Raw genomic sequence first — 115343 nt, 5'->3', positions numbered from 1 at the left:
ATCCACACCGACAGCAACCCGGCGTCCGCGGCACCGCGCCCGTCGATCTCCGGGTGATCGCCGACGTAGGCGACCTGGTGCGGAGCGAGCTCCAGAGCTGCGCAGGCGGCGTGGAAGGCGCCGACCTCCGGCTTGGAGACGCCGAGCTCGGCCGCGCACAGGACGGCCTCGAAGCGGTCGTACACGCCGAGGGCGCGCAGCTTGCGGTCCTGGACGTGGATGCTGGAGTTGGACAGCACGGCGTGCCGGTGGCTGGCGGCGAGTGCGTCCAGGACGGGCAGGACGTCCGGAAAGAGGCTCCAGACGGTCTCGTAGTGCGCGATGTACCGCTGGAACCAGGCGTCCGCCTCGGCGTCGCTCAGCTCCGCGCCCAGAAAGACCCGCACGCGGTCCCGGCGCTGCCCCTCGAAGGACACCTCACCCGCCGAGAACCGCGCCCACTGCAGGTCGGTGATCTCCCGCCAGCGCACGATGGCCTGCTCGACGCTGTCGTACGCGTCCAGCAGGCCCTCGGCAGCCAGATGCAGGCGCATTCCGGCACGGTCGGCACTTGTGTAGTCGAAGAGGGTGTCGTCCACGTCCCAGACCACGGCCCGAATGCTCATGATCCGACGGTAACCCGGACGCCGGGAGCGTGTCCGTCAGTTGACCGTGGTGGTGCCGGTCGCCGTGAGGGCGGGGCCCTCGGTGTCGCGTGGCTCCGCGGTCAGCTTCCAGGTGTAGGGACCGGCGACGCGGCGGCCGTCGCCCCAGTAGCCGTCCCAGGCGGCGCGGACGGCGGCGCCCTTCGTGCTGCCGGAGAGGGTGCGTACGACGGTGCCGGTGCTGTTGCTCAGGGTGAGCGTCCAGGTGGCGGGCTTGTTGAGCTGCCAGACGGGCTGCCAGGGGGTCATCGTGGTCGAGCCGGGAGGGGGCGGGTCGGTCTGGGCCTCCATCTGCGCGAGCGCCGAGGCGGGGACCCCGCTGGGGACGATCGACACCTCGCCGTACGTGCCGTTGAGGTAGGCGATGTGGCCGCCGAAGCGGTCGACGGCCCAGCGTCCGTTGCTGCCTCCGGTGTTCTGGTCCGCGGTGGGCAGCTTGACCAGGGTGCGGGTGACCGCCGTGCCGGTGTGGAAGTCGGTGAGCAGCAGTTCGTGGGTGGTGCGGTTCTCGCGGAGCAGGAAGCCGTCGGCGAGGCGGGCCGGGCCGTTGTCGGCGGGGACCGTGATCCTGCGGCCCGTCGCCCGGTCGTGGACGCCCGCGGTGGAGCCGCAGGACCAGTACAGCCAGGTGTTCACGGCCTGGATGTCGGTGGGGGTGCAGGGGGCGCCGGTGGCGACCGTGGCCACCGTCTGGCCGGTCTTGAGATGCTTGCCGACGACCGCGCCCTGGGTGCTGCCGGGCGTCCACATCACCTGGCCCCAGACGGCGGCGGCGGTGCGGGCGCGGCTGAGGGTGGTCTCGCCGCCGGTCGCGCCGTTCGGGAAGTCGACGACCTTCTGGTTGCCGGAGCCGCCGTTGTAGAGCACATAGCGGCCGCTGCCGCCGGGGATGCGGCCGCCGGCGTCGCCCGTGGGCTCGTTGCGGCTGGTCGTGGTGTCGAGGCCGACGCTGATGACGGATTCCTGGCCCTCGGCGCCGGCCCACAGGTAGGCGACCCGGCCGTCGCCCAGGGCCTCCAGCTGGGGGCAGGCGGCGTCGCCGGTGAGGCAGGTGGTTTCACTGAGCCCCGGGCTGCGGGGGGTCTGCTGACCGGTGGGCCTGCCCATGGCATCCAGCTGGAAGCTGCTGAACCGGTTGGAGGCGCCGGGTGTCGCGCCGTACAGGAACAACTCGCCGCCGGCGAGGGCCAGTCCCTGCACGCCGACCGCGTAGGCAGGGATCTGGGCCACCTTCTCGGTGGCGACCCCGCCGTCCTGGGCGGGGGTGATCCGGTGGACGTTCCAGTCGAGGCTGGAGGGCCCGGCGGTGGCGAGGGCGCCGCCGTCCAGGGTCGGGCCGATCCCGCCGAACGACGGGCTGAGCACGGTGCTCGCGGCCCCGGTCACGAGGGAGCGGGCATTGAGTGCGGGCTGGGTGCCTGCCGGGAGGAAGTCCGGGTTTGCGGCGAGGACTTGGTCGCCCACGACGGCCTTCGGGCTGCCCGGCAACCCGGTGACCGTGGTGGGCTGGGTGCCGGGTTCGGCGTCGACGCGGACCGCCTTCCAGTCGGCGACGATCCAGCGGTCGTTGAAGACGACCGCCGAATCCGCGCGCAAGCCGGAGACGTACGTACGGAGGGCGCCGTCCCCGAGGTCGACGAGGCCGACGGACGTCGTGCCGTCCAGCGTGTGGACGACCGCGAGACGGCGGACCGAGCCGCCGGTGACGTAGGCCCTGATCTGGGCGCCCGCGGGGAGCCCGGTGACCGGGACGTCGGTGGTGGTGCCGTCGGCGGCGGCGCGCAGCACGTGCAGGGCTCCGCCGGTGTCCTGGGTCAGCACGCTCCAGCCGGCGGCGGCCTTGTAGGTCTGGCCGGCGGGGATGGTGACGGTGGCGGTCGCGCCGGTGGAACGGTGCTTCTGCGTGACGGTGGAGCCGCTGAGGCCGGTGACGACGACGTCGGTCCCGGTGGCCAGATCGTCCGGACCTGCGTGGGCGGGCGGGACGACGTCCGCGTACTCCACCCACGTGCCGGAGCCGCCGCTCGCTCCCCGGTACCGGAATCCGGACGCGCCTGCCCACGTGTACGCGATCTCCACGCGCTTCTCCGTGCTGAGCCGGACCGTCCCCACGGGTGAGTCCGCGGCCTGCGCGGGTGTGATCGGCAGCGCGCATGTCAGGGCCACCGCACCGCTGAGCGCCACCGCGGCAAGTCTTCGTGAACGAGTCACGTTCCCCTCCCCTGTAACAGGGTGCACACGCACATCATGTGCACGGGGAGCAGCCAACGCGCCTTGGGCAAGCGGGAGTTGACCGGAGAGATGAACTCCGGGCGACGGCTGGGTGGATACGACGAGGGCGGCGCCCGAACCGGACGCCGCCCCGCTGTCAACGCGCTAGTTGGCGGCGCAGGTCAGGTTCCAGCCGCCGTAGGAACCGCTGACGTAGGCGCCGTTGTCCACGTGGCCGACACGGTAGTAGAAGCAGGCGTCCTCGTTCATGTCCGTGTCGTAGACGTACGCGTTGTTCAGGTCCCACCCGGTGTAGCCGCCGGTGTAGTCCACGTTGATCTTGGTCTGGCTCGTGGAGGGAGTGCCCGTGGTGGGGTTCGTGTACTGCAGGCGCACGCCCTTGCCGTCCGTGCAGGTGTCCAGGAACTTGAAGGTGTCGCCGTAGTCGTAGAAGTACACGGCCCCACAACTGTCGCTGGAGGAGTTCGAGGTGATGGCGGCGGAGGACGAGGTGGCCGTCCCCAGGGTGAGGGCCGAGGCGGCGAGGGCAGCGACGACAAGGCGTCTGGCGTTGGACATCTCTCTCCTTTTGGCGAGCGCAGGACTACGCGCCACCTGGCAACCAGGTGAATTACACGTGTTGCGCGGGGAAACTATGCACGACCGACGATCTTCGTACAAGAGTTCGCAGTCGCGCGCCGACACCTCTTCTGCCGTGGTCAACCGCGTTGAACAGTGAGGGGCGGCAGCCGCCGTGGCTGCCGCCCCTCACCGGTGTACGGGCTACGCCTCCAGCTTCGCCAGTGCCGCGTCGATCCGGGCCAGGGTCTTGTCCTTGCCCAGGACCTCGAGGGACTCGAAGAGGGGCAGGCCGACCGTGCGGCCCGTGACGGCCACGCGGACCGGGGCCTGGGCCTTGCCGAGCTTGAGGCCGTGGGCCTCGCCGGCGGCCAGGACGGCGTCCTTCAGGGAGTCGGGGGAGGTCCAGTCGGCGGCCTCCAGCTTCTCGCGGGCGGTGCGCAGGAGGGCGTCGCTGCCCTCCTTCATCGCCTTCGTCCAGGACGGCTCGTCGAAGACCGGCTCCGCCAGGAACAGGAAGTCGACGTTGTCCGTGATCTCCGACAGGACCTTCAGGCGGGTCTGCGCGTGCGGCGCGATCGCCTGCCACTTCACCTCGTCGAAGGCCTCCGGGGCCCAGGGGGCGAACGGGGCCTGGAGCCACGGGCGGCAGCGCTCGGTGAAGTCCTTCACATCGAGCAGGCGGATGTGGTCGCCGTTGATCGACTCGCACTTCTTCAGGTCGAAGCGGGCCGGGTTGGGGTTCACGTCCTTGATGTCGAAGGCCGCGACCATCTCGTCCATCGTGAAGATGTCCTGGTCGGCCGAGAGCGACCAGCCAAGCAGGGAGAGGTAGTTGAGGAGGCCCTCGGGGAGGAAGCCGCGCTCGCGGTAGAGGTTCAGCGAGGACTGCGGGTCGCGCTTGGAGAGCTTCTTGTTGCCCTCGCCCATCACGTACGGCAGGTGACCGAACTCGGGGACGCCCTTGGCGATGCCCAGCTCCATCAGCGCCTTGTACAGGGCGATCTGACGGGGCGTCGAGGAGAGCAGGTCCTCGCCGCGCAGGACGTGGGTGATCTCCATCAGGGCGTCGTCGACCGGGTTGACGAGGGTGTAGAGCGGGGCGCCGTTCGCCCGGACGATGCCGTAGTCCGGGACGTTCTCCGGGGTGAACGTCAGCTCGCCGCGGACCAGGTCCGTGAAGGTGATCGTCTCGTCGGGCATGCGGAAGCGGACGATCGGCTCGCGGCCCTGCGCCTTGTACTCCTCGACCTGCTCGGCCGTGAGGTCGCGGCAGTGGCCGTCGTAGCCGGACGGCTTGCCGGCGGCGCGGGCGGCCTCGCGGCGGGTGTCCAGCTCCTCCTGGGAGCAGTAGCAGTGGTAGGCGTAGCCGCCGTCGAGCAGCTTCTGCGCGACCTCCTTGTAGAGGTCCATGCGCTGCGACTGGCGGTACGGCGCGTGCGGGCCGCCGATCTCGGGGCCCTCGTCCCAGTCGAAGCCCAGCCAGCGCATCGAGTCGAGCAGCTGGTCGTACGACTCCTCCGAGTCGCGGGCCGCGTCGGTGTCCTCGATGCGGAAGACGAGCGTGCCCTGGTGGTGCCGGGCGAACGCCCAGTTGAACAGGGCGGTGCGGACCAGGCCCACATGGGGGTTACCGGTGGGCGAGGGGCAGAAACGTACGCGGACGGGTGCGCTAGCCACGCTTGACAACCTTGTTGGTGAGAGTGCCGATGCCTTCGATGGTGACGGCGACCTCGTCGCCGACGGTGAGCGGCCCGACGCCTGCCGGGGTGCCCGTGAGGATCACGTCGCCGGGGAGCAGCGTCATGGCCTCGGAGATGTTGACGATCAGGTCCTCGATGGGGTTGATCATCTCGCTGGTGCGGCCGAGTTGGCGCTGTTCGCCGTTGACCGTGAGCTGGATCGTCAGGTCGGACGCCCGCTCGAGGTCGAGGTCCGTCTCCACCCAGGGGCCCAGCGGGCAGGAGGTGTCGAAGCCCTTGGCCCGGGCCCACTGCTTCTCGCGCCGCTGGACGTCACGCGCGGTGACGTCGATCGCGCAGGTGTACCCGAAGATCACGTCCTTGACGCGCTCACGCGGCACCTCGCGGCACATGCGTCCGATGACGACGGCCAGCTCGGCCTCGTGCTGGAGGTCCTCGGTGAAGGACGGGTACTGGATGTCGTCGCCGGGGCCGATCACCGCGGTGGACGGCTTGAAGAAGGCGAACGGCGCGTCGGGCACCTCGTTGCCGAGTTCGCGTGCGTGCTCGGCGTAGTTGCGCCCGAAGGCCACGACCTTGTTGGGGAGCACCGGCGGCAGCAGCCTGACCTTGCTCAGCGGCACCTTCGTGCCGGAGAGCTCGAAGTCCGCGAACGGGATGCCCTTGATGATGTCGAGGACGAGCTCGTCCGGCTTGTCACCCTCGACCGCGCCGAAGGCGACGTTCCCGTCGATGGAGAATCTGGCGATGCGCACGGGATCCTTGCGCCCCTCACTGAGCTGGCTGGAGTCTGACGCTCCAGGCTAGCGCGGGGAGTGGCGGGCGCCTCGCGCATTACCGCGGGCGCCCTGAGCCTCGTACGGACGGAGTCCGCCGTTGAACCGCGTGACCGGATGTTCGTACGTGATTGAACGACCGGTCGTCCGGCCGCGTACTACTGGGCGGTGGCGGTGACGGGGATCTCCTGGAGGATGGTGCGCTTGGGGTTGGCTGTCTGAGCGGGAAGGTCGAGCGAGTGCTCCGGCTGCTGCGGGATCTGCAGTTCGTCGGCGTCCTCGAGGTGCGCCAGCGTCGTGCGCCGCGGGTTGGCTATCGTGCGGAACATCGTCGTCGTCTTCACGGTTGTACTGAGTCCTGTCGTGACGAAGCGCCGGGGCGGGACTGTTGTGGCCTGCCGGCCGACGCGAGTGGGCAGAAACACTTCTCTTGTAAAGCGTCAGGCTAAACATGCGATTCCCACGAGAAGTCGCCGGGGTCCCCTGATCTGCGTGTGAGTTTGCTCACGAGTTCGCGGATAAATCGGTCAATTCAGACCCGCGATCCACCCCAACGAAACGGACATTGACCCCCTGAACCCATCATTCCGCTCCTGATCATGGCGACTGGGACACCCCCGGCACCTGAGCGGCTCGCGGGCATAAGTCCGTTATGGGTGGGATAAGTTTCTACGGCAGGTAATCCCGCACTCACTTGGTGTCACGTATGTCACGGCTCGACCTACGGGCCTTGTTGGAGATCCTGCACTGTGCTGGAATTCCACGGACCGCCGCAGGATCGAGCCGGCGCACAGGGGGCGCACCGAGCGCCTGGTGGCGGCGAGAAGGGGGAGCCAGCGCCGGTCACTCGACCATCGGGGAGCGTGTTCAGGACGCTCCCTACTACGCCGACACCGTGTCCGTCCGTTCACGCGGAAGGGCGCCTGGTCCAGAGGTTGCGACGCTAGTGCAGGGACGTTTCAAGAGGGATGGCAGCGCTTCGGCGGAGCCGGAGCACGGCGGGACCGACCGAGGTCCCTCGCCCCAGCACGCCCAGAACCCGGGCCCGGCCCCGTCCGTCGAGGGCGGTGAGCGCTCCGGGCGCCCCGCCGTGTCGGCGTCCTCGGGGGCGGCGACCCCTCCATCACCGCCGACCGCGAAGCCGAAGGGCTCCCCGGGCCCCGGCTCGCGAATAGCCCTGCGCAACTGGCGTATCTCCACGCGTCTGGTGGCGCTGCTGACGCTCCCCGTCGTCGCGGCCACCTCGCTCGGCGCGCTGCGCATCAGCGACAACATGGACGACATCCAGCAGCTCGAGAACATGAAGCTGCTGACGGACATGACCAAGCGGGCCACCGAGCTCGCCACCGCGCTCCAGGAGGAGCGCGACCAGTCCGCCGGTCCGCTCGCGCACGGTGCCAAGGCGACCGACTACACGGTCAAGGGCTACCGGGACAAGACGGACCGGGCCTCGGACAGCTTCCGGGAAGCCGCCGAGGAGATCGACAACGCCAGCAAAGACGGCACCCTCAAGGGCGTCCGCGACAACATCGTCCAGCTGGTCCGGGAACTGAACACCGTCTCCGAGATCCGCAACGGCGCCTACCAGGCCGACGGCAACTCCACGCAGACCGTGGAGGCCTACCACCGGCTGATCACTCACCTGCTCGACCTCTCGCAGGACATGGCCGAGGCGACCAGCAACCCGGAGATGATCCAGAGCACGCGTGCCCTGGCCGCCTTCTCCTCGGCCAAGGAGTACTCGTCCATCCAGCGCGCGGTCCTCGCCGCGGCGCTCCCGGCCAACACCACCTCCGACAGCGACCTGTCGGAGAACGACCGGCTGTACGCCGACTCGGCGCTGAAGAGCCAGAAGTCCGAGATCAGCAGCTTCAAGAACATCTACGGCACGGAAGCCGCCGAGGAACTGCTGAAGCCGATCGGCGACGGCAACCCGACGATCAAGGCCAGCGACACCTACGCCAACCGTGCCCTCACCACCTCGACCGGTCTGCAGTCGCTGGACAAGCGGTCGTACCGGGACTGGGTGGACGACAGCACCACCAAGATCCAGGGCATGCGCGCCATCGAGACCACGCTGCTCGAGCAGATGGAGCAGAAGGCCCGCGAGCTGCGCAACGAGTCCGAGCGCGAAGCGATCATCTCCGGTGCGCTGATCCTGCTCGTGCTCGGTGTCTCGCTGGTCGGTGCCTTCGTCGTGGCCCGCTCCATGATCCGCTCGCTGCGCCGTCTGGAGGAGACCGCCACCAAGGTCGCCCAGGACCGGCTGCCCGAGCTGGTCAAGCAGCTGTCCGAGTCCGACCCGCAGGACGTCGACACCTCCGTCGAGTCGGTCGGTGTGCACTCCCGGGACGAGATCGGCCAGGTGGCCGCGGCCTTCGACGACGTGCACCGCGAGGCGGTCCGCCTCGCCGCCGAGCAGGCCCTCCTGCGGGGCAACGTCAACGCGATGTTCACCAACCTCTCGCGCCGCTCCCAGGGCCTCATCCAGCGCCAGCTGTCGCTGATCTCCGAGCTCGAGTCCCGCGAGGCCGACCCGGACCAGCTGTCCTCGCTGTTCAAGCTCGACCACCTCGCGACGCGTATGCGCCGTAACGGTGAGAACCTCCTCGTCCTCGCCGGTGAAGAGCCCGGCCGTCGCTGGACCCGCCCGGTCCCGCTGGTCGACGTGCTCCGTGCCGCCGCGTCCGAGGTGGAGCAGTACGAGCGCATCGAGCTGGCCTCCGTGCCGACCACCGAAGTGGCCGGCCGCGTGGTCAACGACCTCGTGCACCTGCTCGCCGAGCTGCTGGAGAACGCGACCTCGTTCTCCTCCCCGCAGACCAAGGTCAAGGTCACCGGTCACGCGCTGCCCGACGGCCGCGTGCTGATCGAGATCCACGACACCGGTATCGGCCTCTCCCCCGAGGACCTCGCGGCGATCAACGAGCGGCTCGCCTCGCCGCCCACCGTGGACGTCTCGGTCTCCCGCCGCATGGGTCTGTTCGTGGTCGGCCGGCTGTCGCAGCGGCACGGCATCCGCATCCAGCTGCGCCCGTCCGACTCCGGCGGCACGACCGCGCTGGTCATGCTCCCCGTCGATGTCGCCCAGGGCGGCAAGAAGCCCGCTCCGGGCAAGCCCGGTCCGAGCGGCCCCGGTGGCTCCGGTGGTCCGGCCGCGGCGCAGGCCGCCGCCGGTGCGGCCGCCGCGCGTCGCCAGGCCCAGGCCGGTGGCGGCTCCCTCGGCTCGGGTGCGCCGGGTGGTGCGCTCGGTGCCGGTGCGTCCGGCGGGGGCCGGCTCGGTGCCGGTCAGGGTCCGCGGGCCGCGCTGCCCGGGCGTGACGGTGGCGGGCTTCCGGGTGGACCGGGCGCGCCGCGCGGGCCGCAGGGTCCGGGCGCTCCTTCGCAGGGCCGGCCGCCGGCCGGTGCGGGTGCCGGGTTCGGTGGCCAGGCTCCGGGTGCTCCGCAGGGGCTGCAGGCCGCCGGTACGGGTCAGGACCTGTTCGGCTCGGGCCAGGACGCCTTCGGCGGCTCCGGCCGTGAGCAGTCCCGGCCGCAGGGACCCGCGTCGCAGCCGTCCGCGTCCCCGTCCGCCGGTGCCGAGCAGGGCGGCGGCCGTCGTGGCCGTCGGCCGCAGCTGCCGCCGCGCGGTGGTGCGCGGGCCGAGCTGCCGGGCGGCAACCAGCCCGCCCGCCCCAGCTGGAGCGACGAGAACGCCCAGCCGCCGGTGCCTCGCGCCTCGCTGGACACCCCGCGCGGGCACGACGAGGACCCCGCACAGACCTCCCGGATGCCCCGGATCGACGACCGTCAGGGCCCCGGCTCGACGGCCGAGATGCCGGCGGTCCCGCGTCCCGACGCCCACCAGGGCCCGGGCTCGCCCTCCGACCTCGCCCGCCCCGCTGCGAACGGATCGCAGAACACGGGCCAGTACGTCCGCCCGGACGTCTTCGGCGCCCCGGGTACGCAGAACAACTCGTCGCAGACGGGTCAGTACCCCGCACCGCAGGCGTACGACGGCAGCTCGACGGGCCAGCACGCCCTGCCCGGCCGCCCGAACGGCGACTCCACCGGCCAGTTCGAGCGGCCCCAGGTCAACGGCACGTACGGCGGCGGCTCCGGCTACGGTGCCCCGCAGCCCCCGGCCCCGGCGCGTCCGCAGCAGCGGCCCGCCCGCCAGGAGCCCGAGGCCCTGCCGCCCGCGACGGGTCCCGGTGACGGGCGTACCCCGCTGTACGACACACTGGAGACCAACTGGTTCCACGGCAGCCAGCAGGGGCGTCAGCCCGGTGCGGGAGGCTCGGCTCCGGCTCCCGCTCCACAGCAGCCGCAGGCTCCCGCGGCTCCCTCCCAGCCTCCCGCCTCGGCCTCCTGGCGCAGCTCGCCGAACGACGACCTCGTCCGGCAGGCGGAACGCGTCCGGCAGCCGGCCGCGGGCGGTGTCACCACCTCCGGCCTGCCGCGCCGGGTGCCCAGGGCGAACCTCGTCCCGGGTACGGCTCAGCAGCAACAGCACCAAGCCGGTCCGCAGGTCTCGCGTGCGCCTGACGACGTACGCGGCCGGCTGACCAATCTCCGTCGGGGTATCGCACAAGGCCGTCAGGTCGGCAGCGGCCAGACCGGCAGCTTCCCGAACCCCACTCACCAGCAGGAGCGTTAGTTGAGCCAGATGAGCCAGGCGGCACAGAACCTCAACTGGTTGATCACCAACTTCGTGGACAACACCCCGGGTGTGTCCCACACCGTCGTCGTGTCCGCCGACGGTCTTCTGCTGGCCATGTCGGAGGGGTTCCCGCGCGACCGTGCCGACCAGCTGGCGGCCGTCGCGTCGGGTCTGACCTCGCTGACGGCGGGGGCCTCCCGGATCTTCGAGGGCGGCAGCGTGGCACAGACCGTCGTCGAGATGGAGCGAGGATTCCTCTTCCTCATGTCCGTCTCGGACGGTTCGTCCCTCGCCGTCCTGGCACACCCCGAATGCGACATCGGCCTCGTCGGCTACGAGATGGCGCTGCTGGTCGACCGCGCGGGCGCGGTGCTCACGCCCGACCTGCGCGCCGAACTCCAAGGCAGTCTGCTCCACTGATCACTTCCGGATCCACCCGTCTCACCAAATCACCGTCCGGCCGCCACAATCCCCCCACCGGCCACTTCAGACGGCTTGACTGACCGACTTGCTGTCCCCGCCCGGAGGATTCATGACCCCGCCCACCGCCTCTCATGATCCGTACGCGGAGCCGTACGAGGATGAGGGCGACCAGCCGCTGGTACGTCCGTACGCGATGACCGGCGGCCGGACCCGGCCGCGCTACCAGTTGGCCATCGAGGCCCTGATCAGCACCACGGCCGACCCGGCAGCGCTCATGGGGCTCCTTCCGGAGCACCAGCGCATCTGCCATCTGTGCCGTGAGGTGAAGTCGGTCGCCGAGGTCTCCGCGCTGCTGTCCATGCCGCTGGGCGTGGCCAGGATTCTGGTCGCGGACCTCGCGGAGGCCGGCCTGGTCGCCATCCACCAGCCGGGTGGCGACGAGAACAACGGCGGCGCTCCGGACGTGACGCTGCTCGAAAGGGTGCTCAGTGGACTTCGCAAGCTCTGAACCGGGGCGGGCCACCACCTCCGCCAAGATCGTGGTGGCGGGCGGCTTCGGCGTGGGCAAGACCACGTTCGTGGGCGCCGTCTCGGAGATCAACCCGCTGCGCACCGAGGCCGTGATGACGTCCGCGAGCGCGGGCATCGACGACCTCACGCACACCGGTGACAAGACCACCACGACGGTGGCCATGGACTTCGGCCGTATCACCCTGGACCAGGACCTGATCCTGTACCTGTTCGGTACGCCGGGTCAGGACCGCTTCTGGTTCATGTGGGACGACCTGGTGCGCGGTGCGATCGGCGCGGTGGTGCTCGTGGACACCCGGCGCCTGGCGGACTGCTTCCCGGCGGTCGACTACTTCGAGAACAGCGGCCTGCCGTTCGTGGTCGCGCTCAACGGATTCGACGGGCACCAGCCGTACCAGCCCGAGGAAGTGCGCGAGGCGCTGCAGATCGGTCCGGACACCCCGATCATCACTACAGACGCCCGGCACCGCTCGGATGCCAAGAGTGCGCTGATCACGCTGGTGGAGCACGCGCTGATGGCCCGGCTGAGGTAGATCAAGTCGGAAGCGCCATACGGCAGTTGTCGTAGATGTGGCGGAGCCGACTGTGGCCTTTGACACGGTCGGCTTCGTTGTTCATAACGTTTCGGCAGAGGAATCGGGTGGTACGGCCACTCGTCGCGGTCAAGCGGTCTCGCTGCGCTCACAAAGGCCCCGTCTTTTGACGGGGCTCGTTCTTTATGACCGTTTTATCTGGGGCTTACATCACTCCGAATCCTCCTCTTCCACTGTTTGGAAGAGCGCAGGCCGACGTGCTGGAATGCCTGAACTGCCCAATAGTCAAAGACGTACTCAGCAGTACTGCGTACTCAATGGCGAACTGGGCTCTGAGACACTGCGGCACAACGTAGGTGCCGACCCCGCCGGAAGGTTGTTGGTCGAGTGAGGCGAAGCAAGAACAGTCCCGAGCCGTCGGCCCGGGGCAACTTCACCCCGCCGCCGCGCGGAGCGGCGCCCGCCCCTGTGCCCGGATCGGAACCAACGGCGGCGCCCGCGCCCAGCGGCGGCCGTCTCTCCCCGCGCAACTGGCGCGTGCCGACCCGGCTGAACGCGATCCTGCTCATACCCGTGCTGGTCGGCCTCGTCATGGGCGGCTTCCAGGTCAAGAGCTCGATCGACACCTGGCAGGAGGCCGAGGACGCGGAGAACACCGCGCGTCTGGTGCAGGCCGCCCTGGCCTACGGCGACGCCCTCCTCGTCGAGCGCGACTCGACCGCCGCTCCCCTGCTCCAGGGCAAGGGACAGGACGACGAGGCGGTCGTCCAGGCCCGCGACAGGACCGACAAGGCCGCCGACGCCTTCGACGAGGCCGCCCAGAACATGCCCGACCGGCCCAACCTGGTGCGCCGTCTCGAGCGCTTCCGTGAGGTGGAGCCGGACCTGGCGGAGCTCCGCGCGGCCGCCTACACCAACAAGCTGTCCGGCGTGGAGACCGAAGAGGGCTACGTCGAGGTCGAGCACCGCCTGCTCGAGTTCTCCAACGAGCTGGGTCTCGGCACCGGCAACATCACCAGCTACGGCCGTACCGTCTACGCCATCTCGCTCACCAAGGGCGCGCTCTCCCTGGAGCGCTCCATCGGTATGCACATGCTGATCAAGCCGGGTCCCAAGGCCACGGACCTGTCCAGGCAGCGCATCGCCCTCTCCTCGTACGCCTACCTGGAGGGCATCGCCATCCAGGAGTACATCAGCGGTGGCACCGAGCAGGACAACAAGAAGCTCGACGACGCCAAGAAGGAAATCCAGGCCGAGGGCCTTGCGATGGCCAAGGCGGCCAAGCAGAAGAACCCGGACTACGTCGCGCCGCCGTCGGACCCGACCAAGATGGTCGGAGCGCTGGCCCAACTGACGTCCACGGACACCAGTGAGCGTGCCACGCTCGCCCAGCAGGGCATCACCGCCGAGAACTGGTGGGCGGTCAACACCCTCAAGTACAACGCCTACCGCGACATCGAGAACGACCTCGCCAACACCGCGGTGAACGAGGCCGCCACCATCTCCGACGACGCCAAGCGTGACGCCCTGATCACCGGTGCCGCGGTCGTCGTCGCCCTGCTCGCCGCGTTCATCCTGGCCGGCATGGTCGCCCGCCAGATGTCCCGCTCGATGCGCCAGCTGCGCAACGCCGCCTTCGGTATCGCCGAGCAGCGCCTGCCGATGCTGGTCGACCAGCTCTCGCGCACCGACCCCGGCCGCGTGGACACCCGTGTCGCACCCATCCCGATCAACACCCGCGACGAGATCGGCGAGGTCGCCCGCGCCTTCGACCAGGTCCACCGCGAGGCCGTCCGGCTCGCCGCCGAGCAGGCCCTGCTGCGGGGCAACATCAACGCGATCTTCACCAACCTGTCGCGCCGCAACCAGTCGCTGATCGAGGGCCAGCTGACCCTGATCACCGACCTGGAGAACAACGAGGCCGACCCGGACCAGCTGGAGAACCTCTTCAAGCTGGACCACCTCGCGACCCGTATGCGCCGCAACGGCGAGAACCTCCTCGTCCTCGCCGGCGAGGAGCCCGGCCGCCGCTGGGACCAGCCGGTCCCGCTGGTCGACGTGCTGCGCGCCGCCTCCTCCGAGGTGGAGCAGTACGAGCGCATCGAGCTGTCGGGCGTCCCGGAGGCCGAGATCCACGGCCGCGCCGTGACCGACCTCGTGCACCTGCTCGCCGAGCTGCTGGAGAACGCGACGACGTTCTCCTCCCCGCAGACCAAGGTCCGCGTCACCGCGACCCGTCTCCCCGACGGCCGCGTGATGATCGAGATCCACGACAAGGGCATCGGCCTCACCGCCGAGGACTTCGCGGACATCAACCACAAGCTGGCCAACCCGCCGACCGTGGACGCCGCGATCTCCCAGCGCATGGGCCTCTTCGTGGTCGGCCGACTGTCCGACCGGCACGGCATCCGTGTCCAGCTGCGCCCCTCCGGCGAGCAGGCCGGCACCACCTCGCTGGTCATGCTGCCGGACGCGATCACGCACGGCGGTGGCGGCGAGCAGCAGCCCGCCCACGACGAGTTCACGGTGTCGCAGATCATCCCGGAGCAGAACTTCCAGGGTGAGGACTTCAACAACGGTCTGCCGATGCGCACCGCCGCCGAGCTCGGCTTCGACGACAGCCGCTACGCCGAGGTCCCCGACGACATACGCGAGCTGGACCCCGTCGGCCGCTCCCTGATGCGTGAGGAGCGCCGCGCGGCCCTGGAGGCTCAGGCGCACGGCCAGCAGCCCGGCCAGGAGACGCCCGAGGGACCCGCGTACGACGAGTTCACCGGTCAGCGGGGCTACGACGGCCAGAACGGCTACCCCGAGCAGCCCGGCGGGTACGACCCGCAGCGGGCGTACGAGGAGCAGCGGCAGACGTCGTACGAGGAGCAGCAGCAGACCGCGTACGAGGAGCCCCAGCGGGGCGGCTACGACGAGCCGCAGCGGCCGTCGTACGACGACCAGTACTACGCGCCGAACGGTGGCCTGCCGCAGAAGGACACCTTCTCGTCGGGCGGCGGCTACCCCGAGCCCTCGTATCCGGAGCCGGCCCGCGAGGAGCCCGCGGCCGCGAGCGCGTCCGCCCCGGAGACCTTCACGGCCTTCGAGCAGCGGCGTCAGCAGGACGACTGGCCGCAGTCGAACGGCTACCGCAACGGATACCCGGACAGTTACGCTCCGGAAACGGAATCCGCGCAGGCCGATGACGCGAACGAGCGTGACCGCGTAGGCTTCGACCGTCCGGGACCGGCCCCCACCGCCGGCCACGCGCTGACCGACGCCGGGCTTCCCCGCCGCGGATCCACGGCGAGCGGCACCAACGGCGCACGGCCCGCGCGGCAGGAAGCGCCGGCCCCCACACCGGAGAGCAACGGCGACAGCAGCTGGCGTTCGCAGAACGACGACCGCTGGCAGCAGGCCGCGCAGCTCCGGAAGCCCAAGGCAGGCGGAGTGACCTCCTCCGGCCTGCCGCGGCGGGTACCCAAGGCCAACCTGGTCGAGGGAGCCGCCGCAGCCACCCCACAGGGCGGCCCACAGGTCTCCCGCGCTCCCGAGGACGTCCGGGGCAGGCTGAGCAACCTGCGCCGGGGTGTCCAGCGGGGTCGCAGTGCGGGAAGTGAAACGAACGGCCAGGGCTTCGGTCCTGACAGCACCTACAACCAGGAGCGTTAGTGTGAGCCCGATGAGCCAGGCGGCACAGAACCTGAACTGGTTGATCACCAACTTCGTGGACAACACCCCCGGGGTGTCGCACACGGTGGTGGTCTCCGCCGACGGACTCCTTCTGGCGATGTCCGAAGGCTTCCCGCGCGACCGCGCCGACCAGCTCGCGGCCGTCGCCTCCGGTCTGACGTCACTGACGGCAGGCGCCTCCCGCATCTTCGAGGGTGGCAGCGTGAACCAGACGGTTGTGGAGATGGAGCGGGGATTCCTCTTCATCATGTCCATCTCCGACGGTTCGTCGCTCGCCGTCCTCGCACATCCCGAGGCGGACATCGGCCTCATTGGGTACGAGATGGCGCTTCTGGTCGACCGTGCCGGTACGGTCCTGACACCGGATCTGCGTGCGGAGCTTCAAGGCAGCCTGCTCAACTAACAGACAGTCGGTGCGTTTTGACGTCCCGGGGCCGTAAGGTTTCGGGACGCGGCTCCACATGATGGGTGCCAGGCACAGTCGGAGGAGGAGAGAAAGTGGCAACACCCCCAGACGGTTCGTCAGCGGGCAACTGGTCGTACGGCCCTGCCCAGGGTCACAACGACGGTTCCCAGAACCGGTACAACTTCCCCTCCTCGCCGAGCCAGCGGCAGCCGTACGCTCCGCAGGGCCCCGGGCCCTCGCCGTACGACCAGCCGCCGGCGCCGCGCATCCAGCCGGTGCAGCCGCAGCGACGCGCCCCTGAGCCGGCGCCCGCCGGGGCGTCGAACAACCCCCTGGTGCGCCCGTACGCCATGACCGGCGGCCGGACGCGCCCGCGCTACCAGCTCGCCATCGAGGCACTGGTGCACACCACCGCGCAGCCGCACCAGATGCAGGGCCAGCTGCCCGAGCATCAGCGGATCTGCAACCTCTGCCGGGAGATCAAGTCGGTGGCGGAGATCTCCGCTCTCCTCACGATCCCCCTCGGCGTGGCCAGGATCCTCGTCGCCGACTTGGCGGAGGCGGGCCTGGTCGCCATCCATCAGCCCGGCGGCGACGAGAACGCCGGCGGCCAGCCAGACGTGACACTGCTCGAAAGGGTGCTCAGTGGACTTCGCAAGCTCTAGCGGAGGGCCTTCCCGCTCCACCACGTCCGCGAAGATCGTGGTGGCTGGCGGCTTCGGCGTGGGCAAGACCACGTTCGTCGGCGCCGTCTCGGAGATCAACCCGCTGCGCACCGAGGCCGTCATGACATCCGCTTCGGCGGGCATCGACGACCTCACCCACACCGGAGACAAGACCACCACCACGGTGGCCATGGACTTCGGCCGTATCACCCTGGACCAGGACCTGATCCTGTACCTCTTCGGTACGCCGGGTCAGGACCGCTTCTGGTTCATGTGGGACGACCTGGTCCGCGGCGCGATCGGCGCGGTGGTGCTCGTGGACACCCGGCGCCTCGCCGACTGCTTCCCCGCGGTCGACTACTTCGAGAACTCGGGTCTCCCCTTCGTCATCGCCCTCAACGGTTTCGACGGCAACCAGCCGTACAACCCGGACGAGGTCCGCGAGGCCCTGCAGATCGGCCCGGACACGCCGATCATCACGACGGACGCGCGGCATCGGGCGGACGCGAAGTCGACGCTGATCACGTTGGTGGAGCACGCGTTGATGGCGCGGTTGCGGTAACCACCCCGTCTCGAGGGGCCCTTTCCTTAAGGAAGGGCCCCTTTGTCGTACCCCACTGCCACAATGAGCAACGGTCGGCGTACGGGGGATCGGGATGAGCGTCGAGGTGGCGGCGTTGCGGCTCGGGCAGACGGTCGCGACGAGTGCGGTCCGGCTGTGGCTCGGCGGCCGCAGAAGCGAGCAGGAACGCCGAGCGGGGATGTCGGAGCTCATCCGGCTCCGGGTGCCGGGACTGCGGTCCCAACGCAGCGTGGAGCGGCAGTTCGAGGAAATCGCGGACGCGGTGGCGGCGCGGGTGGAGCCGTTGCTGGCACACGAGTTCCGGGGACTGGCGGAGAACGAACGGCTGGCGGCGGTCCAAGGCGTCACGGACACCTTCGCGCACTCCGATCTGTCGGACGAGGCGGTGCTGGAATCGGACGCGGACGCTGCCGAGTTGGTCCGACGGATACGGCGTGACGCTCCACGGCCCACGGGCCTGAGCGAGCCCGCCGAGCGTTACTACGAGCTGCTGTTCACCGAGTGCTGCGACTGCTACGTACGGATCCTGCGCCGCCTGCCGGTGTTCACGGAGCGCGCGGTGACCGAACTGCTGGGGCGTACGACGTCGTTGGGGGCGGAACTGGCCCGGGTGCTGGAGCGGTTGCCGACCCGGTCCCTGTACGCACCCGACGGCTCGGACGAGGACGATGCGTTCCTGCGTGAGTATCTGGGGCTGGTGAGCCGGTCGCTCGACGAGGTGGAGCTGTTCCGACTCGCCTCGGAGCAGGTCACCCGGGCGAAGCTGTCGGTGGCGTACGTCAGCATGCGGGCCACGTCGGACAGCGGACGCCGTCGGACGGCAGCCGGGACGCGGCCCCTGCTGCGCCGGGGACTGCGGGACTGGGAGGAGCCGGAGAGCACCGGGATGCGGGTGGAGAGCGCCCTCGGCGGCACCTCCCGGGTGCTGCTGCGGGGCGAGGCGGGATCCGGCAAGACGACGCTGATGCAGTGGTTGGCGGTCACCGCGGCCAGAGGCGCCTTCTCGGGCCCGTTGAGCGGCTGGAACGGCCTGATACCGGTCCTGGTGAAGCTGCGCCGGTACGCCGGACGTGAACTGCCACTGCCGGAAGCCCTGCTGGACGGTGTCGCCGGCTCCCTCACCGGTCATATGCCCAAGGGCTGGATGGACCGCGCCCTGCACGACGGACGCGTACTGTTGCTGGTCGACGGGGTGGACGAACTCCTCTCCGGGGAACGCGGGGCGGTCCGCGCGTGGTTGCGCGGCCTGCTGCACGCCTACGCCGATCTGCGGGTGGTGGTCACCTCCCGGCCGGCCGCCGCGCGGACGGACTGGCTGCGCACCGAGGGTTTCGCCGCCTACCAGTTGGACCGGATGGCTCCGGCCGATCTGACCGCTTTCGTACGGCAATGGCATCGCGCGGTGCGCGAGCACGGAGACGAACTTCCCTGCTCGGTCGAGGAGTTGCCGCAATACGAAAGGGCGCTGCTGACGAGCCTGCAGGACCGGCCGCATCTGCAGTCCCTGGCAGCGAACCCCTTGCTGGCGGCGCTGATCTGTGCGCTGCACCTGAGCAAGGGCCGACAACTTCCGCGCAACCGGATGGAGTTGTACAAGATCGCGCTGGAGACACTGGTCCAGCACCGGGACGCGGACCGGAGGGTGCCCAGCGCGCTGAACAGCCCCCTCACCCTGTCGGACAAGCTGTGCGTGCTGCGCGACCTGGCCTGGCGGCTCTCCGACAACAACCGCACCGAGATCTCCACGGACCAGGCGTGCCGGTACATCACGACCCGGATGGCTGCGATGCGGCATCTGGACGACGTCGACGGGAGCGGCGTCCTCGACCATCTGATCGCCCGCTCGGGTGTTCTGCGCTCGCCCGTCGAAGGCCGCGTGGACTTCGTGCACCGCACCTTCCAGGAGTATCTCGCCGCACAGGACGCGGCGGACGAGGACAACATGGGGAACCTGGTCGAGCGGGCCCACCTCGATCTGTGGCGCGAGACGATCGTGATGGCGGCGGGGCACGCGAATCTGCGACAGCGGCGTGAGCTGGTCGGCGGTGTCCTGGACCGGGCGGTCGCCGAACCCCGGCACTCCCGTCGACTGCGGCTGCTCGCCGCCTCCTGCCTGGAGACGATGACGACCGTGCCGGACGATCTGGCGAGACGGTTGGACGAGGCGCTGACCACGCTGGTCCCGCCGCGGCGCAGCTCCGAGGCCGGATCACTGGCGGCCGTGGGAACTTCTCTGCTGCGCCGGTTGCCGGGGACCCTCGAGGGGATGTCGGCACATGCGGCGCGGACCACCGTACGTACCGCGGCCCTGATCGGGGGCGAGGACGCCCTCGACCGGCTGGCGGCCTACGCGGAGGGGGCGAGCGGGGACGTAGGGCGGGAGCTCGTGGAGGTGTGGGAGTACTTCGACCCCGACGATTACGCGGACCGGGTGCTGTGTCGTCTACCTCTGGCGGAGGTGCAGTTGCATGTCGCGCATCCCTCCCAGTGGCCCGCGGCGCTACGCCTGCGGCAGGCGCGCCGCATATACATCGGATACGAATTCACGAGCGGTCTGGCCTCCACCGCGTCCTTCGAGGAGCTGGACTGGCTCTGGATACCGTGGTTGACCGGTGACAACGACCTCTCACCGCTGCGCGAGCGCACTTCGCTGAGCAATCTCGTCCTGTGTGACCACGGAGACCTTCCGCTCCTGGACGCCGGGCCACTGCACGGCCTGACCGCATTGACCAACCTCCAGCTTCAGGACTGGGCCTCGCTGCCTCCGTTCGACACCATTCCGATCCCGGCGGCCCTGACGAGCCTGGGACTGGGCAGACTCCCCGAGAACATCGACCTGAGTCCGCTGCTCGAACGGGCCGCCTGGTCGAACCTGACCCTGGAAGGCACCGGCACTCCACGAGGTCTGGACGACTCGGCCGGACTGAGATGGCTGGAGTCGCTCTCCCTGTCCGGCTTCGATCTGAGCACCTGGCTGCCCGGACTGGAGACGCTGGCACCCTTCCTGACCGAACTGAACCTCCACCGCTGTCGGCTACCGCGCGATCTGGGACCGATCGCCGCGCTGAGCCGGCTGCGACGCCTGGATCTGCGCAACACCGCACACCTTCCGGCGCTCGAGCCGCTGGCCCGCACCCCGGAACAGCCGCAACTGATCGTGTATGTCAACCAGGACGTCCCTCTGCCCACGACTCCCATACCGGGCGTCCGGGTGAAGCACGGCTGAACCGCGACGGCCCCGCCTTCGATGAAGGCGGGGCCCGTGCGATCGCGGTGAAGTCTCAGCGCCGGCTGGAGTATCAGCGCCAGCTGTGCGGCGCCCGGAAGCCCGGCTCGCGCTCCAGGCGGCGCCAGCCCGCCTTCGCGCGGCCGCGGTGGGTCGGAGTCGGGGCGGAGGGCTGGGCGGCGGCGCGGGCCAGGAGGATCGCCGTGATGGCGGCGACTTCCTCGGGCTCGGCGTGGCCCTTCTCGACGCGAATGTCAGGGAGGTTCATGGGTGTCAGTCTCCGTGAGAGAGGTTTCCGCGGGGGTGCCGCGAAGGGTCCGCCGGGTTACTGCGGGGGGTTGCCGTGCTTGCGGGAGGGCAGGTCGGCGTGCTTGGTCTGGAGCATCGCCAGGGACTTGATCAGCACCTCGCGGGTTTCCGAGGGGTCGATCACGTCGTCGACGAGACCGCGCTCGGCCGCGTAGTACGGGTGCATGAGCTCGGACTTGTACTCCTTGACCATGCGGGCCCGCATGGCGTCGGGGTCCTCGGCCTCGGCGATCTGCCGGCGGAAGATGACGTTGGCCGCACCCTCCGCGCCCATCACGGCGATCTCGTTCGTCGGCCAGGCGTAAGTGAGGTCGGCACCGATGGACTGGCTGTCCATGACGATGTAGGCACCTCCGTACGCCTTGCGCAGGATCAGCGAGATCCGCGGCACGGTCGCGTTGCAGTAGGCGTAGAGGAGCTTCGCGCCGTGGCGGATGATTCCACCGTGCTCCTGGTCCACGCCGGGCAGGAAGCCGGGTACGTCCAGAAGAGTGACGATCGGGATGTTGAAGGCGTCGCACATCTGCACGAAGCGCGCGGCCTTTTCACTGGCCTCGATGTCCAGGACGCCTGCCAGCACCTGCGGTTGGTTCGCGATGATGCCGACCACCTGGCCGTCCAGCCTCGCCAGCGCGCAGATGATGTTCCGCGCCCAGCGCTCGTGGACCTCCAGGTACTCGCCGTCGTCGACGATCTCCTCGATGACCTTGGCCATGTCGTACGGCCGGTTGCCGTCCGCCGGGACCAGGTCGAGCAGGACGTCCGAGCGGCGGTCGGCGGCGTCCGCGGAGTCGACCCGGGGCGGGTTCTCGCGGTTGTTCTGAGGGAGGAGCGAGAGGAGGTAGCGGACCTCCGCGATGCACGTCTCCTCGTCGTCGTACGCGAAGTGGCACACGCCGGAGGTCTCGGCGTGCACGTCCGCGCCGCCCAGGCCGTTCTGGGTGATCTCCTCGCCCGTCACCGCCTTGACCACGTCGGGTCCGGTGATGAACATCTGGGAGGTCTCGCGGACCATGAAGACGAAGTCGGTCAGGGCGGGCGAGTACGCCGCGCCGCCGGCGCACGGGCCGAGCATGACCGAGATCTGCGGGATGACACCGCTCGCCTTGGTGTTGCGCTGGAAGATGCCGCCGTAGCCGGCGAGGGCGGAGACGCCCTCCTGGATACGGGCGCCCGCGCCGTCGTTGAGCGACACCAGGGGCGCGCCCGCCGCGATGGCCATGTCCATGATCTTGTGGATCTTGGTGGCGTGGGCCTCGCCCAGCGCGCCGCCGAAGATGCGGAAGTCATGGGCGTAGACGAAGACCGTACGGCCCTCCACCGTGCCCCAGCCGGTGATGACACCGTCGGTGTACGGCTTCTTGGCCTCCAGGCCGAATCCGACCGCGCGGTGCCGGCGCAGCTGCTCGACCTCCCGGAAGGAGCCCGGGTCCAGCAGCAGCTCGATCCGCTCCCGGGCGGTCAGCTTGCCCTTGGCGTGCTGCGCCGCGGTCGCCTTCTCGCTGGGACCGGCCAGCGCCTGCGCACGGATCTCGTGCAGCTCGGCGGTCCGCCCGCGGGCGTCGATCGGCTCACCCGGTGCCTCTTCCAAAACGGTCATGTAGCGACCTTACGAAGGACAAGAAGGAAAGCGAGCCGTTGACTCCGTACAGTCTCCGGAGCCATTTCCTGGTACCCCTGAACAGAACCATCACGGCATGCAGCCTTTCCGACTGCTCAGAGGGCGTGCGGGTTGTCGGGGTCGCACAAAGACGTCAGCCGAGAGCCACCTCACATCGGTGGGTCGTACATACCATCCCCGGAGTGACACGGACCCGCAGTCGGCGGCCCGCCGAGAGGACCTCGACCGAGTCGTCCGCCCGTACGATCCGCCGTACGGGGTGGTCCCAGGTGATCTCCAGCGGCTCGCCCGTGCGGGGCGGCTCGCTCACGCAGAGCGTAGCGGTACGGCCCCGACGGCGGAGCAGCATGCTCGCGCCGGCGGAGGCGGTGAGCGGGCCCGCCGTACCCGGCTGCCAGAAGGTGGCGGTCGTCAGGCCGAGGGAGGGGACGCGGACCGCCTGGCACGCGGCGTCGTTGGCCAGGATCGACAGCCAGCGGGCGCTCTGTGCGGCCCGGGCGGCCACCGCATGCCGGCCGGCGCCGGGCATCAGCAGGTAGACGTACGTCGCGTCCGTCGGGTCCGTGCCGTGGTCCAGCCAGAGGGTCTGCCAGCGGCGGGTGCGGCGCTCGGTCGTGCTGCCGGTGTTGATGTCGGACCATGCGCCGGTTCGGTCCTCGCGCAGGGTGCGCAGATCGCCGTACGGCACCACCCAGCCGCCGTGGCCCTCCAGATGCGCCCAGCCGGGTCCGCGGACGAAGGCCTGGGTGCCGCCCTCGCCCAGGTTGCGGTTGTCGACGACCGTCTCGACGGGGACGCCGTCGGCACAGCTGATCCCGGCGCCGAGGCAGATCACGGCGTCCGCGACGCAGAACCACGACTTGCGGGCTTCGAGGGTCGACCCCAGCCCCTTCACGTGCTGCCCGATGGCCGCGTACTCGCCGTCGGTCGTGCCGCCGACCCACCGCACGTCCGGCTTGGGCTCGCCCCACTCGCCGCCCGCCCTGTCGGGAAGGCGCTTGGTGGAGACGGTCGTACCGGGGAGGCGGTACCAGTCGACGGTCGGCCAGTACCAGTCGGTGTACTGGTCGCCGACGCCCTCCGCCCACCAGGAGAGCATCCCGGCGCCGGTGTGCCAGCCGCGCGGGTTCTCGCCGTTGCCGCACTCGTAGTGGGCGATGCGGTCGCTCGCCATGGCGATGTTCGCGACGAAGTGCGGGCGGCGGTGTACCGCCCGGTCCATCGCGGCGAAGAGGTGGTGGCCGGTGGGCTCGGGCGCGGCGGGGACGGGCGACGCGGCGACGGCGTGCAGCCGGGCGAGGTCGGCGACCCCGAACTGGCGGGCCGTCAGGATAGGTGTGACCGCGTCCCGTTCGATCCATCCCTTGATACGGCCGTACCAGCGCTCCCGTTCCGCCGCGCTCGCCCCGGCCGCGAGCAGGGCCATGGCGGCGATGACGCCCTGGCCGTGGAAGTGGTCACTGCGCATCACGTGCCGCTCGTCGCTCTTGAGGTAACCCCGGCTGATGGCGCGGCCGTTGACGCTGTCCGTGATCAAGCCGTCGTGGATGAGGGGTGCGTAGGCACGCTCGACGCTGTCGAGGATGATCTGTCTGTTCGGGTCGGTCACCGCCCACTCGGATCCGGCGAGCAGGGCGAAGAGGCGGCCGAGGCCGTCGAGGAGGACCTGGCCGTAGGTGCCGGAGTAGGCGACCCAGGTGTGCTGGACGAAGGAGCCGTCGGCGTAGAGGCCGTCCCCCTTGGTGACGTACGGGAAGACCGGCGAGAGCGCGTCACGGGCGAGCGCGATCTTGGCGGGGGCCCGGCCGAGGATGCCGCGCAGGGCGACGCTGCGGCACAGGTCGACGCGGTTGGCGCCGGTGGAGGTGCCGGAGTAGTCGGTGAGCATCGCGTCCGGGATGAAGTGGTCGACGGCTGCGCAGGCGTCGGCGATACGGGCGTCGCCGAGGCGGCCGTACAGGGCGGCCGTGATGTCCATCAGCAGGCGGGGGCTGCCGATCTGCCATTCCCACCAGTTGCCGTAGCGGGTGGTGGAGGGGTTGTAGACGGTGACGGAGAGGTGGTCGAGGCCGCGCAGGACGTCGGCGAGGAGGTCAGGGTCGGCGGTGGAGCCGGTGCCGGGCTGGACGTAGGCCTGGGTCATGGTCCACAGGCGGCCGTAGCTCTGGGTGATGCCGGCGGGCGGGTCGTAGGGGTGGCCGGGCCAGAGGGAGGTGGGGGTGGGGGCCATGGTCGCGCGGAAGCCGCGGGCGAGGGTGCCGGTTTCGGCGAGGCGGGAGGCGTACGGCTGTGCCGCGGGGTCGTAGCCGGTGCCGAGGGCGATGTCGAGCCAGCGCAGGCGGAGGGTGTCGTAGGGGTCGGCGACGGCGGCGCGGGCGGCCGGAGCGGGGGGAACAGCCGTGGCGAGGAGGGCCGCCGCGAGTAAGACGGCTCGGCGGTTGGGGCCTGCGGCGGCTCCTGCGGAGACTCTTCGCTTCGGGTTCATGCCCTGGGCATCTACCACCTCACAGTAACCACGCCAACACCTGGCGGATGATGTTGAATCCTGAACGGAATAGGTCTAGGGTCGGTCGCGTTGATGTAGTTCAAGATTCAACATCCTCACGGCATCTTCTCGAAGGAGCACGTCATGGCGAACACCGACCTCTCCGCACTGACCGGCGACTACACGATCGACACGGCCCACTCCACCATCGGCTTCACCGTCCGGCACGCCATGGTCACCAACGTCAAGGGCAAGTTCCTCGACTTCAGCGGCTCGCTGCACCTGGACGGCAGCGACCCGTCGGCGTCCACGGCGTCCATCGACGTCAAGATGGAGAGCATCGACACCGGGTCCGCGGACCGCGACGGTCACCTCAAGAGCGCCGACTTCTTCAAGATCGACGAGTTCCCGACGATGACCTTCCGCTCGACCTCGGCCGAGGCCGTAGGCGGCGACGACTACCGCATCACCGGCGACCTGACGATCCTCGGCACGACCCGGCCGGTCACCATCGACCTGGAGTTCAACGGCGCGGCGAAGGACCCCTTCGGCAACGAGCGCGTCGGCTTCGAGGGCAAGGCGGAGATCAAGCGCTCCGAGTGGGGCCTGACCTGGAACGCGGCCCTGGAGACGGGCGGCGTGCTGGTCTCCGACAAGATCAAGCTGAACTTCGACATCTCGGCGATCAGGAACGCGTGAGCCTTCGGCGGCACCGCCGCCGCCTCGGTCCTCCCCCTCCAGCTGAGCACTCGCCCTCCGACTCCCCCGTATCAGGAGGGCGGGTGCTCGGTCATGTCTGCAGAGATTCCGCATCGGGGGAGGCGCAATGCCCAGGAAGACAGGACCGCAGCACTATCCGGGCGCGAACCGGGACCACTGGTACCAGGACGACTTCGGCGGCAAGGCGATGGAGGTCAACGTCGTCGTCCTGCACACCACCGAGGGCCGCTCGCTGCCCGACTACCAGGGTGGCGCTTCGGCGCCCAACCTCACGGCCGTGCCGGACCCGGCCGCCAAGAGGCTGAAGTGGTACCAGCACTTCGACATCGACGTCTCGTCCCGCGCGCTGCGCAACAAGCCGGGCGGCGTCGAGACGAACACCCTCAACGTCTGCCAGGCCGAGCTGGTCGGCACCTGCGATCCCGACCGTCACGCGAGGTGGAAGGCGGCGGGGAAGGCCCACTTCTACTGGCCGCAGGCCCCCGAGTGGGCCCTGCTCGGCGTCGCCCGCTTCCTGACCTGGATGCACACCGAGCACGACGTACCGCTGCGGGGCCCGGCGCTGTGGCCCGCGTACCCGACGTCGTACGGGAACGGGGGTGGGCAGCGGATGAGCGGGGCGAAGTGGGACGCGTTCAAGGGGGTCTGCGGGCACATGCACGTCCCCGAGAACAAGCACGGGGACCCGGGGGCCATCGACTTCGACCGGCTGGTCAAGTTCGCGAAGGCGGCGGTGGAGAACTGACGGAGGACTCCAACTTCGCCACCGCGGAGGTCACTTGAACCGCCCGGCTCTCCGGCGTCCGCGCCCGGAGGATGCCGAGCACGACGAGGTACCGGTCCGTCCTGCCCAGCCCGTCGAAGGCGGCCTCGGCCCTGAGGTTCTGCTTCAGTGCGGCCGCGAGGTCGTCGGGGACGGTCGCGTCCTTCTGTGACGCGTACGCCGCCTCCCACCGACCGTCGGCCTTCGCGGCGTCCACCTCCGCTAGGCCGGCGGGCCGCATAGAACCGGCGGCCGTCAGCTGCTCGACGCGCCGCACGTTGACCATCGACCACAGGCTGTCCGGCCGCCGCGGAGTGATCCTCTGAAGGAAGTGCGCGGCGTCGAGACCCTTGCGCTGACCGGTGATCCAGCCGTGGCACAGGGCGACGTCGTTGACCTCGGCGGCGGTGACGGACGGGATGCCGGAGCCCTTCTTGGCGACCTTGATCCAGAGGCTCCGGTGCCGGGGGGCGGGGTGGGTGGTCAGCCAGTTGTCGAGGGCGGCGGCGGAGTCGAAGGAGAGGGGCTCGGTGCCGTCGGGGGTGGTCATGGGGACACGGTAAGTGCGCCATAGGTCAGGTCTTGGCCTAAAAGCCCGGCCCGGGCGGTGAAATCAGGGCGCGGCCGGGCGTGACGGGCACTGGCATGCGTGGATCACGGTCCATGTCGATGCCGGTGCCCTGTGGCGGCTGGGGTTGCGGGCCGGGTGCGGGCGTGGCCGGATTTGGCCACTTGTGGGGGCGGTCACAGCGTTCCCATAATCCAGCAACAGATTTGACCGGCGCATGTCACAGGGAGAGGTTCCCTTCCCTCTTCTTTCCCCTTGCGTGGCATGCCCCTGACAGTCCAGCGCTCTCCACGTACGTATGTCCAACCCCCCACGGAAGGCATCACGTTGAAGAAGCTCCTCACCGCGCTCAAGAGATGCGCGGCCATCGGCGCCACCGCTCTGGCGATCGTCAGCCTTCAGCCCGTCTCGGCCGCGGAGGCCGCTCCGCAGCCCGTGGTCGGCGGAACCCGCGCCGCGCAGGGCGAGTTCCCGTTCATGGTCCGGCTCTCCATGGGCTGTGGCGGCGCGCTCTACACCCAGCAGATCGTGCTCACCGCCGCGCACTGTGTGGGCTCGACCGGCCCGAACACCAGCATCACCGCCACCGCCGGCGTCGTGGACCTGCAGTCCACCAGCGGCCGCGTCCAGGTCCGTTCCACGTACGTGTACCGGGCCCCCGGCTACAACGGCAACGGCAAGGACTGGGCGCTCATCAAGCTCGCCCAGCCGATCAACCTGCCGACGCTGAAGATCGCCACCACCACGCAGTACAACACCGGCACCTTCACCGTCGCCGGCTGGGGCGCGGCCACCGAGGGCGGCGGCCAGCAGCGCTACATGCTCAAGGCCAACGTGCCGTTCGTCAGCGACGCCCAGTGCCGTTCCTACAGCGGCTACAGCGGCCTCATCGCGAACGAGGAGATCTGCGCCGGCTACGCGCAGGGCGGCGTCGACACCTGCCAGGGCGACTCCGGCGGCCCCATGTTCCGCCGCGACGCCAACAACGCCTGGATCCAGGTCGGCATCGTCAGCTGGGGCATAGGCTGCGCCCGCCCGAACGCCCCCGGCGTCTACACCGAGGTCTCGACCTTCGCCTCCGCGATCGCCTCGGCGGCGTCCTCGCTCTGACCGCTCGGTACCTCTGACCTGCCAGTGGCTTGCAGTACTACGGGCCCGGTGTCCTCGGACGCCGGGCCCGTGCCGTGTTCCGCGGGGAGTTCCGAGTTCCGCGGAGAGTTCAGAACCCTCCTCCGCCGTCGAACCCTCCCCCGCCGAAGTCCCCGCCACCGAAGCCTCCGCCGTCGAACCCGCCCCCGAAGTCCCCGGCATCGAAGTCGGCCCCGGACACGTCGCCGCCCTCATAACCTCCGCCGCCGTACCCGTACCCCGCCCCGTAGTCGGCCGCGTAGGACGGGGTGGCCATCATGCTGCCCAGCATCGTGCCGATGAGCAGCCCGGGAAGGATGCCGCCGCCGAAGTAGCCGCCGGCCCAGGGGCCGTAGGCGGGGCCGGCCTCCCAGTACGGTCGGCGGCCGTACTCGGTGTCCACCTCGCGGACCACGGGGTCGCGACCGGCGGCCAGACGGGTCTGATCGGCCGCGCAGACCGGGACCTCGCGGGCCGTGCCGCCGGGCGGGGTCCAGGTCTCGTCGGCGACCGCCGGGCCGTGGCGCGGGTCGAAGAAGCAGGGCGGGCGGCGTTCCGGCAGGGGCAGGTGCTCCCGGCGGGCGGCCAGCTGGGTGAGGGAGAAGCGGCCGTCCGCCAGGGCTTGGGTGACCGCCTTGACGTCCTCAGGTTTGCGCGCCCCGTCCATGAGCCGCTTCGCCTGCTCGTAGGCGTCCAGCGCACGTTCGTAGTCCGCGCGCATCGCGTCGTCGGCGCCGGGCTCGGCCGGGTGGAAGTCCAGGCGGTCCAGTTCCTCGCCGAAGGCCGTGATGTCCTCGTCGACCACGACCCGCAGCTTCTCCAGCGCCGCCCGCTGCTCCTCCTCGTGGCGCCGCCGGTTGCGCCGGACCAGCGCGTACGCGCCCGCGCCGCCCGCCGCCAGCACCGCGCCGACGGCGATCAGCCCGCTGACGTCCACGCCGGACCCGCCCCCGCCGTCGCTCCAGCTGGCGGGTGCCGTGCCGCGCACGTTGCGCAGCGCCGCGTCGACGAAGTCGTTCAGCTGGGCCTTGGGGTCGCCGGCGCTCTGCACCGAGGTGACCAGGTTGTCCACGCCTTGCCGGGACAGCACGACGGAGTCGGCCGCCGCGTCGAAGCGATCACCGACCCGGACGCCGTACAGGCCCGTGACACCGGTCTCGGTACGGAGGTTCAGGAGGAGGTTCTGCGTCGGCTGATCGGCCGGGAGGACGGCGACGAAGACGGGTTTGTCGGCGTCCCTGATCTTGTCGGCGAGCGCTTCGGCGTCCGCCGACGACAGCTGGTCCGAGGCGGCGGGGGCCACATAGACGGGATCCTCGCGCAGCGCCTCGGCGACCTGGGAAAGGTCCGTGGCCGCATGTGCGCCGGGCGCGCCGGCCATGAACACCGCGGCAGTCGCGGCGACCGGCACGATCAGCGAGCGCATGAGGCCCCGGAAGAGCGGAGTCCTCATACCTTCGACGCTACCCGATGGGCCGGACGATGGCGTCGTTCCCGGTGGGCGGATTCCCACCGGGACCGGGATACCTGCGCCGGCGTCTCTTGCCGTACGACGGCTGCACGTGCCTCTTGCCGTACGACGGCTCACGCCGCCCGGTACGCCGCCCTCAGCTTCTCCACCGCCGCCCCGTACCGGCCCGTCAGCAGCAGATGGTCGGCCTCGGCGAAGGGACCCGCCACCGCCTCGCGGATCCCGGTGCCGACGGCCCTCTGCTGGACGATCAGCCGGGCCTTGGTGACGAGCGCGCGCCCCGCCTCCTCCGCCCCGGCCTTCTCGGCGGCCGCGGCGGCGATGCCGAGCGCCCTCAGCGTCGCGGCGCCGCCTTCGGGCACCTTCTGCAGCGTGGTCAGGCCCCAGCCGTAAGGGAATCTCGGGTCGTACGAGGCGTCCCCGACGTTGATCGGCAACTGAGCCTCGCTCTTCGGCCAGGTGACGGGGAGCTGCCCGCTGAAGGGCCGCTTGCCGTAGAGGACGTCCGCGACGCCGTCGCCCTCGGTGCCCGGCAGCCAGGAGGCGACCAGCGCGTCGATCCCGGCCAGTGTCGCGTCGTCGATCAGCTGCGGGCGCCCGGAGACGATCAGCACGGCGCACTTCATCGCGCCGCACACCTTGTGCACGGCGGCCTGGTCGGCGGCGCTCAGCCGGAGGTCGTGGCCGTTGCCGACATCGCCGACACCCTCGGCGTACGGGGTCTCGCCGACGACGACCACACCGACGTCGTAGCCGGTCAGAGGCTCGGACGCGTCCTTGGAGTACGTCAGCCGCGCCGAGTTCTTCCGCATCGCCTCCAGGATCGTCGTCCCGGGGGTGATGTCCCCGGACGCGCCCTGCCAGGTGATCGTCCAGCCGCCGCTCTGGTTGCCGATGTCGTCGGCGTCGGATCCGGCGACGTAGACCTTCTGCGACGTCCGCAGGGGAAGGAGCCCGCCCTCGTTCTTCAGCAGCACCTGCGACTCGGCCGCGGCCTGCCGGGCCACGGCGCGGTGGGCGGCGGACCCGATCCTCGATGCGCCGCTCGTGTCGGCGTACGGCTTCTCGAAGAGCCCGAGGCGGAACTTCTGCGTGAGGATGCGGGAGACGGCGTCGTCCACGCGTGCCTCGCTGACGCGCCCGGCCTCGACCTCCTTGACGAGCGTGGTGTGGAAGTCCCGGAAGGCGTACGGGGCCATGATCATGTCGAGGCCGGCGTTGACCGACGTGCGGATGTCGGAGGCGTAGTCGCCGGGGATCTGGTCGATGCCGTTCCAGTCGCTGATGACGAAACCGTCGAAGCCCATACGGCCCTTGAGCACGCCGTTGATCATGTCGGCGCGGGCGTGCATCCTGACCGGGCCCTGGCCGTCGCCGATGAGGTCGAGAGAGGAGTACGAGGGCATGACCGTGCCGACGCCCCGGTCGACCGCCGTCTCGTACGGGGCGAGGTGGACGGCCTCCAGCTGCTGCCGGGTGACCGTGGTGACGCCCTGGTCGATGGTGTAAGTGCCGGTGGTGGAGGAGCCGTACGCGGTGCCGCCGTCGCCGACGAAGTGCTTCGCCGTGGCGAGGACCTTGTCGTCGTCCTTCAGGTCCTTGCCGTTCGCGGCTCCCTGGAGGCCCTGGATGATCGTCTCCATGGAGTCCACGAGGGCCGGGTCCTCGCCGAAGGACTCGTACGCCCTGCCCCACCGGTCGTCCCGTGTCACGCACAGGCAGGGAGCGAAGTCCCAGGGGATGCCGGTGGCCCGGGTCTCGGCGGCCGTCACCGCGCCGGCCCGGCGGGCGAGCGCCGGATCGCGGGTCGCGCCGAGTCCGATGTTGTGCGGCATGATCGTCGCGCCGGCCAGGTTGTTGTGGCCGTGCACCGCGTCGACACCGTAGATCAGCGGGATCTGGAAGCGCGTCGCCTGCGCCCGGAGCTGGAAGCCGTCGATCATCTTCGCCCAGGCCTCGGCGGTGTTGGGCGTCGGTGTGGAGCCGCCGCCGGAGAGGACCGAGCCCAGGGCGTACGTGGCGATGTCACCGGACGCGGTGAGGGCGCCGCGCTCCGCCTGGGTCATCTGGCCGGCCTTCTCCGCCAGGGACATGCGGGAGAGGAGGTCGGCGACGCGCTTCTTCACGGGCAACTTGCTGTCGAGATACGGCAGTCCGTGCGCGTCCACGACGATCTGCGGGGTCTCTGCCGGGGGCTTGGCGCCGGTGACCGTCAGCTTCAGCGGGATCGTCTCGGCGGGCTCGGCCGACCTGTCCTTGAGGATGGGGACGAGGATCTCGCGGGTGGTGCCGGAGGCCGTGCCCGCCGGGAAGGTGACGGTTCCCGTGACCGGGGTGTAGTCCTTGCCGGGGTCGGCGGTGCCGCCTGTCGTCTCGTAGGTGACGGTGACGGGCTCGGCGGTGGGGGCGGAGCCGGTGGTGGCCACGGTGAGCCGCGCGGTCGCCGTGCCGCCCTCGTCCGTCGGATACACGGCGGAGTCGGTGCGGACGGAGGCCTTCAGGGACTGGTCGGCCCTGCCGTACAACTCGACGCCGTCCATGGCGAATTCGGCTTTGGTGCCGACGGGGAGGGTGACGGAGTAACCCCAGGTCTCGGTGAGGCCGAGGATGTGGTCGATGCCGCCGACCGGCTGGTAGTCCGTGCGATACGTGAAGTCGGTGAAGGGCAGTTCGATCTGTTTCCAGCCGGTGAAGTCGTCGGTGAAGGACGTCGTCCACAGCTCGGAAGCCTCGCCGTCGGCGCCACCGTCCTTCAGTTCGAAGGCGATCTTCTTGCCGTTGTTCCGGCCCTCCCACCACAGTCGGACGCCCTTGTGGGCGGACCAGTCGTGGGCGGGCTCCGCGAAGGCGAAGTCGTGGGTGAAGCCGCCGTAGCCGCTGATGTCGTAGGTCCCGGAGAGGACCTTCTCGCCCTCGGGCGCGTCGTCGCGGGCGGTCAGCCGGAGGGCGGGCGGGTCGTCGTTGTCGCTGCCCCAGGTGAAGATGCCCTCGGCGGGCGGGCTCGCGAAGGGGACCTCGCCCTCGAAGCGGTCGACGGGGACCGGGGCGGGGTCGTCGGCGCCGGACGCGGGCGCGGCGGTGGTGAGCGGGAGCAGGGCGGTCAGGAGCGCGGCGGAGGCGAGCAGGGCGGTTCTTCGCATGGAACGTCCCTCGACTCTCATAGTCCACATATGACTTAGCTCACGCCGTGAGTTAACTGGCGGCGCCGCTTGGCGTCAAGACTTCATGTCAGGACCGGTGTGCCCTCAACTCCTGGCCGGATCGAAGGCGTTGTTCCTTCAGCAAGTGAACGCGCGACCCCTTGACGCGTATACGAAGCCGTCATTTACTCACGCCTCGCACGCCCCCTCCATCCCCCACTTCAGAAGGGCGGCGCTCCATGAGGAGATCCACTCGATCCAGCCGATCCACCCGATCCACTCGGACGCTCGGGCTGCTCCTCGCCGGGCTCCTCACCACGGCCGGTATCTCGGCGACCGGCTTGTCGACGGCCACCCCCGCACAGGCCGCGGGCGAACAGGTCACCGCCTGGCTCACCACGACCGACGACGCCGGCGGACGCCATGTGGTCCGCGGGCTCCAGCCGCAGACGCCGTTCGCCTTCCAGGCCGGGTCCGGCGGCAGCGGCGAGAACATCACCGTCGACGAGAACACCCGCTACCAGACCTTCACCGGCGGCGGCGCGTCCTTCACGGACACCGCGGCCTGGCTGATGGACGGCAGCGGTGCGCTGTCGCAGGCCACGCGGGACGCCACCATGCGCAAGCTGTTCTCCCCGACGGAGGGCATCGGGCTGTCCTTCCTGCGCAATCCGATGGGCGGGTCGGACCTCGCCCGCTTCGGCTACACGTACGACGACATGCCGGCCGGGCAGACCGATCCGGATCTGTCCGAGTTCTCGATCGCCCACGACCTCCAGGACGTCGTGCCGCTGACGAAGCAGGCGCTTCGGCTCAATCCCTCGCTCACCGTGATGGCCTCGCCGTGGACGGCCCCCGCCTGGATGAAGGACAGCGGGCAGCTCAACGGGGGCTGGCTGAAGGCGGAGTACTACGGGACGTACGCCTCGTACTTCGTGAAGTACGTCCAGGCCTACCAGGCCCAGGGCATCCCGATCTCGTACGTCACCGCCCAGAACGAACCGACCTGCTGCTCGGGCTACCCGTCGATGAGCTGGAACGCGAGCGGGCTGGCGTACTTCACGAAGAACGAGCTGCTGCCGAAGCTGCACAGCGCCGGGCTGTCGGCGAAGGTGCTGGCGCACGACTGGAACTGGGACACCTACGACGCGTACGCCGCGCACACCGTCGACGACGCGGCGGTCCGCTCCCACCCGAACTTCGGCGGGATCGCGTGGCACGGCTACGGCGGTGACGTGGCCAAGCAGACGCAGGTGCACGACCGGTACCCGCAGCTGGACGCGTTCGGCACCGAGCACTCGGGAGGCACCTGGATCGCGAACCAGCAGCGCGAGGACATGCTGAACATCGTCGACTACACCCGGAACTGGGCGAAGTCGGTGACGAAGTGGTCGCTGGCCGTGGACCAGAACCGGGGGCCGCACAACGGCGGCTGCGGGGTCTGCGACGGCCTGATCACGGTCCACAACGGGGATTCCCGGCACGGGCAGGTCGACTACACCGTCGAGTACTACACGATGGGCCATCTGACGAAGTTCGTACGGCCGGGTGCGCAGCGGATCGCGTCCACGGCGTCGTCGTCCGTGCCGAACGTGGCGTGGCGGAACCCCGACGGCTCGAAGGCGCTGATCGCCTACAACGACGCCTCCACCGCGAAGACGGTGACCATCAACTGGGGTTCACAGCACGCCACTTACTCACTGCCGGGCAAGACGTCGGCGACCTTCACCTGGAGGTGACGACGGGCAATTCCTCGGACGTTGCAGGAGGGCGGGGCGCGGGTGCTCCCAGCGGGGCCCGCGCCCCCAACCGCCCGGCTGGTCCATCTACTCGGCGGGGGTCACCCCGGCCCGCAGCAGTCCGTACGTGTACGCGTCCTCCAGGGCCTGCCAGGACGCCGCGATGACATTCTCGGCGACGCCCACCGTGGACCACTCCCCCGCCCCGTCGGACGTGGAGATCAGGACGCGGGTGGTGGACTGGGTGCCGTGGACGCCCTCCAGGATGCGGACCTTGTAGTCGACGAGGTCGAGCTTGGCGAGCTGGGGGTAGATCTTCTCCAGGGCCACGCGCAGGGCGCGGTCCAGGGCGTTGACCGGGCCGTTGCCCTCCGCCGTGGCGACGATACGCTCGCCCTTGGCGAAGAGCTTGACCGTGGCCTCGTTGGCGTGGGTGCCGTCGGGGCGGTCCTCGACGATCGCGCGCCAGGACTCGACCTGGAAGTACTTGAGGGGCTTGCCCTCGACCTCCGCGCGCAGCAACAGCTCGAACGAAGCGTCCGCAGCCTCGTACGTGTAGCCCTTGAGCTCGCGCTCCTTCACCCGCTCGACGACCCGGCCGACCAGCTCGCGGTCGCCGCCCAGGTCGATGCCGAGTTCCTTGCCCTTGAGCTCGACCGAGGCGCGGCCCGCCATGTCGGAGACGAGCATCCGCATGGTGTTGCCGACCAGCTCGGGGTCGATGTGCTGGTACAGGTCCGGGTCGACCTTGATCGCGGAGGCGTGCAGGCCGGCCTTGTGCGCGAAGGCGGAGACGCCGACGTAGGGCTGGTGCGTGGACGGGGTGAGGTTGACGACCTCGGCGATGGCGTGCGAGATGCGGGTCATCTCGCGCAGGTGGCCGTCGGGGAGGACCTTCTTGCCGTACTTCAGCTCCAGGGCCGCCACGACCGGGAACAGGTTGGCGTTGCCGACGCGCTCGCCGTAGCCGTTGGCCGTGCACTGGACGTGGGTCGCGCCCGCGTCGACCGCGGCGAGGGTGTTGGCGACTGCGCAGCCGGTGTCGTCCTGGGCGTGGATGCCCAGACGGGCGCCCGTGTCCGGCAGGACCGTCGATACGACCGCCTGGACCTGGGCGGGGAGCATGCCACCGTTCGTGTCGCACAGGATGACGACGTCCGCTCCGGCCTCCGACGCCGTGCGGACGACGGATTTCGCGTACTCGGGGTTGGCGCGGTAGCCGTCGAAGAAATGCTCGCAGTCCACGAAGACGCGGCGGCCCTGCGAGCGCAGGTACGCGACCGTGTCGCGGACCATCTCCAGGTTCTCGTCGAGGGTGGTGCGCAGGGCGAGCTCGACGTGGCGGTCGTGGGACTTGGCGACCAGGGTGATGACGGGGGCGCCGGAGTCCAGGAGTGCCTTGACCTGCGGGTCCTCGGACGCCTTGCCGCCGGCGCGGCGGGTGGCGCCGAAGGCGACCAGCTGGGCGTGCTTGAAGTCGATCTCCTGCTGGGCGCGTGCGAAGAACTCGGTGTCCCGCGGGTTGGCGCCGGGCCAGCCGCCCTCGATGAAGCCCACGCCGAACTCGTCCAGGTGACGGGCGATGGCCAGCTTGTCGGCGACGGTGAGGTTGATGCCCTCCCGCTGGGCGCCGTCGCGCAGGGTGGTGTCGAAGACGTGGAACGAGTCGTCGAGCTCGCTGGATACCGTCATGGTCGTAAGGCTCCTGTGTTGGATCTCGGTCTACCGGAATGACCGGCTCCACCGCCCCCACCTATGGTCCCTCGCGCTCTCCGCCCGGCTGCGGGTGGGCCGGGAAACAGAAAAACCTCTCGCGGGTGCGAGAGGTCTGCGCGCGGGTCGAGGACGACGGTGTCCACCCGTACCTGGTCGTACGTGGTGGTCACTGCGGACCGGCGCGCCTGCTGCCAATAATCATGGCGAACGAGAGCACGGGGGCAGTCTGGCACAAGTCGCCCCCGTGCTCACCGTCCGTCTCAGGATGCGAGCACTGTGCTGATCATCGTGTGTGGCGGACGAAGCCGTCGTTCACGCCGTTGGTGTCGCCGGCGACGAGCTGGGCCGAGGCGCTGCCGAGGCTGACGCGCTTGGCCCCCGCGCTCACCGAGGTCAGCCAGACGTAGGTGTCCGTCACGGGCCCGCCGGTGACGGACTCGCTGATCAGGCGGGTGGAGCCGGTGCGCAGGTCGCGCAGGTAGACGTTGGCCGGGCCGAGCGTTCCGTCGGGCAGCCTGGGGGTGGCCTCGTACCCCACGTACCGGCCGTCCGCGCTGATCACGGGGCGGTCGGGCATGCTCTCGCCGTCGGGCCCGGCGTCGATCCGCCGGGTGACGTCCCTGCGCAGGTCGCGGACGTAGATGTCGGACGCGTCCGGGCCGCCGCCGGGGACCAGGACCTCGTCCCAGTTCTGGAAGGCGACGGTGCGGCCGTCCCCGGAGAGCGTGGCGGGCAGCGCGTACCGCTGGGCCGGGGAGCCGTCCGCCTTGACGTTGACCCGCTCCTCGGTGCCGGTGCGGCGGTCGTGCACCCAGGTGATGCCGTTGGAGCTGCGCGGGACGAGCTGCGTGTACAGCACATACCGGCCGTCGTCGCTCACGTCCTGGAACAGCGCCGGGTTGGTGGGGCGGTCCGGGTTGCTGATCCGCTTCGTCGTGCCGGTGCGGCGGTCGAAGACGTACACGGCTCCGAAGAGGTCGCGGGCGCCCTCCTCCATCCGGCTGGCCTTGGCGTTGAAGGCGATGTAGCGGGCGTTCGCGGAGAGGTCGGCGCCGGCCGCGTAGGCGGAGCCCCCGTCGAAGCCGACGCTGATCCGCCGCGTGGTGCCGGTGCGCCGGTCGTGCAGATAGATGTCGGCGGCGCCCGCGTCCGCGGGTGGGGTGTCCCAGGGGACCAGGTTCCGCGCGATCGAGCTGAACAGGACGTACCGCCCGTCGGCGCTGATGCCCTGCACGGACGACTGCTGGTCGGCCTGCGTGCCGTCCGAACTGACGCTGACCCGCTCGACGGTCCCCTTGCGCAGGTCGCGCACGAAGACGTCCGACGCGCTGTTGGTGTCGCCAGGCACCAGGTTGGACGCGTCGGCCGTGAAGGCCGCGAAGCGGCCGTCGGCGCTGAGCTGCGGTCCGTAGGAGGCGCCGTTGCCCTGGTCCCCCGTCGCCGACAGGGTGACCCGCTCGGTGGACGGGACGCGGGGCCCGGCGCCCGCCGACGTTCCGGTCAGGGCCACCGTGGCGGCGACGAAGGCGGCGGCGAGCGCGACGGCTCGCTTGGTGCTGTGCATGGTTGTTCCCCCGTGAGTGGTTGTGGTCATGGCACTGTCCGCAGGAAGACGTCCGACACCCCGTTGGTGTCCCCTTCCACCAGATCGGATGACGCCGAGTTGACGCTTCTCCCCCGGCGCCCCCTCCGGCTCGCTCCCTGCCCAGGGCTCCCTACGAGGCAAACGCACCACGCGCTACAGGGTCAATCCGTAAAATTGCGTACAACCAGGACGTGCGCTCACGCGTCCGCGAGGAGGCTGTCGTCCAGGAACTCCCGTACGTGACGCAGAACTTGCGCCCGGTCCGTGCCGCGCAGCCCGATCGCCACATGGATGGAGAAGCCGTCGAGCAGGGCCCGCAGGCGGGCGGCGAAACGGTCCGGGTCGACCGCTCGGAACTCCCCCCGCGACACCCCCTCCGCCAGCAGGGCCACCAGGTCCCGGTGCCAGGCGCCCTCGATCGCGGCCTGCCGGTCGCGGGCGGCGTCGTCGGCGTTCTGCGAGCGGTTCCAGACCTCCAGCCAGAGGGTCCAGTGCGGGTCGCGGTGGCCATCGGGGACGTACAGGTCGACGTAGGCGTCGAGCCGTTCGCGGGCCGGTGCCGTACGGGTGAGCAGGCGCCCGCGCTCGGCGCCGAGCCGGCCCTCGCTCCACTCCAGGGTCTGCAGGAGCAGCTCGTCCTTGGAGTGGAAGTAGTAGAGGAGATGGCCGCTGCTCATGCCGACCTCGCGGCCGAGCGCCGCCATGGTGAGCTTCTCCAGACCGCGCTCGGCGATCATGTCCATGGCCGCGGCGAGGAGGTCCTCACGCGGCGGCGCGTTCTTCCGCGCCCGCGCCGCACCGGTCGCACCGGTCGCCCGCGCCGCACCGGCCATCTGCTGCTCCTAGATCTTCGGCTGCTGCTGTGTGATGCAGTGGATCCCTCCCCCGCCAGCGAAGATGGTACGGGCGTCCACCAGCGTCACCGTCCGCTCCGGGAAGAGCCGGCGGAAGATACCGGCCGCGAGCTCGTCACGCGGGTCGTCGAAGCCGCACAGCACCACGCCCCCGTTGCAGAGGTAGTGGTTGATGTAGGAGTAGTCGGCCCAGTGGCCGTCGGCCTCCAGGACGGTCGGGGCAGGGACCTCGACGACCTCCAGCCGGCGGCCGCGCGCGTCCGTCGCCGCCTTCAGGATGCCGATGACCTCCTTGGTCACCTCGTGGTCGGGGTGGGCCGGGTCCGGCTGATGGTGGGCCACGACCACACCGGGGCGGGCGAAGGCGGCGACGATGTCGACATGGCCGAGGGTGCCGAAGCCGTACGGGGGGTAGTCGCCGGTGAGGCCGCGCGGCAGCCAGATCGCCTTGCGGGTGCCGAGCATGGCGTGGATCTCCGCCTCGACCTGCTCGCGCGTCCAGTGCGGATTGCGCTCGGGGCCGAGCTGGACGGTCTCCGTGAGCAGCACCGTGCCCTCGCCGTCCACATGGATCGCGCCGCCTTCGTTGACGAGATCCGAGGCATACGTCTTCGTCGACCCCGCGAGGTCGGAGACGTACGCGGCGATCTTCGCGTCGTGCTCCCAGCGGGCCCAGTCCTGGGCGCCCCACCCGTTGAAGGTCCAGTCGACAGCGGCGAGTTCACCCTTCCCGTTGGTCAGGAAGGTGGGGCCGATGTCGCGCATCCAGGCGTCGTCGAGGTCCCGTTCGACGGTGTCCACCCCCGGCCCGAGCAGCGTCCGGGCCTCCTCGGACTGCCCCGGACCGCACACCACCGTCACCGGCTCGAAGCGGCGGACGGCACGGGCGACCGATGCCCAGGCCAGCCGGGAGGCGGCGAGTTCCCCGGGGTCCTCGAAGGTCGCGTTCGGGCCCGGCCACGCCATCCAGGTGCGCTCGTGCGGGGTCCATTCGGCGGGCATGCGGAAGCCGTCGGCGGCAGCGGACATCAGTGATCCTCACAGGCGGTGGCGTTCAAAGGAAATACAGGCGGTTGAGGGAGACGGACTCGGCGGGCTCGGAGCGCAGCGGCTCTCCGTCGAGGGTGACCAGCCCCGTGCGCTGGTCCACATCGACCGCTCCGGTACGGGAGTTCAGCCGCAGGTCGGCCGGCCCGATGCCGCGCGTGCCGCGCACGGCGACCCTCCGGCGCCGGGTGGGCATCGAGTCGTTGCCCTTGTCGACGGCGGCCTGGGCGACGAAGGCGACCGAGATGTCCGCCGGTGTGGCGCCGTACGCCCCGAACTGCGGGCCGAGGACCAGGGGTTCACACGTGTCGGTGGCGGCGTTGGGGTCGCCCACCACGCCGTATGCCGGGAAGCCGGCCTTCAGCACGAGCTGCGGCTTGGCGCCGAAGTACTCCGGCCGCCACAGCACGATGTCGGCCAGCTTGCCGACCTCCAGCGACCCCACCTCGTGCGCGAGGCCGTGTGCGATGGCCGGGTTGATGGTCAGCTTGGCCATGTAGCGCAAAACGCGTTCGTTGTCGTGACCGCCGTCCGGGGCGCCGAACTCGGCTTTCATCTTCCCGGCCATGGCGAAGGTACGGCGGACCGTCTCACCCGCGCGTCCCATGCCCTGCGCGTCCGACGAGGTGATGCCGATCGCGCCCAGGTCGTGCAGGACGTCCTCGGCGCCCATGGTCCCGGCGCGGATGCGGTCACGGGCCATGGCGGCGTCGCCGGGGAGGTCGGTCTTCAGGTCATGGACCGAGACGATCATGCCGTAGTGCTCGGCGACGGCGTCCCGACCGAAGGGCAGGGTGGGGTTGGTGGAGGAGCCGATGACGTTCGGGACGCCGGCCATCTTCAGCACGTTCGGCACGTGTCCGCCGCCGCAGCCCTCGATGTGGAAGGCGTGGATGGTGCGGCCCTCCAGCACGCGGAGGGTGTCCTCGACGGACAGGCACTCGTTCAGCCCGTCGCTGTGCAGGGCGACCTGGACGTCGTGCTCCTCGGCGACGCGCAAGGCCGTGTCCAGCGCCCGGGTGTGGGCGCCCATGTCCTCGTGCACCTTGAAGCCACTCGCCCCGCCCTCGGCCAGCGCCTCGACCAGGGGCGCCGACGAGGACGACGAACCGCGCCCGAGAAAGCCGATGTTGACCGGCCAGGCGTCGAACGCGTTGAACGCATGCCGCAGCGCCCACGGCGAGTTGACCCCGACACCCCACACCGGCCCGAACTCCTGCCCGATGACCGTGGTCACCCCGGAGGCCAGCGAGGCCTCCATGATGCGCGGCGACAGCAGATGGACATGCGTGTCCACGGCCCCGGCGGTGGCGATGAGTCCCTCGCCGGACACGATGGACGTGCCCGTGCCGACGACGACGTCGACCCCGTCGAGGGTGTCGGGATTCCCGGCCCGCCCGATCGAGCAGATCCGGCCTTCCCTGATCCCGATGGAGACCTTCCGGATCCCCAGCGCCGCGTCGATCACGACGACGTTGCTGATGACGACGTCACAGGTCTCCCGGACGGCGGCCGCCTTGAGATGCAGCCCGTCCCGGGCGGTCTTGCCGAACCCGGCGAGGAACTCGTCGCCGTAGCGCTGGGAGTCGGACTCGACGCGGATGGTGAGACCGGAGTCGCCGAGCCGGATGCGGTCGCCGACCCGCGGACCGTGCGTGGCGGCGTACTCGTACGGGGTGAGGCGGCGGGCCTCTGCGGGGTGGCCTCCTGGGCGGCTCATCGCTCGACCTCCTGATCAACTGCTTCCGATACGCCACCAGTTGCAACCGGGACGCCATCAGGTGTTTCCGATACGCCGAGGTAGCCGCAGGCCGCGGCGCGGCGCAGTGCCTCCTCGCGGGCGCCGGGCGCGTCCAGCGGCCCGTCGACCAGACCGGCGAACCCGATGGCGATCCGGTCACCCCCGATCGGCACGAGCCCGACCTCGACGCTCTCCCCCGGCCCGAAGCGCACGGACGATCCGGCGGGGACGGCGAGCCGCATGCCGTAGGCCGACACACGGTCGAAGTCGAGGCGCGGGTTGGCCTCGAAGAAGTGGAAGTGGGAGGTGACGGAGACGGGGACGGTCGCGGTGTTGGTGACCGTGAGCCGTACGACCGGTTCGGGCTCGGCGTGCTCGGGCCCCGGCAGCAGAGCGCCGGGAGCCTGCGGACCGAGCCCGCCCCCGATCGGGTCGGACACGACCGCGAGCCGCGAGCCGTCGTCGAAGACCGCCTCGACATGCACCTCGGTGACGACGTCCGCGACACCCGGCAGGACGTCGTCCGGACCGAGCACCGACCGGGCACGCTCGATGGCCTCGGCGAGCCGGACCCCGTCCCGGGCGGCCTCGCAGACGGTGTCCGCGATGAGCGCGGTGGCCTCCGGCACGTTGAGCCGGAGGCCTCGGGCCCGGCGGGCGCGGGCCAGCTCGGCGGCTCCGAAGAGCAGCAGCCGGTCACGTTCCGTGGGAGTCAGTCTCATGACGCGGGCACCTCCTTGCCTCCCTCACATTAGAGCATCACTCTAAACATGAAATCCCGAGAACCAGAAGTGTTGACTCGGCGGAACCGATCCCTCACATTGAACGTCGCTCTAACTCTGGCGGCCGATCGAAGGAGACCTGCCATGCCGATGGAACAGCGCGGAGTCGACACCATCCCCGACGAGGAACGCACGAGCGGACCACGGGACCTCGTCTCGATCCTCCTGGGATCGAATCTCTGCCTGGGAGTGATCGTCTTCGGCTGGCTGCCGCCGTCCTTCGGCCTGGGCTGGTGGGCGTCGGTCAGCTCGATCGTGGTCGGCACTCTCGTCGGCACGGCCCTCACCGCCCCGCTGGCCCTGATCTCCCTGCGCACGGCGACCAACCTGTCCACGTCCTCCGGCGCCCAGTTCGGCGTGCGGGGCCGCCTGGTCGGCTCGGTCGTCGGCCTGCTGCTGGCGATGGGCTACTCCGCGCTGACGGTGTGGATCGGCGGCGATGTGATGGTGAGCGTGCTGGGCCGCCTGTTCGGCATGCCGGCGAACGAGGTGTCGTACGGCGTCGTCTACGCACTCCTCGCCGCCGCGACCGTCGCCGGTGCGGTGTACGGCTACCGCGTGCTGCTCGCCATGTCCCGCGTCCTCGCGATCGGCATGACGGCGCTGCTGGTCCTCGGCGTGATCGCGTACGCCCCGCACTTCACGACGGCCGCACTGCCGGAGGCGGGCGGCTATCTGCTGGGCGGCTTCTGGCCCACCTGGCTGCTGGCGATGGTGGCGGCGGGACTGTCCGGCCCGATCGCCTTCATCACCCTCCTCGGCGACTACACCCGCTACATCTCCCCGGCCCGCCACACCTCCCGCCGGGTCCTGCACGCGACGTGGCTCGGCCTGATCCTGGGCCTGCTGGTCCCGCAGCTGTTCGGCACCTTCACCGCGTACGCGGCGCAGGCCGCCCTCGACTACGCCGGACCGCTCGTCTCCGCGTCGCCCACCTGGTACCTGGTCCCGCTCCTGCTGGCCGCCTCCGCGGGCTCGGTCGGCAACGCCGGCCTGATGCTCTACTCCATGGGCCTCGACCTGGATGCCATCCTGCCGCGCGCCTCCCGCGCCCAGGCGACGTACGCGGTCGCGGTCGTCGCCACGGTGTGCGTCTTCGTCGGCCACTACGCCTCGACGGCACAGGACGCGATGACGTCGTTCGTCCTGCTGCTGACGGCGATCGGCACCCCGTGGGCCGTCATCACCCTCATCGGCTTCGCACGGTGCCGTGGGGTGTACGACTCGGAGGCTCTCCAGGTGTTCAACCGGCGGGCGCGGGGCGGGATCTACTGGTTCCGCGCCGGCTGGAACGTCCGGGCGACGGTGTCGTGGGCGCTGGGTGCGGTGGTCGGCGTACTGGCGGTCGCGCTGCCGTCGTACGAGGGGCCGCTGCTGAGCCTGACCGGTGGGGTGGACTGCAGCTTCCTGTTGTCGGGGCTGGTAGGAGGCGTGGCGTACGCGCTGTCGACCCCGGGTTCCGTGAAGGCGGAAACCGGGGCCGACAACTCGGTGCCGGTCGGCGAAAACAGCCCGTCGTGGGGGTCCCCCCGCTCGAGCGAAGTCGAGAGTGGGGGAGTTTGAGGACGAGGCCCCTTCAGGGCCGAAGCGGGGGTCTGGGGGCGGCAGCCCCCAGCGGCCCCGGCCTCAACGCCGATCAACTGTTCAGCCCAGCTTGTGCATCCAGCCGTGCTTGTCCTCGGACTTGCCCCTCTGGATGTCCAGGAGAGCCTGGCGGAGCTTCATCGTGACTTCGCCGGGCTCTCCGCCGCTCTGCTGCCACTCGGCGCCGGTGCGCTTCACGGTGCCGACCGGGGTGATGACCGCCGCCGTGCCGCAGGCGAAGACCTCGGTGAGGGTGCCGTTCTCGGAGTCGCGCTGCCACTGGTCGACGGAGATGCGGCCCTCCTCCGACTCGTAACCGAGGTCGCGGGCGACCGACAGGAGGGAGTCACGGGTGACGCCCTCCAGGATGGAGCCGGTGAGGGACGGGGTGACGATCTTGTCGCCGTACACGAAGTACAGGTTCATCCCGCCGAGTTCCTCGACCCACTTGCGCTCGACCGCGTCCAGGTAGCAGACCTGGGCGCAGCCCTTGGCGGCGGCCTCGGCCTGCGCCAGCAGGGACGCGGCGTAGTTGCCGCCCGTCTTCGCGTCGCCCATGCCGCCCGGCACGGCGCGGACGTGGTCCTCGGAGACCCAGATGGACACCGGCTTGACGCCGCCGGGGAAGTAGGCGCCGGCCGGGGAGGCGATGACCATGAACAGGTACTCGCTGGCGGGCTTCACGCCCAGGCCGACCTCCGTCGCGAACATGAACGGACGCAGGTAGAGGGACTCCTCGCCGCCGTGCGCCGGGACCCAGGCCTCGTCCTGCTGCACCAGCACGTCGCACGCCTCGATGAACGTCTCCACGGGCAGCTCCGGCATGCCGAGCCGGCGGGCGGAGGCCTGGAACCGCGTCGCGTTCTTCTCGGGACGGAACGTGGCGACGGACCCGTCGGGCTGGCGGTACGCCTTGAGGCCCTCGAAGATCTCCTGCGCGTAGTGCAGGACCATGGTGGCCGGGTCGAGGGAGATCGGCGCGTACGGCACGAGCTCGCCGTCGTGCCAGCCCCGGCCCTCGGTCCACTTGATCGTCACCATGTGGTCGGTGAAGTGGCGGCCGAACCCGGGGTTGGCCAGTATCGCCTCGCGCTCGGCGGCGGAGAGCGGGCTGGCGGAGGGCTTGAGCTCGATCGTGGGCGTCGTCATGAGTGGATGTCCTTCACCGGTTTTCGTTGTGGCGGGCCGCACTCACGCCAGTACTGCCCGTGGCCAGTGCTAGGACGTCCGAGCATTCCTTCATTCCGCGGCTCCGCGTTCGATTATCGCAAGCGGGTGCCGTGGAAGAAATCGGCCTGTTCGGCGTGATCGGCGTGAAACCGCGACCCAGGGTTGATGGTGTCACCCGGCGGCGGACATGGGGAAGCCGCCGGGTGCGAAGTGACCCGACGGCTTCGAAAGGATCGAGTGGCGCGCCGGATCAGCCGGCTACTCGTGCGGCCAGCGCGTCGCCGATCTCGGCGGTGCTGCGGGCGGGCTTGCCGGTGCGCTCGGCGAGGTCGGTGGAGACCGCCCCGTCGATGCGGGCGGCCTCGGCGTCGTAGCCGAGGTGGCGCAGGAGCAGGGCGACGGACAGGACCGTGGCGGTGGGGTCGGCCTTGCCCTGGCCGGCGATGTCGGGCGCGGAACCGTGGACCGGCTCGAACATCGACGGGAACTCGCCGGAGGGGTTGATGTTCCCGCTCGCCGCCACGCCGATGCCGCCGGAGACGGCCGCGGCGAGGTCGGTGATGATGTCGCCGAAGAGGTTGTCGGTCACGATGACGTCGAACCGCTCGGGCTGGGTGACCAGGTAGATGGTCGCCGCGTCGACGTGCATGTACTCGGTGGTGACCTCGGGGAACTCCTCGGCCACCTTGTTGAAGATGTTGGTCCACAGGTGACCGGCGAAGGTCAGCACGTTGTTCTTGTGGATCAGCGCCAGCTTCTTGCGCGGGCGGGCCTGCGCCCGGGCGAAGGCGTCGCGGACCACGCGCTCGACGCCGTACGCCGTGTTGACGGAGACCTCGGTGGCGACCTCGTGCTGGGTGCCCTTGCGGATGGTGCCGCCGTTGCCGGTGTACGGGCCCTCGGTGCCCTCGCGGACCACGACGAAGTCGATGCTCGGCTCACCGGCGAGCGGGGTGGCGACGCCCGGGAGGAGCTTCGACGGACGCAGGTTGACGTGGTGGTCGAAGGCGAAGCGCAGCTTGAGCAGGAAGCCGCGCTCCAGCACGCCGGAGGGGACGCTGGGGTCGCCGATGGCGCCCAGCAGGATGGCGTCGTGCTGCTTGAGGGCGTCGAGGTCGGCGTCGGTGAGGGTCTCACCGGTGGCGTGGTAGCGCCGGGCGCCGAAGTCGTACTCCTTGGTCTCCAGCTTCACATCCTGCGGAAGGACGGCGGAGAGGACCTTCAGGCCTTCGGCCACGACCTCCTGGCCGATGCCGTCACCCGGAATCACTGCGAGATTGAGGCTGCGAGACATGTCGGCACCCTACTCCTCGTCCCATGGAATGACATGCCGCGTCCGCGATGCGGACAGCCGGACGGGGGACGGCGTTAGTGCGTCGGCTGCCGTTCACCCGCATGTGGGGCGGGTGTTGGCCTTTGCTGGGAAGTTCCCTTCCATGGACATCCCCGACTTCGGCATCCCGCCCCAGCTCGCCCGCCGTATGAGCATGGCGGAACAGCACGAGTACCTGCGCACCAAGCTGTCCCGGCGCCGCACGCTGGTGACGGCGGGCGCGGTGGCGGGTGGCCTGCTGACGGGTTGCTCCGGTTCGGGGGCAGGTGCCGCCGGCCCGAAGGCCTCGGCTTCGGCGTCCGCGTCCGCCCTCACCGAGGTGCCGGGCTCCGCCGTCGCACCCTTCGGCCGCCATCTCGCCTTCGGCGCCGACCCGAAGACGCAGATGCGGATCTCCTGGCAGGTGCCGGCCGCGGTGAGAAAGCCGTACGTCCGGATCGGTCTGCGCCCCGACGACCTGGGCCGGAGGATCGAGGCGGAGGTGCGCGATCTGAAGACCCCGGCGCTCCAGGGCATCCGCCCGGCGTTCGAGCAGTACTACGTCCACGCGGCCCTGGACACCCTGCGCCCCGGCACGACGTACTACTACGGCGTGGGTCACGACGGCTTCGACCCCGCCGAACGTCGGCACCGCTCGACGATCGCCACCTTCCGCACGGCTCCCGCCACCCCGGAGACGTTCACCTTCACGGCCTTCGGCGACCAGGGCGTCAGCGAGGCGGCGTCCGCCAACGACCATGTCCTGCTGCGCCAGGACCCCGCCTTCCACCTCCACGCCGGCGACATCTGCTACGCGAACGTCAATGGCCGGGGCAAGGAGTCGGACGGCTATGACCCCGGTTTCTGGGACCTGTTCCTCAAGCAGACCGAGTCGGTGGCGAAGTCGGTGCCGTGGATGGTGACGACCGGCAACCACGACATGGAGGCCTGGTACTCGCCGGACGGCTACGGCGGCCAGCTCGCCCGTTTCTCCCTCCCGGACAGCGGCTTCGACCCGCGTACGGCGCCGGGGGTGTACGCCTTCACGTACGGCAACGTCGGCGTGGTCGCGCTGGACGCGAACGACGTGTCGTACGAGATCCCCGCCAACCTCGGCTACACGGAGGGACGGCAGACGAAGTGGCTGGACCGCAAGCTGGGCGAGCTGCGGGCCGACACCTTGGTCGATTTCGTCGTCGTCTTCTTCCACCACTGCGCCTACTCGACGTCGACACACGCCTCCGACGGCGGCATCCGCGCGGAGTGGGTGCCGCTCTTCGCCAAGCACCAGGTCGACCTGGTGATCAACGGGCACAACCACGTGTACGAACGGACCGACGCAATTCTGAACGGCGAGGTGGGCAGGCCGGTCCCGATCGGCGCGACGACGGACCCGACGCGGGACGGGATCGTGTACGTCACGGCGGGCGGCGGCGGCAAGGACCTGTACGGCTTTCCGACGGGCGTCGAGGAGAGCTACGAGGGCCATGTCACCGAGCGGGAGTCGGTCGACTCCTTCACGTGGACCAGGTCACGCGACACCAAGGCGGAGAGCGTCGAGTGGTCGCGGGTGCGGTACCGGGGCTTCTCCTTCCTCGCGGTGGAGGCGGAGGCCGGCGCGAAGCCCCGGCTGAAGGTGTCGGCGCTGACGTCCGAGGGCGAGCGCGTCGACCATTTCGAGGTACGGCGCCGGTAGGGGCGCGGGGAACTGCGCGACCAGCCACGACGCCGCCGCAGACGAACGACGACACATCGCGGCACTACCCAGTCGCGGCACTACCAGCGGAGCGCTACGCAGCCTGGTGACCGGTGGCTCCGCCGTTGTCCCGGCGGTCAAGCGCGCGCTGCAGCGCGGCCGCGGCGTTCTTGCGGTCGGACTCGGTCGTACGGGAGAGGTGACGGACTCGACGGCGGGCGGTCGTCTCGGCCATGGGAAATCGACTCCTTCGGCAATCCTGGAGTGCAACAAGGGGTTACGAGACGCCGGGTGGGGCGGGGAGCGGTGCCGCAGGGGTTGCCTGCACGGGGCCCGGCTCACGACCGCCATTCGCTTGATCGAGCGAGACGTTCGGCTTCTACAAAGCTAAGCGAGGACGGGGCATCTGTCTCCACAATTACTCGGACTTCCTACTATCTGAGACGGTGGAGTAGGTCACACGCCGCTGACCTGCGCTTTCATCATCACACCCGAGGGACGGACCTGACAGCGGATCGCCCACCCGGCTGATGATCCGGGCGGCACGGGACGGACGGCCACGACGAGGGGAACGCTGAGGTCATGAACGACACGGCGAAGGTGTTCCTCGAAGGCGGCCCGGACGATCTGCCCGAACGGATCGTCCCGACCCCGTCCCCCGGCCCGGACGTGAAGATCAAGCTCCGCGGTGGATACGAGCACTTCAGGCCGACCTCACGGCAGGCGGACACAGCGGAGGGCGCGCTGCCGGTGTACGAGTGGTGGGAGCGGACGGAGATCGCCGAATAGCCCCCCAGGACAGCGCGAGGGGCCGGGCGTGTCGCCCGGCCCCTCGCCGCATGCTGACCGACCGTCAGCCCATGTGCGGGTAGGTGTAGTCGGTCGGCGGGACCAGCGTCTCCTTGATGGAGCGGGTCAGCGTCCAGCGCATCAGGTTCTGCGGGGCGCCGGCCTTGTCGTTGGTGCCGGAGGCCCGGCCGCCACCGAAGGGCTGCTGGCCGACGACGGCGCCGGTCGACTTGTCGTTGATGTAGAAGTTGCCGGCCGCGTAGCGCAGCTTCTCCATCGTGTACGCCGCCGCCGCGCGGTCGGCCGCGATGACCGAGCCGGTGAGCGCGTAGGCGGACACCGACTCCATCTGGTCCAGCATCTCCTCGTACTTGTCGTCCTCGTAGACGTGCACGGCGAGGATCGGGCCGAAGTACTCGGTGGTGAAGACCTCGTTCTCCGGGTCGTTGCACTCGATGACGGTCGGGCGGACGAAGTAGCCCACCGAGTCGTCGTAGGAGCCGCCCGCCACGATCGTGCAGGACGAGTCGGACTTGGCGCGGTCGATCGCGGCCTTGCTCTTGGCGAAGGCGCGCTCGTCGATGACGGCGCCGATGAAGTTGGACAGGTCGGTGACGTCACCCATGGTGATGTAGTCGACCTCGGCCGCGAACTCCTCCTTGAAGCCGGAGTTCCAGATCGACGCCGGGATGTACGCCCGGGAGGTCGCCGAGCACTTCTGGCCCTGGTACTCGAAGGCACCGCGGGTCAGCGCGGTCTTCAGGATCGCCTTGTCGGCGCTCGGGTGGGCGACGACGAAGTCCTTGCCGCCGGTCTCGCCGACGATGCGCGGGTAGGAGCGGTACTTCTCGATGTTGTTGCCGACCGTCTTCCACAGGTACTGGAAGGTCTTGGTCGAGCCGGTGAAGTGGATGCCCGCGAGGTCACGGTGCTCGAGAGCCACCTTGGAGACCTCGATGCCGTCGCCGGTGACGAGGTTGATGACGCCCTTGGGCAGACCGGCCTCCTCGAGCAGCTGCATGAGCAGCACGGCGGCGTGGGTCTGGGTCGGGGACGGCTTCCACACGACCACGTTGCCCATCAGCGCGGGGGCGGTGGGCAGGTTGCCCGCGATCGCCGTGAAGTTGAAGGGCGTGATCGCGTAGACGAAGCCCTCCAGCGGGCGGTGGTCGAGGCGGTTCCAGACGCCCGGGGAGTTGGCCGGGGGCTGCTCGGCGAGCAGGTCACGGGCGTACTTCACGTTGAAGCGCCAGAAGTCGACGAGCTCGCACGGGGTGTCGATCTCGGCCTGCTGGGCGGTCTTGGACTGGCCGAGCATGGTGGAGGCGGCGAGGGTCTCCCGCCAGGGACCTGCCAGCAGCTCGGCGGCGCGCAGGATGATCGCCGCACGGTCGTCGAAGGACATCGCACGCCAGGCCGGCGCGGCGGCGAGGGCCGCGTCGATGGCGTCCTGGGCGTCCTGCTGGGTGGCGTTGCCGTAGGTGCCGAGGCGGGCCTTGTGGTTGTGCGGCTGCACGACGTCGAACCGCTCACCGCCGCCCATCCGCTTCTCGCCGCCGATGGTGCAGGGCAGGTCGATCGGGTTCTCGGCCAGCTCCTTCAGCTTGGCCTCCAGCCGGGCGCGCTCGGGCGAGCCGGGGGCGTAGCCGTGCACCGGCTCGTTGACGGGGGTGGGGACCTGGGTCACAGCGTCCATGGGTTCCGTAACTCCTTGACTTGAGCGGTGTTCTCGAGCGGGTGCGGGCTCAGCCCTTGGTGATCATGCTTCGGACGAAGAAGCGCAGGTTCGCCGGCTTCTCGGCCAACCGCCGCATGAAGTAGCCGTACCAGTCGGTGCCGTAGGCGGTGTAGACGCGCATGCGGTGGCCCTCGGCGGCGAGGCGCAGGTGCTCGTCGCTGCGGATGCCGTACAGCATCTGGAACTCGTACTCGTCGGGCTTTCGCCCGGCGCGCCGCGCGAGTTCCTGGGCGATGGAGATCAGGCGCGGGTCGTGGGACCCGATCATCGGATACCCCTCACCCTCCATCAGAACCTTGAGGATGCGGACGTACGCCTTGTCGATCTCGTGTTTCTGCTGGTAGGCGACCTCGGCGGGCTCCTTGTACGCGCCCTTGACCAGGCGCACCCGGCTGCCGTTCGCGGCGAGGCGGCGGGCGTCGGCCTCGGTGCGGAAGAGGTAGGCCTGGATGACGCAGCCGGTCTGCGGGAAGTCCCCGCGCAGCTCCTCGTGGATGGCGAACATCGAGTCGAGGGTGGTGTGGTCCTCCGCGTCGAGGGTGACGGTCGTACCGATGGCGGCGGCGGCCTCGACGACGGGGCGGACGTTGGCGAGGGCGAGCTCGTGGCCGCCGTGGAATGTGGGGGCGGGCCCGGAGGGCCCTTCGAATAGGGCGGTGGTGGGCGACGCGAGGGACTGCCCGAACATCGACAGCTTCACGGACATCTCGACGCGCTCGCCCAGCCCCAGATCCTTGATCCGGTCGACGAGGCGCAGATAGGCGTCCCGGGCGGCCTCGGCCTGCTCGGGGCGGGTGATGTCCTCGCCGACGACGTCCATCGTCAGCTCCAGGCCCTTGCCGGTGAGGTCCTCGATGATCGGCACGATCTCGTCGACGGTCTCGCCGGGGATGAACCGGTCGACGACCTGCTTCGTCACCGGGGCCGCCGAGATCAGGCGTCGCATCCGGTCGCTGCGCGACGCGGCGAGAATCACGGGACCCAGCACGGGGCACCTCCACAAACAGCAGAAAGGCGGCCGAATCCCGACCATTCGGGTACGGCACGGAGAACCACCGTGAAACCTAAGGATCCCTCCGATCGTCGGCCATCGACAGCTGTCACGCATCCGTGCCGCAGATCTCAGACAGATGTATGACGCCCCTGCGGTTATACGGGAGAATGCCCGAGTGACAGCCGATTACAAAGGCGACTACCAGGAGCTGGTCGACGAGATCTCGGAGCTCCTGGGTGTCCCCGCGACGCTGGAGAACCGGGACTTCGAGCTGATCGCCTTCGGCGCGTACGACAGCGAGGGCGAGCTGGACGCGTCGGCCCTGGACCCGGTCCGCACCCGCTCGATCCTGACGCGCCGCTCGACGGCCGCGGTGCGCAGGTGGTTCGAGGGCTTCGGCATCACGCGGGCGACCGGGCCGGTGCGGATCCCGCCGACTCCGGAGGCCGGGGTGTACCGGGGGCGTATCTGCCTGCCGGTACGCCATCGGGGTGTCGTCCTGGGCTACGTCTGGCTGCTGGACGACGACCCGGGCCCGACCGAGCGGCAGCTGACGGCCGCGATGGAGGTGACGGCCCGCATCGGCGAGCTGCTCGCCGACGAGGCGCAGCACGGGGCGGATCTCGGCCGGGAGCTGCGGGCGGTGCTGACCGCCGAGGGCGGCTGGCAGGGGGACATGGCGGTGGCCGAGCTGCGCACGGCGCTGGGCCCGCGCGCGGACGGCGTCCATACGGTGGTCTGCGTGGCGCCCTGGCCGTCGGCCGACCCCGACGACGCCCCGTCCGTGCGTACGGTGCCGCACGCGACGGCGCTGTGCACTCTCCCGTGGGGCGCGAGCGGGCAGAGCCTCGCGATGCTCGTCCGGCTGCGCTCACCGGAGGTGCGGACGGCGGCGCTGGCGGCGGCGTCCCGGCTGCTGAAGGAAGGGGCGGCCCAGCCGCCGTCCCGGCCGTCCGCCCAGCCCCGGTCACCGCTGGCGGCCGGCCTCGGCGAACCGCGCACGGGCCTCGCCGACCTGAACACCGTCTGGCAGGAGGCGTCGGCCGCGGCGCGCGCGGCGCTGGCGGAGCCGAGGCTCGGGCCGGTGGCCGAGTGGTCGCGCATCGGGGCGTACCGCCTGCTGACCTCCCTCTCCCCGCAGACGGCCCGCGACCCCGCGGTCGCCCCACTCCTCTCCCCCGCCCACCAGGAACTCGCCCGCACCGCCGAGGTCTACCTGGACTGCGCGGGCCAGGCCGGCCGCACGGCCGCCGAACTCGGCATCCACCGCCAGACCCTGTACTACCGCCTGTCCCGCGTCGAACAGCTCACGGGCCTGGACCTGGACGACGGGGAGGACCGGCTGCTGCTGCACATGGCGTTGAAGGGTGCGCGGCTCTAGGCACGGCCACCGGGCAGTCTCACCGGGGCAACGCATTTCTGAAAACGATTGTCATCATGCTACGGTCGCGGCAACCGCTCTCTTGACCGCCCTTTTACCCGGAGGGTTCCGTGCGCCTGCCCGCCCACCGCCTGCTCCCCGCCACCGCCCTCACCGCCGCCTCCGCCCTGCTCACCGGCTGCTTCGCCGGAGCGGAGTCCGCGGCGGACACGGCCACGGACGGCAAGCGCATCCGCCTCGCGATGATGCAGCCCCCTCGCTCCGGCCTGTCCCCGCTGTCCGACGACGCGTTCAAGCTGGCCCGCTGGTCGACTGCCGAGACCCTGGTGAAGCTGGACGAGGACGGCGACGCCCGGCCCGCCCTCGCCACCGAGTGGCAGCAGTCCGGCCGCACATGGACCTTCGAGATACGCGACGGCGTCACCTTCCACGACGGCACGAAGCTCGACGCGCAGGCCGTCGTGCGGTCGCTCACCGAGGCCGCCGGCGCCTCCCCCAAGCCCCGCATCCTCGACGGCGTCGACCTGACCGCGAAGGCCGAGGACGCCGACACGGTCACCGTCACGACCGCCGCCGAGGACCCCCTGGTCCCGCAGCGGCTCAGCTCACCGCAGCTGTCGATCCTGGCGGCGAAGGCGTACAGGGGGAAGACGGTGAACCCCGTCGGCGCCGGCACCGGCCCCTTCGAGCTCACGAAGGTGGGCGGCACCGCCTCCGCCACCCTCGACCGCTACGACAAGTACTGGGGCGGCAAGGCCAAGGCCCCGGGAATCGACGTGACGTTCGTCCCCGACGGCACCGCCCGCGCGGCAGCGCTCCGCAGCGGCGAGGCCGACATCGTCGAGGCGGTTCCGGTCTCGCAGGCCGCCGTCCTCGACCAGGACCTGATCACCGAGGTCCCGATGCCGCGCACCAACACGCTCTACCTGAACACCGACAAGGGCGTCTTCAAGGACGCCTCGCTGCGCGCCGCCGCCCGGGAGGCGATCGACGCCAAGTCGATCGTCGAGGGCGTGTACGAGGGTCGGGCGGATGTCGCCGAAGGACTGCTCGGGCCCGCGCTGCCGTGGGCGGCCGACCTGCGCACGCCCGTCAGGCACACGAAGGCCGGCAAGCCGAACGGCACGACGATCACCATCGGCACCTTCACCGACCGGGCCGAGCTGCCCGAGGTCGCCGCCACGCTGCAGCAGCAGCTGCAGAAGGCCGGGTTCAAGGTGAAGCTCGACGTCCGCGAGTACGCGAACATCGAATCGGACGCCCTCGCGGGCAAGTTCGACGCGTTCGTCCTCTCCCGCGCCACCGTCCTCGACTCCGGGGACCCGGCCGCCTACCTGTACAGCGACTTCGCCTCCGACGGCTCCTTCAACATCTCGCAGCTCGCCGACTCCTCCGTCGACGCCGAGCTGAAGAAGGCCGGCGAGACGAAGACCGGCGAGGCCCGCCGCAAGGCGATCATCGCGGCCGAGGCCGCCGTGCTCACCGCGGACGCCGCCGTGCCGATGCTCCACGAGCGGGTGATCCAGGGCGACGCCACCGGTGTCGTCGACTCCGCCCACGACCCGCGTGAGCGTGAGCTCGTCACGGTGGACACGTACGTCAAGTGAAGGCCCTGGTGAGGAAGGCGGTCGGCCCCGCCGAGCTGACCCGCCTCGGCTGTCTCGTCGCGGTCCTGGCCACCGTCGGCCTGCTGCCCTGGCTTTCGCACAAGGACCCGGCGCTCACCGTGCTGCGCGCCCGGTCGGCCGAGCAGGAGGCGACCGACGAGGCCCTGTCCGCGATCCGCGAGGACCTCGGCCTGGACGCCGGTCCCCTTTCCCTGCTGGGGAGTTGGGCCGCGGACCTGCTGCGCGGCGACTTCGGCACCTCCTGGGTGTCGGGGCACGACGTCCTGCCGTCCGTCGTCGCCGGGCTCCAGGTGTCGCTGGGCCTGATGGGCGCGGCGCTCGGCGTGGCGGTCGCGCTGGCCGCCGTACTGGTGGCGCCGGTGCTGGTGCGGGGACGCGGGTCGGCCGGGGCGTTCGCCGCCATGCTGGCCGCCGTACCGGAGTTCCTGCTGGCCACCGTCGCGCTGCTGGTGTGCGGGGTGTGGCTGGGGTGGCTGCCGACGGCCGGCTGGGCGGGCCCCGAGTACCTGGTGCTGCCCGCGATCGCACTCGGTGTCCCGGCGGGCGGTCTGCTCGGCCGGCTGGTCGCGGACGCGCTGCCCGCCGTCCTCGACGAGCGGTGGGTGGAGCTGTGGCGCGGCGCGGGAGTGAGCCGTACGAGGATCTCGGCGGCGGCCCTCAAGCGCGTACTCCCGCCACTGGTACCGCAGTTCGGGATGGTTGCCGTCGGCCTGACCGGCGGGGCGGTCGCGGTGGAGATGGTGTTCGCCGTGCCCGGCATCGGCCGTACGGCGCTCGGCGCGGCCAAGTCGCAGGACCTCCCGCTGCTCCAGGGCTCGGTGCTGGCCCTGCTGCTGCTCGGCCTGCTCGCCGGCGCGGCCGCGGCGCTCACCCGGCGACGGCTGCTGGGCCCCGCCCTGCGTGACGCCGGTCTGACGCTGCCCCCAACGCGCCCGGTCCGTACCCACCCGGCGATCCCGTTGACGCTGTTCGCCGTCCTCGCGGTGACCATCGGCTGGGGCCTGCTGCGTGACCCGTACACGGTCAACACCGCCGCCCGCCTCGCCGCCCCCTCCTGGGCACACCCGCTCGGCACCGACGCCCTCGGCCGCGACGTGCTCGCCCGCCTCGGCCACGGCGCCGCCTCCACGGTCGGTACGGCCGCCGCCATCTGTGCGCTGAGCCTCCTGGTCGCGCTCGTACTGGGCTTCCTGCCCGGCGTCGCGGCGGGCGCGGCGGACATCGCCAACGCCCTGCCCCCCGTGATCGTCGGCATCCTGGTCGCGGCGGCGACCGGTCCCGGCGCCGGGGGCGCGGCCCTCGCCGTCGCCCTGATCTCGTGGCCGGCGCTGTCCGCGCACGCCGCCGCGCTGGTGCAGGAGGTGCGGGCGTCGGCGTTCCTGACCGCCCAACGGGCCATGGGCGCGACCCCGTTCTGGATCCTCACCCGGCACGTCCTGCCGTCCGTCGCCGCCCCGGTCGCCCGGCACGCCCTGCTGCGCCTGCCCGGCATCGCCCTCGCCCTGGCGTCCCTCGGCTTCCTGGGACTGGGCGCCCAGCCGCCCGCCCCCGAGTGGGGACTGCTGCTCGACGAGTCCCGCGCCTACGTCGAACGCGCCCCGTGGGCGGCCCTCGCCCCGGCCGTCGCACTGGCCCTGCTGGCGGGGCTGGCGGTGTCGGGGGCGGCGGCCGTACACGGCAGGCGGCCGCGCCCAGCACCCCGGGTCGCGCGCGGCACAGGTGCCGTACGGAAGGAGACCCCCGTTGGATGCTGAGAACCGCTCCGAGGCGCTGTTGTCGGTGCGCGAGCTGCGGATCGCCTTCGACGGCGTCGAGGCCGTGCGCGGCCTGTCCTTCGAGGTCCGGCCCCGCGAGGTCCTCGCGATCGTCGGCGAGTCGGGCGCGGGCAAGTCCCTCACGGCCCGGGCGCTGCTGGGCATGCTGCCGCGGGGCGCTACGACGAGCGGGACGGTCGAGCCGGACCTCGCGCCCCACCGCGGCCGCCGCATCTCCCTCGTCCCGCAGGACGCCCTGTCCGCCCTCTCCCCCGTACACCCGGTGGGCGACCAACTCGCCGCCGCCGTACGGTCGGTGTCCCGCGTCTCCCGCAAGGAGGCCCGGGCCCGCGCGGTCGCCGCGCTCGACCGGGTGGGCATCGCGGACGCCGCGCGCAAGGCGCGGTCGTATCCCCACGAGTACTCCGGCGGCATGCGGCAGCGCGCCGTCATCGCCATGGCGACGATCAACGAGCCGGACATCGTCGTCGCCGACGAACCCACCACCGCCCTGGACGAGGAACGCCGCGACCAGGTGCTGCGGGTGCTCGCCGAGCGGCGGGAGGCCGTCGGGGCCGCGCTCGTGCTGGTCACGCACGACATGGACGCAGTACGGGATCACGCGGACCGCGTGCTGGTCATGTACGCCGGACGCCTCACCGAACTCGGCCCGGCGGACGAGGTGCTGAGCCGCCCCCGCGCCCCCTACACGGCAGGCCTGCTGGCCTCCCTTCCCCAGCACGCACCCCCGGGCCGCCGCCTCCCCGCCCTGCCCGGCACCCCGCCCGCCCCCGGCGCACTCCCGCCGGGCTGCGCCTTCGCCCCGCGCTGCCCGCTCGCGGCGGACGTCTGCCGTACGGCGGAACCGGAGCCGCACGATGTGGAGGGACGCCTGGTGGCCTGCCATCGCTGGCAGGAACTCCCTCACCCGGCCACGGAGTTGTTCCAGAACCAGGAAGAGAAGCGGCAGCCCGCATGAGTGATGACGCCCTGCTCGACGTCCGCGACCTCGTGGTCCGCTACGGCGACGTCACCGCCGTCGACCACGTCTCCTTCACTCTGGCTCCCGGCGAGACCCTCGCCCTCAACGGCCCCTCCGGCTGCGGCAAGTCCTCCACGGCCCTGGCCGTGCTCCAGCTGCGCCGCCCCGACGCCGGTGAAGTCAGCTTCGAGGGGCGGGAGTTGACACGCCTCACGGAACGCGAGCTGCGCCCGATCCGCCCGCGCATGCAGCCCGTTTTCCAGGACCCGTACGGCTCACTGAACCCCCGCCACCGCATCCGCGACGCGGTGGCGGAACCGCTGCGGATACAGGGCCGCCGGCCCACCCCCGATCGGGTCGCCGAACTCCTCGACCGGGTCGGCCTCGACCCGTCGTACGGCGACCGCCGGCCGCACGAACTCTCCGGCGGCCAGTGCCAGCGCGCCGGAATCGCCCGCGCGCTGGCCTCCGAACCACGCCTGCTGGTCCTCGACGAACCGGTCTCGTCCCTCGACCCCTCTGTCCGGGCCGGCATCCTGAACCTGCTCGCCGATCTCCAGGACGATCTCGGACTCGGCTACCTGTTCATCTGCCACGACCGGGCCGTCGTACGGCATTTCGCGCACCGGGCGATCGAGATGCATGACGGGTGCGTCATTTCCGGTTGACGCCCTCGATGACCCGGCGCAGACCCTCGGTGAGCTGCTCGGCGCCGGGCGCGGTCTTCGGGTCGAAGGTCCACTGGGCGATGAGGCCCGTCATCAGGGTGTTGTAGAGCTGCCCGATGGAGTCCACGTCCTCCTCCGCGACGTCCTCCTCCCGGCCCCCGAGGAACAGCGGAAGGATCCCTCGGGCGGCTTCGCGCTGCGCCTGCGCCAAGTGGTCGCGCACATCGGGCAGTTGATCACCCATGGCGATGATCTCGACGCTGAGGTGCCAGATGGAGTCGGGCTCCCGCATGGTGCGGATGATGCTCGCCCAGACCTCGTGGAAACGTTCGAGCGAGCCCGGAGCGGTGTCGAAGGCGTCGGACAGTTCCCAGTCCTCGGACACCTCGCCCACGAGGGCGATGTACGCCTCGGCCAGGAGCTTGTCCTTCGAGCCGTAGTGGTAGCCGATCGACGCCAGGTTGGTCCCCGACTCCTTGACGATGTCGCGCGCCGTCGTGCGCACGAACCCCTTCTGCAGCAGGCAGCGCTTGGCGCCTTCGAGCAGGTCCTCACGGTGTCCCATGTCCGCCACCCTACCGCCGACTTATACGAACGTCCTAGACGGTCGACTTATACAAGCGTTCTAGACAAGCGTTTAAGACGCGCGTACATTCCTCGGCATGACGAAATCGACCAGCACCACCACCCGTGCCGGGCGCCGGGAATGGACCGCACTCTGCGTCCTGATGCTTCCGCTGCTACTGGTCTCCATGGACGTATCGGTCCTCTACTTCGCGATCCCGGCGATCAGCGCGGACCTGGAACCCAGCGGCACCCAGCAGCTGTGGATCTTCGACATCTACGCCTTCGCCCTGGCCGGCCTGCTGATGACGATGGGCTCGCTCGGCGACCGCATCGGCCACCGCCGCCTCCTGCTGATCGGCGCCGCGGCCTTCGGCACCGCCTCGCTGGCGGCGGCGTACGCGGACAGCGCCGAAATGCTGATCGCGGCCCGCGCGGTCCTCGGCATGGGCGGCGCCACCCTCATGCCCTCGACGATGGCCATGCTCCGCACGATGTTCACCCACCCCGCCCAGCGCGCGAAGGCGATCGGCCTGTGGTCCGGCGTGATGACGGCCGGGATCGCGCTCGGCTCGGTGATGAGCGGTGTGCTGGTCGAGTACTTCTGGTGGGGCTCGGTCTTCCTGGTCAACCTGCCCGCGATGGCCCTGCTGCTGATCCTCGGCCCGCTCCTGCTCCCCGAGTCGAGGAACGCCGCGACGGGCCGCTTCGACTGGCTGAGCGTGCCGCTGTCCATGGCGGGCGTACTGCCCGTGATCTACGGCCTGAAGGAGATCCCGTCCGAGGGCTGGGACGTCCGCTACGTCGTCTCGATCACCGTCGGCCTGCTCTTCGCGGCCCTCTTCGTCCACCGCCAGCGCACGGCTGCGGCACCGATGATCGACCCGGCCCTGTTCCGCGGACGGGGCTTCGCGCCCTCGGTCGGCCTGAACCTCCTGTCGGCGTTCGGCGTGATGGGTTCGGCCTACTTCACCACGCAGTACCTGCAGTCGGTGCTCGGCAAGAGCGCGCTGGAGGCGGCCCTGTGGGCGCTGCTGCCGTCGGTACCGATCGGGGCGGCGGCACCGATCGCGACCCAGTTGGTGCAGAAGGGCGTCAACCGCGCCTACGTCGTCAGTGCGGGCTTCGTCATCGCCGCGTCGGGTTTCGGGCTGCTGGCCCTCGCGGACACGGACTCGATGGTGCTGGTGCTGGTCGCCTGCGCGGTGCTCGCCGTGGGGTGCGTCGTGGTGATGTCCCAGATCATGGACCTGGCGATGGGCACCGCCCCGGTGGAGCGGGCGGGCGCGGCGTCGTCCCTGATGGAGACCGGCTCGGAGTTCGGCGGCGCGCTGGGCATGGCGGTGCTCGGCTCGATCGGTACGGCGATCTACCGGCACGAGATCCCGGCATCGGCTCCGGACGTGGCACGCGAGACGCTGGGCGGCGCACTGGCGGTCGCCGATCAGGTGCCGGGACTGGCGACGGCAGCCCGGGAGGCATTCACGAGCGGGATGCAGGGGGCGGCGATCGCGGGGGCGGTGCTGCTGGCGGGGGCGGCGGTGCTCGCGGCGGTGACGTTGCGGCGGGTCGAGGTGCGGGAGCACGCACGCGAAACGCCGGACGAGCCGAGTAACCTCAGCCCGTCCGGCGTTTGAGGACGAGGCCCCTCAAGGGCCGAAGCGGGGGTCTGGGGGCGGCAGCCCCCAGTCACCGGCGCCTCAGACCAGGTTCACCGAGCGAGCCGACGTCGCGCCGATCTCCTCGGCCACCTCCGTCAGCACCGACTGGGTCACGGTGTCGTCCACCGTGAGGACGGCGAGCGCCTCGCCACCGGCCACCGACCGGGACACCTGCATGCCGGCGATGTTGATCCCGGCCTCACCGAGGATGCGACCCACCGTGCCGACGACACCCGGACGGTCCTCGTACTTCAGGACGACCATGTGGTCGGCCAGCGCGAGGTCCACGTCGTAGTCGCCGACCGCGACGATCTTCTGCAGGTGCTTCGGACCGGCCAGCGTGCCGGACACCGACACCTCCTCGCCGTTGCCGAGCGTGCCGCGCACGGTCACGACGTTGCGGTGGTCGGTCGCCTCCGAGCTGGTCGTCAGGCGGACCTCGACGCCCCGCTCCTGCGCGAAGAGCGGAGCGTTGACGTACGACACCGTCTCGTCGACGACGTCCTCGAAGACACCCTTGAGGGCGGACAGCTCCAGCACCTTCACGTCGTGCTGGGTGATCTCGCCGTACACCTCGACGTCGAGGCGGACCGCGACCTCACCGGCGAGCGCGGTGAAGATCCGGCCGAGGCGCTCGGCCAGCGGCAGACCCGGCTTGACGTCCTCGGCGATGACACCGCCCTGCACGTTCACCGCGTCGGGGACCAGCTCACCGGCGAGGGCGAGGCGCACCGAGCGGGCGACGGCGATACCGGCCTTCTCCTGCGCCTCGTCGGTGGAGGCGCCGAGGTGCGGGGTGGACACGACCTGGTCGAACTCGAAGAGCGGCGAGTCGGTGCACGGCTCCTTGGCGTACACGTCCAGACCGGCGCCGGCGACGCGGCCCTCCTTCAGCGCCGAGTACAGCGCCTCCTCGTCGACGATCCCGCCGCGCGCGGCGTTGACGATGCGCACGCTCGGCTTGACCTTGCGCAGCGCCTCGTCGCCGATGAGGCCGAGGGTCTCGGGGGTCTTGGGCAGGTGGACGGTGATGAAGTCGGAGACCTCGAGCAGCTCGTCCAGCGACAGCACCTTGACGCCCATCTGCGCGGCGCGCGCGGGCTGCACGTAGGGGTCGTAGGCGACGACCTTCATGCCGAACGCGGACATGCGCTGGGCGACCAGCGCACCGATCCGCCCCAGGCCGACGACACCCAGGGTCTTCTCGGCCAGCTCCACGCCCGTGTACTTGCTCCGCTTCCACTCGCCGTTCTTCAGCGCGGCGTTGGCCTGCGGGATGTTGCGGGCGGTGGCGAGGAGGAGACCGCAGGCCAGCTCGGCGGCGGTCACGATGTTGGAGGTGGGGGCGTTGACGACCATCACGCCGGCCTTGGTGGCGGCGGAGACGTCGACGTTGTCCAGGCCGACGCCGGCTCGCGCGACGACCTTCAGCTTGTTCGCGGCGGCGATCGCCTCGGCGTCGACCTTGGTGGCGGAGCGGATCAGGATCGCGTCCACGTCGGCGATGGCCGGGAGCAGTTCGGCTCGGTCTGCTCCGTTGCAGTGGCGGATCTCGAAGTCGGGGCCAAGCGCGTCGACGGTGGCGGGCGACAGCTCTTCAGCGATGAGTACGACGGGTTTCGAGCTCACGTGAGTCCTCACAAGTCCGATGCGGACGGCCGTCCCGACGGCCGCAAGCGAGGGAGGGTGGTGGCCGCGTGGAAGACGCACGACGCTGTGGGCCTGACGCGTATGTAGTACGGCAGTGTAGTGCCGTGGCGGAGGTCGTCTTACGCCTCTGCGGAAGGATCACCCGGACGGGAAACTCCATTTTGTATGGGGGTTTCGCACGGGGTCCGGGGCAAAGCTCCGTGGCGGTACCCCCTGCCGAGGGTACCGCCACGGACATGAGGCTTACGCCTCCTCGTTCACCCAGCTCATGAGCTTGCGCAGCTCCTTGCCGGTGGTCTCCAGCAGGTGCTCGGAGTCGGCGTTCTTGTACTCGTTGTACTTCTTCAGACCGCCGTGGTACTCGTCCATCCAGGCCTGCGCGAAGGTGCCGTCCTGGATCTCGGCGAGGACCTTCTTCATCTCGGCCTTGGTGGCGTCGGTGATGATCCGCGGGCCGGTGACGTAGTCGCCCCACTCGGCGGTCTCGGAGATCGACCAGCGCATCTTCTCCAGGCCGCCCTCGTACATGAGGTCCACGATCAGCTTCAGCTCGTGCAGGCACTCGAAGTACGCGATCTCCGGCTGGTAGCCGGCCTCGGTCAGCGTCTCGAAACCGGCCTTCACCAGGGCGGCGGTGCCACCACAGAGGACGGCCTGCTCACCGAACAGGTCGGTCTCGGTCTCCTCGGTGAAGGTCGTCTTGATGACGCCGGCGCGGGTGCCGCCGATGCCCTTGGCGTACGACAGGGCGAGCGCGAAGGCGTTGCCGGAGGCGTCCTGCTCGACGGCGGCGATGCAGGGAACGCCGCGGCCCTCCTCGTACTGACGGCGCACCAGGTGGCCCGGGCCCTTGGGGGCGACCATGCAGACGTCCACGCCGGCCGGGGGCTTGATGAAGCCGAAGCGGATGTTGAAGCCGTGGCCGAAGAACAGGGCGTCGCCGTCGTTCAGGTTCGGGGCGATGTGCTCCTCGTAGACCTGGGCCTGGATCGGGTCCGGCACCAGGATCATGATGACGTCGGCCTCGGCGGCGGCCTCCGACGGCGTCACCACGCGCAGGCCCTGCTCCTCGGCCTTGGCCTTGGACTTGGAGCCCTCGTGCAGACCGACACGCACGTCGACACCCGAGTCACGGAGCGACAGCGCGTGGGCGTGGCCCTGGCTGCCGTAACCGATGACCGCGACCTTGCGGCCCTGGATGATGGACAGGTCGGCGTCGGCGTCGTAGAACAGCTCGGCCACTTTGGGTTCTCTCCTTGTGTGCAGGTGTTGCGTCCCACCGTATGACGGCGGGGGGAAGGGAAGTTTCGGGGTCTCGCTATACGGGCGGAATCCGGACGGCCGGTGTCACCCGACCGTCCGAACGCGTCCCTATGCCGAGCGGTCGAGCGCCCGCAGCGACCGGTCCGTGATCGAGCGCGCTCCGCGGCCGATCGCGATCGTGCCGGACTGGACGAGCTCCTTGATGCCGAACGGCTCCAGCATCTTCAGCATGGCCTCCAGCTTGTCGCTGGAGCCGGTGGCCTCGATGGTGACGGCCTCCGGGGAGACGTCGACGGTCTTGGCGCGGAACAGCTGGACGATCTCGATGATCTGGGAGCGGGTCTCGTTGTCGGCGCGCACCTTCACCAGAACGAGTTCGCGCTGAACGGCCGAACCGGGCTCCAGCTCGACGATCTTCAGCACGTTGACGAGCTTGTTGAGCTGCTTCGTCACCTGCTCCAGCGGCAGGTCCTCGACGCTCACCACGATGGTGATGCGGGAGATGTCGGGGTGCTCGGTGACGCCGACCGCGAGCGAGTCGATGTTGAATCCGCGGCGGGCGAACAGGGCGGCGATCCGGGCGAGGATGCCCGGCGTGTTCTCCACCAGGACGGAGAGCGTGTGCTTGGACATGGTCTTCTTACGTCTCTCTCGCTCAGTCGTCTTCGTTGTCGCCGAAGTCGGGGCGGACGTCCCGGGCGGCCATGATCTCGTCGTTGGAGGTGCCGGCGGCGACCATCGGCCACACCATCGCGTCCTCGTGGACGATGAAGTCGATGACGACCGGACGGTCGTTGATGGAGTTCGCCTCTTCGATGACCTTGTCGAGGTCGGCCGGGTCCTCACAGCGGATCGCGTAGCAGCCCATGGCCTCCGACAGCTTCACGAAGTCGGGGACGCGGGTGCCGGCGCTCGGCTGCTTGCCGTCGGCCTCGGGGCCGGAGTGCAGCACCGTGTTGGAGTAGCGCTGGTTGTAGAAGAGGGTCTGCCACTGGCGGACCATCCCGAGGGCGCCGTTGTTGATGATGGCGACCTTGATCGGGATGTTGTTCAGGGCGCAGGTGGTGAGCTCCTGGTTGGTCATCTGGAAGCAGCCGTCGCCGTCGATCGCCCAGACGGTCTTCGCCGGCGCACCGGCCTTGGCGCCCATGGCCGCCGGGACCGCGTAGCCCATGGTTCCGGCGCCGCCGGAGTTCAGCCAGGTGGCGGGCTTGTCGTACTGGATGAAGTGCGCGGCCCACATCTGGTGCTGGCCGACGCCCGCCGCGAAGATCGTGCCCTCGGGGGCGAGTTGACCGATGCGCTCGATGACCTGCTGCGGGGACAGCGAGCCGTCCTCGGGCTGGTCGTAGCCGAGCGGGTAGGTCTCGCGCCAGCGGTTGAGGTCGTTCCACCAGGCGGTGTAGTCACCCTGGTGGCCCTCGGCGTGCTCCTTCTGGACGGCCTGGACCAGGTCGGCGATGACCTCGCGGGCGTCCCCGACGATCGGCACGTCGGCGGCGCGGTTCTTGCCGATCTCGGCCGGGTCGATGTCGGCGTGGACGATCTTGGCGTACGGGGCGAAGCTGTCCAGCTTGCCGGTGACGCGGTCGTCGAAGCGGGCTCCGAGGGCGACGATCAGGTCGGCCTTCTGCAGCGCGGTGACGGCGGTGACCGCACCGTGCATGCCCGGCATTCCCACGTGCAGCGGGTGGCTGTCGGGGAATGCGCCGAGCGCCATCAGGGTGGTGGTGACGGGCGCTCCGGTGAGTTCCGCGAGGACCTTCAGCTCGGCGGTGGCGCCGGCCTTGATGACACCGCCGCCGACGTACAGGACGGGGCGCTTCGCGGCGGTGATCAGCTTGGCGGCCTCACGGATCTGCTTGGCGTGCGGCTTGGTGACGGGCCGGTAGCCGGGCAGGTCCATGGTGGGCGGCCAGGAGAAGGTGGTCTTCGCCTGGAGGGCGTCCTTGGCGATGTCGACCAGGACCGGGCCGGGGCGGCCGGTGGAGGCGATGTGGAACGCCTGCGCGATCACCCGCGGGATGTCCTCGGCCTTGGTGACCAGGAAGTTGTGCTTGGTGACGGGCATCGTGATGCCGACGATGTCCGCCTCCTGGAAGGCGTCCGTGCCGATCGAGGAGGACGCGACCTGCCCGGTGATCGCCACGAGCGGCACCGAGTCCATGTGCGCGTCGGCGATCGGGGTCACCAGGTTGGTGGCGCCCGGGCCGGAGGTCGCCATGCAGACGCCGACCTTGCCGGTGGCCTGCGCATAGCCGGTGGCGGCGTGGCCGGCGCCCTGCTCATGGCGGACCAGGACGTGGCGCACCCGGGTGGAGTCCATCAGCGGGTCGTACGCCGGAAGGATCGCACCACCGGGAATGCCGAATACCGTGTCGGCGCCGACCTCCTCGAGCGAACGGATGAGGGACTGCGCACCCGTGACGTGCTCGGGGGCGGACTGGTGTCCTCCGGATCGGGGCCGCGGCTGCGGGTGAGCCCCGGTGGCCTGCTCGGTCATCGGCATTCTCTTCTCGATGCTGAGGGTTTTTGCGAGGTTTGAGCGGAGTTTCGGTGCTGCACGACTGGTGCCTGTGCAACAAAAAACCCCTCGTGCCAAAAGGCAAGCGAGGGGAGCGCGCCGGGTGTGGTCGCTGGGAGTTCCGGGTCCGTCCGGACGTCACCAGCTTCAGCCGACGCGCTTTCCAAGTACGAGAATTCGGGTGCGCATGGCACTGACCCTCTCCCCGGCACGCACTCACTGTCAAGTGGGTGGGACGGGAGTCTCATTATGTGAGCGAAGGGCACTGCCGCCTCCGAGAACAGCGGTCACACCACTGGTGTACACCGCCGAGCCGCCACCCGCGAACGCGGGCTCCACCGGTCCGTGCGGCACCGGATAGTGGCCGGAATTGAGCGCCCGGCGCAGCCGGTACTCGTCCAGCGGCCCGGAGAACGCCATGCCCTGCCCGTGCGTGCACCCCATCGCGCGCAGGGCGACGACCTGTTCCGGCAGATCCACCCCGTCGGCCACGGACTGCAGCCCGAGGTCACCGGCGATGCGCAGCAGACCGCTGGTGATCTTGTGCAGCCGGGCGGACTCGACGACCCCCTCGACCAGACCGCGATCGAGTTTGAGTACGTCGACGGGGAGCCGGCGCAGGGCCGTGATCGCCGCGTATCCGCTGCCGAAGCCGTCCAGGGCGACCCGGACACCGAGTCTGCGCAGGCCGCTGAGGCGGCGCTCCAGTTCGTCCAGCGAGACGCGGGGGTCCAGGTCGGACAGCTCGATGATCAGCGACCCGGACGGCAGCCCGTGCCGGGTCAGCAGCGCCTCGATCGAGCCGAGCGGCATCGACCGGTCGAGCAGCCTGCGCGCGCCCATCCGTACCGCGACGGGTACGGCGAGCCCGGTCGCGGTGCGCTCGGCGGCCTGCTCCACGGCCTCCTCCAGCATCCAGCGGCCCAGCTCGGCGGTCTTGTCACTGTCCTCGGACACCCGCAGGAACTCGGCGGGCGTGAACAGCACCCCCTGCGAGGACCGCCAGCGCGCCTGGGCGGCGACCGACGTGATCCGGCCGTCCGCGAGGCACACCACCGGCTGGTGCAGCAGCGCGAACTCGCCGTCGTGCAGCGCGGCACGCAGCCGCGTGGCCAGCTCCGCCTTGCGTACGACGTCCTGCTGCATCTGCGGCTTGTACAGCTCGACGCGGCCCTTGCCGCCCGCCTTGGCGCGGTACATGGCCAGGTCGGCGTTGCGCAGCAGCTCCCCCGCGCCGAGGCCGGGCTCGGCGAAGGCGACGCCGATGGAGGCGTTGACGCGGACATCGTTGCCGTCGATCAGGTACGGCTGGGACAGCGTCACCCTGAGGCGGTCGGCGAGCTCCAGGATGTGCCGTTCGCGGGCGGTGCGGTCGCGGGTGTTGTCCCCGGCGATCAGGGCCGCGAACTCGTCGCCGCCCAGCCGGGACGCGGTGTCCCCGTGCCGGACCGCTTCCTGGAGTCTGCGGGCGGCCTGGACGAGCAGCTCGTCGCCGGCCTGGTGGCCGATCGTGTCGTTGACGCCCTTGAAGCCGTCGAGGTCGATGAAGAGGACGGCCGTGTTGCGCAGGGCGAGGCCGCGGTCGGTGGCGCGGCGGCCGGACAGGGCCTGCTGGACACGCTTGGTGAACAGCGCGCGGTTGGGCAGGTCGGTGAGCGGGTCGTGCTCGGCGTTGTGCTGGAGCTGCGCCTGCAGGCGCACTCTTTCGGTCACGTCCCGGCTGTTGAAGATCAGGCCGCCATGGTGCCGGTTGACGGTCGACTCGACGTTGAGCCAGCCGCCGTCGCCGGACCGGAAGCGGCATTCGATGCGCGTAGTGGGTTCCTCGAGTGGGCTGGCGGCGAGGAAGCGGCGCACTTCGTGCACCACGCAGCCCAGGTCCTCCGGGTGGATGAGATTGGCCAGTTCCGTACCCACCAGCTCCTCCGCGGAGCGGCCGTAGACCCCGGCGGCGGCCGGTGAGACGTACCTGAGGATGCCGTTGGGCGCGGCGATCATGATGACGTCGCTGGAGCCCTGCACCAGGGAGCGGAAGTGGTTCTCCTTCTGCGCCAGTTCCTGGGTGAGGGTGATGTTGTCGAGCAGCATGATGCCCTGACGCACGACGAGGGCGAGCACGACGGTGCCGCCGGTGATGAGCACGACGCGGTCGACGCTGCGGCCGTTGAGGACGTTGTAGAGGATCCCCAGCGTGCAGACGGCGGCGGCGAGGTACGGGGTGAGCGCGGCCAGGGAGCCGGCGATCGGCCGCGTGGCCGGGTACCGGGTGAGATCACCTCCCTGGGCGGGCGTGTGGTGGTGGCTCGTGGCGCGCTGTCCGGGCACGTGCTCGTGCACCACGCGCGTGTGCCCCGTCGCTTCGTGCCGTTCGGCGTCCGCGCGTCCGCGCCGGGGCGTGGCCCACGGGGCGTAGGCCAGGAGCAGCGAGCCGGCGAACCAGCCCGCGTCGAGCAGCTGGCCGGAGCGGTAGCTGTTGTGCAGCAGCGGCGAGGTGAACAGGGCGTCGCACATCACGGTCAGGGCGAGCGCGCCGATCGCGGTGTTGACCGCGGTGCGGTTCGCCGAGGAGCGGCGGAAGTGCAGCGCGAGCACCATGCTGACGAGGGCGATGTCGAGCAGCGGGTAGGCGAGCGAGAGCGCGGTGTGCGCCACGCTCGCCCCGCCGCCGGCGTCGATCTTGGCCGCCTGGGCCAGGGCGAGGCTCCACGCGAGCGTCAGCAGCGAGCCGCCGATGAGCCAGGCGTCCAGCCCGAGGCAGACCCAGCCGGCCTTCGTCACCGGGCGCTTGGCGAGCACCAGGAGTCCCACGATGGCGGGCGGCGCGAAGCACAGGAAGAACCCGTCGGCGTAGGAGGGGCTGGGGACGGGCCGCTCCAGGACGACCTCGTACCACCCCCAGACCAGGTTGCCGAGGGCCGCCATCGCCGAGGAGAGGGCGAACAGCAGCCAGGCGGGTCGAAAGCGGATACGGCGGCTACGGGCGTAGCGGAAGCACGACACGGCGGCGGCGCCGGCCGCGGCGGCCAGCCCGAAGTCGCCCATGATCAGCGCGAGTTGGTCCGAACCCCAGCCGATCGCGGAACCGACGGCGTATCCCGCGCACACCAGGGCCAGAACGAGTTGCGGAACCCTTCCCGAGCCGCCGCCGGGGGACGAGAGGCGGGGCAGCATCGCCGCCGGCGACGACTGTGGCCGCAGCGCCGAGTCGAGGGTGGTCGTGGGGGGCGGCGGCGAACTCACCGGTCCCTCCCGGTCCGCGCCGCTCCCGGATCCCGAGGGTCCCGGTGCGCCGGCTGGGCATGCCGCCTGCGGCTGCTGTGCCTGCGGTGGTGATGGTTGTGACGGCAGCCGTGGGTGCCGTGGTGGCCGCGTCTGCGCGCGGCCGTGTGCCAGGGTCGCCGTCGGCGGCCCCGCCGCGTCGGATCGCTCGTCCATAGGCCGTGCATCGCCCGTCGCCCCCCTCACAAATCTGAAATGTCCATCCCCGGCGCCGACGGTGCCCGGCGCAACCCCTGTCCGGACGATACACCAGTCTCGTCACTCAGGGACATAGTGCCTCTACGCTCCGTGACGACCAGCGCATATGCGAGTACGGACCGCTTCCGTGAGGTTGCGGAGGGTACTCGAAGCGGATTAATGATCGGTTGCGATCGGCGTACGCGGCCCGTGCGCCACGCTCAGCCGAGGAGCGTCACGCGCGCGTCGCGCCCGTCGTAAGGATCACGTTGCGCAGCGGCTCACGGTTCACATGACGACGCAACTGGTCCACCAGCAGCCGCTTGGCGCGCGGCAGGAACGCGGACGTCGGCCCGCCCACGTGCGGGCTGATCAGCACGCCCGGCGCACGCCACAGGGGGTGCTCCCGGGGCAGCGGTTCGGGGTCGGTGACGTCCAGGGCGGCGGTGATGCGCCCGGTCTCCAGCTCGGCGAGCAGCGCCTTGGTGTCGACGACGGCTCCGCGGGCGACATTGACCAGCAGCGAGCCGTCCTTCATCCGGGCGAGGAACTCGGCGTCGACCAGGTGGCGAGTGGTTTCGGTCAGCGGCGTGGACAGGATGACGACGTCCGCTTCCGGGAGCAGGGCAGGCAGTTCGGTGAGCGGATGCACAGGTCCGCGCGCCGTGGTGCGCTCAGAGCGCGCGACGCGCGCCACCCGCGCGAGTTCAAAGGGTGCGAGCCGGTCCTCGATCGCGGCCCCGATCGAGCCGTATCCCACGATGAGGACGTTCTTGTCGGCGAGCGCGGGCCGGAATCCGCCGAGCCACTCCCCCTTGTCCTGCGCCCGCACGAAGTCGGGGATGCCGCGCAGCGAGGCGAGGATCAGCGTGAGGGTGAGTTCACCGGTGCTCGCCTCGTGCACCCCGCGCGCGTTGCACAGCCGCACGCCCGGGCGCAGGTGCTTCAGGCCCGGCTCCACGTGGTCGATGCCGGCCGACAGCGTCTGCACGACCTCCACGGAGCTCATCCGCGGCAGGGGACGCTGCCCGAGCTCGGGCGCCTTCATGTACGGGACGACGTAGAAGACGCAGTCGGCCGGGTCGGCGGGGAAGTCCTCGGCGCCGTTCCAGAAGCGGTAGTCGGGCCCCTCCGGGAGTCCTTCGATCTCTTCCGGGGGGATGGGGAGCCATACGTCACCAGTCATGGTCAGGAGGCTATGGCAAGCGAACAGGAGTTCAGAGGCTAGGTTGGGGTGCCGGAAGAGGGAGGGTTACGGCCAGGTGGAGCGCAGGACGATCGGCGCGGCGGCGCTCGCGGTGGGAGCCGTCGGGCTCGGGTGCATGCCGATGAGCTGGGCGTACAGCTCGTCGCGGCAGCGGGGCGAGGAGTCGGTCAGGGCGGTGCACCGGGCGCTCGATCTGGGCTCGACGCTGCTGGACACGGCCGACATGTACGGTCCGTTCACCAACGAGCTGCTGGTGGGGCGGGTGTTGAAGGAACGCCGCCAGGACGCGTTCGTGTCGACGAAGGTGGGTCTGCTCGTCGGCGAACAGCACATCGTGGCCAACGGCCGCCCCGGCTATGTGAAGCGGGCCTGCGATGCCTCCCTGCGCCGCCTGCAGACGGACGTCATCGACCTCTACCAGTTGCATCGCCCGGACCCCGAAGTCCCCGTCGAGGAGACGTGGGGTGCGATGGCGGAGCTCGTACAGGCCGGAAAAGTACGGGCGTTGGGGCTGTGCGCGGTGGGCGCGCGGGGGGGCCGCCGCTCCGGGACCCGTCTGCACGACGTGACGATCCGCCAACTGCAGCGGGTGCAGCAGGTGTTCCCGGTCAGTGCCGTGCAGGCGGAGCTGTCGGTGTGGTCACCGGAGGCGCTGGAGACGCTGCTGCCGTGGTGCGAGGCGCGCGGCGTCGGATTCCTGGCGGCCATGCCGCTGGGCAACGGCTTCCTCACCGGCACGCTGACCCCCGGCGAGGGCTTCGAACCGGACGACGTCCGCGCCCGGCACCCCCGCTTCACCGCGGAGATGATGGCGGCGAACCAGCCGATCGTGGCCGGCCTGCGCCGAATAGCGGCCCGCCACGGCGCCGGGGTCACGCCCGCGCAGGTGGCGCTGGCGTGGGTGCTGGCGCAGGGGCGGCACGTCGTCCCGGTGCCCGGCACCAAGCAGGAACGCTGGGTGACGGAGAACGCGGGGGCCGACGGGGTGCGGCTGACGCGGGAGGACCTGGCGGAGGTGGCGGAGCTGCCGGGGGCGCAGGGGTCCTGGGACTGAGGTCGGCCGAGCCAGGGCGCAATCCGGCCGGGGAGACCGGAACCGGCTGAGGGCCGGGCGGCACCCGATCCAAGATTCCCGGGCGGCACTGATCCGAGGTTCCCCGGCGGCACTGAATCCAAGGCTCCCGGGCCGCACTGATTCGAGGTTCATGGATCGGGAACCTCTGAGGCGCGAGCGGTGTATGAAGAGTAGAACCGGCCGCGTCGAAGGGACCGTGATCGTGCATCGTCGAGCTGTGACGGCCGTATGGGCCGCGGCCGCGCTTCTGCTGACGGCCGGCTGCTCCTCCGACGACGGGGGATCGCCGGGCGAGGGCAGGACCGCGGCATCGAGCAACGCCACGGCCGGCGGATCGTCGCCCACCGGTGAGGCGGCCGAGACTCCGCCCGCGCAAGGCACGGCCAAGGTCGTGCGCACGGTCGCCGAGGGCCTGAACACTCCCTGGGGCCTGGCCCCGCTCCCCGACGGCGACCTGCTCGTCTCCTCCCGCGACGAGGCCACGATCACGCGGGTCGACGGGAAGACGGGCAAGAAGACGGAGCTGGGCGAGGTACCGGGGGTGTCCCCGGCGGGCGAGGGCGGCCTGATGGGCCTGGCACTGTCGCCGGACTACGCCTCGGACCACATGGTCTACGCGTACTTCACCTCGGCCTCGGACAACCGCATCGTCCGCATGCTGTACGACGAGCAGCGGCCGTCCGGCGAGCAGCTTGGTGCGCCCGACACGATCTTCAAGGGCATCCCCAAGGGCTTCATCCACAACGGCGGCAGAATCGCGTTCGGCCCGGACAAGATGCTGTACGCGGGCACGGGCGAGAGCGGCGACACAGGTCTGTCCCAGGACAAGGAGTCCACGGGCGGCAAGATCCTGCGCATGACACCGGAAGGCGAACCGGCCCCCGGCAACCCGTTCCCCGACTCCCCCGTGTACTCCTACGGCCACCGCAACGTGCAGGGCCTGGCCTGGGACGCCAAACAGCGCCTGTTCGCCGCGGAGTTCGGCCAGGACACCTGGGACGAGCTGAACGCGATCACGCCTGGCGACAATTACGGCTGGCCGGAGGTCGAGGGCAAGTCCGACGACCGCGAGTACCACAACCCACTGGCCCAGTGGGGCACCGACGACGCCTCCCCCAGCGGCATCGCCTACGCCGAGGGCTCCCTCTGGATGGCCGGCCTGAAGGGCCAGCGCCTGTGGCGCATCCCGCTGAAGGGGACAGAGGCCTCGGCGGATCCGCAGGCGTTCCTGGAGGGCGACTACGGCCGTCTGCGCACGGTCGTCGCGGCGGGCGGCGACAAGCTGTGGCTGACGACGAGCAACACGGACGGGCGGGGCAGCCCCAAGGACGGGGACGACCGGATCCTGGAGGTGCAGGTGAGCTGAGCCGCCCCCTGTCACCTCTGCGCGTCGTCCTCCGCGTCGTCTTCCTCGCCCGACTGCTCGGGCGGCCGTACGACGACCTTCCCGGACGCGAGATCTATGGGTCCGCGCCCGGGGTCGTTGTCCCCGACGTCCACGCGAGTCAGCGCCAGACGGTTCTTCTCGTCACGGGTGTGCTTGCGGCCTGGGGCGAAGAGTTCTTCGAACGCGTTGAACAAGGGTCCTCCCTGGACCGACGTCCCTTACAGCGTAAGCCTCAGCTTCGCGTCCCTGACGTGAGTGTTTCGGCCGAAAACAGCCCCATTCGATGCGCCATCGCAGCCGCCTCGCCACGCCCCGAGACACCGAGCTTGCCCAGGATGTTCGAGACATGGACGCTGGCCGTCTTCGGGGAGATGAACAGCTCCTCGGCGATCTGGCGGTTGGTGCGGCCGGCGGAGACCAGGCGGAGGACGTCCCGTTCCCGGGTGGTGAGACCGAGGGCGTCGGACGGGTCGGGCGGGGGCGGGGCTGCCGTGAGGGTGAGACGGGCTCGCTGGGCCAGGTGGGCCGTGGCCTCGGCGAGGGGACGGGCGCCCAGATGGGTGGCGGTGGCTCGGGCCAGGCGGAGCAGTTCCGTGGCGCGGGCGCGCTCGTCGTCGCCGCCGATCGCGAGCAGGGCCTCGGCCAGGCGGTGGCGGACCTGGGCGAGGTCGTAGGGGCGCTCCAGGGCTTCGAAGGCGGTGACCACGTCCGACCAGGTGTCGGGGGTGGCCCGGCTCTCGGCGCGGTCCAGTTCGGCTCGGGTCCACTTCTCGTACGCCAGCCACAGGGGCACGCCGGTGGTGAGCTTGCGGACGGCTTCGGAGAGCCGTTCCAGGAAGGCGGCCCGGCCCTCCTGCGCCGTGGGCAGCGCGCGGGCGTCGGACTCGGCGACGGCGGCGGCCCGCAGCAGCGGCCAGGCGTAGCGATGGGTGCCCGGCGGAAAGCCGGCGCTCAGGGCCCGGTCGGTCTCCGCGCGGGCGTCGAGGAGGCGGCCCTGTGCGGCGGCTGTGCCGACGGCGAGGCAGGACATCGGGAGGTTGTTCTGCGGCATGGGGTCGTGGCTGCCGTAGGAGGCGCGGGCGGCGGCGAGATGGCGGGCGGCCTCCGCGACCTCGCCGCGGGCGAGCGCGAGGTGGCCGAGCCAGTTGGAGCCTCCGCCGCGTGGCTTGGCGGACTGTCCCGTGCCCCGGGCGTTGACCGCGGCCTCGGCGGCCTCGTCCCAGCGGCCCAGGGAGATCAGGGACTCGGCGAGGTTCGCCCAGACCCAGGCCTCGGAGTCGCGCAGGCCCGTCTTCTGGGTCAGCCGCAGGCCCTCCCGCAGGATCTCGGCGGATTCCTCGGAGCGGCCGATGCCTTCCAGGACGGACGGCAGGTTCACATGGCTGCGCCCCACCACGGCGGTGAGGCCGCGGGCCAGCACCTCGTCCCTGACCTCGTACATCTGAGCCAGTCCGGCCTCGATCTGCCCGGCGTCGACCATGAGGCCGCCGAGCGTGAGGCGCGCGTTCAGTTCTATGTCCTCGGCGCCCACCATGCGCGCGTACTCGACGGCCCGCTCGGCGGCCGACACGGCCTCGGGCCCCGGGTTGCGCAGCATCGACCAGTTGGCCGCGGTGGCCAGTACCTCGGCGTGCACCTCGGACGGTGGCAGACCGCGCACCAACTCCCGTGCCGTGCCGAGCTCCTTCCAGCCGTCGCCGCGGGCCTGCGCCTGGACCAGGCGGGAGCGCTGGACCCAGAACCAGGCGGCGCGGAGGGGATCCCCCTCGTCCTCCAGCAGGTGCAGGGCCCGCTTGGTGATCTTCAGGGCCCGTTCGCGCTCCCCACACAGCCGTCCGGCGACTGCGGCCTCGGCCATCAGGTCGAGGTAGCGCAGGGGTGTGGTCTCCGGGTCGCAGCCGCAGGGCGGATAGACCTCGGCGTAGTCGACGGGGCGCAGTGTGGCCCGTACGTCCTCGGGAGTGGAGTCCCAGAGTTCCATCGCCCGCTCCAGCAGGCGCAGTTGCTCGGAGTGGGCGTGCCGGCGGCGGGCGGCGACCGAGGCATCCAGGACGGCGGGCAGGGCCTTGGCCGGATCGTGGGCGTGGTACCAGTAGCTGGCCAGCCGCATCACGCGCACGTCGGCCGGGACGAGCGTCGGGTCCGCCTCCAGGGCTTCGGCGTAGCGGCGGTTGAGGCGGGAGCGCTCGCCGGGCAGCAGGTCGTCGCCGACGGCCTCGCGGACCAGGGAGTGCCGGAAGCGGTAGCCGTCGCCGTCGGGCGCGGCGATGAGGATGTTGGCGTTCACGGCGGCCCGCAGGGCCTCGATGAGGTCGTCCTCGGCGAGCTGGGCTACGGCGGCGAGCAGGCGGTACTCGACGGTGGAGCCGCCCTCGGCGACGATCCGGGCGATCCGCTGGGCGCTCTCGGGCAGCCCCTCGACGCGGACCAGGAGCAGGTCGCGCAGGGAGTCGGTGAGGCCGGCGCAGGAGCCGTCGTGGGCGGCGACGGCGAGTTCCTCGACGAAGAAGGCGTTGCCGTCGGAGCGTTCGAAGATGTCGTCGACCTGGGCGGGGTCGGGTTCCGTGGCGAGGATGCCGGCGATCTGACGGCCGACCTCGGCGCGGTTGAAGCGGCCGAGTTCGATACGGCGGACCGTGCGCACCCGGTCGAGTTCGGCGAGGAGCGGGCGCAGCGGGTGGCGGCGGTGGATGTCGTCGGAACGGTAGGTGGCCAGGACGACGAGGCGGCCGGTGCGCAGGGTGCGGAAGAGGTAGGCGAGGAGGTGGCGGGTGGAGGCGTCGGCCCAGTGCAGGTCCTCCAGGGCTACGACGACGGTCCGGGCGGCGGCGACCCGCTCCAGGAGACGGGCCGTGAGCTCGAAGAGGCGGGCCATGCCCTCCTCGTCGGAACGGTCCGCCCCTCGGGCCAGTGCGCTCTCGCCCAACTCGGGCAGCAGCCGGGCCAGTTCCTCTTCCTGACCGGCGGCAGCGGCGGCGAGCTCGTCCGGCAGTTCGCGGCGCAGGGCGCGCAGCGCGGTGGAGAACGGGGCGAACGGCAGCCCGTCGGCGCCGATCTCGACGCAGCCGCCGAGCACGACGACGGCGCCCTCGCGGGCGGCGGCGGCGGCGAACTCCTCGACGAGGCGCGTCTTGCCGACGCCGGCCTCCCCGCCGATCACCAGCGCCTGCGGGTTGCCTCCGGCGGCTTGGGCGAGGGCGGCGTTCAGGGTCTCCAACTCGGTTGCGCGGCCGACGAACACGGGACTTACGGACCTGGTCTCCACGGGGCCGAGCATCGCACGCGGCACCGACAGTCCGGCACCGGTTTTCGCCGGGCTCGGCGTCGATGGTGCCGCCTCCTGGGGGTTGCCGCCCCCAGCCCCCCGCTTCGGCCCTGAAGTGGCCTTGTCCTCGAACGCCGGACGGGCTGGCACACCTGGACCGGCGCCGAGAAGCGCCGCCCCCGGCGGGTGCGTGGGCGTGAGGGGCGGCCCTCCCGCGCCCTCAAACGCCGGACCGCTCGAATCGTCCTGACCGACGCCCACACGCGCCACCCCCAACGGGTGGGCGGGGGCTGGGGACGGCCTCGCCCCGTCCTCGAACGCCGGACGGGCCGAGATCGGCTCGCCCGGCGTCGAGAAGCGTCCGTCTTCCCCCCTGGCCCCTGCCTTCACGCGGCGCGTGGGTGTCGGTTCCTGCGGAGGCGGGACGTATGGGCCTCCTTCTCCGCCGCGCCCTTGGCGGAGCGTTCCGTGGACTCGCGGCGGGCGCGGAGTGCCTCGCGGACCAGGCGCTCGTGTTCGGCACGGCGGATCAGGTCGGCGGAGCGGAGGTGGTGGAACTCGTAGTCGTACATGGCAGGTTCCTCGTTCTTCCTGGTGAGAGTCGGTTGTCGGCTTCGCTTGCTGCGATGCCTCAACCTTCGTCTCCCAGGGGGGTCCGCCACATCGGGAGAGTTCCGCATCTTCGCCGGTGGGAGGGGCCTTAGACGCGCGTGAGGGGCCTCAGGCGCCGCCTAAGGTGCTTACGGCGACTCTGAGGCCCCCTCGGGACCTGCGGTGATTCAGCCCGCTGACGGCAGGCCGAGCAGCGCGTCGGTGTACTTGAGCACGGCCAGCAGCAGGCCGATGACGCCGAGCGCGACACCGCCCCAGGCGACCGACTTGATCCACACGGCCTGCGGCTTGCCGGGCGCACCGAACGCGGGCCGGGCGAGCACCACGACGCCGACGATCAGCGCGGCCAGCGCGAACGCGCCGGCCCACAGGGCGTTGGCCTTCCAGGCGTCCCCGTAGCCGGCCTCGAGCAGCTTGGAGACGTTCTGGGACGAGGACGTCGAGGACTCCAGCTGGGCGATCAGGTTCTGCCGCGCGGAGGCGATCGTGCCCAGCCAGCCGCCGGTCAGGGACACCAGGCCCAGCGCCGCGGAGACGACCGCCCCCGCGCCCTGGCCGACGCCGGACGGGCCCTCTTCCGTGGCCTCCGCGGTCACCTCGTCCCCGGCCTCGGCCTCGTCGTTCTCCGTCACCTCGTCGGCGTCGGTGGAGCCGGTGGCGTCAGCCGTCTTGACGACGTCCACCTTCTCCTCGTCGGTCTTCGCCTCGGTGCCGGTGTCGGCGCCGGTCTCGTCCACTGTCTTCGTTCCCATGCCTCGCACCGTACGGACGCTGTCTGAGAGGTCTCTTAATGATCGTGACGATCGAGAGGACTCTTAATGGTCGTTGTGAGCGGCACGCGCGCGTGCCTCACGCCACTCGGGGGCGAGGACGGACCACACCTCGAGGTCCTGGCGCGCTCCCCGATAGGGGTAGCTCTGTCGCAGCACGCCGTCACGCGTCATGCCCAGCCGCCGCGCCACGTTGATGCTCGGTTCGTTGGCGGACGACGCCTGCCACTCCACACGGTGGATGCCGCGCACGTCAACCGCCCAGTCGATGAGGACCCGCATGGCACGCGTGACCAGTCCGCGCCCCGAGCCGGCCGGTTCCAGCCAGCAGCCGACCTCGCAGGTGCCCCGCTCGGCGTCGAAGTGCAGGAACAGCACGCCGCCGACGAGCTTGCCGTCGAGCCACAGCCCGTGCAGGCTGCCGGTGTCGGCGGCGCGCTTGTCGGCGTACGACTGAAGGAGTTCCCGCGCGGAGTCGGTGTCGATGGCGTTGGCCCCGAACGGGATGTGCTGCCCGATGAACTCCCTGCCCCGGTTCAGATGCGCCAGGAACTCCTCCGCATGCCAGGGTTCCAGGGGCCGCAGTTCCGCTCCGTCGTCACCCAGCGATATCGCGTACATCCCGCTGTCGCTCCTCCTCCGCCAGCACGTCCGCCACCTCGGCGTCCGTCGCGGCGGCCAGCCTCTCATGGGCGGCACGGGACTCGGGCGGCTCGATGCTGATGCGAGGCATGCGCCGGTCCAGCCAGCGGGGCAGCCACCAGTTGGCGCCGCCGAGCATGTGCATCAGGGCGGGGACGAGGAGCGTACGGAGCACGAAGGCGTCCAGGGCCACGGCGGCGGCGAGGGCGATGCCGAACATGGCGATCACCCGGTCGCCGCTGAGGACGAAGGCGAGGAACACCGAGATCATGATGACCGCGGCGGAGTTGATCACCCGGCTGGTCTCGGCGAGGCCGACGCGGACGGCCCGCCGGTTGTCTCCGGTCTCCAGCCACTCCTCGTACATCCGGCTGACCAGGAAGACCTGGTAGTCCATGGACAGGCCGAACAGCACCGACACCATGATGACCGGGAGGAAGGGCTCGATCGGGCCCGCGCGGCCCAACCCCAGCAGCTCGCTCCCCCAGCCCCACTGGAAGATCGCGACGACGACACCGAAGGCTGCGGCGACGGCGGCGACGTTCATCGCGGCGGCCTTCAGCGGGATGCCGACGGACCGGAAGGCGAGCAGGAGCAGCAGACAGCCCAGGCCGATGACGACACCGACGAACAGCGGCAGCTTGCCGACGATCACGTCGGCGAAGTCGTCGTAGCCGGCCGTCATGCCGCCTACCTGCACATCGAGCGAGGTGCCGGTCTCGGCGCGGGGCAGCACCTCGGAGCGCAGCCGGTCGACGAGGTCACTGGTCTGCTGCGACTGCGGGGAGGACTCCGGTACGACGGTGAGGTACGCGGTGTCACCGCCGGTGTTGTACGTCACCGGGGTCACCGACGCGACGCCCTCGGTGCTCCGCAGGGTGGCGTCGAGGTTGTCGAGGGCGAGCTTGTCGTCGCCGCCGTCGACCTCGGTGACCAGGGTCAGCGGACCGTTCACGCCTGGTCCGAAGCCGTCGGCGAGGAGGTCGTAGGCCTGGCGTGTGGTGGCGGACTCGGGGTTGTTGCCCTGGTCGGAGGTGCCCAGGCGCAGGCCCAGGGTGGGCAGGGCCAGGACCGTGATGACCGCCAGGGCGATCGCGCCGAGCGCCTTGGGGTGGCGCTCCACGAACGCCGACCAGCGTGCGGCGAACCCGGTCGGCAGCTCCGGCTCGGGCCCGTGTTCGGCCAGTCGGCGTCGCTCGCGGCGGCTCAGGGCGCGCATGCCGATGAAGGACAGCAGGGCGGGCAGCAGGGTCACGGAGGCCGCGACCGTCAGGATCACGGTGAGCGAGGCTGCGATGGCGACGCCGTTGAGGAAGCTGAGCTGGAGTATCAGCATCCCCAGCAGGGCGATGCACACCGTGGCACCCGCGAACACGACCGCCCGTCCGGTGGTCGACACGGCGTTCGTGATCGCCTCGGGGACGGACAGTCCGCGTTTCAGTCCGCGCCGGTGTCGGGTGACGATGAACAGGGCGTAGTCGATGCCGACGCCGAGCCCGATGAGCATGCCGAGCATGGGTGCGAAGTCGGCGACGGTCATGGCGTGCCCGAGCAGCGCTATGCCGGCGTAGGCGGTGCCGACGCTCACCAGTGCGGTGGCGATGGGCAGCAGTGAGGCGGCGAGCGAGCCGAAGGCGAGGAACAGCACGACCGCGGCGACCGCCACGCCGACGATCTCGGCGACGTGCCCGCCCGGCGACTCGGTGAGCCCGACGGCGCTGCCGCCCAGCTCCACCTGGAGCCCGTCGGCCTCGGCGGCCTTGGCGGCGCTCACGACGGCCTGCGCCTCGCCCTTGTCGAGGTTCTCGGCGCTGTCGTCGAAGGTGACGGTGGCGTACGCCGTGTGCCCGTCCTCGCTGATCTGGGCGGCGCCCTGCTTGCCGTACGGGCTGCCGACGGCCGCGACGCCGGGCAGGTCCGCGATCTTGCCCAGCGTGCGCGTCATGGTCTGTTCGACGTCGGCGGCCCGGACGGTGCCAGACGTGGTGTGCCAGACGACGGTGTCGCTGTCACCGCCGAGGCCGGGGAAGCCGTCCTCCAGGAGCTGGGTGGCGCGGCCGGACTCGGTGCCGGGGACGTTGTAGTCGTTCGAGTACGCGGTGCCCGTGCCCGCCGCGGCCGCGGTCACCCCGCCGAAGGCGAGCAGCCAGAGCAGGACGGCGACGAGGCGGCGTTGGACACACCAGCGTGCAAGAGCTGCCACGAACGTGCTCCCGGGTCGACTATGTGGGGATCTTTGGTCGGGAACAGTTGTTCATGAGGTGAACAGCCCGCAAAGAACGCATGAGGGTTGTGAAGCCACTGTTGCAGGCGCCGGTGATCGTTTGCCGCGTTCGTGGGTTTATTCACAGGAATGGGAGGCAGATCACAGGACAGTAACGGCCACTGTGTCGCCGGAGGTGGCAGCTCTCACAGAATTACGTCCACGCAGCGGGAACTTCTCGGCCGAATCGGCGGAAACAGCCGAATCAGTCGAACTGGTCCCCGAGCGCCATCACCATCACCCCGGCCACGAGCAGCCACAGCGCCCGCCGGGTGCGCCCCCGGGAGCCGAGGAACGCGGCCAGCGCGCAGACGGCGGCCCCGAAGGCGTAGGCGGCCGGGACGAGGGCCGGCGCGGAACCGGCAGCACGCAGCGTCGAGGCGGCCAGCCCGGCGAGGGCGAGGAGCGCCCCGGTCACGGCGGCCGTCCAGCGGGCCCGCCGGGCCACCTGCGCCGGGTCCTCGACGTCCTCCGGATCCTCGGCGTCCTCCGGGCCCTCCGAGTCCTCGGCGTCCTGCACGTCCTCCGGGCCCGCCAGGTCCCGCTCGTCGTCCGGCGTCTGGGACTGGTCCTCCCGTGTCTCGGCTATTTCGGAATCACCACGTCCACTCATGGCGGGCGAGCGTAGCGCGTCGCGCCGGGAAACCCGGATGCGGGTCAGGACGGCCGGCTGCTAGCTTCCGAAGGTCAGCCGTCCCGCGGCACATCGCCGCCGACCTGGGCAGGTGCATTGTTTGAGCGTCCGGCCGAGCTCCGACGTATCCCTTTCCGCTTCCCCGGACTCAAGGAGCCCGTTCACCGATGCCGGACATCACCCCGAGGACCTCGAGTGAGGACCTCACCAAGCGGCTGACCCACGCCCGCTACCCGCGCAGCAACAGCTACGACACCCGCTGGGTCATCGAGAACCAGATGGGCCCGAACGCCCTGTGGCTGCTGGAGTGGCTGGCCCCCGCCCTCGGCCTGGACGCCCTGCGCCCCTGCGCACGCATCCTCGACCTGGGCTGCGGCCGGGCGATGACGTCGGTCTTCCTGGCCAGGGAGTACGACGCCCAGGTCACCGCCGCCGACCTGTGGATCAAGCCCGACGAGAACGCCGCGCGTATCGCCGAGGCCGGTTTCGCCGACCGTGTGCTGCCCGTGCACGCCGAGGCGCACGATCTGCCGTTCGCCGAGGGCAGCTTCGACGCGATCGTGAGCATCGACGCGTACCAGTACTTCGGCACGAACGATCTGTATCTGCCGACGCTCACCCGGCTGTTGAAGCCCGGCGGGCGGATCGGTGTCGTCGTACCGGCGCTCCGGCAGGAGCCGGAGGGCAGCGAGCCGCCGGAGCACCTCAAGCCCTGGTGGGAGCCCGACTTCTGGTGCTTCCACTCCGCCGAGTGGTGGCGGCGGCACTGGACCCGCGGTGGCGCCGTCGAGGTCGAGGCGGCCGACTGGCAGCCGGACGGCTGGCGGGACTGGCTGCTGTGGTGCGACGTGATCGCCGAGGAGAGCCCGGAGGAGTTCCATCGCACGATGGCCCGCCGCGTCGGCGAGATGGTGCGGCTGGACGAGGGCCGCGCGCTGGGCTTCGTACGGCTGGTGGGCCGGCGTATCCCATAACGGGCGCTCGCAGACCGCCTGAGCCGAAAACGCGCCGAGGGGGATGCATCGCCGTTGATGCATCCCCCTCGGGGTTCACGACGGTGGGTCTCAGCCCTCGCTGACGCCCAGCTTCTCCAGGATCAGCTCCTTGACGCGCGCGGCGTCGGCCTGGCCCCGGGTCGCCTTCATGACCGCGCCGACCAGGGCGCCGGCCGCGGCCACCTTGCCGCCGCGGATCTTGTCCGCGATGGCCGGGTTGCCGGCGATGGCCTCGTCGACGGCGGTGCCCAGGGCGCCCTCGTCGGAGACGACCTTCAGCCCGCGCTTGTCGACGACCTCGTCCGGCGTGCCTTCGCCCGCGAGGACGCCCTCGATGACCTGACGGGCCAGCTTGTCGTTCAGGTCGCCCTTCGAGACCAGCTCGGCGACGCGGGCGACCTGCGCCGGCGTGATCGCCAGCTCGTCCAGCGCCTTGCCCGACTCGTTGGCGCTGCGCGCGAGTTCGCCCATCCACCACTTGCGGGCGGAAGCCGCGTCGGCACCGGCCTCGATGGTGGCGACGATCGGCTCCAGCGCACCGGCGTTGAGGATCGCCTGCATGTCGGTGGCGCTGATGCCCCACTCCTCGCGGAGCCGGTTGCGGCGCACGAGCGGCAGCTCGGGCAGCGCGGCGCGGATCTCCTCGACCCACTCGCGGGTGGGGGCGACGGGGACCAGGTCGGGCTCCGGGAAGTACCGGTAGTCCTCGGCCTCCTCCTTCACGCGGCCCGAGGTCGTGGACCCCGTGTCCTCGTGGAAGTGGCGGGTCTCCTGGACGATCGTGCCGCCGCCGCTCAGGACGGCCGCGTGCCGCTGGATCTCGTAACGGCAGGCGCGCTCCACGGACCGCAGCGAGTTGACGTTCTTCGTCTCCGAACGCGTGCCGAACTTGTCGGAGCCCTTCGGCATCAGCGACAGGTTCACGTCGCAGCGCATCTGGCCCATCTCCATACGGGCCTCGGAGACGCCGAGCGCCTTGATGAGCTCGCGCAGCTCACGGACGTACGCCTTCGCCACCTCGGGGGCGCGCTCGCCCGCACCGACGATCGGCTTGGTGACGATCTCGATGAGCGGGATGCCGGCGCGGTTGTAGTCGAGCAGCGAGTGCTGAGCGCCATGGATACGACCCGTGGCGCCGCCGACGTGCGTCGACTTGCCGGTGTCCTCCTCCATGTGGGCGCGCTCGATCTCCACGCGGAAGGTCTCGCCGTCCTCCAACTGGACGTCGAGGTAGCCGTTGAAGGCGATCGGCTCGTCGTACTGGGAGGTCTGGAAGTTCTTCGGCATGTCCGGATAGAAGTAGTTCTTCCGGGCGAAGCGGCACCACTCGGCGATCTCGCAGTTCAGCGCGAGGCCGATCTTGATGGCGGACTCGACGCCGGTCGCGTTGACGACCGGAAGCGCGCCGGGCAGGCCGAGGCAGACGGGACAGGTCTGCGTGTTGGCGTCCTGGCCGAGCGCGGTCGAACAACCGCAGAACATCTTGGTCTTGGTGCCGAGTTCGACATGGACCTCGAGGCCCATGACGGGGTCGTACGACGCGAGAGCGTCCTCGTACGACACCAGGTCGGTCGTGGTGGTCACGGTGAAACTTCCCTCTCAGCCCAGCAGGACGTCGTCGTCGCCCAGCCGCTTCAGCTCGCGGTAGAGGATGGCGAGGCCGGTGACGATGGCGGCGGCGGACACTCCGGCGTCGATCAGGCGCAGCGTGTCGCTCTCCAGGCGGGCCTTCTTGGCCTGCTTGACGACGGTGACCGCACCGAACGCGGTGGTGGCCATGGACAGGTACAGACCGGACTTGGACTTCTTGAAGCCCTTGGCCTTGGACAGTGCCTTACTCACAGCGACGGAGCCTCCTCGAGCAGCGGGTGCCCCCACTTTTGCACGAAGGCGGCCTCGACGGCGGCGCCGACCTTGTACAGGCGGTCGTCCTTCAGCGCCGGGGCGATGATCTGCAGGCCGACCGGGAGGTTGTCCTCCGGAGCCAGGCCGCAGGGCAGCGACATGGCCGCGTTGCCCGCGAGGTTCGTGGGGATGGTGCACAGGTCGGCGAGGTACATCGCCATCGGGTCGTCGGCACGCTCGCCGATCGGGAAGGCGGTGGTCGGCGTCGTCGGCGAGACGATGACATCCACCTGCTCGAAGGCCTTCTCGAAGTCGCGCGTGATGAGCGTGCGGACCTTCTGGGCGGAGCCGTAGTACGCGTCGTAGTAGCCGGAGCTGAGCGCGTACGTGCCGAGCATGATGCGGCGCTTGACCTCGGGGCCGAAGCCGTCCGCGCGGGTGAGCGAGGTGACCTCCTCGGCGGAGTGGGCGCCGTCGTCGCCGGTCCGCAGGCCGTAGCGCAGGCCGTCGAAGCGGGCGAGGTTGGAGGAGCACTCGGAGGGCGCGATCAGGTAGTACGCCGACAGCGCGAGGTCGAAGGACGGGCAGTCCAGCTCGACGATCTCGGCGCCCAGCTCCTTCAGCAGCTCGACGGACTCGTCGAAGCGCTGGATGACGCCGGCCTGGTAGCCCTCGCCGCGGAACTGCTTGACGACACCGACGCGCATGCCCGCCACGCTGCCGTTGCGGGCGGCCTCGACGACCGGCGGCACGGGCGCGTCGATCGACGTCGAGTCCAGCGGGTCGTGCCCGGCGATGACCTCGTGGAGGAGGGCCGCGTCCAGGACCGTACGGGCGCAGGGGCCGCCCTGGTCGAGGGAGCTGGAGAAGGCGACCATGCCGTACCGGGAGACGGCACCGTACGTCGGCTTCACGCCGACCGTGCCGGTGACGGCGGCCGGCTGGCGGATGGAGCCGCCGGTGTCGGTGCCGATGGCGAGGGGTGCCTGGAAGGAGGCGAGCGCGGCGGAGGAACCGCCACCGGAGCCGCCGGGGATCTTGGTGAGGTCCCAGGGGTTGCCGGTGGGCCCGTATGCACTGTTCTCCGTCGACGACCCCATGGCGAACTCGTCCATGTTGGTCTTGCCGAGGATGACGACGTCAGCGGCCTTGAGCTTCTTGGTGAGGGTGGCGTCGTACGGCGGAATCCACCCCTCAAGGATCTTCGAGCCGACGGTCGTCGGGATGCCCTCGGTGGTGAAGATGTCCTTCAGCGCGAGGGGAACGCCGGCGAGCGGCCCGAGCTTCTCGCCCCGCTCGCGCTTCTCGTCGACGGCACGGGCCTGGGCCAGGGCGCCCTCGCGGTCGACGTACAGGAAGGCGTGCACCTTCTCGTCGACGGCCTCGATGCGCGCGAGGTGGGCCTCGGTGACCTGGACGGCGGTGAGCTCGCCGGAGGCGATCTTCTCAGCCGTCTCGGCGGCGGTGAGCTTGATGATGTCCGTCATGGCTTGTTAGTCCTCCCCCAGGATCTGCGGCACCTTGAAACGCTGCTGCTCCTGGGCCGGGGCGCCGGAGAGCGCCTGCTCGGGGGTGAGCGACGGACGGACCTCGTCCGCGCGCATGACGTTCGTCAGCGGGAGCGGGTGCGAGGTCGGCGGTACGTCTTGGTCGGCGACCTCGCTGACGCGTGCGACCGCGCCGATGATGTCGTCCAGCTGTCCCGCGAAGTGCTCGAGCTCTTCGGGCTTCAGCTCCAGACGCGCCAGCCGGGCGAGGTGGGCGACCTCCTCGCGCGTGATGCCAGGCATGCAGCGATCCTCTGGGGTGAGTGTGTGTGGTTTGGGGCCAATCCTATGGGGCGGGGGCCGATGGCCGTGAAACGGTTTCCCCGCCGCTCGGCGCCCGGCGTAGCGACGGCCACCGCGGTCAGACGGCGAACAACAGTCCCGCACTGATCAGCACAACGACCGCCGTGGCGAAATGGATCCCGAACGCGACGGCCTTCGCACCGCCGTGGCGCAGCACGATCACGGTGTCGAACAGCGGGATCACCGCGACGCACAACATGAACCAGGCCTCGGCCTCGGCGCCGACGAACGCGAGCAGCGCCAGCCCCATCAGGCCGAAGGTGCCGTCGCGCAGCCCCTTGATCGTGAGGTACGCGGAGGCGTCGCCGTCGGGGTCGGCCGGCACGCCGTAGCCGGCGGCGGAGGGGCGGGGCTGGAGCAGGAAGCGGGCCCCGATGAACAGGACGAACAGGTTGAGTACGACGGCCAGGGTGTACGCGGTGACGGTCATGCCGGGTCTCCTCGTCGAGTCGGACGGACAGAATTCCTAGCAGCGCTAGCATTTGAAGCGACGCTAGCAGAGCGCCGACAGATTCGCTAGCACTGCTAGAATCCGGGGTATGTCCATCCAGACGCGCAAGGAGCGCGAACGAGCGGAGCGCGAGCGGCTGATCGTCACGGCCGCTCGGGAGCTGGCGGAGGCCGAGGGTTGGGAGGCGGTGACCACGCGCCGCCTGGCGGCCGAGGTCGAGTACAGCCAGCCCGTCCTCTACAGCCACTTCAAGGGCAAGGACGCGATCATGGCGGCGGTGGCGGTGCAGGGCTGCGCCGACCTGGCCGTCGAGCTGCGTACGGCGCGGGTGGCTGCCGCCGGCAGGCGCGAGGCACTGGCGGCGGTCGGTGAGACGTACACGGCATTTGCGCGGCGGCGCCCGGCGCTGTACGACGCGATCTTCACCCTCCGCGTGGACCTGCCGTTCGCCACGCCCGAGGCGCCGGCGGCCTTGCAGGATGCCTTCGGCGAGTTGAGGCAGGCCGTCGAACCGATCGCGGCCGAGGGCGACGACGTGGACCTGCTGACGGAGACGTACTGGGCCGGTCTGCACGGCCTGGTGACGCTGATGCGGAGCGGGCGGCTGCCGGAGGGGGCGCATGAGCGGCGGCTGGAACTGCTTACGGGGCACTTCAGCGGGGCGCTTCGCTGACAAGGCCGCGATGGGAGGTGCCGCGATGTGCCTTCGCGCGTCTGCGGGTTTGTCGTGGCTGGTCGCGCCCGCGCGGCGGAGCCGCATATCGATACAGCCCCGCGCCCCTAAAGGGGCGCGTTGCCGTTACTCGGCGGCAGGAAGTGCGGCCCTCGGACGCTGCCAACCGCGCGATCCTCGCGCCCGCAGCCAGGCCGTCGTCTCTTCCGGGGGCATCGCCGCTGCGACCAGCCAGCCCTGAACTGCGTCGCAGCCGAGGTCGCGCAGTCGTTCCCAGGTCTCGTCGTCCTCCACGCCCTCGGCCACGACGAGCAGACCCAGCGAATGCGCCAGGTCGACCGTGCAGCGGACGATCTCCGCGTCCTCCGTGTCCACGGCCAGGCGGGCGACGAAGGAGCGGTCGATCTTCAGTTCGCTCACCGGGAGGCGTCTGAGGTGGACGAGGGACGAGTACCCGGTGCCGAAGTCGTCCAGGGACATCTTCACGCCGTGCCCGGTCAGGCCGGCGAGGGTGTCGGCGGCGCGCTGCGGATCCTCCAGGAGGACGTGTTCCGTTATCTCCAGCTGGAGCGCTCCCGCCGGGACACCGTGCCGGGCGAGCCGCGCGGCGACGGAACCCGCGAACCCGGGGGTGTGGACATCGCGCGGCGAGACGTTGACCGCGACGGGCACGTACAACCCCTGAGAGCGCCACTGAGCGACCTGCCCGAGCGCCGTCTCCAGCACGTACTCCGTCAGATGCGGCATCAGCCCGGACGACTCGGCGATCGCTATGAACTCGTCCGGCGGCACCTTCCCGCGCTCCGGATGCACCCAGCGGACCAGGGCCTCGAGGCCGGCTACCTGTCCGTCGAAGCGGACCTTCGGCTGGTAGTGCAGCTCGACCTCGTGCGCGTCGAGGGCCCGGCGCAGATCCCCGAGCAGGCCGAGCCGGTCCGGGGTGTTGGAGTCCCGCTTCGACTCGTAGACCTCTACGCCCGTACGGTCTCGCTTCGCCTGGTACATCGCCACGTCCGCGCGCCGCAGCATCCCCTCGGCGTCGAGGGCGTGGTCGGGGAAGACGGCGACGCCGGCGCTGGCCTCCAGGACCAGGGTGAGGCCGTCGAGGTCGAGCGGGGAGCTGAGGGCGGCGACGAGGCCGCGGGCGACGCGGGTCGCGGACGTGGTGGAGTCGGCGACCGGCAGTAAGACGGCGAACTCGTCGCCGCCGAGCCGCGCGGCCTCCGCTCCGCGCGGCAGGGCGAGGCGCAGCCGGTCTGCTATCTGCAACAGCAACCGGTCCCCGGCGAGATGACCGAGGGTGTCGTTGACCGATCGGAAACGGTCGAGGTCGATCAGCATCAGGGCGGAGCGGGCGCCGATGCGCTCGGCGTCGTCGAGCGCGGTCCAGATGCGCTCCAGCAGCCACTGCCGGTTGGGCAGCCCGGTCAGCGGGTCGCGCAGCTGCTCCTCCGCCCGGGCCCGGGCGATCCACAGGGTGGAGTCGAGGGCGATGAGGGGGATGGAGAACAGCGGCAGCAGGAGCGGCTTGGCGATGGCGACCACGCACACCAGCGGTGCGATACCGAGCAGCGCGACCGCGACCAGTCCCTGTCTGACCAGAGCGGTGCGGGCGACGGTGGGCAGGCCGCCGCGCGGGGCGTGCAGATACCAGAGCAGGACACGGGTGACCGCGAGGTAGGCGGCGGCGACGAGCACCACGCCGGGCGCGGTGTAGAGCGTCCAGGTGTCGGGGTTCCAGGGGTGCTCGACGGTCGGTACGCGGCCGAAGGCGGCCAGCACGAGGGCGCCGGCGGCGATGCCGAGGATGTCCACCGCGCCGTGCAGCACGCCCTGCCGCCAGCGGCCCCGGCGGGCCACGCCGACCAGGACGACGACGGTGAGGCTGACCATGCCGGCGGGCACCCAGCCGTAAAGCACCAGCACGGCGAGGGTGAGGGCGGCGCCGGAGCCGGTGCCGCCCCACCAGCGGGCGCGGCCGAGCATGACGAGGTGGCCGACGATGACGCCGGTCAGCACGGCCAGGGACCAGCCGACGGTCCCGGACGGGAAGAGGGCGTGGTTGCCGGTGAACGCCCGGTAGAACCCGGCGCCGAGGACGAACCCGGCCGCCGCGACGACCGCCGCGGGCAGCGCGGGCCAGGACAGGTGCCGTTCATGGTCGGAGCCCGGCAGCCCGGCGGTGCGCTCGGCGCCGAGCGGCACGGCGGCGTGGCCGTCCGCCACGGTGTGCGGTGCGGCGGCGCTCCCCGCGCCTCTTTCCGCGCGCGAATGCTCCGCGGTCCGCGCCGCCCACCCCCGCCATGCGCCGGCCAGCCGGCGCAGCCGTGAGTCGGGGGCGGCGCTCTCGGTCGGTTCCATTCCCGTCCCTCTCACAGCCGGCGGTGCCCACGCCACGCGGCCCGATGCCCGACAACAACCTTCAACGGCACCGCGTTGGAAAACCCTTCCCCTTGCCCTTCAAAGCCCTTCAGAGTCAAGGGGATGCCCCAACCGCAGCTGGGCACGGCAGGCGCACCCCTCAACAGTAGGCCGCAGAAGGCTTCCACGGGCAGCGGTCGTCGACGGTTGCCCGAATGCGCCCCAGCCACCCGTATGCATCTGATATGCGCCGATCGGGTGGCCTTCAACCACTACTCCTCTGTCGGAAGGGCAACTTCGGCCGCCGCGTCGGGCCCCTGCTCCAGCAGGACATTGAAGCCGTCCTCGTTCAGGACAGGCACCTTGAGCTGCATGGCCTTGTCGTACTTCGACCCCGGGCTGTCACCTACGACGACAAAAGACGTCTTCTTCGAAACGGATCCGGTCACCTTCGCTCCGCGACTCTGCAGTGCCTCCTTGGCGCCGTCGCGGGTGAAGTGCTCCAGCGTTCCGGTGACGACGACGGTAAGCCCTTCCAGCGGGCGGGGGCCTTCGGCCTCGCCGGTCGACTGGTCCTCGAGCGGAACACCGGCGGCCTTCCACTTGCGAACGATCTCGCGGTGCCAGTCCTCGGCGAACCACTCCTTGAGCGCGGCGGCGATGATGGGACCGACACCGTCGGTGGTCGCCAACTCCTCCTGGGTGGCCTGTTCGATGCGGTCGATCGAGCGGAACTCGCGCGCGAGGGCCTGGGCCGCCACCGGCCCGACGTGCCGGATGGACAGCCCGTTGAGGAACCGCGAGAGCGGGCGCTGCTTGGCCGCCTCGATGTTCTCCAGCAGCGCGAGGGTGTTCTTCTTCGGCTCGCCCTTCTGGTTGGCGAAGACCGTGACGACCTTCTCCTCGCCCGTCTTCGGGTCCCGCTTGGGCAGGCCGCTGTCCGGGTCGAGGACATAGGCCTTGATGGGCAGCAGCTTCTCCACCGTCAGGTCGAAGAGGTCACCCTCGTCGACCAGCGGCGGGTCGGCCGGCTCCAGCGGGCGGGTGAGCGCGGCGGCGGCCACCCCGCCGAAGTGCTCGATGTCCAGGCACTCGCGACCCGCGAGGTAGGAGACACGCTCCCGCAACTGGGCGGGGCACGTACGCGCGTTGGGGCAGCGGAGGTCGATGTCGCCCTCCTTCATGGGCCGCAGCGGGGTCCCGCACTCGGGGCACTCGCTCGGCATCACGAACTCCCGCTCGCTGCCGTCACGCAGGTCGACGACGGGGCCGAGGATCTCCGGGATGACGTCACCGGCCTTGCGGATCACCACGGTGTCACCGATGAGCACGCCCTTGGCCTTGACGACCTCCTGGTTGTGCAAGGTGGCGAACTCGACCTCGCTGCCCGCGACCGTGACCGGCTCGACCTGGGCGTAGGGCGTGACGCGGCCGGTGCGGCCGACGCCCACCTTGATGTCGATGAGCTTGGTGTTGACCTCTTCCGGCGCGTACTTGTACGCGATCGCCCAGCGCGGTGCGCGCGCGGTGGAGCCGAGACGGCCCTGGAGGCGGATCTCGTCGAGCTTGACGACGACTCCGTCGATCTCGTGCTCGACGGAGTGGCGGTTCTCGCCGTAGTGGGCGATGAACTGCCGTACGCCGTCGAGGTCCTCGACCACCTGGTTGTGCCGTGAGGTGGGCAGGCCCCAGGTCTTGAGGAGGTCGTAGGCCTGGGAGAGGCGGGTCAGGCCGGTGAAGCCCTCCAGTGCGCCGATGCCGTGCACGACCATGTGCAGGGGGCGGGTGGCGGTGACGCGGGGGTCCTTCTGGCGCAGCGAACCGGCAGCGGCGTTGCGCGGGTTGGCGAAGGGCTTGTCGCCCGCGGCGACCAGGCGCTCATTGAGTTCGAGGAACTTCTCCATCGGGAAGTAGACCTCGCCGCGGATCTCCACCAGGTCGGGGACCTGGTCGCCCGTGAGGCGGTCCGGGATCTCCGCGATCGTGCGGACGTTCGGGGTGATGTCCTCACCGGTGCGGCCGTCACCCCGGGTGGCCGCGCGCGTGAGGCGGCCCTTTTCGTAGGTGAGGTTGACGGCGAGGCCGTCGACCTTCAGCTCGCACAGAAAGTGGTACTCCAGGTCGCCCAGTTCCCTCGCGATACGGTCGGCCCAGGCGGCGAGTTCGTCGTCGTTGAAGGTGTTGTCGAGCGACAGCATCCTCTGGCGGTGCTCGACCGCCGTGAACTCCGTCTCGTACGACCCCGCGACCTTCTGCGTCGGCGAGTCCGGGGTGCGCAGCTCGGGGTACTCCGCCTCCAGCGCCTCCAGCGTCTTGAGCAGCTTGTCGAACTCCGCGTCGCTGATGACGGGAGCGTCCTTCACGTAGTACCGGAAGCGGTGCTCCTCGACCTGCTCCGCCAGCTGCGCGTGCTTCTCGCGGGCCTCGGCGGGCACCGCCGTCGTCTCCGCTTGCTTGTCGCCGGCCACCGTGTTGTCCTCCCGTTACTCTGGGTTGTCAGCGAGGGATCTCGCCGCCCGGACGCAGTGGGCGAGAACCTTGCGCGCGTACTGCGGGGAGGCCCCCGCGAGTCCGCACGACGGCGTGAGAGTGACCGCCTCCGCGAGAAGCCCCGGTGACAGCCCCAGCCTGCGCCACAGCGTCCTGACACCCATGACGCTACCGGCAGGGTCTGACAATGGGCCGTCCGTGCCCGGGACGACACCTGCGAAGAGCCGGGTCCCCGCTTCCACCACCTCGCCGATCGCGTCGTCGTCACGCTCGGTGAGGAGGGAGAAGTCGAAGGAGATCGCCGCCGCGCCCGCCCGGCGCAGCAGGGCGAACGGGACGTCCGGTGCGCACGAGTGGACCACGACGGGGCCGTCGCCGTGAACCCCGACGACGTCCCGGAGCGTGGCCTCGACGATCTGCCGGTCCACGGCCCGGTGGGTGCGGTAGCCGCTGGCCGTCTTGACCTGGCCGCGCAGTACGGCGATGAGGGAGGGCTCGTCGAGTTGGAGGACGAGTTGGGCGCCTGGGATGCGGCGCCGGACCTCCGTGAGGTGCTGGCGCAGCCCTTCGGCGAGCGAGGCGGCGAGGTCGCGGCAGGCGCCGGCGTCGGAGAGGGCGGCCTCGCCGTTCTTCAGCTCCAGCGCGGCGGCGAGGGTCCACGGCCCCACGGCCTGGACCTTCACCATCCCCTCGTACCCCTGCGTGAACTCCTCCAGCGCGTCGAGGTCCTCCCCCAGCCACGACCGCGCCCGCTTGGTGTCCCGGCCCGGCCGGTCCCCGATTCGCCATCCGCTGGGCTCCACGCGCGCGTACAGCTCGACGAGCATCCCGGCGGTCCGCCCGATCATGTCCGCGCCGGGGCCGCGCGCGGGCAGCTCGGCGAGGAACGGGAAGTCCTCGAAGGAACCGGTGACGGTCTTGGCGGCCTCGCGGGCGTCGCCGCCGGGCATGGAACCGATGCCGGTGGCGGGGGCGAAGGTGGGGTTGTCGTTCACGTGGTGAAGCCTACGTATGGTTTTCGCCCCCGCCGCCCCTACCGTCCCATCCTGAAGGGACTCCGCCCCTTCCACCCCGCCAGGGGGCTCCGCCCCCTGGACCCCCGTCGGCCCCGAAAGGGCCTCGTCCTCAAATGCCGGACGCGCTGGGATGCCGGGAGCGGCGCTGCGAGAGTGCCGTCACTTCCCTGCCGTCACCTCCCCGGCCGCACCGTCAGGTCGTTGACCTCCGCGTCCCTGGGGAGGTCGATCGCCATCAGGATCGTCGTGGCCACCGACTCCGGGTCGATCCACTTCGAGGCGTCGTACTCCTTGCCCTCCTGCTGGTGGACCTTGGCCTGCATGGGGCTGGCCGTGCGGCCGGGGTAGACGGAGGTGACGCGGATGCCGTTGGCGTGTTCCTCGTGGCGCAGGGAGTCCGCGAGGGCCTTGAGGCCGTGCTTGGAGGCGGCGTACGCGGACCAGTCGGCGTGGGCGTTGAGGCCGGCGCCCGAGTTCACGAAGACCACGTGGCCGCGGGTGGCGCGGAGTTGGGGCAGGAAGTGGCGGGTCAGTTCGGCCGGCGAGATCAGGTTGACGTTGAGCTGGTGCCGCCAGGACTTCGGGGTCAGGTCGCCCACCGGGCCGAGGTCCACGACCCCGGCGATGTGGAGCAGGGAGTCGACCCGGTCCGGGAGTGACTGGTGCGAGAAGGCCCAGGACAGCTTGTCCGGGTCCGCCAGGTCGCCGACCAGCGTCTTCGCGCCGGGGAACGCCGCCGCCAGCTCCTTCGCACGGCCCGCGTCGCGCGCGTGGAGGACGAGATCGTCCCCGCGCGCGTGCAGGCGGCGCGCGACGGCCGCGCCGATGCCGGAACCCGCTCCGGTGATCACATGAGTAGCCATGCCCGTCATGCTCGCATCAGTGCTAGGCCACTCCGCTCCCCGGCTCACCCGCTCCCGGTTACGCCACTCCCTGCTCAGCCGCTCCCGGGCTCACGCCACCCCCTGCTCACTCCACTCCGCGGCTCTCCTCCAGGTACGCCAGCGCCCCCACCGGCTCCTCCGCGAAGAACACCAGGTCGGTCAGCGGGCGGGGCAGGAAGCCCTCGTCCTCCATGCGGCGGAACTGCTCCTTCAGGCCGTCGTAGAAGCCCGCGGTGTTGAGCAGGACCACCGGCTTGTCCGTGTGGCCGTGCTTCTTCAGTTCCAGGATCTCCGTCGCCTCGTCCAAAGTGCCCGTGCCGCCGACCATGATCACCACGGCGTCGGCCTTCTCCAGGAGCAGCTTCTTGCGCTCGGCGAGGTCCTTCGCGATCACCATCTCGTCGACGCCCGGGCGGACCTTGGCGGCCAGGAACTCGACGGAGACCCCGACGAGCCGCCCGCCCGCCTCCTGCACCCCGTCGGCGACGACCTTCATCAGCCCGACGTCGGAGCCGCCCCACACGAGTGTGTGTCCGCCCTTGCCCAGCAGTTTCGCGAACTCGCGCGCGGGGCGGGTGTAACGGTCGTCGAGGTCGGCGGCGGAGAGGAAGACGCAGATTCGCATGGAGCCACCGTACGCGGGAAGAACCGGGGGCCCGCGAACGCTCTTCGGGTATGGCTGACGGACACACGATCACGATCGAGCAGGGCACCCAGCGCGTACGGGTCGTCCACGGCGACCAGGTCCTGGCGGAGAGCGAGCGGCCGCTCGTGCTGCGGGAGACGGGCTGTCCCGTGCGGTACTACATCCCGGCCGAGGACGTACGACTGGACCTGCTGACGCCCTCCGACACGCACACGTACTGCCCGTTCAAGGGAACGGCCTCCTACTGGTCGCTGCCGGACGCGGCGGACCTCGTCTGGGCGTACCCGGACCCGAAGCCGGACGTGGCCGAGATCAAGGACCACCTCTGCTTCTACGAAGTCGAAGTGTCGTAAGCGATTAGCCCGGTGCCGTACGGCAGTCTCCACAGGCATGGACAAGAAGACCATTTCGCGCGACGGCACCTCCATCTCGTACGAGAGCACCGGTCGGGGTCCGGCGGTGATCCTCGTGAGCGGCGCGATGTCCACCGGGGGCACGGTGGCGCCGCTGGCCGTTCCCCTGTCGGACCGCTTCCGGGTCGTCGTGTACGACCGCCGGGGGCGTGGCGAGAGCGGTGACACGGCGCCGTACGCGGTGGAGCGGGAGGTCGAGGACCTCGCCGCGCTGATCGAGGCGGTGGGCGGCGAGGCGGCGCTGTGCGGCGTCTCGTCGGGCGGCGCGCTGGTGCTGGAGGCGGCGGCGAGCGGGCTGCCGGTGCGTCAGGTCGCGGTGTACGAGGTGCCGTTCGCCGTCTACGAGGGCGGCGCGAAGGAGCGCGCCGAGTACACCGAGCGGCTGACCGAGGCGCTCGGGCAGGGCCGTCGCGGGGACGCGGTCGAGCTGTTCCTGCGGCTGACCGGGATGGCCGAGGAGATGATCCAGGGCGCCCGCCACTCCCCCATGTGGCCCGGCATGGAGTCGATCGCGCCCAGTCTCGCCTACGACGACGCGGTGATGGGCGACGGTCAGGTGCCCCGGGAACGCCTGGCCTCGATCACGGCCCCGGTGCTGGCCGTGGCGGGTGGCGCGAGCCCCGCGTGGATGCGCGAGGCGGCGCGGGCGATCGCGGAAGCCGTGCCGGAAGGGACGTACCGAAGCCTGGAAGGGCAGACCCACATGGTGGAGCCGGACGTCCTCGGGCCGGTGCTGGTGGAGTTCTTCGGGGGCTGATCGGGGCGACCGGGCCGGGCACGCGCGTGTGCCACGGGGGAGCACACGCGCGTGCCCTCACGCGGGAACTTCCGGGCCGTCTCAGACGGTCGAGGGCGTCGCCCGCACCGTCGAAGCGATCGTCGCCGAGCCCACCACGCGCGTGCCGTCGTACAGGACGATCGCCTGGCCGGGGGCCACGCCCCGGACCGGCTCGGTGAACGTGACCTCCAGGGAGCCGTCGATGAGTTCGGCGGTCACCTCGGTCTCGCCGCCGTGGGCGCGCAGCTGGGCGGTGTAGGTGCCGGGGCCGGTCGGGGCGGCGCCGCACCAGCGGGGCTTGATGGCGGTGAGGGCGGTGACGTCCAGGGCGGACGCCGGGCCGACCGTCACCGTGTTGTTCACCGGCGAGATGTCGAGGACGTAGCGCGGCTTGCCGTCGGCGGCCGGGGTGCCGATGCGCAGGCCCTTGCGCTGGCCGATGGTGAAGCCGTACGCGCCCTCGTGAGTGCCGAGCTTGGCGCCGGACTCGTCGACGATGTCGCCCTCCGCCTTGCCCAGGCGGTTCGCGAGGAAGCCCTGGGTGTCGCCGTCGGCGATGAAGCAGATGTCGTGCGAGTCGGGCTTCTTCGCCACCGCGAGGCCCCTGCGCTCGGCCTCGGCGCGGATCTCGTCCTTCGTCGTCACCGTGTCGCCGAGCGGGAACATCGCGTGCGCCAGCTGCTTCTCGTCCAGCACGCCGAGGACGTACGACTGGTCCTTGGCCATGTCGGAGGCGCGGTGCAGCTCGCGGGTGCCGTCGTCGTTCAGGGCGACCTTGGCGTAGTGGCCGGTGCAGACCGCGTCGAAACCGAGGGCCAGGGCCTTGTCGAGCAGGGCGGCGAACTTGATCTTCTCGTTGCAGCGCAGGCACGGGTTGGGCGTGCGGCCGGCCTCGTACTCGGCGATGAAGTCCTCGACCACGTCCTCGCGGAAGCGGTCGGCGAGGTCCCACACGTAGAACGGGATGCCGATGACGTCCGCGGCACGGCGGGCGTCGCGGGAGTCCTCGATGGTGCAACAGCCCCGCGCGCCCGTGCGGAAGGATTGAGGGTTCGCGGAGAGCGCTAGGTGGACGCCGGTCACGTCGTGGCCCGCTTCGGCCGCGCGGGCGGCGGCGACGGCGGAGTCGACCCCGCCGGACATGGCGGCGAGGACGCGGAGGGGGCGGGAGGGCTGCGCGGTGTGAGTCATAACCCTTCCAGGGTACGGGGACGTGGGAACCAGGGCCCGCGAGTATGCGTTGACGATCACATGGGACAGCGGAAGGCTCCGAAGGACGGCGACCGGAAGGTCGGGCGTCGCGCGTTGCTGATCGGTGGGACGGCGGCCGCGGCGGGCTCGGCCGTGCTGGCCCGCGACGAGCTGGCGCGCCTGTGGTGGCGGGTGCCCGGCGTGGAGAAGCCGCGCAAGGAGGGCGAGGTCGACTACGCGGGCGCGCGGTGGGTGGCGGCGTCGGACGCGAACTGGAGACGGGCGGACCGTCCCGACGACTACGGCATAGACATGGTGATCATCCATGTCACCCAGGGCAGCTTCGACAGCGCGGTGAAGGTCTTCCAGGACCCGGAGCACGGGGCGGCCGCGCACTACATCGTGCGTAAGGACGGCCACATCACGCAGATGATCCGCGAGCTGGACGTGGCGTACCACGCGGGCAACCGCGACTACAACGAGCGCAGCGTCGGCATCGAGCACGAGGGCTTCGTGGACCGTCCGCAGGACCTCACGGACGAGATGTACGAGGCGTCGGCGCGGCTCACGGCCCGGATATGCGCGCGCTACGACATCCCCGTCGACCGCGAGCACATCATCGGGCATGTGGAGGTGCCGGGGACCGACCACACGGACCCCGGGAAGCACTGGGACTGGGACCGGTACATGAAGCTGGTGCGGGCGGCGCGTACGGCGCCGGCGTAGCGGCCCGGGACCTGTCCTAGGTGAGCCCTGCCGCCCGTGCCCGTTCCACCGCCGGGCCGATCGCCTTGGCGACCGCCTCGACGTCGGCCTCCGTGGAAGTGTGGCCGAGGGAGAAGCGGAGGGTGCCGCGGGCCAGGTCGGGGTCGGTGCCGGTGGCCAGGAGGACGTGGCTGGGCTGTGCGACGCCCGCGGTGCAGGCGGAGCCGGTGGAGCACTCGATGCCCTGGGCGTCCAGGAGGAGCAGCAGGGAGTCGCCCTCGCAGCCCGGGAAGGTGAAGTGCGCGTTGGCCGGGAGGCGGCCGCCGGGTGCCGGGTCGCCGCCGAGGATCGCGTCCGGGACGGCCGTACGGACCGACTCGACCAAGGCGTCGCGCAGGGCGCCGATCTCGCTCGCGAACCATTCGCGCTGTTCGGCGGCGAGGCGGCCGGCGACCGCGAAGGAGGCGATCGCGGGGACGTCGAGGGTGCCGGAGCGGACGTGGCGCTCCTGGCCGCCGCCGTGCAGGACGGGTACGGGGGTGTACTCGCGGCCGAGGATCAGGGCGCCGATGCCGTAGGGGCCGCCGATCTTGTGGCCGGAGACGGTCATCGCGGCGAGGCCGGAGGCGGCGAAGTCGACGGGGACCTGACCGAAGGCCTGGACGGCGTCGGCGTGCAGGGGGACGTCGAACTCCCTTGCCGCGTCGGCCAGTTCGCGGATCGGCATGACCGTGCCGATCTCGTTGTTGGCCCACATGACGGTGGCCAGGGCGACGTCGTGGGGGTTGCGGGCGATGGCCTCGCGCAGGGCGTCCGGGTGGACGCGGCCGTAGGAGTCGACCGGGAGGTACTCGACCGTGGCGCCCTCGTGCTCGGCGAGCCAGTGGACGGCGTCGAGGACGGCGTGGTGCTCGACGGGGCTGGCGAGGACGCGGGTGCGGGTGCCTGCCGGGTCGGCGTCGCGGCGGGACCAGTACAGGCCCTTCACCGCGAGGTTGTCGGCCTCGGTGCCGCCGGAGGTGAAGACGACCTCGCTGGGGCGGGCGCCGAGCGCTTCCGCGAGGGTTTCGCGGGCCTCCTCGACGGTGCGCCGTGCGCGGCGGCCGGATGCGTGGAGGGAGGAGGCGTTGCCCGTGACGCTCAGCTGGGCGGTCAGCGCCTCTGCCGCCTCCGGAAGCATCGGGGTGGTCGCGGCGTGGTCGAGGTAAGCCATGGTGGCCATGATTCTAAGGGGCGCCGGTAAGGGGGCTCGTGTCAAGGTTCCCCGCCGCTGCGAGGCAGCACGCCTTACCTGCGTTGCCCTGGAGGTCGATGGCGACGCGCCCCGCGGTGCAGACCGCGTCCACGCTCCCCCATCACCCTGCGGAACGACTGCCCGCGGCGGTAACGGCTCGCCCCTGGCCGTTCGCCGTCGGCTCAGGCAGCGTCTAGAAGCTCCACGACAGCGTGTTGTCCACCTGCATGAGCGTCAGCAGGACGACCAGGTCGGCGACGCCCAGGCCCATGCCGAGGAGTGCCCTGCCCCTGCGGTTCGTGCCGCGCCAGAGGGACGCCGCCGCAAGGACGATGGCGGTCGGGCCGAGGAAGAGGTTGAAGACGAGGAGGCCGAGGAGGCCGAGGATGAAGGACGCCACGGCCATGCCGTCGGCATCGCGGGTGCGCGTGCGGGTGCCGGGGCGACCGGTGGCCGGTGCGGTGAGTTGCATGGGTGTCAGCTCCTGAAGGGTCGGTACGGACCGGTGGACGGAGTCAGTGGCGGCGCGCGTGACGCTCGCGGGCGGCGAAGACGGCCAGCCAGACGGCGATCACGGCAGCGGCGACGGCGGTGAAGCCGAGCGGCGCGTGAGCCACGGCACCCAGCAGCACGCCCAGCAGCAGAAGTGCTGCGACGAGGAACAGCATGGGATGGATCCCCCTCCGAGATCTCTTGCGTCGATCTCACTCGTTACGTTTCGGTGAACAGTTGTAGTAACACTTGTTCACTGACTCCAAGTCTAGCGCGCCCTACGGCTTTTCAATTCCAGAGAACAGTTGTTAACTGCATGGCATGAGTCACACCCTCGGCATCCGGCAGGCCCAGAAACAGAAGACCCGGCAGGCGCTCCTGGACGCGGCGTTGGGCCTGCTGGAGGAGCAGAGCCTGAGCAGTCTGGGGCTGCGTGAGGTCACCCGCGAGGTCGGCGTCGCCCCGACGGCCTTCTACCGGCACTTCCGCTCCACCGCCGACCTCGGCGTCGCCCTCGTCGAGGAGGCGCTCGGCAGCCTGCACCCGATGATCCGCTCGATCGTCTCCTCGGCCGGCGAGGCCGACCAACGCATAGAGCGCGCCGTCGGGTTGATCGCCCAGCATGTCGCGACCCATCCGGCCCACGTCCGCTTCATCGCCCGCGAACGGCACGGCGGGGTGCAGTCGGTACGGGAGGCGATCCAGGACCAACTGGCCCGCTTCGCCGACGAAGTGAAGGTCGCGCTCACCAAGGACCCGGTGTCCGAAGGCTGGAACGACGACGACCTCCTCATGCTCGCCAACCTCTACGTCGACCAGATGCTGATGACGGCCTCCCTGTTCCTGGACGCCCTGGACGCACCGGAAGAGGAACGGCGGCGCGTCGCCCAGGTCGCCACCCGTCAGATGCGGCTGATCAGCATCGGCCGCGAGCACTGGCTGGACTGAGCGTCGGCACGACGAGGGGCGGCACCCCCGTCCACCGGGAGTGCCGCCCCTGTCGTACGGCGTCGTACGGCGTGCCGCGTCAGCTCTTGGTCGCCGTAGCAGCCGCGCTCGGCGCACCACTCGGCGCACCGCTGGGAGCCGCCCCACCACCCTGACCCCCGCCCGGACCGCCACAGCCACCGCCCTGCCCGCCACCGGGGCCACCCTGGCCGCCACCACCCTGACCGCCGCTGGGCGCACCACTCGGCGCCCCCGAGGGCGCACCGGACGGCTGGGCGGTCGGGGCGCCCGACGGGGCGCCGCTCGGGGCCCCGACCGAGCACCGCTCGGCGGCCGGCACGACGACGATGACTGCTGACCGGAGTTGCCGCTGTTCGAGGTCGACGACGAGTCGCCGGAGCCGCAGGCCACCAGGGCCAGGGGCGAGAGCGCCAGCAGGGCCACCGCGGGGAGGAGACGCGCACGCTTCATGAGAAACAGCTCCAAGGAAGATGAGGAAGTCCTGGGGCTGGGAACTCAACCAACCGCGCCTGGGGCTTCCTTGAGGCCGTGCTGTACGAGGCCTGTGCCGGGAGCAAAGCGCACCTAAAGAGATCCGGCTGACCTGCGCGTTTCCTCGGAGTCTCGCCCTACTCGCTGGTACAAGGCCGTGACAGAAGCGGCCACTTCAGGCCCCGAGCCTCACCCGCGCCAGCTGCCTCGACTGCGCCACCAGCCGGTCCGCGCTGTCCCAGACCTCGGCGTCCTCCTCCAGGAAGCCACCGGCGAGGTTCCGCGTGGTGATGGACACCCGCAGCGGCCCCGGCGCCGGTCGGCACCGCACATGCACGGTCAGCTCCACTGTCGGGACCCAGCCGGAGATGCCGATCTCGAAAGCCGTCGGAGGCAGCGCGTCGACCGCCAGCAGCAGGGAGAGGGGGTCGGGATCGCGGCCGTCCGCGAGGCCGAACCAGGCCCGCATCTCGCCCTTGCCGCTCGGCTGCCCGAGCGCCCAGCCCAGCGTCGACGGGTCCAGCTTCAGCATCAGCCGGTCGGCGATGGCCGAGCTGCCGGAGACGGGGGCGGGACCGTCCTCGGGGCCGAAGCACTGGTCCATCGGCGGGATCGCGGGCGGCTTCGCCGTCGTGCGGACATCGTCGGGGAGGGAGTCCAGGTCGCCGTAGGACGCGAGGACACGGATCCGTTCGACCTCGTGGCCCTGCTCGTCGTACTGGAAGAGCGAGGCCTGGCCGGTCGACAGCGTCCGCCCCGTGCGTACCACGTCCGTGCGGACGACCGCGGGGCCCGGCTGGGAGGCGGTCAGGTAGTGCGCGGAGATGGTGAACGGGTCACCGTGCGGGAGGGCGTCCGCGAGGGCGCGGCCCAGGACAGCCAGCAGATAGCCGCCGTTGACGGCGCTGATGATGGTCCAGCCGGCCGAGAGGTCGATGTCGTAGACGCCGGGTTCGCGCCGGGTGAGCGCGGTGTCGCGGTCGAACTCGCTGTCGCCGACGGTGGCCCGCAGGGCCGTCGGTGCGGAAGCTGCTTCTGGCATGGATGAACCGTACAACAGCCAACTACTAAGCGGTAGCTTTGCTGGTGCGCGGTGATGCGCCCGGCAGCGTCCACGGGCGTCAAGGCGCATTGAGATGTGGGCAACTTTTCGGTAAGTGTCGGCACCCGTCCGAAACCTGAGACGGCGATAAGCCCTCTATCGGGACATGAGTCTCACCGGGACCGCGTTCCTCTACACGCTCGTCGCGCTGTGCGTCCTCGCCGTCGCGTTGCCACTGGTCCTCTGGTCGCGGGTGCGCGGGCCGAGGGTCCTGCGGGCCGCCGCCAGGGTGCTGATGGTGCTGTTCGCCCAGGGCACGGCGGTCGCCCTGGTCTTCACGCTGGTCAACAACTCCAACCAGCTGTACGACAACTGGGGGGACCTGCTCGGCACCAGCGACCATGTGCAGGAGGCGGCCGACCTCGGAGCGAGCGGCACCGGCGGGATCGCGCTGGAGAAACTGCCCAAGGTCCGTCAGGTCTTCAAGCCGGCCAAGGGACCGGGCATGCGCGCGGAGGGCGGGGTGCTCGTCACCCAGCTCAAGGGCCGGGTGTCCGGAGTGCACGCCGAGGTCAACGTCTGGCTGCCGCCGCAGTACCACGAGCCCGCCTACCGTGATCACAAGTTCCCCGTCGTCGAGGTGCTGCCGGGCTATCCGGGCTCCTCGAAGGCGTGGTACGGCACGATGGACGCGCCCCAGCAGCTGGCGCCGCTGATGCGCAGCGGGCAGATCGCGCCGTTCATCATCGTCTCGCCGCGCACCACACTGCTGCCCGGCCAGGACACCGGCTGCGCGAACATCCCCGGCAAGGTGAACGCCGACAGCTGGCTCAGCATCGACGTGCCGAAGATGGTCATGGACAACTTCCGGGCGCAGGCAGCGCCGGACGGCTGGGCGGTGGCCGGGTACTCGGCGGGCGCGCACTGCGCGGCGAAGCTGGCCGTCGCCCACCCGGACCGCTACCGGGCCGCGGTGAGCATGTCCGGCTACAACGACCCCATAGCCGTACCCCAGTCACTCGCCGGCAAGTCCCCGGCCCTGCGGGCGGCGAACAACCCGTACGAGCTTCTGAAGGACTCCCGTGTGCCGCCGCGCGTCGCGCTCTACATGTCGGGGCAACCGAATGACGGGTACGAGGCGGCGATGGCCCTCCAGCGCGCCGCGAAGGCGCCCACGACCGTGGACGTGGTGTTCATCCCGAGCAGTGCGGGCGGCCACACCATGGCGCTGTGGAAGCCTCAGGTGGTGCCCGCGTTCCGCTGGCTGACCGAGGTGATGGGGACCGGGCACCGGGCCCGGACGGCGCCGGGGACTACTCCTCTCGCACCGTCGACCGCCGGTTCCAGGCCCGCGGAGCTCGCCAGTGGAACCGCATCGCGAGCAGCCGCAGAACGAAGGCCGTGACGGCCGCGAGGGCGCTGGTGAGCGGGTTCAGGGCGTCGTAGTGGATGCACAGGACGACCATCGTGGCGCCGACGATCGCCGGGACCGCGTACAGGTCGCGGTCCCAGCGCAGCAGTGACGGCACCTCGTTGGCGAGGACGTCCCGCAGCACACCGCCGCCGACGGCGGTCGCGAGGCCCAGGGTGGCGGACGCGGTGAGGCCCAGGCCGTAGTCGTACGCCTTCGTCGTGCCGGCGACGCAGAACAGGCCGAGGCCCGCCGCGTCGAAGACGTTCACGCCGGTCTGGATGCGCTCCACGTGCGGGTGGAGGAAGAAGACGAGGAGCGCGGCGAGCAGCGGGGTCAGGAAGTACCCCAGGTCCGTGAAGGCGGCCGGGGGTACGGCGCCGATGATCACGTCCCGGAACAGCCCGCCGCCCAGGGCCGTGACCTCGGCGAGGACGGCGATGCCGAAGACGTCGAAGTTCTTGCGGACGGCCAGCAGGGCGCCGGAGATGGCGAAGACGAAGATGCCGATCAGGTCGAGCGTGTGCTGGACGGACGGGCTGAACAGTTGCTGGAGCACCCTGACATTCTTGCGCAGGAAAACGCCCCTGCCTTGCAAAGCAAGGCAGGGGCGTGAGTTCTCTTACTTGTCCTCTTCCTTTGACGGCTCCGAGGGTTCCTCGGAATCCGCCGTCCCCCTGGCCGCCTCGGTCGCCTCGGCAGCCTCGGAGGTCACCTCCGCAGCCACCGCCGCCGACGTCTCCGCGGACTCCGCCAGCACCTCGTCGGAGAGCAGCTCCGCCGCCTCCTTGGCCACGGTCAGCAGCACCGTGTCCTGCGGCTGCTGGTCCTCGAAGTTCTCCGGGTGGTGGCAGGCGACGCGCTGGCCGGGGCGCAGCTCGACGAGCGGCGGCTCGACCGTCGTGCAGACCTGCGTCGCCTTCCAGCACCGGGTGTGGAAGCGGCAGCCGCTCGGCGGGGAGATCGGCGAGGGTACGTCGCCCTTGAGCAGGATGCGCTCGCTCTTGGCGTTCTTGCGCCTGGGGTCCGGTATCGGGACCGCCGACATCAGCGCCTTGGTGTACGGGTGCATCGGCGTCTTGTAGAGCAGGTCGCGGTCGGCGAGCTCCACGATCTTGCCGAGGTACATCACCGCGATCCGGTCCGAGACGTGCCGGACGACCGAGAGGTCGTGCGCGATGATCACGTACGTCAGGCCCAGCTCGTCCTGGAGGTCGTCGAGGAGGTTGACGACCTGCGCCTGGATGGACACGTCCAGCGCGGAGACCGGCTCGTCCGCCACCACGAGCTTGGGGTTCAGCGCGAGCGCGCGGGCGATGCCGATGCGCTGGCGCTGACCGCCGGAGAACTCGTGCGGGTAGCGGTTGTAGTGCTCGGGGTTGAGGCCGACCACCGACAGCAGCCGCTGCACTTCCTTCTTGATGCCGCCCTCGGGCGTGACGCCCTGGAGCCGGAAGGGGGCGCCGATGATCGTGCCGATGGTGTGGCGCGGGTTCAGCGAGGAGTACGGGTCCTGGAAGATCATCTGCACGTCACGGCGCAGCGGGCGCATCCCGCTGACGCCGAGGTGCGTGATGTCCTTGCCCTCGAACTCCACGGTGCCGGCGGTCGGTTCGAGCAGCCGGGTGATCAGCCGGCCCATCGTCGACTTGCCGCAGCCCGACTCCCCCACCACGCCGAGGGTTTCACCGGCCCTGACCTCGAAGTCGATGCCGTCGACCGCGTGCACCGCGCCGACCTGCCGCTGGAACAGGCCCTGCTTGATCGGGAAGTGCTTCTGCAGCCCGGTCACCTTCAGCAGGACCTCGCCGGGAGCGGCGTCCTTGGTGAGGGTGGCCGCGCCGACGGCCTCCGCCTCGGTGCCGTCGCTCTTCGCGGGAGTGGTCACAGCTTTGTCCTCGCTCACAGCTTCGGCGCAATCTCTTCGGTCCAGATACGCTCCCGCTGCTCCTTGGTCAGATGGCAGGCGGCCCAGTGCCGGCTGCCGACCTCGGCCAGGTCGGGGCGGACGGTACGGGTGACGTTGTCCTTAGGAAGGTCCGCGTACGGGCAGCGGGGGTGGAAGGCGCAGCCCGACGGGACGTTGATGAGGGAGGGCGGGGAGCCCTTGACCGGGATGAGGCGGTCCTGCTGCTCGCGGTCCAGGCGCGGCATAGAGCCGAGCAGGCCCCAGGTGTAGGGGTGGCGGGGCTCGTAGAAGACCTTCTCGGCCGGTCCGCGCTCGACGCAGCGGCCGCCGTACATCACCAGGATGTCGTCGGCCAGCTCGGCGACGACACCCAGGTCGTGGGTGATGATGATGACCGCGGAGCCGAACTCCGTCTGCAGGTCGCGGATGAGGTCCAGGATCTGCGCCTGGACGGTGACGTCGAGGGCGGTCGTCGGCTCGTCCGCGATGAGCAGTTCGGGGTTGTTCACCAGCGACATCGCGATCATGGCGCGCTGGCGCATGCCGCCGGAGAACTCGTGCGGGTAGCTGTCGACCCGCTTGTCCGGCTGCGGGATGCCCACCCGGTCGAGCATCTCGACCGCACGGCGCTTCGCGGTCTTCTTGTCGACGTCGTGGTGGATGCGGTACGCCTCCACGATCTGGTGGCCGATCGTGTAGTACGGGTGCAGCGCGGACAGCGGGTCCTGGAAGATCATCGCCATGTCGCGGCCGCGCAGCTTGCGCACGTGGTCCGGGTCGGCGGACAGCAGCTCGGTGCCGTTCAGCCAGATCTCGCCGGAGATCTGCGCCTTGCGCTTGCCGTACTGGCCGGCGGTGTGCAGGCCCATGATGCCGAGCGAGGTCACCGACTTGCCGGAGCCCGACTCGCCCACGATGCCGAGGGTCTTGCCCTTCTCCAGCTGGAAGCTGAGCCCGTCGACGGACTTGACCAGGCCGTCGTCGGTCGGGAAGTGCACCTTCAGGTCGCGCACTTCCAGGAAGGAGGCCGGGGCCGGCGAGGTGCCCGTGGGCTCCCCCACGGCCGCTCCGGTCTTGCTCAGTTCGGTCATGCGAGCCTCACTCGGGGGTCGATCACGGCGTACAGGACGTCCACCACGAGGTTGGCGATGAGCACCGCGAGAGAAGTGATCAGGGTGACGCCCAGGATGACGGGCAGGTCCTGGTTCTTGATCGCGTTGAGCACCGCCTGGCCGAGGCCGGGCAGGCTGAACGTGGTCTCGGTCAGGATCGCGCCGCCGATCAGGGCGCCGAGGTCCATGCCCAGCATGGTCAGGATGGGCGTCATCGTCGAGCGCATGGCGTGCTTGCGGATGACGACGCCCTCGCGCAGGCCCTTGGCGCGGGCGGTGCGGATGTAGTCCTCGCCGAGGATCTCCAGCATGGTGGCGCGGGTGATCCGGGCGTACATCGCCGCGTACAGGAACGCGAGGGTGATCCACGGGAGGATCATGCCGCCGAGCCAGCCGGTGAAGCTCTCCTCCAGTGGCACGTACTCCGCGTTGATCCAGCCCAGGCCGTAGGAGAAGATCGCCAGGCTGAGCAGACCGGTGAAGTAGATGGGCAGGGAGACACCCGCGAGGGCGACGACCATCGCGCTGCGGTCCCACAGGGTGCCCCGCTTGAGGGCGGAGAGGACACCCGCCGCGACACCGAACAGCAGCCACAGCACGGCGGCACCGAGCGCGAGCCCCAGGGTCACCGGGAAGCGATCGGTCAGCACCGGCCAGATGGCCTGCTCGCTGCGGAACGAGTAGCCGAAGCAGGGCGCGGCGCACTCCGTGACATCACCGCCGGCCGCGTAGGTGCGACCCGCGAAGATGCCCTTGAAGAACTCCCAGACCTGGACGTAGATCGGTTCGCTCAGACCGAGCTTCTGCCGCACGGCCTCGACGGCCGCAGGGTCGGCCTGCTTGCCCACGAAGCTGGTGGCGATGTCGACACCCGCCCACTTCGGGACGAGGAAGAAGATGCCGAAGACCACCATGACGATGACCACGAGCATCACTGCGGCGGCGAAGAGCCGCCTGATCAGGTAAGCGAGCACAGATCTCGGCCCGCTGCGGACCGCGGGCCACCGGAGGTCGTCCGGTGGCCCACGGTCACGCCGCGCCGGCCTTCACCTGCCTTTCGTGCCGTACGGCGGGTGTGCCGGGGTTACTTCGCGGACTTCAGGCCGAGGTTGACGAAGTCGTACATACCGCTGTACGCGTCCGTCGTGTAGACGTTGGCCAGGTTGCTCGAGCGCCAGTTGATGAACTTCTCGAAGACGAAGGGCAGGTAGTAGCCGCCCTCCATGACCTTGTGGTTGATCTCCGTGGCGATCTTGACCTTGCCGGCGTCGTCCAGCGTGGTGACGTACTGGTTGAACAGGCCGTCGATCGTCTTGTCCTTGATGAGGGCGTAGTTGTTGTTGCCGCTCTCGAGGATGTACTTGCTGCTCCACAGCGGCAGACCGTAGCCCTGGACGGACGGGAAGTCCGGGCCCCAGCCCATGATGATGATGCCGTAGCCCTTCTTCTTCACGTTCGAGGGGCTGCCGATGATGCCGGAGCTCTGCGAGCCGTCGTACTGGTCGATGTCGACGGTGATGCCGACCTTCTTCAGCGAGGCCTGGAGGGACTCGGCGGTGGCGACCTCGGCCGGCTTGTTGTTGCGGACGGCGATGGTGGTCTTGAAGCCGTTCGGCTGGCCGCAGGCCTTCAGCTCTTCCTTGGCCTTGGCGACGTTGCCCTTCTTGTTGGCACCGGCGAGCTCGTACGGGTCGTACTTCTGGCCCTCGGCGCCCGGGACGGACGGCGGCAGCATGTTGGTGCCGATGTCGCCACCGGCGACGGGGCCACCGCGCGCGTTCTGCAGCGAGACGTGGTCGGCGCCGTAGATCACGGCCTTGCGGCAGTGCTCGTTGTCGAACGGCTTCACGCTCTGCGGGAAGACCGCGTAGCGGATGTAGCCGGAGACCGGGTTGTCCAGGTTGGCCTTGTGCTGCTTCAGGGCGGTGGTGCGGCCCTGCGGCGACATACCGGTCTGGTTGATGTCCAGGTCGTAGTCACCCGCGATCAGGCGGGCGTCCATGTCGTTGGCGTTCGTGAAGAACTTGACCGTGATCTTGTCCGGGTAGGCCTTGCGGATCGGGTCCGAGGCCTGCTTCCACTCGGTGTTGCGGACCAGGGTCAGGTCCTTGCCCGGGTTGTACGACTGGAACTTGTACGGGCCGGACGAGAACGGGTGCAGACCGTACTTGGACTTGGTGTCCTTGTCCTGGCGGACCGGGGACGCCGACGTCAGGGCCAGCATCTCCTCGAAGTCCGAGTTGGCCTGCGGCAGCTTGAAGACGATGGTCTTGTCGTCCGGCGTCTCGATCGCCTTCAGACCCAGCTTGTCCGCGGCCTTGTCCTTGTACGGGCCCGGGTACTCGCCCTTGGGGTCGAGCACGTCCTTCAGGTAGACCGGGCCGCCGGACAGCACGTCCTGCGCCCACTGGCGCTCGATGCCGTACTTGATGTCCTTGGAGGTGATCGGCTTGCCGTCCTCCCACGTGACCCCGTCACGCAGGGTGTACGTGTAGGTCTTGCCGTCGTCCGAGATCTTGGCGAGCCCGGTGGCGAGGTCGGGCGTCAGCTCGGCGCCGGCCTTGCCGGGCTCGGCCTTGCCCGTGACGAGCTGGCGGCTGTAGTAGCGGGAGAAGTTCCACATGAAGCCGTAGTAGCCACGCGTGGTGTCCCACGAGTCGGCGTCCTGGACACCGGCGAACTTCAGCGTGCCGCCCTTCTTGGCGAGGGAGGCCTGGGCAACCTTGTTGTTCGCGGCGTCGAAGCCCGGCGCGCCGCCCTTCGACCCCTCGTTGTCGTTGCCGCCGCCGCACGCCGCCGTGGTCAGCAGCGCGGCGACCACGGCGGCAGCGGCCATGGCCTGCTTGCGCCGCCCTGAGGTGCGTTGGGTAGTCACGATCTCGGATCCTCCGGATTTGAAGAGAGACCCCGTGTGGTGCCACGGGTCACTTGCGTACGGCAGTTCAGCGGGAGCCCTTCGGGTCCAGCGCGTCACGCACGCCGTCGCCGAAGAGGTTGAAGGCAAGAACGGTGATGAAGATCGCCAGACCCGGGATCACCATGTACATGGGGTCCGAGTCGTAGTAGTCGATCGCGCTCGAGAGCATCTGCCCCCAGGAGGCCGTGGGCGGCTTGACGCCCACGCCCAGGAAGCTGAGTGCCGCCTCGGTGAGGATGTTGGTGGGGATCATCATCGTCGTGTACACGATGATGGGTGCGACGAGGTTGGGCAGCAGTTCCTTGAACAGGATGTAGAACCGCCCGGCGCCGAGCGATCGTGCCGCCTCGACGTACTCCCGCTCGCGCAGCGAGAGTGTCTGGCCGCGGACCACGCGTCCGATGTAGGGCCAGCCGAAGAAGCCGATGACCAGGATCATCACGAACAGGCGGACGCCGGTGCCGGTCAGCCCGAGCATCTCGTTCGGCATGACCGAGACCAGCGCGATGATGAACAGCAGCTGCGGGAAGGCCAGCAGGCCGTCCATGACCCGGCTGATGACCGAGTCGACCCAGCCGCCGAAGAAGCCGGCCAGGACACCGAGGACGGTGCCGATGACGACGGCGACCAGCGCGGACAGGAAGCCGACGAGGAGCGAGATCCGGGCGCCGTAGACGATGCGCGCGAAGATGTCGCGGCCGCTGACCGGCTCGACACCCAGCAGGTGATCGCCGCTGATACCGCCGAGCGACCCGGTCGGCGTGCCGAACAGCGGGTCGATCAGGTCCTCGTGGTGCGTCTCGGGGTCCTGGCCCACGAGGTTGGCGATGACCGGAGCGAGCAGGGCGACGGCGATGAGCACGAGCACCACGACGCCGCCGGTGAGGGCGAGTTTGTCCCGCTTCAGGCGCTCCCAGGCGATCCGTCCCAGGGAACGCCCCTGTACGGCCTTGGCGCCGGTGGTTGCCACCGCCGCTTCCTCGGCCGCACTGGGGGCCGCTTCCGCGGTCGGCTCGTGCAATGGTGCCGTCATGTGGCAGGGACCCCTCTCAACCGGCGGTAGCCGGCCCGCACTTGCCGCGGTGGCGGCGTGATCAATCCGTAACACTCATTCGTCGTACACGGGGGTGAGCACCCCTGGTGCGGGAGTCTTCAACGCTTCAGCGTTTTGTTGCCAGAGCTGGCGAGGAAAGGATGCGCAACCGTGATGCTGTCTGGGGGGTTCCGTTATCCGAACAGCAGGTAACGACCGCCGGACGCGCATCAGTTGGGGCGTATGAGGGCGGACCGGGACCTTCCGATCCCATCTACGCGCGGAGATTCGCCTGCGAAAGCGAAGCCGGCAGCCGTCTGCGCCTGCGACAGCCGGGGTGCTGACTGACCAGTAGGCCAGCCGGAGAGCGATCAGTGATGATCAGTAACGGCCCTGTGCCGGAGGGTAACCGTAGCCCGCCGCCGGAGCCTGCGCCGGCGCGGCGGCGTGCGCCTCGCGGTCGTAGAAGGGGCGGGCGCTCGCCCGCATCCACATGGCGACCGGGTCGTACTCGTCGGACATCGCCACGGTCGAGACGGGCAGCCCGTCCGGGACCGCGCCGATCGACTGCGACATCATCGAGCGCACCGAGTCCACGGCGGGCGGGCTGGTGTCGTACACGTCGAGCCCGATCGCGAGATACGGCGCACCGAGCGCCGGCTGCACCCAGGCCCGGCGCAGGGAGCGGACCGCCGGGGTGCGGTGGGCGTTCTGCGCGAGCAGGGCGTAGAACTGCGGGATCTCGATGCCGGGCTCCGACAGGCGCAGCGGGCCGGCGGGCTGGCGGTCCAGGCCGGTGGCGATGCGGCGCAGGTCGAGCCAGGGGATGCCGACGCCGCCGCCCGGGGCGTGCGGGTTGAGCCAGAGGCCGTAGTGGTCCGGGTAGAGGGTGCGGGCGACGTCGATGCCGTCGACCACTTCGTAACTGCGGTTCCAGCCGCTGGCCGACAGTTCCTGGGCGGAGGTGACGCACGGGGCGTAGCCGTGGCCGTCGACCTCCATGTTTCCGTACTGGGCGTCCGGGGAGCCGGCCTGGCCGTGCCACAGCAGCATCCAGATCTGGCCGGAGGACGGGGTCGCGAGCGCGCGGAGAAGCGCCTCGTAGGCGTCGTAGCGCCCCGGCGTCACCTGGCGCAGCATGTGCTCGACCTGTCCGGTCGAGGTGGTGCCGCTCGCGCTCACCTTTTTACCGCCCCTTCGGGAAACAGCCGTTTTCGCAACCAGCTTAAGCGTTGAGAGCTCGGGACTTGATGTGGTCTGCGGGCTGCGGGTCGTTCGTGGTTGATCGCGCCCACGCGGCGGAGCCGCAGATCGATACAGCCCCGCGCCCCTGTCGGGCCGTTGCCCCTCAGGCCGCTCAGAAGTCCCGCTGGTAGAAGGGGCGAACCTTCTGGCGCATCCACTCGATCACCGGGTCCTGGGCCACGTCCAACAAGACCAGGTTCACCGGCCACTGGACCGGGACCCTGCCCAGGGCACGGCCCAGGGCCTCCGTCGGGGCGGTGCGCAGGTCGCCCTCCCACTGGGAGAGTTCCACGCCTATGAACATCACGGGGGCGGCCGTCTCGATCGCTGCCAGGCAGCGGCGGGCCGTGACGACGACGCCGGTTTCGGCGAACTCGGCCGAGGCCGCCGCGAGGAAGTCGACCGGGTCGTCCTGCCAGTCGGGTTCGTAGAGCTTGACGCGGCCCCCGGAGGTGAGGCCGTCCAGCGGGGTGCGGCCCACGCGGCAGAGCTCGGCCACCGCCACCGGCGGCAGCGGGACGCCGACCACGCCGTCCGGGTTCACGGCGATGCCCACCTGCGGGGGCAGGCCGCGGGCGAACTCCACGGCGGGGGCGACGGTGTACGACATGTGGGAGCCGACGACCTGGCGGAACTGCTCCTCGGAGCTGAAGACCGGGACGTACGCCTGCCCCTCGATCTCCATCGTGGGCAGGTCCAGCGGGCCGCTGTGCGGGCCGCCGCCGTTGGGCAGGGGGACCCAGACGAAGCTGCGGCCCAGCACCTCGATGATCCGGCCGCCCGCCGACGGCAGGCCGAGGGAGGCCGAGAGCACCTCCTCCAGCTCGTTGCCGGGCCAGCCGCCGTGCGGGTGGAGGTGTGTCTGTGCCGGGAAGTCCGCGGGGAGATCCGCTGGGAAGTCCATCTGTCTGACCGCCTGCTGTGAACCACGTCTGTGGCCCAAAAGGCTATCCGGTGTCGGGGCGGGGCAGGTCCAGGGCGGGGCAGGTCCAGGGCCGGCCAGGCCCCGGGGTCGCTCAGCCCGTGAACCCGATCCGGCGCAGGACGTCCGCCGCCGACCGGTCGATCAGTACCGCCGAGCCGCAGCCCTGGGGCAGGTCGCCCTTCTCCACGGAGCCGAGCAGGCGGGCGGCCGCCCTGCGGTGGCGCAGGAAGGCGTAGCGGGAGACGCCGCGGCCGCGCTCGCGCTGGCCTTCCAGAGCGGCGTCCGGCGTGACGTCGAGCAGCAGCAGGTGGAGGGTGCCGCCACGGCGGCGGGCCGCGCGGGCCAGCCAGCCGCGCACCCAGGCCTGGGTCCCGCAGTCGTGCACCACGACGCCCTCGCCGGAGCGCAGGGCGCGGCGCAGTCCGGCATAGTGCGCGAGGCGTACCAGGGGGCGGTAGACGCCGTAGGGAAGGAAGCCGGGCATGCGGGCGTCCCAGCGGTCCCGGGTGTCCTGGGAGTCGATGCGGATGCCCGTCACCGTCCGCTCCATCAGCGTGGACTTGCCGCTGCCGGGCAGGCCGGTGACCACGACGAGGTCCTTGGGGCCGAAGAGCAGGGCGTGCGGGCTGTGGCCGGAGCGCTCGCGCAGGTCGCGGACGACGGGTGCAGGGCACGTGCCGCGGGCTTCGCCGGCCGGGGCCGTGTGCTGCTTGGGCAGCGCGATGCCCGAGGTCGTGGCGTACGCCGTGGTGCGGTTCACCGTCATCGTCCTCCTCCGGGGTCAGGATTCCCCATCCCCACTGAGCGTAAAGAGAAGGTAATGGAGGATCTCTCGTGTTTTCGTTCGCTTCCCGCCACAAGCCGGTTACAGACGTGGCCTGCCACGGACGAGCCCGGCATGCAATGATGTCCGCGCCAACTGCATACCGGCCGCTTGAATCCGCGCGGGAGAGTCCCCAGCAGTGCAGCGCTGGGGCGCCGAAGGAGCAAGTCCCTCCCTTGAATCTCTCAGGCCCCGTTACCGCGCGGGCGAGGCACATCTGAAAAGCGGGCCGCCCCCTCTCCACCAGCAGAGAGAGGCGTGGCTCCACCCAAGGTGCAAGCCGTGATCGTCCCCGTGGCGGTCGTGGCGAACCTCTCAGGTTCCGATGACAGATGGGGAGGAACGACCTCGCCCGTCCTGCCTTGGGAGACGACCGTCCGATGAGCAGTACCGAACCCACTGGACCGCGCCACACCGCGCTCGATGCCCTGCATCGCTCGCTCGGCGCGACCATGACCGACTTCGCCGGCTGGGACATGCCCCTGCGCTACGGCTCCGAGCGCGACGAGCACAACGCCGTGCGGACCAAGGCCGGCCTGTTCGACCTCTCCCACATGGGTGAGATCACTGTCACCGGCGCGCAGGCGGCCGCCTTCCTGAACTACGCCCTGGTCGGCAACATCGCCTCCGTCGGTGTCGGCCGCGCCCGCTACACCATGATCTGCCGGGCCGACGGCGGCATCCTCGACGACCTGATCGTCTACCGGCTCGCCGAGACCGAGTACATGGTCGTCGCCAACGCCTCCAACGCCCAGGTCGTGCTGGACGCCCTGACCGAGCGGGTCGCCGGCTTCGACGCCGAGGTGCGCGACGACCGGGACGCGTACGCGCTGATCGCCGTGCAGGGTCCGCAGTCCCCCGGCATCCTCGCGTCCCTCACGGACGCCGACCTCGACGGCCTGAAGTACTACGCCGGCCTGCCCGGCACCGTCGCCGGCGTCCCCGCCCTCATCGCCCGCACCGGCTACACCGGCGAGGACGGCTTCGAACTGTTCGTGAAGCCGGAGCACGCGGTCGAGCTGTGGCAGGCGCTGACCAAGGCGGGCGAGGGCGTCGGCCTGGTCCCCTGCGGGCTGTCCTGCCGGGACACGCTGCGCCTCGAGGCGGGCATGCCGCTGTACGGGCATGAGCTGTCGACCTCCCTCACTCCCTTCGACGCCGGGCTCGGCCGGGTGGTGAAGTTCGAGAAGGAGGGCGACTTCGTCGGGCGCGAGGCGCTCGCCGAGGCAGCCGCCCGCGCCTCCGAGAACCCGCCGCGCGTCCTGGTCGGCCTGGTCGCCGAGGGGCGTCGCGTCCCGCGTGCCGGGTACCCGGTCGTCGCCGGCGCCGAGGTCATCGGCGAGGTCACCTCGGGCGCGCCCTCACCCACGCTGGGCAAGCCGATCGCCATGGCGTACGTCGACGCGGCGCACTCGGCGCCGGGAACGGCCGGGGTCGGCGTGGACATCCGCGGCAGCCATGAGCCGTACGAGGTCGTGGCGCTGCCGTTCTACAAGCGGCAGAAGTAGCACCACAAGCGGCGAAGCCGACGCCGGACGTAGAGACTGGCAGCGGTCCGTCGCGTGACCCTGCGCACATTTCCGCTGTTCACGCACGTTTCCAGCAGTCCCCCATTCATCACCACTCCCGCGCGTACAGGAGAATTCAGGCCATGAGCAACCCCCAGCAGCTGCGCTACAGCAAGGAGCACGAGTGGCTGTCGACCGCCGAGGACGGCGTCGCGACGGTCGGCATCACCGAGTTCGCGGCCAACGCGCTCGGCGATGTCGTCTACGCCCAGCTCCCCGAGGTCGGCTCGACGGTGACCGCGGGTGACACCTGCGGCGAGCTGGAGTCGACCAAGTCCGTCTCCGACCTGTACTCCCCGGTCACCGGCGAGGTCGTCGAGGTCAACGAGGACGTGACGAACGACCCGTCGCTGGTGAACTCCGCCCCCTTCGAGGGCGGCTGGCTGTTCAAGGTACGCGTCACGGAGGAGCCGGCCGACCTGCTCTCCGCCGACGAGTACGACGCCCACACCGCCGGCTGAGGAGTCGTATCCCCCTATGTCTGACAAGTCGCTTCTGAATGCGCCCCTGCACGAGCTCGACCCGGCCATCGCCGCCGCGCTCGACGCCGAGCTGGAGCGTCAGCAGTCCACCCTGGAGATGATCGCCTCCGAGAACTTCGCGCCGCTCGCGGTGATGGAGGCGCAGGGTTCGGTCCTGACCAACAAGTACGCCGAGGGCTACCCGGGCCGCCGTTACTACGGCGGCTGCGAGCACGTCGACGTCGCCGAGCAGATCGCCATCGACCGGATCAAGGAGCTGTTCGGCGCCGAGTACGCCAACGTCCAGCCCCACTCCGGCGCCTCCGCCAACCAGGCCGCCCTGTTCGCCCTCGCCCAGCCCGGCGACACCATCCTGGGCCTGGACCTCGCCCACGGCGGCCACCTCACCCACGGCATGCGCCTGAACTTCTCCGGCAAGCAGTTCAACGTGGTCGCGTACCACGTGGACGACGCCGGTCTGGTCGACATGGC

94 protein-coding genes, 1 pseudogene and 2 riboswitches (1 of these 97 running past the window's edge) are annotated in these 115343 nt (G+C 70.5%); of the genes and pseudogenes, 34 read left to right on the top strand and 61 right to left on the bottom strand.

The features are described 5' to 3' along the window. The 6 genes from ACZ7L6_RS32225 to ACZ7L6_RS32200 all read right to left on the bottom strand — a co-directional run. A protein-coding gene (locus ACZ7L6_RS32225; RefSeq protein WP_471930033.1) for an HAD family hydrolase crosses the window boundary here: on the bottom strand, nucleotides 1–605 show its 5' portion. 139 nt of this gene lie to the left of the window's left edge; the window shows 605 of its 744 coding nt (coding positions 1–605); its start codon is at nucleotides 603–605; the stop codon falls past the left edge of the window. Between the two features lie 36 nt (nucleotides 606–641). Then, nucleotides 642–2855, bottom strand: a complete 2214-nt coding sequence (locus tag ACZ7L6_RS32220) for a hypothetical protein (protein WP_471930031.1) — start codon at nucleotides 2853–2855, stop codon at nucleotides 642–644. A gap of 165 nt (nucleotides 2856–3020) precedes the next feature. Continuing rightward, a complete protein-coding gene (locus ACZ7L6_RS32215) occupies nucleotides 3021–3434 on the bottom strand; it encodes a hypothetical protein (RefSeq protein ID WP_471930029.1) in 414 nt (137 codons plus the stop codon). Between the two features lie 204 nt (nucleotides 3435–3638). Continuing rightward, complete coding sequence (gltX, locus tag ACZ7L6_RS32210) at nucleotides 3639–5123, bottom strand: glutamate--tRNA ligase (protein ID WP_471930027.1); 1485 nt, start codon at nucleotides 5121–5123, stop codon at nucleotides 3639–3641. Then, entirely contained in the window at nucleotides 5107–5892 is a 786-nt protein-coding gene (locus ACZ7L6_RS32205; RefSeq protein ID WP_471930025.1) for a fumarylacetoacetate hydrolase family protein, read from the bottom strand. The genes gltX and ACZ7L6_RS32205 overlap by 17 nt, the downstream gene beginning before the upstream one ends. Before the next feature lie 179 nt (nucleotides 5893–6071). Beyond that, a complete protein-coding gene (locus tag ACZ7L6_RS32200; RefSeq protein ID WP_471930023.1) occupies nucleotides 6072–6257 on the bottom strand; it encodes a hypothetical protein in 186 nt (61 codons plus the stop codon). A gap of 602 nt (nucleotides 6258–6859) precedes the next feature. Between ACZ7L6_RS32200 and ACZ7L6_RS32195 the strand changes: the two genes are divergently transcribed. From ACZ7L6_RS32195 to ACZ7L6_RS32155, 9 genes are all read left to right on the top strand, one after another. Beyond that, on the top strand, nucleotides 6860–10552 hold the full coding sequence (locus ACZ7L6_RS32195; protein WP_471930021.1) for a sensor histidine kinase: 3693 nt from the start codon (nucleotides 6860–6862) through the stop codon (nucleotides 10550–10552). Nucleotides 10553–10561: 9 nt separating this feature from the next. Then, a complete protein-coding gene (locus ACZ7L6_RS32190; RefSeq protein ID WP_003993189.1) occupies nucleotides 10562–10975 on the top strand; it encodes a roadblock/LC7 domain-containing protein in 414 nt (137 codons plus the stop codon). 112 nt (nucleotides 10976–11087) lie between these two features. Then, entirely contained in the window at nucleotides 11088–11486 is a 399-nt protein-coding gene (locus ACZ7L6_RS32185) for a DUF742 domain-containing protein (RefSeq protein WP_003997626.1), read from the top strand. Continuing rightward, entirely contained in the window at nucleotides 11467–12042 is a 576-nt protein-coding gene (locus ACZ7L6_RS32180; RefSeq protein ID WP_388801008.1) for a GTP-binding protein, read from the top strand. The genes ACZ7L6_RS32185 and ACZ7L6_RS32180 overlap by 20 nt, the downstream gene beginning before the upstream one ends. Nucleotides 12043–12429: 387 nt before the next feature. Beyond that, nucleotides 12430–15702, top strand: a complete 3273-nt coding sequence (locus ACZ7L6_RS32175) for a sensor histidine kinase (RefSeq protein WP_471930019.1) — start codon at nucleotides 12430–12432, stop codon at nucleotides 15700–15702. Nucleotides 15703–15712: 10 nt separating this feature from the next. Continuing rightward, entirely contained in the window at nucleotides 15713–16126 is a 414-nt protein-coding gene (locus ACZ7L6_RS32170; RefSeq protein ID WP_004983065.1) for a roadblock/LC7 domain-containing protein, read from the top strand. Nucleotides 16127–16221: 95 nt separating this feature from the next. Next, the gene (locus tag ACZ7L6_RS32165) at nucleotides 16222–16794 is read left to right on the top strand and encodes a DUF742 domain-containing protein (RefSeq protein ID WP_398823379.1); all 573 of its coding nucleotides are present in this window, start codon (nucleotides 16222–16224) and stop codon (nucleotides 16792–16794) included. After that, nucleotides 16775–17356, top strand: a complete 582-nt coding sequence (locus tag ACZ7L6_RS32160; RefSeq protein ID WP_031224757.1) for a GTP-binding protein — start codon at nucleotides 16775–16777, stop codon at nucleotides 17354–17356. The genes ACZ7L6_RS32165 and ACZ7L6_RS32160 overlap by 20 nt, the downstream gene beginning before the upstream one ends. Before the next feature lie 94 nt (nucleotides 17357–17450). Next, complete coding sequence (locus ACZ7L6_RS32155) at nucleotides 17451–20603, top strand: NACHT domain-containing protein (RefSeq protein ID WP_471930018.1); 3153 nt, start codon at nucleotides 17451–17453, stop codon at nucleotides 20601–20603. Nucleotides 20604–20676: 73 nt separating this feature from the next. Here the strand turns inward: ACZ7L6_RS32155 and ACZ7L6_RS32150 are convergent, their stop codons facing one another. The 3 genes from ACZ7L6_RS32150 to ACZ7L6_RS32140 all read right to left on the bottom strand — a co-directional run bounded on the left by ACZ7L6_RS32150 (nucleotide 20677) and on the right by ACZ7L6_RS32140 (nucleotide 25018). After that, entirely contained in the window at nucleotides 20677–20871 is a 195-nt protein-coding gene (locus ACZ7L6_RS32150) for an acyl-CoA carboxylase subunit epsilon (RefSeq protein ID WP_471930017.1), read from the bottom strand. A gap of 57 nt (nucleotides 20872–20928) precedes the next feature. Further along, nucleotides 20929–22512 (bottom strand): acyl-CoA carboxylase subunit beta, encoded by a 1584-nt coding sequence (locus tag ACZ7L6_RS32145; protein ID WP_471930016.1) that lies wholly within the window; start codon nucleotides 22510–22512, stop codon nucleotides 20929–20931. Nucleotides 22513–22666: 154 nt separating this feature from the next. Further along, on the bottom strand, nucleotides 22667–25018 hold the full coding sequence (locus tag ACZ7L6_RS32140) for a polysaccharide lyase 8 family protein (RefSeq protein WP_471930014.1): 2352 nt from the start codon (nucleotides 25016–25018) through the stop codon (nucleotides 22667–22669). Between the two features lie 144 nt (nucleotides 25019–25162). On the opposite strand from ACZ7L6_RS32140, the gene ACZ7L6_RS32135 reads away from it, so the two are divergent. Then, nucleotides 25163–25717: a YceI family protein gene (locus ACZ7L6_RS32135; RefSeq protein WP_471930012.1), complete on the top strand. Its 555-nt coding sequence runs from the start codon at nucleotides 25163–25165 to the stop codon at nucleotides 25715–25717. A gap of 127 nt (nucleotides 25718–25844) precedes the next feature. Continuing rightward, on the top strand, nucleotides 25845–26483 hold the full coding sequence (locus ACZ7L6_RS32130) for a hypothetical protein (protein ID WP_471930010.1): 639 nt from the start codon (nucleotides 25845–25847) through the stop codon (nucleotides 26481–26483). On the opposite strand, the gene ACZ7L6_RS32125 is transcribed toward ACZ7L6_RS32130, so the two are convergent. After that, nucleotides 26452–27051 (bottom strand): YdeI/OmpD-associated family protein, encoded by a 600-nt coding sequence (locus ACZ7L6_RS32125; protein ID WP_471930008.1) that lies wholly within the window; start codon nucleotides 27049–27051, stop codon nucleotides 26452–26454. The genes ACZ7L6_RS32130 and ACZ7L6_RS32125 overlap by 32 nt on opposite strands. Before the next feature lie 345 nt (nucleotides 27052–27396). On the opposite strand from ACZ7L6_RS32125, the gene ACZ7L6_RS32120 reads away from it, so the two are divergent. Further along, a complete protein-coding gene (locus ACZ7L6_RS32120) occupies nucleotides 27397–28179 on the top strand; it encodes a S1 family peptidase (protein ID WP_471930006.1) in 783 nt (260 codons plus the stop codon). A gap of 109 nt (nucleotides 28180–28288) precedes the next feature. Here the strand turns inward: ACZ7L6_RS32120 and ACZ7L6_RS32115 are convergent, their stop codons facing one another. Together ACZ7L6_RS32115 and ACZ7L6_RS32110 are read right to left on the bottom strand one after the other, a co-directional pair. Then, complete coding sequence (locus ACZ7L6_RS32115) at nucleotides 28289–29650, bottom strand: hypothetical protein (protein WP_471930004.1); 1362 nt, start codon at nucleotides 29648–29650, stop codon at nucleotides 28289–28291. Nucleotides 29651–29781: 131 nt separating this feature from the next. After that, nucleotides 29782–32808, bottom strand: coding sequence for a glycoside hydrolase family 3 protein (locus ACZ7L6_RS32110; protein ID WP_471930002.1), 3027 nt, complete (start codon nucleotides 32806–32808; stop codon nucleotides 29782–29784). A gap of 239 nt (nucleotides 32809–33047) precedes the next feature. Between ACZ7L6_RS32110 and ACZ7L6_RS32105 the strand changes: the two are divergent. Further along, nucleotides 33048–34541, top strand: a pseudogene (locus tag ACZ7L6_RS32105) (glycoside hydrolase family 30 protein); the annotation flags it as partial. 93 nt (nucleotides 34542–34634) lie between these two features. Here the strand turns inward: ACZ7L6_RS32105 and cimA are convergent. From cimA to ureA, 6 genes are all read right to left on the bottom strand, one after another. Beyond that, nucleotides 34635–36239, bottom strand: coding sequence for a citramalate synthase (gene cimA, locus ACZ7L6_RS32100; RefSeq protein WP_471930000.1), 1605 nt, complete (start codon nucleotides 36237–36239; stop codon nucleotides 34635–34637). A 307-nt stretch (nucleotides 36240–36546) separates the two neighbouring features. Then, nucleotides 36547–37827, bottom strand: a complete 1281-nt coding sequence (locus tag ACZ7L6_RS32095; RefSeq protein ID WP_471929998.1) for a hypothetical protein — start codon at nucleotides 37825–37827, stop codon at nucleotides 36547–36549. 218 nt (nucleotides 37828–38045) lie between these two features. After that, complete coding sequence (locus ACZ7L6_RS32090; protein WP_471929996.1) at nucleotides 38046–38681, bottom strand: TetR/AcrR family transcriptional regulator; 636 nt, start codon at nucleotides 38679–38681, stop codon at nucleotides 38046–38048. 9 nt (nucleotides 38682–38690) lie between these two features. After that, nucleotides 38691–39731, bottom strand: coding sequence for an agmatine deiminase family protein (locus ACZ7L6_RS32085; protein WP_471929994.1), 1041 nt, complete (start codon nucleotides 39729–39731; stop codon nucleotides 38691–38693). A gap of 25 nt (nucleotides 39732–39756) precedes the next feature. After that, nucleotides 39757–41469, bottom strand: coding sequence for an urease subunit alpha (locus tag ACZ7L6_RS32080; RefSeq protein ID WP_471929992.1), 1713 nt, complete (start codon nucleotides 41467–41469; stop codon nucleotides 39757–39759). Further along, nucleotides 41466–42212: an urease subunit gamma gene (gene ureA / locus ACZ7L6_RS32075; protein WP_471929990.1), complete on the bottom strand. Its 747-nt coding sequence runs from the start codon at nucleotides 42210–42212 to the stop codon at nucleotides 41466–41468. Before ureA ends, ACZ7L6_RS32080 begins: the two co-directional genes overlap by 4 nt. A 144-nt stretch (nucleotides 42213–42356) precedes the next feature. On the opposite strand from ureA, the gene ACZ7L6_RS32070 reads away from it, so the two are divergent. After that, nucleotides 42357–43835: a cytosine permease gene (locus ACZ7L6_RS32070; RefSeq protein WP_471929988.1), complete on the top strand. Its 1479-nt coding sequence runs from the start codon at nucleotides 42357–42359 to the stop codon at nucleotides 43833–43835. An 81-nt stretch (nucleotides 43836–43916) separates the two neighbouring features. Here ACZ7L6_RS32070 and ACZ7L6_RS32065 read toward each other — a convergent pair whose 3' ends face one another. After that, nucleotides 43917–45005, bottom strand: a complete 1089-nt coding sequence (locus ACZ7L6_RS32065) for a branched-chain amino acid aminotransferase (RefSeq protein ID WP_471929986.1) — start codon at nucleotides 45003–45005, stop codon at nucleotides 43917–43919. A 271-nt stretch (nucleotides 45006–45276) separates the two neighbouring features. Continuing rightward, nucleotides 45277–46320 carry a 3-isopropylmalate dehydrogenase gene (locus ACZ7L6_RS32060; RefSeq protein ID WP_471929984.1) on the bottom strand — a complete coding sequence of 348 codons (1044 nt, stop codon included), beginning with the start codon at nucleotides 46318–46320 and terminating at the stop codon, nucleotides 45277–45279. A 142-nt stretch (nucleotides 46321–46462) separates the two neighbouring features. Here ACZ7L6_RS32060 and ACZ7L6_RS32055 point away from each other — a divergent pair, with 142 nt between their 5' ends. After that, nucleotides 46463–48034 carry a purple acid phosphatase family protein gene (locus ACZ7L6_RS32055; RefSeq protein ID WP_471929982.1) on the top strand — a complete coding sequence of 524 codons (1572 nt, stop codon included), beginning with the start codon at nucleotides 46463–46465 and terminating at the stop codon, nucleotides 48032–48034. A 94-nt stretch (nucleotides 48035–48128) separates the two neighbouring features. On the opposite strand, the gene ACZ7L6_RS32050 is transcribed toward ACZ7L6_RS32055, so the two are convergent. Continuing rightward, nucleotides 48129–48269 (bottom strand): hypothetical protein, encoded by a 141-nt coding sequence (locus ACZ7L6_RS32050; protein WP_383827991.1) that lies wholly within the window; start codon nucleotides 48267–48269, stop codon nucleotides 48129–48131. Nucleotides 48270–48616: 347 nt separating this feature from the next. On the opposite strand from ACZ7L6_RS32050, the gene ACZ7L6_RS32045 reads away from it, so the two are divergent. Then, the gene (locus ACZ7L6_RS32045; protein WP_471929980.1) at nucleotides 48617–48823 is read left to right on the top strand and encodes a DUF5988 family protein; all 207 of its coding nucleotides are present in this window, start codon (nucleotides 48617–48619) and stop codon (nucleotides 48821–48823) included. Nucleotides 48824–48887: 64 nt separating this feature from the next. Here ACZ7L6_RS32045 and pruA read toward each other — a convergent pair whose 3' ends face one another. Further along, a complete protein-coding gene (pruA, locus tag ACZ7L6_RS32040; RefSeq protein WP_471929978.1) occupies nucleotides 48888–50519 on the bottom strand; it encodes an L-glutamate gamma-semialdehyde dehydrogenase in 1632 nt (543 codons plus the stop codon). A 49-nt stretch (nucleotides 50520–50568) separates the two neighbouring features. Continuing rightward, on the bottom strand, nucleotides 50569–51549 hold the full coding sequence (locus tag ACZ7L6_RS32035; protein ID WP_471929976.1) for a proline dehydrogenase family protein: 981 nt from the start codon (nucleotides 51547–51549) through the stop codon (nucleotides 50569–50571). Between the two features lie 142 nt (nucleotides 51550–51691). Between ACZ7L6_RS32035 and ACZ7L6_RS32030 the strand changes: the two genes are divergently transcribed. The 5 genes from ACZ7L6_RS32030 (at nucleotide 51692) to ACZ7L6_RS32010 (ending at nucleotide 57968) form a co-directional block, all read left to right on the top strand. Next, nucleotides 51692–52936, top strand: a complete 1245-nt coding sequence (locus ACZ7L6_RS32030) for a PucR family transcriptional regulator (RefSeq protein ID WP_471929974.1) — start codon at nucleotides 51692–51694, stop codon at nucleotides 52934–52936. A gap of 110 nt (nucleotides 52937–53046) precedes the next feature. After that, complete coding sequence (locus tag ACZ7L6_RS32025; protein ID WP_471929972.1) at nucleotides 53047–54543, top strand: ABC transporter substrate-binding protein; 1497 nt, start codon at nucleotides 53047–53049, stop codon at nucleotides 54541–54543. Continuing rightward, nucleotides 54540–56318 (top strand): ABC transporter permease subunit, encoded by a 1779-nt coding sequence (locus ACZ7L6_RS32020; RefSeq protein ID WP_471929970.1) that lies wholly within the window; start codon nucleotides 54540–54542, stop codon nucleotides 56316–56318. The genes ACZ7L6_RS32025 and ACZ7L6_RS32020 overlap by 4 nt, the downstream gene beginning before the upstream one ends. After that, nucleotides 56308–57297: an ABC transporter ATP-binding protein gene (locus ACZ7L6_RS32015; RefSeq protein ID WP_471929968.1), complete on the top strand. Its 990-nt coding sequence runs from the start codon at nucleotides 56308–56310 to the stop codon at nucleotides 57295–57297. The genes ACZ7L6_RS32020 and ACZ7L6_RS32015 overlap by 11 nt, the downstream gene beginning before the upstream one ends. Beyond that, nucleotides 57294–57968, top strand: a complete 675-nt coding sequence (locus tag ACZ7L6_RS32010) for an ATP-binding cassette domain-containing protein (RefSeq protein WP_471929966.1) — start codon at nucleotides 57294–57296, stop codon at nucleotides 57966–57968. Before ACZ7L6_RS32015 ends, ACZ7L6_RS32010 begins: the two co-directional genes overlap by 4 nt. Here the strand turns inward: ACZ7L6_RS32010 and ACZ7L6_RS32005 are convergent. Further along, nucleotides 57955–58533 (bottom strand): TetR/AcrR family transcriptional regulator, encoded by a 579-nt coding sequence (locus ACZ7L6_RS32005; protein WP_471929964.1) that lies wholly within the window; start codon nucleotides 58531–58533, stop codon nucleotides 57955–57957. The two genes, ACZ7L6_RS32010 and ACZ7L6_RS32005, sit on opposite strands and share 14 nt — an antisense overlap. 97 nt (nucleotides 58534–58630) lie before the next feature. On the opposite strand from ACZ7L6_RS32005, the gene ACZ7L6_RS32000 reads away from it, so the two are divergent. After that, complete coding sequence (locus ACZ7L6_RS32000; protein WP_471929962.1) at nucleotides 58631–60169, top strand: MFS transporter; 1539 nt, start codon at nucleotides 58631–58633, stop codon at nucleotides 60167–60169. A gap of 63 nt (nucleotides 60170–60232) precedes the next feature. Here ACZ7L6_RS32000 and serA read toward each other — a convergent pair whose 3' ends face one another. From serA to ACZ7L6_RS31970, 6 genes are all read right to left on the bottom strand, one after another. After that, nucleotides 60233–61822, bottom strand: a complete 1590-nt coding sequence (gene serA, locus ACZ7L6_RS31995; RefSeq protein ID WP_471929960.1) for a phosphoglycerate dehydrogenase — start codon at nucleotides 61820–61822, stop codon at nucleotides 60233–60235. A 264-nt stretch (nucleotides 61823–62086) separates the two neighbouring features. Beyond that, nucleotides 62087–63085, bottom strand: coding sequence for a ketol-acid reductoisomerase (gene ilvC / locus ACZ7L6_RS31990; protein WP_093722997.1), 999 nt, complete (start codon nucleotides 63083–63085; stop codon nucleotides 62087–62089). 129 nt (nucleotides 63086–63214) lie between these two features. Then, nucleotides 63215–63739 carry an acetolactate synthase small subunit gene (gene ilvN / locus ACZ7L6_RS31985; protein ID WP_471929958.1) on the bottom strand — a complete coding sequence of 175 codons (525 nt, stop codon included), beginning with the start codon at nucleotides 63737–63739 and terminating at the stop codon, nucleotides 63215–63217. A 22-nt stretch (nucleotides 63740–63761) separates the two neighbouring features. After that, nucleotides 63762–65615, bottom strand: coding sequence for an acetolactate synthase large subunit (locus ACZ7L6_RS31980; RefSeq protein ID WP_471929956.1), 1854 nt, complete (start codon nucleotides 65613–65615; stop codon nucleotides 63762–63764). Nucleotides 65616–65852: 237 nt separating this feature from the next. Next, complete coding sequence (locus ACZ7L6_RS31975; RefSeq protein WP_471929954.1) at nucleotides 65853–68870, bottom strand: putative bifunctional diguanylate cyclase/phosphodiesterase; 3018 nt, start codon at nucleotides 68868–68870, stop codon at nucleotides 65853–65855. A gap of 451 nt (nucleotides 68871–69321) precedes the next feature. Beyond that, nucleotides 69322–70272 (bottom strand): 2-hydroxyacid dehydrogenase, encoded by a 951-nt coding sequence (locus ACZ7L6_RS31970; RefSeq protein WP_471929952.1) that lies wholly within the window; start codon nucleotides 70270–70272, stop codon nucleotides 69322–69324. A gap of 76 nt (nucleotides 70273–70348) precedes the next feature. Between ACZ7L6_RS31970 and ACZ7L6_RS31965 the strand changes: the two genes are divergently transcribed. Together ACZ7L6_RS31965 and ACZ7L6_RS31960 are read left to right on the top strand one after the other, a co-directional pair. Next, complete coding sequence (locus tag ACZ7L6_RS31965; RefSeq protein WP_471929950.1) at nucleotides 70349–71347, top strand: aldo/keto reductase; 999 nt, start codon at nucleotides 70349–70351, stop codon at nucleotides 71345–71347. Between the two features lie 184 nt (nucleotides 71348–71531). Further along, nucleotides 71532–72734: a PQQ-dependent sugar dehydrogenase gene (locus ACZ7L6_RS31960; RefSeq protein WP_471929948.1), complete on the top strand. Its 1203-nt coding sequence runs from the start codon at nucleotides 71532–71534 to the stop codon at nucleotides 72732–72734. A gap of 11 nt (nucleotides 72735–72745) precedes the next feature. Here ACZ7L6_RS31960 and ACZ7L6_RS31955 read toward each other — a convergent pair whose 3' ends face one another. The 7 genes from ACZ7L6_RS31955 to ACZ7L6_RS31925 all read right to left on the bottom strand — a co-directional run bounded on the left by ACZ7L6_RS31955 (nucleotide 72746) and on the right by ACZ7L6_RS31925 (nucleotide 80920). Next, on the bottom strand, nucleotides 72746–72949 hold the full coding sequence (locus ACZ7L6_RS31955; protein ID WP_471929946.1) for a DUF6191 domain-containing protein: 204 nt from the start codon (nucleotides 72947–72949) through the stop codon (nucleotides 72746–72748). A gap of 38 nt (nucleotides 72950–72987) precedes the next feature. Next, nucleotides 72988–76032: a helix-turn-helix transcriptional regulator gene (locus ACZ7L6_RS31950; RefSeq protein ID WP_471930202.1), complete on the bottom strand. Its 3045-nt coding sequence runs from the start codon at nucleotides 76030–76032 to the stop codon at nucleotides 72988–72990. 374 nt (nucleotides 76033–76406) lie between these two features. Then, nucleotides 76407–76592: a hypothetical protein gene (locus tag ACZ7L6_RS31945; protein WP_471929944.1), complete on the bottom strand. Its 186-nt coding sequence runs from the start codon at nucleotides 76590–76592 to the stop codon at nucleotides 76407–76409. A gap of 207 nt (nucleotides 76593–76799) precedes the next feature. Further along, on the bottom strand, nucleotides 76800–77384 hold the full coding sequence (locus ACZ7L6_RS31940; RefSeq protein WP_471929942.1) for a hypothetical protein: 585 nt from the start codon (nucleotides 77382–77384) through the stop codon (nucleotides 76800–76802). A gap of 63 nt (nucleotides 77385–77447) precedes the next feature. Continuing rightward, the gene (locus tag ACZ7L6_RS31935; protein ID WP_471929940.1) at nucleotides 77448–78023 is read right to left on the bottom strand and encodes a GNAT family N-acetyltransferase; all 576 of its coding nucleotides are present in this window, start codon (nucleotides 78021–78023) and stop codon (nucleotides 77448–77450) included. Next, nucleotides 78001–80247 carry an MMPL family transporter gene (locus ACZ7L6_RS31930; protein ID WP_471929938.1) on the bottom strand — a complete coding sequence of 749 codons (2247 nt, stop codon included), beginning with the start codon at nucleotides 80245–80247 and terminating at the stop codon, nucleotides 78001–78003. The genes ACZ7L6_RS31935 and ACZ7L6_RS31930 overlap by 23 nt, the downstream gene beginning before the upstream one ends. Before the next feature lie 265 nt (nucleotides 80248–80512). After that, the gene (locus ACZ7L6_RS31925) at nucleotides 80513–80920 is read right to left on the bottom strand and encodes a hypothetical protein (protein ID WP_471929936.1); all 408 of its coding nucleotides are present in this window, start codon (nucleotides 80918–80920) and stop codon (nucleotides 80513–80515) included. Between the two features lie 188 nt (nucleotides 80921–81108). Here ACZ7L6_RS31925 and ACZ7L6_RS31920 point away from each other — a divergent pair, with 188 nt between their 5' ends. Continuing rightward, nucleotides 81109–81915, top strand: a complete 807-nt coding sequence (locus ACZ7L6_RS31920; RefSeq protein WP_471929934.1) for an SAM-dependent methyltransferase — start codon at nucleotides 81109–81111, stop codon at nucleotides 81913–81915. A 90-nt stretch (nucleotides 81916–82005) separates the two neighbouring features. Here the strand turns inward: ACZ7L6_RS31920 and gatB are convergent, their stop codons facing one another. From gatB to ACZ7L6_RS31895, 5 genes are all read right to left on the bottom strand, one after another. After that, nucleotides 82006–83520, bottom strand: coding sequence for an Asp-tRNA(Asn)/Glu-tRNA(Gln) amidotransferase subunit GatB (gatB, locus tag ACZ7L6_RS31915; RefSeq protein ID WP_471929932.1), 1515 nt, complete (start codon nucleotides 83518–83520; stop codon nucleotides 82006–82008). 15 nt (nucleotides 83521–83535) lie between these two features. Beyond that, entirely contained in the window at nucleotides 83536–83778 is a 243-nt protein-coding gene (locus ACZ7L6_RS31910) for a hypothetical protein (RefSeq protein WP_398823518.1), read from the bottom strand. Beyond that, nucleotides 83775–85268 (bottom strand): Asp-tRNA(Asn)/Glu-tRNA(Gln) amidotransferase subunit GatA, encoded by a 1494-nt coding sequence (gene gatA / locus ACZ7L6_RS31905; RefSeq protein ID WP_471929930.1) that lies wholly within the window; start codon nucleotides 85266–85268, stop codon nucleotides 83775–83777. The genes ACZ7L6_RS31910 and gatA overlap by 4 nt, the downstream gene beginning before the upstream one ends. 6 nt (nucleotides 85269–85274) lie before the next feature. Continuing rightward, a complete protein-coding gene (gene gatC, locus ACZ7L6_RS31900; RefSeq protein ID WP_007384860.1) occupies nucleotides 85275–85571 on the bottom strand; it encodes an Asp-tRNA(Asn)/Glu-tRNA(Gln) amidotransferase subunit GatC in 297 nt (98 codons plus the stop codon). A gap of 118 nt (nucleotides 85572–85689) precedes the next feature. Beyond that, the gene (locus ACZ7L6_RS31895) at nucleotides 85690–86061 is read right to left on the bottom strand and encodes a DUF4267 domain-containing protein (RefSeq protein ID WP_471929927.1); all 372 of its coding nucleotides are present in this window, start codon (nucleotides 86059–86061) and stop codon (nucleotides 85690–85692) included. Nucleotides 86062–86170: 109 nt separating this feature from the next. Between ACZ7L6_RS31895 and ACZ7L6_RS31890 the strand changes: the two genes are divergently transcribed. Beyond that, nucleotides 86171–86755, top strand: a complete 585-nt coding sequence (locus tag ACZ7L6_RS31890) for a TetR/AcrR family transcriptional regulator (protein WP_471929925.1) — start codon at nucleotides 86171–86173, stop codon at nucleotides 86753–86755. A 126-nt stretch (nucleotides 86756–86881) separates the two neighbouring features. On the opposite strand, the gene ACZ7L6_RS31885 is transcribed toward ACZ7L6_RS31890, so the two are convergent. From ACZ7L6_RS31885 to ACZ7L6_RS31865, 5 genes are all read right to left on the bottom strand, one after another. Further along, nucleotides 86882–89116 carry a putative bifunctional diguanylate cyclase/phosphodiesterase gene (locus ACZ7L6_RS31885; RefSeq protein WP_471929923.1) on the bottom strand — a complete coding sequence of 745 codons (2235 nt, stop codon included), beginning with the start codon at nucleotides 89114–89116 and terminating at the stop codon, nucleotides 86882–86884. A 272-nt stretch (nucleotides 89117–89388) separates the two neighbouring features. Continuing rightward, nucleotides 89389–91584, bottom strand: a complete 2196-nt coding sequence (gene ligA, locus ACZ7L6_RS31880; protein WP_471929921.1) for an NAD-dependent DNA ligase LigA — start codon at nucleotides 91582–91584, stop codon at nucleotides 89389–89391. A gap of 15 nt (nucleotides 91585–91599) precedes the next feature. Next, complete coding sequence (locus ACZ7L6_RS31875) at nucleotides 91600–92601, bottom strand: methionine synthase (RefSeq protein WP_471929919.1); 1002 nt, start codon at nucleotides 92599–92601, stop codon at nucleotides 91600–91602. A gap of 194 nt (nucleotides 92602–92795) precedes the next feature. Next, the gene (locus ACZ7L6_RS31870; protein WP_471929917.1) at nucleotides 92796–93494 is read right to left on the bottom strand and encodes an SDR family oxidoreductase; all 699 of its coding nucleotides are present in this window, start codon (nucleotides 93492–93494) and stop codon (nucleotides 92796–92798) included. Between the two features lie 97 nt (nucleotides 93495–93591). Next, the gene (locus ACZ7L6_RS31865) at nucleotides 93592–94131 is read right to left on the bottom strand and encodes an LOG family protein (RefSeq protein ID WP_471929915.1); all 540 of its coding nucleotides are present in this window, start codon (nucleotides 94129–94131) and stop codon (nucleotides 93592–93594) included. A gap of 50 nt (nucleotides 94132–94181) precedes the next feature. Here ACZ7L6_RS31865 and ACZ7L6_RS31860 point away from each other — a divergent pair, with 50 nt between their 5' ends. Together ACZ7L6_RS31860 and ACZ7L6_RS31855 are read left to right on the top strand one after the other, a co-directional pair. After that, complete coding sequence (locus tag ACZ7L6_RS31860) at nucleotides 94182–94505, top strand: DUF427 domain-containing protein (protein ID WP_471929913.1); 324 nt, start codon at nucleotides 94182–94184, stop codon at nucleotides 94503–94505. Between the two features lie 37 nt (nucleotides 94506–94542). Next, nucleotides 94543–95322: an alpha/beta fold hydrolase gene (locus ACZ7L6_RS31855; RefSeq protein WP_471929911.1), complete on the top strand. Its 780-nt coding sequence runs from the start codon at nucleotides 94543–94545 to the stop codon at nucleotides 95320–95322. 81 nt (nucleotides 95323–95403) lie between these two features. On the opposite strand, the gene mnmA is transcribed toward ACZ7L6_RS31855, so the two are convergent. Then, nucleotides 95404–96534 (bottom strand): tRNA 2-thiouridine(34) synthase MnmA, encoded by a 1131-nt coding sequence (gene mnmA / locus ACZ7L6_RS31850; protein WP_471929909.1) that lies wholly within the window; start codon nucleotides 96532–96534, stop codon nucleotides 95404–95406. A 60-nt stretch (nucleotides 96535–96594) separates the two neighbouring features. Here mnmA and ACZ7L6_RS31845 point away from each other — a divergent pair, with 60 nt between their 5' ends. Continuing rightward, nucleotides 96595–97260, top strand: a complete 666-nt coding sequence (locus tag ACZ7L6_RS31845; RefSeq protein ID WP_471929907.1) for an N-acetylmuramoyl-L-alanine amidase — start codon at nucleotides 96595–96597, stop codon at nucleotides 97258–97260. Nucleotides 97261–97276: 16 nt separating this feature from the next. Here the strand turns inward: ACZ7L6_RS31845 and ACZ7L6_RS31840 are convergent, their stop codons facing one another. The 3 genes from ACZ7L6_RS31840 to ACZ7L6_RS31830 form a co-directional block, all read right to left on the bottom strand. After that, the gene (locus ACZ7L6_RS31840) at nucleotides 97277–98452 is read right to left on the bottom strand and encodes a cysteine desulfurase family protein (protein WP_471930200.1); all 1176 of its coding nucleotides are present in this window, start codon (nucleotides 98450–98452) and stop codon (nucleotides 97277–97279) included. Between the two features lie 214 nt (nucleotides 98453–98666). Continuing rightward, nucleotides 98667–98945 (bottom strand): DUF4190 domain-containing protein, encoded by a 279-nt coding sequence (locus tag ACZ7L6_RS31835; protein ID WP_471929905.1) that lies wholly within the window; start codon nucleotides 98943–98945, stop codon nucleotides 98667–98669. 43 nt (nucleotides 98946–98988) lie between these two features. After that, nucleotides 98989–99141: a hypothetical protein gene (locus ACZ7L6_RS31830; protein ID WP_471929903.1), complete on the bottom strand. Its 153-nt coding sequence runs from the start codon at nucleotides 99139–99141 to the stop codon at nucleotides 98989–98991. Nucleotides 99142–99286: 145 nt separating this feature from the next. Here ACZ7L6_RS31830 and ACZ7L6_RS31825 point away from each other — a divergent pair, with 145 nt between their 5' ends. Continuing rightward, complete coding sequence (locus tag ACZ7L6_RS31825) at nucleotides 99287–99913, top strand: TetR family transcriptional regulator (protein WP_471929901.1); 627 nt, start codon at nucleotides 99287–99289, stop codon at nucleotides 99911–99913. A 667-nt stretch (nucleotides 99914–100580) separates the two neighbouring features. On the opposite strand, the gene ACZ7L6_RS31820 is transcribed toward ACZ7L6_RS31825, so the two are convergent. Then, complete coding sequence (locus tag ACZ7L6_RS31820; RefSeq protein ID WP_471929899.1) at nucleotides 100581–101447, bottom strand: thioesterase family protein; 867 nt, start codon at nucleotides 101445–101447, stop codon at nucleotides 100581–100583. A 166-nt stretch (nucleotides 101448–101613) separates the two neighbouring features. Between ACZ7L6_RS31820 and ACZ7L6_RS31815 the strand changes: the two genes are divergently transcribed. Beyond that, a complete protein-coding gene (locus tag ACZ7L6_RS31815) occupies nucleotides 101614–102852 on the top strand; it encodes an alpha/beta hydrolase (RefSeq protein WP_471929897.1) in 1239 nt (412 codons plus the stop codon). Here the strand turns inward: ACZ7L6_RS31815 and ACZ7L6_RS31810 are convergent. The 9 genes from ACZ7L6_RS31810 to ACZ7L6_RS31770 all read right to left on the bottom strand — a co-directional run bounded on the left by ACZ7L6_RS31810 (nucleotide 102761) and on the right by ACZ7L6_RS31770 (nucleotide 112765). After that, complete coding sequence (locus ACZ7L6_RS31810) at nucleotides 102761–103417, bottom strand: trimeric intracellular cation channel family protein (protein WP_471929895.1); 657 nt, start codon at nucleotides 103415–103417, stop codon at nucleotides 102761–102763. The two genes, ACZ7L6_RS31815 and ACZ7L6_RS31810, sit on opposite strands and share 92 nt — an antisense overlap. 63 nt (nucleotides 103418–103480) lie before the next feature. Continuing rightward, the gene (locus ACZ7L6_RS31805) at nucleotides 103481–104746 is read right to left on the bottom strand and encodes an ABC transporter ATP-binding protein (protein ID WP_471929893.1); all 1266 of its coding nucleotides are present in this window, start codon (nucleotides 104744–104746) and stop codon (nucleotides 103481–103483) included. A gap of 14 nt (nucleotides 104747–104760) precedes the next feature. Next, nucleotides 104761–105858 carry an ABC transporter ATP-binding protein gene (locus ACZ7L6_RS31800; protein WP_471929891.1) on the bottom strand — a complete coding sequence of 366 codons (1098 nt, stop codon included), beginning with the start codon at nucleotides 105856–105858 and terminating at the stop codon, nucleotides 104761–104763. After that, a complete protein-coding gene (locus ACZ7L6_RS31795; RefSeq protein WP_471929889.1) occupies nucleotides 105855–106853 on the bottom strand; it encodes an ABC transporter permease in 999 nt (332 codons plus the stop codon). The genes ACZ7L6_RS31800 and ACZ7L6_RS31795 overlap by 4 nt, the downstream gene beginning before the upstream one ends. 110 nt (nucleotides 106854–106963) lie before the next feature. Then, nucleotides 106964–108754, bottom strand: a complete 1791-nt coding sequence (locus ACZ7L6_RS31790) for an ABC transporter substrate-binding protein (RefSeq protein ID WP_471929887.1) — start codon at nucleotides 108752–108754, stop codon at nucleotides 106964–106966. A 67-nt stretch (nucleotides 108755–108821) separates the two neighbouring features. Beyond that, on the bottom strand, nucleotides 108822–109829 hold the full coding sequence (locus tag ACZ7L6_RS31785; protein WP_471929885.1) for an ABC transporter permease: 1008 nt from the start codon (nucleotides 109827–109829) through the stop codon (nucleotides 108822–108824). A gap of 381 nt (nucleotides 109830–110210) precedes the next feature. Beyond that, complete coding sequence (locus ACZ7L6_RS31780) at nucleotides 110211–111011, bottom strand: enhanced serine sensitivity protein SseB C-terminal domain-containing protein (RefSeq protein WP_471929883.1); 801 nt, start codon at nucleotides 111009–111011, stop codon at nucleotides 110211–110213. 175 nt (nucleotides 111012–111186) lie between these two features. Then, nucleotides 111187–111978: an enhanced serine sensitivity protein SseB gene (locus tag ACZ7L6_RS31775; RefSeq protein WP_471929881.1), complete on the bottom strand. Its 792-nt coding sequence runs from the start codon at nucleotides 111976–111978 to the stop codon at nucleotides 111187–111189. 112 nt (nucleotides 111979–112090) lie between these two features. Then, the gene (locus ACZ7L6_RS31770) at nucleotides 112091–112765 is read right to left on the bottom strand and encodes an AAA family ATPase (protein ID WP_471929879.1); all 675 of its coding nucleotides are present in this window, start codon (nucleotides 112763–112765) and stop codon (nucleotides 112091–112093) included. 169 nt (nucleotides 112766–112934) lie between these two features. Then, nucleotides 112935–113033: riboswitch (glycine riboswitch) on the top strand. 23 nt (nucleotides 113034–113056) lie between these two features. After that, nucleotides 113057–113164, top strand: a riboswitch (glycine riboswitch). Nucleotides 113165–113202: 38 nt separating this feature from the next. On the opposite strand from ACZ7L6_RS31770, the gene gcvT reads away from it, so the two are divergent. The 3 genes from gcvT to ACZ7L6_RS31755 all read left to right on the top strand — a co-directional run. Beyond that, complete coding sequence (gene gcvT, locus ACZ7L6_RS31765) at nucleotides 113203–114330, top strand: glycine cleavage system aminomethyltransferase GcvT (protein ID WP_471929877.1); 1128 nt, start codon at nucleotides 113203–113205, stop codon at nucleotides 114328–114330. Nucleotides 114331–114473: 143 nt separating this feature from the next. Continuing rightward, nucleotides 114474–114851, top strand: a complete 378-nt coding sequence (gene gcvH / locus ACZ7L6_RS31760) for a glycine cleavage system protein GcvH (protein ID WP_433048050.1) — start codon at nucleotides 114474–114476, stop codon at nucleotides 114849–114851. 16 nt (nucleotides 114852–114867) lie between these two features. Then, a partial coding sequence (locus ACZ7L6_RS31755) for a PLP-dependent aminotransferase family protein (RefSeq protein ID WP_471929875.1) occupies nucleotides 114868–115343 on the top strand: 476 nt, incomplete at its 3' end.

Source organism: Streptomyces sp. NPDC107522 (assembly GCF_055657525.1).
The sequence above is the reverse complement of the archived record's forward strand: the minus strand, read 5'-3'. Positions and strand labels throughout refer to the sequence as shown.

Coding starts and splice junctions, on each gene's coding strand:
- ACZ7L6_RS32215 (WP_471930029.1), bottom strand. CDS start 3,434: ATGTCCAACGCCAGACGCCTTGTCGTCGCTGCCCTCGCCGCCTCGGCC.
- ACZ7L6_RS32190 (WP_003993189.1), top strand. CDS start 10,562: ATGAGCCAGGCGGCACAGAACCTCAACTGGTTGATCACCAACTTCGTG.
- ACZ7L6_RS32185 (WP_003997626.1), top strand. CDS start 11,088: ATGACCCCGCCCACCGCCTCTCATGATCCGTACGCGGAGCCGTACGAG.
- ACZ7L6_RS32170 (WP_004983065.1), top strand. CDS start 15,713: ATGAGCCAGGCGGCACAGAACCTGAACTGGTTGATCACCAACTTCGTG.
- ACZ7L6_RS32155 (WP_471930018.1), top strand. CDS start 17,451: ATGAGCGTCGAGGTGGCGGCGTTGCGGCTCGGGCAGACGGTCGCGACG.
- ACZ7L6_RS32150 (WP_471930017.1), bottom strand. CDS start 20,871: ATGAACCTCCCTGACATTCGCGTCGAGAAGGGCCACGCCGAGCCCGAG.
- ACZ7L6_RS32145 (WP_471930016.1), bottom strand. CDS start 22,512: ATGACCGTTTTGGAAGAGGCACCGGGTGAGCCGATCGACGCCCGCGGG.
- ACZ7L6_RS32140 (WP_471930014.1), bottom strand. CDS start 25,018: ATGAACCCGAAGCGAAGAGTCTCCGCAGGAGCCGCCGCAGGCCCCAAC.
- ACZ7L6_RS32135 (WP_471930012.1), top strand. CDS start 25,163: ATGGCGAACACCGACCTCTCCGCACTGACCGGCGACTACACGATCGAC.
- ACZ7L6_RS32130 (WP_471930010.1), top strand. CDS start 25,845: ATGCCCAGGAAGACAGGACCGCAGCACTATCCGGGCGCGAACCGGGAC.
- ACZ7L6_RS32125 (WP_471930008.1), bottom strand. CDS start 27,051: ATGACCACCCCCGACGGCACCGAGCCCCTCTCCTTCGACTCCGCCGCC.
- ACZ7L6_RS32115 (WP_471930004.1), bottom strand. CDS start 29,650: ATGAGGACTCCGCTCTTCCGGGGCCTCATGCGCTCGCTGATCGTGCCG.
- ACZ7L6_RS32110 (WP_471930002.1), bottom strand. CDS start 32,808: ATGCGAAGAACCGCCCTGCTCGCCTCCGCCGCGCTCCTGACCGCCCTG.
- cimA (WP_471930000.1), bottom strand. CDS start 36,239: ATGACGGTATCCAGCGAGCTCGACGACTCGTTCCACGTCTTCGACACC.
- ACZ7L6_RS32095 (WP_471929998.1), bottom strand. CDS start 37,827: ATGCACAGCACCAAGCGAGCCGTCGCGCTCGCCGCCGCCTTCGTCGCC.
- ACZ7L6_RS32090 (WP_471929996.1), bottom strand. CDS start 38,681: ATGGCCGGTGCGGCGCGGGCGACCGGTGCGACCGGTGCGGCGCGGGCG.
- ACZ7L6_RS32085 (WP_471929994.1), bottom strand. CDS start 39,731: ATGTCCGCTGCCGCCGACGGCTTCCGCATGCCCGCCGAATGGACCCCG.
- ACZ7L6_RS32080 (WP_471929992.1), bottom strand. CDS start 41,469: ATGAGCCGCCCAGGAGGCCACCCCGCAGAGGCCCGCCGCCTCACCCCG.
- ureA (WP_471929990.1), bottom strand. CDS start 42,212: ATGAGACTGACTCCCACGGAACGTGACCGGCTGCTGCTCTTCGGAGCC.
- ACZ7L6_RS32070 (WP_471929988.1), top strand. CDS start 42,357: ATGCCGATGGAACAGCGCGGAGTCGACACCATCCCCGACGAGGAACGC.
- ACZ7L6_RS32065 (WP_471929986.1), bottom strand. CDS start 45,005: ATGACGACGCCCACGATCGAGCTCAAGCCCTCCGCCAGCCCGCTCTCC.
- ACZ7L6_RS32060 (WP_471929984.1), bottom strand. CDS start 46,320: ATGTCTCGCAGCCTCAATCTCGCAGTGATTCCGGGTGACGGCATCGGC.
- ACZ7L6_RS32055 (WP_471929982.1), top strand. CDS start 46,463: ATGGACATCCCCGACTTCGGCATCCCGCCCCAGCTCGCCCGCCGTATG.
- ACZ7L6_RS32050 (WP_383827991.1), bottom strand. CDS start 48,269: ATGGCCGAGACGACCGCCCGCCGTCGAGTCCGTCACCTCTCCCGTACG.
- ACZ7L6_RS32045 (WP_471929980.1), top strand. CDS start 48,617: ATGAACGACACGGCGAAGGTGTTCCTCGAAGGCGGCCCGGACGATCTG.
- pruA (WP_471929978.1), bottom strand. CDS start 50,519: ATGGACGCTGTGACCCAGGTCCCCACCCCCGTCAACGAGCCGGTGCAC.
- ACZ7L6_RS32030 (WP_471929974.1), top strand. CDS start 51,692: ATGTATGACGCCCCTGCGGTTATACGGGAGAATGCCCGAGTGACAGCC.
- ACZ7L6_RS32010 (WP_471929966.1), top strand. CDS start 57,294: ATGAGTGATGACGCCCTGCTCGACGTCCGCGACCTCGTGGTCCGCTAC.
- ACZ7L6_RS32005 (WP_471929964.1), bottom strand. CDS start 58,533: ATGGGACACCGTGAGGACCTGCTCGAAGGCGCCAAGCGCTGCCTGCTG.
- ACZ7L6_RS32000 (WP_471929962.1), top strand. CDS start 58,631: ATGACGAAATCGACCAGCACCACCACCCGTGCCGGGCGCCGGGAATGG.
- ilvN (WP_471929958.1), bottom strand. CDS start 63,739: ATGTCCAAGCACACGCTCTCCGTCCTGGTGGAGAACACGCCGGGCATC.
- ACZ7L6_RS31980 (WP_471929956.1), bottom strand. CDS start 65,615: ATGCCGATGACCGAGCAGGCCACCGGGGCTCACCCGCAGCCGCGGCCC.
- ACZ7L6_RS31970 (WP_471929952.1), bottom strand. CDS start 70,272: ATGACTGGTGACGTATGGCTCCCCATCCCCCCGGAAGAGATCGAAGGA.
- ACZ7L6_RS31960 (WP_471929948.1), top strand. CDS start 71,532: ATGAAGAGTAGAACCGGCCGCGTCGAAGGGACCGTGATCGTGCATCGT.
- ACZ7L6_RS31950 (WP_471930202.1), bottom strand. CDS start 76,032: ATGCTCGGCCCCGTGGAGACCAGGTCCGTAAGTCCCGTGTTCGTCGGC.
- ACZ7L6_RS31945 (WP_471929944.1), bottom strand. CDS start 76,592: ATGTACGACTACGAGTTCCACCACCTCCGCTCCGCCGACCTGATCCGC.
- ACZ7L6_RS31940 (WP_471929942.1), bottom strand. CDS start 77,384: ATGGGAACGAAGACAGTGGACGAGACCGGCGCCGACACCGGCACCGAG.
- ACZ7L6_RS31935 (WP_471929940.1), bottom strand. CDS start 78,023: ATGTACGCGATATCGCTGGGTGACGACGGAGCGGAACTGCGGCCCCTG.
- ACZ7L6_RS31925 (WP_471929936.1), bottom strand. CDS start 80,920: ATGAGTGGACGTGGTGATTCCGAAATAGCCGAGACACGGGAGGACCAG.
- ACZ7L6_RS31920 (WP_471929934.1), top strand. CDS start 81,109: ATGCCGGACATCACCCCGAGGACCTCGAGTGAGGACCTCACCAAGCGG.
- gatA (WP_471929930.1), bottom strand. CDS start 85,268: ATGACGGACATCATCAAGCTCACCGCCGCCGAGACGGCTGAGAAGATC.
- gatC (WP_007384860.1), bottom strand. CDS start 85,571: ATGCCTGGCATCACGCGCGAGGAGGTCGCCCACCTCGCCCGGCTGGCG.
- ACZ7L6_RS31895 (WP_471929927.1), bottom strand. CDS start 86,061: ATGACCGTCACCGCGTACACCCTGGCCGTCGTACTCAACCTGTTCGTC.
- ACZ7L6_RS31890 (WP_471929925.1), top strand. CDS start 86,171: ATGTCCATCCAGACGCGCAAGGAGCGCGAACGAGCGGAGCGCGAGCGG.
- ACZ7L6_RS31885 (WP_471929923.1), bottom strand. CDS start 89,116: ATGGAACCGACCGAGAGCGCCGCCCCCGACTCACGGCTGCGCCGGCTG.
- ACZ7L6_RS31870 (WP_471929917.1), bottom strand. CDS start 93,494: ATGACGGGCATGGCTACTCATGTGATCACCGGAGCGGGTTCCGGCATC.
- ACZ7L6_RS31865 (WP_471929915.1), bottom strand. CDS start 94,131: ATGCGAATCTGCGTCTTCCTCTCCGCCGCCGACCTCGACGACCGTTAC.
- ACZ7L6_RS31860 (WP_471929913.1), top strand. CDS start 94,182: ATGGCTGACGGACACACGATCACGATCGAGCAGGGCACCCAGCGCGTA.
- ACZ7L6_RS31855 (WP_471929911.1), top strand. CDS start 94,543: ATGGACAAGAAGACCATTTCGCGCGACGGCACCTCCATCTCGTACGAG.
- mnmA (WP_471929909.1), bottom strand. CDS start 96,534: ATGACTCACACCGCGCAGCCCTCCCGCCCCCTCCGCGTCCTCGCCGCC.
- ACZ7L6_RS31845 (WP_471929907.1), top strand. CDS start 96,595: ATGGGACAGCGGAAGGCTCCGAAGGACGGCGACCGGAAGGTCGGGCGT.
- ACZ7L6_RS31840 (WP_471930200.1), bottom strand. CDS start 98,452: ATGGCTTACCTCGACCACGCCGCGACCACCCCGATGCTTCCGGAGGCG.
- ACZ7L6_RS31835 (WP_471929905.1), bottom strand. CDS start 98,945: ATGCAACTCACCGCACCGGCCACCGGTCGCCCCGGCACCCGCACGCGC.
- ACZ7L6_RS31830 (WP_471929903.1), bottom strand. CDS start 99,141: ATGCTGTTCCTCGTCGCAGCACTTCTGCTGCTGGGCGTGCTGCTGGGT.
- ACZ7L6_RS31825 (WP_471929901.1), top strand. CDS start 99,287: ATGAGTCACACCCTCGGCATCCGGCAGGCCCAGAAACAGAAGACCCGG.
- ACZ7L6_RS31820 (WP_471929899.1), bottom strand. CDS start 101,447: ATGCCAGAAGCAGCTTCCGCACCGACGGCCCTGCGGGCCACCGTCGGC.
- ACZ7L6_RS31815 (WP_471929897.1), top strand. CDS start 101,614: ATGAGTCTCACCGGGACCGCGTTCCTCTACACGCTCGTCGCGCTGTGC.
- ACZ7L6_RS31800 (WP_471929891.1), bottom strand. CDS start 105,858: ATGACCGAACTGAGCAAGACCGGAGCGGCCGTGGGGGAGCCCACGGGC.
- ACZ7L6_RS31785 (WP_471929885.1), bottom strand. CDS start 109,829: ATGACGGCACCATTGCACGAGCCGACCGCGGAAGCGGCCCCCAGTGCG.
- ACZ7L6_RS31775 (WP_471929881.1), bottom strand. CDS start 111,978: ATGGACTTCCCAGCGGATCTCCCCGCGGACTTCCCGGCACAGACACAC.
- ACZ7L6_RS31770 (WP_471929879.1), bottom strand. CDS start 112,765: ATGACGGTGAACCGCACCACGGCGTACGCCACGACCTCGGGCATCGCG.
- gcvT (WP_471929877.1), top strand. CDS start 113,203: ATGAGCAGTACCGAACCCACTGGACCGCGCCACACCGCGCTCGATGCC.
- gcvH (WP_433048050.1), top strand. CDS start 114,474: ATGAGCAACCCCCAGCAGCTGCGCTACAGCAAGGAGCACGAGTGGCTG.